General features: G+C 57.8%; 112 protein-coding genes and 1 tRNA gene (2 of these 113 running past the window's edge). 50 read left to right on the plus strand and 63 right to left on the minus strand.

Features of this window, described 5'->3' with window-relative positions; genetic code table 11:
• Positions 1-1,202: the 3' portion of a YifB family Mg chelatase-like AAA ATPase gene (locus HZ995_RS03480; RefSeq protein WP_209357294.1), read on the plus strand. Its footprint begins 310 nt before the window's first position; only the last 1,202 of its 1,512 coding nucleotides appear in the window; the start codon falls outside the window, past its left edge; its stop codon occupies positions 1,200-1,202.
• A 24-nt stretch (positions 1,203-1,226) separates the two neighbouring features.
• On the opposite strand, the gene gshB is transcribed toward HZ995_RS03480, so the two are convergent.
• The 3 genes from gshB to rsmI form a co-directional block, all read right to left on the minus strand.
• Entirely contained in the window at positions 1,227-2,159 is a 933-nt protein-coding gene (gshB, locus tag HZ995_RS03485; RefSeq protein WP_209357295.1) for a glutathione synthase, read from the minus strand.
• A 61-nt stretch (positions 2,160-2,220) separates the two neighbouring features.
• Entirely contained in the window at positions 2,221-2,682 is a 462-nt protein-coding gene (locus HZ995_RS03490; protein WP_245168738.1) for a YraN family protein, read from the minus strand.
• Positions 2,683-2,701: 19 nt separating this feature from the next.
• Positions 2,702-3,562 carry a 16S rRNA (cytidine(1402)-2'-O)-methyltransferase gene (rsmI, locus tag HZ995_RS03495; RefSeq protein ID WP_209357296.1) on the minus strand — a complete coding sequence of 287 codons (861 nt, stop codon included), beginning with the start codon at positions 3,560-3,562 and terminating at the stop codon, positions 2,702-2,704.
• 113 nt (positions 3,563-3,675) lie between these two features.
• Here rsmI and HZ995_RS03500 point away from each other — a divergent pair, with 113 nt between their 5' ends.
• The 3 genes from HZ995_RS03500 to murJ are packed head-to-tail and all read left to right on the plus strand — an operon-like array spanning position 3,676 to position 9,150.
• Positions 3,676-4,848 carry a penicillin-binding protein activator gene (locus tag HZ995_RS03500; RefSeq protein WP_209357297.1) on the plus strand — a complete coding sequence of 391 codons (1,173 nt, stop codon included), beginning with the start codon at positions 3,676-3,678 and terminating at the stop codon, positions 4,846-4,848.
• Complete coding sequence (locus tag HZ995_RS03505) at positions 4,808-7,615, plus strand: [protein-PII] uridylyltransferase (RefSeq protein ID WP_432417985.1); 2,808 nt, start codon at positions 4,808-4,810, stop codon at positions 7,613-7,615. Before HZ995_RS03500 ends, HZ995_RS03505 begins: the two co-directional genes overlap by 41 nt.
• The gene (gene murJ / locus HZ995_RS03510; protein WP_209357299.1) at positions 7,612-9,150 is read left to right on the plus strand and encodes a murein biosynthesis integral membrane protein MurJ; all 1,539 of its coding nucleotides are present in this window, start codon (positions 7,612-7,614) and stop codon (positions 9,148-9,150) included. Before HZ995_RS03505 ends, murJ begins: the two co-directional genes overlap by 4 nt.
• Positions 9,151-9,210: 60 nt before the next feature.
• Here the strand turns inward: murJ and HZ995_RS03515 are convergent, their stop codons facing one another.
• Positions 9,211-9,897 (minus strand): rhomboid family intramembrane serine protease, encoded by a 687-nt coding sequence (locus tag HZ995_RS03515; protein ID WP_209357300.1) that lies wholly within the window; start codon positions 9,895-9,897, stop codon positions 9,211-9,213.
• A gap of 87 nt (positions 9,898-9,984) precedes the next feature.
• Here HZ995_RS03515 and trpS point away from each other — a divergent pair, with 87 nt between their 5' ends.
• The 11 genes from trpS to HZ995_RS03570 all read left to right on the plus strand — a co-directional run bounded on the left by trpS (position 9,985) and on the right by HZ995_RS03570 (position 20,034).
• Complete coding sequence (gene trpS / locus HZ995_RS03520) at positions 9,985-11,019, plus strand: tryptophan--tRNA ligase (protein WP_209357301.1); 1,035 nt, start codon at positions 9,985-9,987, stop codon at positions 11,017-11,019.
• 306 nt (positions 11,020-11,325) lie between these two features.
• Positions 11,326-11,781 (plus strand): universal stress protein, encoded by a 456-nt coding sequence (locus HZ995_RS03525; RefSeq protein WP_209357302.1) that lies wholly within the window; start codon positions 11,326-11,328, stop codon positions 11,779-11,781.
• Positions 11,782-11,881: 100 nt separating this feature from the next.
• Positions 11,882-12,445 (plus strand): NifU family protein, encoded by a 564-nt coding sequence (locus HZ995_RS03530; protein WP_209357303.1) that lies wholly within the window; start codon positions 11,882-11,884, stop codon positions 12,443-12,445.
• Complete coding sequence (gene tsaB, locus HZ995_RS03535; protein ID WP_209357304.1) at positions 12,435-13,022, plus strand: tRNA (adenosine(37)-N6)-threonylcarbamoyltransferase complex dimerization subunit type 1 TsaB; 588 nt, start codon at positions 12,435-12,437, stop codon at positions 13,020-13,022. The genes HZ995_RS03530 and tsaB overlap by 11 nt, the downstream gene beginning before the upstream one ends.
• Complete coding sequence (gene rimI, locus HZ995_RS03540; protein WP_209357305.1) at positions 13,019-13,435, plus strand: ribosomal protein S18-alanine N-acetyltransferase; 417 nt, start codon at positions 13,019-13,021, stop codon at positions 13,433-13,435. Before tsaB ends, rimI begins: the two co-directional genes overlap by 4 nt.
• A gap of 184 nt (positions 13,436-13,619) precedes the next feature.
• Positions 13,620-14,618, plus strand: coding sequence for a BMP family lipoprotein (locus HZ995_RS03545; RefSeq protein ID WP_209357306.1), 999 nt, complete (start codon positions 13,620-13,622; stop codon positions 14,616-14,618).
• An 8-nt stretch (positions 14,619-14,626) separates the two neighbouring features.
• Complete coding sequence (locus HZ995_RS03550) at positions 14,627-16,204, plus strand: ABC transporter ATP-binding protein (protein WP_209357307.1); 1,578 nt, start codon at positions 14,627-14,629, stop codon at positions 16,202-16,204.
• A complete protein-coding gene (locus HZ995_RS03555) occupies positions 16,204-17,301 on the plus strand; it encodes an ABC transporter permease (RefSeq protein WP_209357308.1) in 1,098 nt (365 codons plus the stop codon). The genes HZ995_RS03550 and HZ995_RS03555 overlap by 1 nt, the downstream gene beginning before the upstream one ends.
• On the plus strand, positions 17,301-18,266 hold the full coding sequence (locus HZ995_RS03560) for an ABC transporter permease (RefSeq protein ID WP_209357309.1): 966 nt from the start codon (positions 17,301-17,303) through the stop codon (positions 18,264-18,266). The genes HZ995_RS03555 and HZ995_RS03560 overlap by 1 nt, the downstream gene beginning before the upstream one ends.
• 86 nt (positions 18,267-18,352) lie before the next feature.
• Complete coding sequence (locus HZ995_RS03565) at positions 18,353-19,270, plus strand: sulfite exporter TauE/SafE family protein (RefSeq protein WP_209357310.1); 918 nt, start codon at positions 18,353-18,355, stop codon at positions 19,268-19,270.
• Entirely contained in the window at positions 19,270-20,034 is a 765-nt protein-coding gene (locus HZ995_RS03570; protein ID WP_209357311.1) for a TIGR02186 family protein, read from the plus strand. The genes HZ995_RS03565 and HZ995_RS03570 overlap by 1 nt, the downstream gene beginning before the upstream one ends.
• A gap of 5 nt (positions 20,035-20,039) precedes the next feature.
• Here the strand turns inward: HZ995_RS03570 and HZ995_RS03575 are convergent, their stop codons facing one another.
• The 4 genes from HZ995_RS03575 to ccrA form a co-directional block, all read right to left on the minus strand.
• Positions 20,040-20,774 carry an SDR family oxidoreductase gene (locus HZ995_RS03575; protein WP_209357312.1) on the minus strand — a complete coding sequence of 245 codons (735 nt, stop codon included), beginning with the start codon at positions 20,772-20,774 and terminating at the stop codon, positions 20,040-20,042.
• Positions 20,771-22,294: an ATP-dependent DNA helicase gene (locus tag HZ995_RS03580; RefSeq protein WP_209357313.1), complete on the minus strand. Its 1,524-nt coding sequence runs from the start codon at positions 22,292-22,294 to the stop codon at positions 20,771-20,773. Before HZ995_RS03580 ends, HZ995_RS03575 begins: the two co-directional genes overlap by 4 nt.
• 100 nt (positions 22,295-22,394) lie before the next feature.
• Positions 22,395-22,595 carry a hypothetical protein gene (locus HZ995_RS03585; RefSeq protein ID WP_209357314.1) on the minus strand — a complete coding sequence of 67 codons (201 nt, stop codon included), beginning with the start codon at positions 22,593-22,595 and terminating at the stop codon, positions 22,395-22,397.
• Between the two features lie 150 nt (positions 22,596-22,745).
• Positions 22,746-24,038: a crotonyl-CoA carboxylase/reductase gene (ccrA, locus tag HZ995_RS03590; RefSeq protein ID WP_209357315.1), complete on the minus strand. Its 1,293-nt coding sequence runs from the start codon at positions 24,036-24,038 to the stop codon at positions 22,746-22,748.
• Between the two features lie 299 nt (positions 24,039-24,337).
• Between ccrA and HZ995_RS03595 the strand changes: the two genes are divergently transcribed.
• Together HZ995_RS03595 and HZ995_RS03600 are read left to right on the plus strand one after the other, a co-directional pair.
• Positions 24,338-25,507 carry an endonuclease/exonuclease/phosphatase family protein gene (locus HZ995_RS03595; protein ID WP_209357316.1) on the plus strand — a complete coding sequence of 390 codons (1,170 nt, stop codon included), beginning with the start codon at positions 24,338-24,340 and terminating at the stop codon, positions 25,505-25,507.
• Between the two features lie 93 nt (positions 25,508-25,600).
• On the plus strand, positions 25,601-27,571 hold the full coding sequence (locus HZ995_RS03600) for a protein meaA (protein WP_209357317.1): 1,971 nt from the start codon (positions 25,601-25,603) through the stop codon (positions 27,569-27,571).
• Positions 27,572-27,574: 3 nt separating this feature from the next.
• Here HZ995_RS03600 and HZ995_RS03605 read toward each other — a convergent pair whose 3' ends face one another.
• Complete coding sequence (locus tag HZ995_RS03605) at positions 27,575-28,105, minus strand: DUF4329 domain-containing protein (RefSeq protein ID WP_209357318.1); 531 nt, start codon at positions 28,103-28,105, stop codon at positions 27,575-27,577.
• Positions 28,106-28,157: 52 nt separating this feature from the next.
• On the opposite strand from HZ995_RS03605, the gene deoD reads away from it, so the two are divergent.
• Entirely contained in the window at positions 28,158-28,862 is a 705-nt protein-coding gene (deoD, locus tag HZ995_RS03610) for a purine-nucleoside phosphorylase (protein ID WP_209357319.1), read from the plus strand.
• Between the two features lie 276 nt (positions 28,863-29,138).
• On the opposite strand, the gene HZ995_RS03615 is transcribed toward deoD, so the two are convergent.
• The 12 genes from HZ995_RS03615 to HZ995_RS03670 form a co-directional block, all read right to left on the minus strand.
• Positions 29,139-29,921, minus strand: coding sequence for a succinate dehydrogenase iron-sulfur subunit (locus tag HZ995_RS03615; protein ID WP_209357320.1), 783 nt, complete (start codon positions 29,919-29,921; stop codon positions 29,139-29,141).
• 70 nt (positions 29,922-29,991) lie between these two features.
• On the minus strand, positions 29,992-30,873 hold the full coding sequence (locus HZ995_RS03620; RefSeq protein WP_209357321.1) for a hypothetical protein: 882 nt from the start codon (positions 30,871-30,873) through the stop codon (positions 29,992-29,994).
• Positions 30,874-30,891: 18 nt separating this feature from the next.
• Positions 30,892-32,703 (minus strand): succinate dehydrogenase flavoprotein subunit, encoded by a 1,812-nt coding sequence (sdhA, locus tag HZ995_RS03625; RefSeq protein WP_209357322.1) that lies wholly within the window; start codon positions 32,701-32,703, stop codon positions 30,892-30,894.
• 19 nt (positions 32,704-32,722) lie between these two features.
• A complete protein-coding gene (sdhD, locus tag HZ995_RS03630) occupies positions 32,723-33,094 on the minus strand; it encodes a succinate dehydrogenase, hydrophobic membrane anchor protein (RefSeq protein ID WP_209357323.1) in 372 nt (123 codons plus the stop codon).
• 14 nt (positions 33,095-33,108) lie between these two features.
• Entirely contained in the window at positions 33,109-33,495 is a 387-nt protein-coding gene (gene sdhC, locus HZ995_RS03635) for a succinate dehydrogenase, cytochrome b556 subunit (RefSeq protein ID WP_209357324.1), read from the minus strand.
• 285 nt (positions 33,496-33,780) lie between these two features.
• The gene (locus HZ995_RS03640) at positions 33,781-34,446 is read right to left on the minus strand and encodes a DUF1194 domain-containing protein (protein WP_209357325.1); all 666 of its coding nucleotides are present in this window, start codon (positions 34,444-34,446) and stop codon (positions 33,781-33,783) included.
• Positions 34,447-34,499: 53 nt separating this feature from the next.
• The gene (locus HZ995_RS03645) at positions 34,500-35,531 is read right to left on the minus strand and encodes a MaoC family dehydratase (protein WP_209357326.1); all 1,032 of its coding nucleotides are present in this window, start codon (positions 35,529-35,531) and stop codon (positions 34,500-34,502) included.
• Positions 35,531-35,734: a DUF1737 domain-containing protein gene (locus tag HZ995_RS03650; protein ID WP_209357327.1), complete on the minus strand. Its 204-nt coding sequence runs from the start codon at positions 35,732-35,734 to the stop codon at positions 35,531-35,533. The genes HZ995_RS03645 and HZ995_RS03650 overlap by 1 nt, the downstream gene beginning before the upstream one ends.
• 4 nt (positions 35,735-35,738) lie before the next feature.
• A complete protein-coding gene (locus tag HZ995_RS03655; RefSeq protein ID WP_209357328.1) occupies positions 35,739-36,287 on the minus strand; it encodes an NnrU family protein in 549 nt (182 codons plus the stop codon).
• A gap of 33 nt (positions 36,288-36,320) precedes the next feature.
• Positions 36,321-37,175, minus strand: coding sequence for an HpcH/HpaI aldolase/citrate lyase family protein (locus HZ995_RS03660; protein ID WP_209357329.1), 855 nt, complete (start codon positions 37,173-37,175; stop codon positions 36,321-36,323).
• Between the two features lie 88 nt (positions 37,176-37,263).
• A complete protein-coding gene (locus HZ995_RS03665; RefSeq protein ID WP_209357330.1) occupies positions 37,264-37,701 on the minus strand; it encodes a GNAT family N-acetyltransferase in 438 nt (145 codons plus the stop codon).
• Complete coding sequence (locus HZ995_RS03670; protein ID WP_245168740.1) at positions 37,698-38,435, minus strand: sulfite exporter TauE/SafE family protein; 738 nt, start codon at positions 38,433-38,435, stop codon at positions 37,698-37,700. Before HZ995_RS03670 ends, HZ995_RS03665 begins: the two co-directional genes overlap by 4 nt.
• Before the next feature lie 167 nt (positions 38,436-38,602).
• On the opposite strand from HZ995_RS03670, the gene mdh reads away from it, so the two are divergent.
• The 6 genes from mdh (at position 38,603) to lpdA (ending at position 48,118) form a co-directional block, all read left to right on the plus strand.
• Positions 38,603-39,565, plus strand: coding sequence for a malate dehydrogenase (mdh, locus tag HZ995_RS03675; RefSeq protein WP_209357332.1), 963 nt, complete (start codon positions 38,603-38,605; stop codon positions 39,563-39,565).
• 279 nt (positions 39,566-39,844) lie between these two features.
• Positions 39,845-41,038, plus strand: coding sequence for an ADP-forming succinate--CoA ligase subunit beta (sucC, locus tag HZ995_RS03680; RefSeq protein WP_209357333.1), 1,194 nt, complete (start codon positions 39,845-39,847; stop codon positions 41,036-41,038).
• 4 nt (positions 41,039-41,042) lie between these two features.
• Positions 41,043-41,930, plus strand: a complete 888-nt coding sequence (gene sucD, locus HZ995_RS03685; protein ID WP_209357334.1) for a succinate--CoA ligase subunit alpha — start codon at positions 41,043-41,045, stop codon at positions 41,928-41,930.
• Positions 41,931-42,174: 244 nt separating this feature from the next.
• Entirely contained in the window at positions 42,175-45,132 is a 2,958-nt protein-coding gene (locus tag HZ995_RS03690) for a 2-oxoglutarate dehydrogenase E1 component (RefSeq protein ID WP_209357335.1), read from the plus strand.
• A 5-nt stretch (positions 45,133-45,137) separates the two neighbouring features.
• Positions 45,138-46,631, plus strand: coding sequence for a 2-oxoglutarate dehydrogenase complex dihydrolipoyllysine-residue succinyltransferase (gene odhB, locus HZ995_RS03695; RefSeq protein WP_209357336.1), 1,494 nt, complete (start codon positions 45,138-45,140; stop codon positions 46,629-46,631).
• A gap of 89 nt (positions 46,632-46,720) precedes the next feature.
• A complete protein-coding gene (gene lpdA / locus HZ995_RS03700) occupies positions 46,721-48,118 on the plus strand; it encodes a dihydrolipoyl dehydrogenase (RefSeq protein WP_209357337.1) in 1,398 nt (465 codons plus the stop codon).
• 228 nt (positions 48,119-48,346) lie between these two features.
• On the opposite strand, the gene HZ995_RS03705 is transcribed toward lpdA, so the two are convergent.
• From HZ995_RS03705 to HZ995_RS03715, 3 genes are read right to left on the minus strand one after another with little or no spacing between them, the layout of a single operon-like run.
• Positions 48,347-49,120: a lysophospholipid acyltransferase family protein gene (locus HZ995_RS03705; RefSeq protein WP_209357338.1), complete on the minus strand. Its 774-nt coding sequence runs from the start codon at positions 49,118-49,120 to the stop codon at positions 48,347-48,349.
• Positions 49,120-50,025, minus strand: coding sequence for a cell division protein FtsX (locus HZ995_RS03710; protein WP_209357339.1), 906 nt, complete (start codon positions 50,023-50,025; stop codon positions 49,120-49,122). Before HZ995_RS03710 ends, HZ995_RS03705 begins: the two co-directional genes overlap by 1 nt.
• Positions 50,022-50,699, minus strand: a complete 678-nt coding sequence (locus HZ995_RS03715; protein WP_209357340.1) for a cell division ATP-binding protein FtsE — start codon at positions 50,697-50,699, stop codon at positions 50,022-50,024. The genes HZ995_RS03710 and HZ995_RS03715 overlap by 4 nt, the downstream gene beginning before the upstream one ends.
• A gap of 147 nt (positions 50,700-50,846) precedes the next feature.
• Here HZ995_RS03715 and HZ995_RS03720 point away from each other — a divergent pair, with 147 nt between their 5' ends.
• Positions 50,847-52,013, plus strand: coding sequence for a zinc-ribbon domain-containing protein (locus HZ995_RS03720; RefSeq protein ID WP_209357341.1), 1,167 nt, complete (start codon positions 50,847-50,849; stop codon positions 52,011-52,013).
• Here HZ995_RS03720 and HZ995_RS03725 read toward each other — a convergent pair whose 3' ends face one another.
• The 5 genes from HZ995_RS03725 to argH all read right to left on the minus strand — a co-directional run bounded on the left by HZ995_RS03725 (position 52,014) and on the right by argH (position 57,957).
• Positions 52,014-54,581, minus strand: coding sequence for a TIGR02302 family protein (locus HZ995_RS03725; protein WP_245168741.1), 2,568 nt, complete (start codon positions 54,579-54,581; stop codon positions 52,014-52,016). It lies immediately after the preceding gene.
• A 45-nt stretch (positions 54,582-54,626) separates the two neighbouring features.
• Positions 54,627-55,892 (minus strand): diaminopimelate decarboxylase, encoded by a 1,266-nt coding sequence (lysA, locus tag HZ995_RS03730; RefSeq protein ID WP_209357342.1) that lies wholly within the window; start codon positions 55,890-55,892, stop codon positions 54,627-54,629.
• A 90-nt stretch (positions 55,893-55,982) separates the two neighbouring features.
• On the minus strand, positions 55,983-56,324 hold the full coding sequence (locus tag HZ995_RS03735; protein ID WP_370393296.1) for a DUF2834 domain-containing protein: 342 nt from the start codon (positions 56,322-56,324) through the stop codon (positions 55,983-55,985).
• Between the two features lie 71 nt (positions 56,325-56,395).
• Positions 56,396-56,569: a hypothetical protein gene (locus HZ995_RS03740; RefSeq protein ID WP_209357343.1), complete on the minus strand. Its 174-nt coding sequence runs from the start codon at positions 56,567-56,569 to the stop codon at positions 56,396-56,398.
• Positions 56,566-57,957 (minus strand): argininosuccinate lyase, encoded by a 1,392-nt coding sequence (gene argH, locus HZ995_RS03745; protein WP_209357344.1) that lies wholly within the window; start codon positions 57,955-57,957, stop codon positions 56,566-56,568. The genes HZ995_RS03740 and argH overlap by 4 nt, the downstream gene beginning before the upstream one ends.
• Before the next feature lie 21 nt (positions 57,958-57,978).
• Here argH and HZ995_RS03750 point away from each other — a divergent pair, with 21 nt between their 5' ends.
• From HZ995_RS03750 to phbB, 4 genes are all read left to right on the plus strand, one after another.
• Positions 57,979-58,545: a TlpA family protein disulfide reductase gene (locus HZ995_RS03750; RefSeq protein ID WP_209357345.1), complete on the plus strand. Its 567-nt coding sequence runs from the start codon at positions 57,979-57,981 to the stop codon at positions 58,543-58,545.
• Between the two features lie 68 nt (positions 58,546-58,613).
• The gene (locus tag HZ995_RS03755; protein WP_209357346.1) at positions 58,614-59,447 is read left to right on the plus strand and encodes an EAL domain-containing protein; all 834 of its coding nucleotides are present in this window, start codon (positions 58,614-58,616) and stop codon (positions 59,445-59,447) included.
• A gap of 159 nt (positions 59,448-59,606) precedes the next feature.
• Positions 59,607-60,785 carry an acetyl-CoA C-acetyltransferase gene (locus HZ995_RS03760; RefSeq protein ID WP_209357347.1) on the plus strand — a complete coding sequence of 393 codons (1,179 nt, stop codon included), beginning with the start codon at positions 59,607-59,609 and terminating at the stop codon, positions 60,783-60,785.
• Between the two features lie 183 nt (positions 60,786-60,968).
• A complete protein-coding gene (gene phbB / locus HZ995_RS03765; protein WP_209357348.1) occupies positions 60,969-61,691 on the plus strand; it encodes an acetoacetyl-CoA reductase in 723 nt (240 codons plus the stop codon).
• A gap of 83 nt (positions 61,692-61,774) precedes the next feature.
• On the opposite strand, the gene HZ995_RS03770 is transcribed toward phbB, so the two are convergent.
• A complete protein-coding gene (locus tag HZ995_RS03770) occupies positions 61,775-61,936 on the minus strand; it encodes a hypothetical protein (RefSeq protein WP_209357349.1) in 162 nt (53 codons plus the stop codon).
• Between the two features lie 110 nt (positions 61,937-62,046).
• Here HZ995_RS03770 and HZ995_RS03775 point away from each other — a divergent pair, with 110 nt between their 5' ends.
• Positions 62,047-62,985: a transcriptional regulator GcvA gene (locus HZ995_RS03775; RefSeq protein WP_209357350.1), complete on the plus strand. Its 939-nt coding sequence runs from the start codon at positions 62,047-62,049 to the stop codon at positions 62,983-62,985.
• On the plus strand, positions 62,986-63,843 hold the full coding sequence (gene yddG / locus HZ995_RS03780) for an aromatic amino acid exporter YddG (protein ID WP_209357351.1): 858 nt from the start codon (positions 62,986-62,988) through the stop codon (positions 63,841-63,843).
• 42 nt (positions 63,844-63,885) lie between these two features.
• On the opposite strand, the gene HZ995_RS03785 is transcribed toward yddG, so the two are convergent.
• The 3 genes from HZ995_RS03785 to HZ995_RS03795 form a co-directional block, all read right to left on the minus strand.
• Complete coding sequence (locus HZ995_RS03785) at positions 63,886-64,050, minus strand: YdcH family protein (RefSeq protein WP_209357352.1); 165 nt, start codon at positions 64,048-64,050, stop codon at positions 63,886-63,888.
• A 176-nt stretch (positions 64,051-64,226) separates the two neighbouring features.
• On the minus strand, positions 64,227-64,982 hold the full coding sequence (locus HZ995_RS03790; RefSeq protein WP_209357353.1) for a tRNA1(Val) (adenine(37)-N6)-methyltransferase: 756 nt from the start codon (positions 64,980-64,982) through the stop codon (positions 64,227-64,229).
• Positions 64,979-65,197: a DUF2007 domain-containing protein gene (locus tag HZ995_RS03795; RefSeq protein WP_209357354.1), complete on the minus strand. Its 219-nt coding sequence runs from the start codon at positions 65,195-65,197 to the stop codon at positions 64,979-64,981. Before HZ995_RS03795 ends, HZ995_RS03790 begins: the two co-directional genes overlap by 4 nt.
• Before the next feature lie 55 nt (positions 65,198-65,252).
• Here HZ995_RS03795 and HZ995_RS03800 point away from each other — a divergent pair, with 55 nt between their 5' ends.
• Complete coding sequence (locus tag HZ995_RS03800) at positions 65,253-66,254, plus strand: polyprenyl synthetase family protein (protein WP_209357355.1); 1,002 nt, start codon at positions 65,253-65,255, stop codon at positions 66,252-66,254.
• A 50-nt stretch (positions 66,255-66,304) separates the two neighbouring features.
• Here HZ995_RS03800 and HZ995_RS03805 read toward each other — a convergent pair whose 3' ends face one another.
• Together HZ995_RS03805 and HZ995_RS03810 are read right to left on the minus strand one after the other, a co-directional pair.
• Positions 66,305-67,171 (minus strand): 4-(cytidine 5'-diphospho)-2-C-methyl-D-erythritol kinase, encoded by an 867-nt coding sequence (locus HZ995_RS03805; RefSeq protein WP_209357356.1) that lies wholly within the window; start codon positions 67,169-67,171, stop codon positions 66,305-66,307.
• On the minus strand, positions 67,161-68,873 hold the full coding sequence (locus tag HZ995_RS03810; protein WP_245168742.1) for a tetratricopeptide repeat protein: 1,713 nt from the start codon (positions 68,871-68,873) through the stop codon (positions 67,161-67,163). The genes HZ995_RS03805 and HZ995_RS03810 overlap by 11 nt, the downstream gene beginning before the upstream one ends.
• 157 nt (positions 68,874-69,030) lie before the next feature.
• On the opposite strand from HZ995_RS03810, the gene HZ995_RS03815 reads away from it, so the two are divergent.
• Together HZ995_RS03815 and HZ995_RS03820 are read left to right on the plus strand one after the other, a co-directional pair.
• Positions 69,031-69,633 carry a pyridoxamine 5'-phosphate oxidase family protein gene (locus HZ995_RS03815; RefSeq protein WP_209357358.1) on the plus strand — a complete coding sequence of 201 codons (603 nt, stop codon included), beginning with the start codon at positions 69,031-69,033 and terminating at the stop codon, positions 69,631-69,633.
• Between the two features lie 134 nt (positions 69,634-69,767).
• Entirely contained in the window at positions 69,768-70,241 is a 474-nt protein-coding gene (locus HZ995_RS03820; RefSeq protein ID WP_209357359.1) for a phosphoribosyl-AMP cyclohydrolase, read from the plus strand.
• Positions 70,242-70,522: 281 nt separating this feature from the next.
• Here the strand turns inward: HZ995_RS03820 and HZ995_RS03825 are convergent, their stop codons facing one another.
• Complete coding sequence (locus tag HZ995_RS03825; protein WP_209357360.1) at positions 70,523-72,172, minus strand: electron transfer flavoprotein-ubiquinone oxidoreductase; 1,650 nt, start codon at positions 72,170-72,172, stop codon at positions 70,523-70,525.
• 288 nt (positions 72,173-72,460) lie between these two features.
• On the opposite strand from HZ995_RS03825, the gene greA reads away from it, so the two are divergent.
• Both greA and HZ995_RS03835 read left to right on the plus strand, forming a co-directional pair.
• A complete protein-coding gene (gene greA / locus HZ995_RS03830; RefSeq protein ID WP_209357361.1) occupies positions 72,461-72,931 on the plus strand; it encodes a transcription elongation factor GreA in 471 nt (156 codons plus the stop codon).
• 28 nt (positions 72,932-72,959) lie between these two features.
• A complete protein-coding gene (locus HZ995_RS03835; protein ID WP_209357362.1) occupies positions 72,960-73,970 on the plus strand; it encodes a hypothetical protein in 1,011 nt (336 codons plus the stop codon).
• 49 nt (positions 73,971-74,019) lie between these two features.
• Here the strand turns inward: HZ995_RS03835 and HZ995_RS03840 are convergent, their stop codons facing one another.
• Genes HZ995_RS03840 through HZ995_RS03855 form a run of 4 tightly spaced genes read right to left on the minus strand, consistent with a single transcriptional unit; the run spans position 74,020 to position 77,268 of the window.
• On the minus strand, positions 74,020-75,276 hold the full coding sequence (locus HZ995_RS03840; RefSeq protein ID WP_209357363.1) for a molybdenum cofactor synthesis domain-containing protein: 1,257 nt from the start codon (positions 75,274-75,276) through the stop codon (positions 74,020-74,022).
• On the minus strand, positions 75,273-75,773 hold the full coding sequence (gene mobB, locus HZ995_RS03845) for a molybdopterin-guanine dinucleotide biosynthesis protein B (protein ID WP_209357364.1): 501 nt from the start codon (positions 75,771-75,773) through the stop codon (positions 75,273-75,275). The genes HZ995_RS03840 and mobB overlap by 4 nt, the downstream gene beginning before the upstream one ends.
• A complete protein-coding gene (mobA, locus tag HZ995_RS03850; protein ID WP_209357365.1) occupies positions 75,770-76,384 on the minus strand; it encodes a molybdenum cofactor guanylyltransferase MobA in 615 nt (204 codons plus the stop codon). Before mobA ends, mobB begins: the two co-directional genes overlap by 4 nt.
• On the minus strand, positions 76,381-77,268 hold the full coding sequence (locus tag HZ995_RS03855; protein WP_209357366.1) for a formate dehydrogenase accessory sulfurtransferase FdhD: 888 nt from the start codon (positions 77,266-77,268) through the stop codon (positions 76,381-76,383). The genes mobA and HZ995_RS03855 overlap by 4 nt, the downstream gene beginning before the upstream one ends.
• A gap of 52 nt (positions 77,269-77,320) precedes the next feature.
• Between HZ995_RS03855 and HZ995_RS03860 the strand changes: the two genes are divergently transcribed.
• Both HZ995_RS03860 and HZ995_RS03865 read left to right on the plus strand, forming a co-directional pair.
• Positions 77,321-78,034, plus strand: coding sequence for an AzlC family ABC transporter permease (locus HZ995_RS03860; RefSeq protein ID WP_209357367.1), 714 nt, complete (start codon positions 77,321-77,323; stop codon positions 78,032-78,034).
• Positions 78,031-78,357, plus strand: a complete 327-nt coding sequence (locus HZ995_RS03865) for an AzlD domain-containing protein (protein ID WP_209357368.1) — start codon at positions 78,031-78,033, stop codon at positions 78,355-78,357. The genes HZ995_RS03860 and HZ995_RS03865 overlap by 4 nt, the downstream gene beginning before the upstream one ends.
• Before the next feature lies 1 nt (position 78,358).
• Here the strand turns inward: HZ995_RS03865 and HZ995_RS03870 are convergent, their stop codons facing one another.
• The 5 genes from HZ995_RS03870 to HZ995_RS03890 all read right to left on the minus strand — a co-directional run bounded on the left by HZ995_RS03870 (position 78,359) and on the right by HZ995_RS03890 (position 82,566).
• Positions 78,359-78,976 carry a hypothetical protein gene (locus tag HZ995_RS03870; protein ID WP_245168743.1) on the minus strand — a complete coding sequence of 206 codons (618 nt, stop codon included), beginning with the start codon at positions 78,974-78,976 and terminating at the stop codon, positions 78,359-78,361.
• Positions 78,977-78,998: 22 nt separating this feature from the next.
• Positions 78,999-79,133, minus strand: a complete 135-nt coding sequence (locus HZ995_RS03875) for an aa3-type cytochrome c oxidase subunit IV (protein ID WP_209357369.1) — start codon at positions 79,131-79,133, stop codon at positions 78,999-79,001.
• 209 nt (positions 79,134-79,342) lie between these two features.
• Positions 79,343-79,792 carry a DUF6173 family protein gene (locus HZ995_RS03880; RefSeq protein ID WP_209357370.1) on the minus strand — a complete coding sequence of 150 codons (450 nt, stop codon included), beginning with the start codon at positions 79,790-79,792 and terminating at the stop codon, positions 79,343-79,345.
• A gap of 18 nt (positions 79,793-79,810) precedes the next feature.
• Positions 79,811-80,851, minus strand: coding sequence for an MBL fold metallo-hydrolase (locus HZ995_RS03885; protein WP_209357371.1), 1,041 nt, complete (start codon positions 80,849-80,851; stop codon positions 79,811-79,813).
• Complete coding sequence (locus HZ995_RS03890; protein ID WP_209357372.1) at positions 80,848-82,566, minus strand: acyl-CoA dehydrogenase; 1,719 nt, start codon at positions 82,564-82,566, stop codon at positions 80,848-80,850. Before HZ995_RS03890 ends, HZ995_RS03885 begins: the two co-directional genes overlap by 4 nt.
• A gap of 107 nt (positions 82,567-82,673) precedes the next feature.
• Between HZ995_RS03890 and HZ995_RS03895 the strand changes: the two genes are divergently transcribed.
• Entirely contained in the window at positions 82,674-83,636 is a 963-nt protein-coding gene (locus HZ995_RS03895; RefSeq protein ID WP_209357373.1) for an L-threonylcarbamoyladenylate synthase, read from the plus strand.
• Here HZ995_RS03895 and HZ995_RS03900 read toward each other — a convergent pair.
• Positions 83,633-84,157 (minus strand): YqgE/AlgH family protein, encoded by a 525-nt coding sequence (locus HZ995_RS03900; RefSeq protein WP_209358147.1) that lies wholly within the window; start codon positions 84,155-84,157, stop codon positions 83,633-83,635. The two genes, HZ995_RS03895 and HZ995_RS03900, sit on opposite strands and share 4 nt — an antisense overlap.
• Before the next feature lie 198 nt (positions 84,158-84,355).
• Here HZ995_RS03900 and HZ995_RS03905 point away from each other — a divergent pair, with 198 nt between their 5' ends.
• Positions 84,356-85,177, plus strand: a complete 822-nt coding sequence (locus tag HZ995_RS03905) for a protein-disulfide reductase DsbD domain-containing protein (RefSeq protein WP_209357374.1) — start codon at positions 84,356-84,358, stop codon at positions 85,175-85,177.
• On the opposite strand, the gene HZ995_RS03910 is transcribed toward HZ995_RS03905, so the two are convergent.
• The 5 genes from HZ995_RS03910 to HZ995_RS03930 form a co-directional block, all read right to left on the minus strand.
• Positions 85,165-88,563 carry an efflux RND transporter permease subunit gene (locus HZ995_RS03910; protein ID WP_209357375.1) on the minus strand — a complete coding sequence of 1,133 codons (3,399 nt, stop codon included), beginning with the start codon at positions 88,561-88,563 and terminating at the stop codon, positions 85,165-85,167. The two genes, HZ995_RS03905 and HZ995_RS03910, sit on opposite strands and share 13 nt — an antisense overlap.
• Positions 88,564-88,566: 3 nt before the next feature.
• Positions 88,567-90,027 (minus strand): efflux RND transporter periplasmic adaptor subunit, encoded by a 1,461-nt coding sequence (locus tag HZ995_RS03915; RefSeq protein ID WP_209357376.1) that lies wholly within the window; start codon positions 90,025-90,027, stop codon positions 88,567-88,569.
• Positions 90,028-90,215: 188 nt separating this feature from the next.
• Positions 90,216-90,764, minus strand: coding sequence for a molybdenum cofactor biosynthesis protein B (gene moaB, locus HZ995_RS03920; protein ID WP_209357377.1), 549 nt, complete (start codon positions 90,762-90,764; stop codon positions 90,216-90,218).
• Entirely contained in the window at positions 90,764-91,384 is a 621-nt protein-coding gene (locus tag HZ995_RS03925) for a LysE family translocator (RefSeq protein WP_432417986.1), read from the minus strand. The genes moaB and HZ995_RS03925 overlap by 1 nt, the downstream gene beginning before the upstream one ends.
• A 1-nt stretch (position 91,385) precedes the next feature.
• Positions 91,386-92,162 carry a uracil-DNA glycosylase gene (locus HZ995_RS03930; RefSeq protein ID WP_209357379.1) on the minus strand — a complete coding sequence of 259 codons (777 nt, stop codon included), beginning with the start codon at positions 92,160-92,162 and terminating at the stop codon, positions 91,386-91,388.
• Between the two features lie 149 nt (positions 92,163-92,311).
• Between HZ995_RS03930 and HZ995_RS03935 the strand changes: the two genes are divergently transcribed.
• The 6 genes from HZ995_RS03935 (at position 92,312) to HZ995_RS03960 (ending at position 97,175) form a co-directional block, all read left to right on the plus strand.
• The gene (locus tag HZ995_RS03935) at positions 92,312-93,268 is read left to right on the plus strand and encodes an aspartate carbamoyltransferase catalytic subunit (RefSeq protein ID WP_209357380.1); all 957 of its coding nucleotides are present in this window, start codon (positions 92,312-92,314) and stop codon (positions 93,266-93,268) included.
• A gap of 113 nt (positions 93,269-93,381) precedes the next feature.
• On the plus strand, positions 93,382-93,879 hold the full coding sequence (locus HZ995_RS03940; RefSeq protein ID WP_209357381.1) for a hypothetical protein: 498 nt from the start codon (positions 93,382-93,384) through the stop codon (positions 93,877-93,879).
• The gene (locus HZ995_RS03945; protein WP_209357382.1) at positions 93,872-94,429 is read left to right on the plus strand and encodes a hypothetical protein; all 558 of its coding nucleotides are present in this window, start codon (positions 93,872-93,874) and stop codon (positions 94,427-94,429) included. The genes HZ995_RS03940 and HZ995_RS03945 overlap by 8 nt, the downstream gene beginning before the upstream one ends.
• 88 nt (positions 94,430-94,517) lie before the next feature.
• Positions 94,518-95,792: a dihydroorotase gene (gene pyrC / locus HZ995_RS03950; RefSeq protein ID WP_209357383.1), complete on the plus strand. Its 1,275-nt coding sequence runs from the start codon at positions 94,518-94,520 to the stop codon at positions 95,790-95,792.
• 23 nt (positions 95,793-95,815) lie between these two features.
• The gene (gene plsY / locus HZ995_RS03955) at positions 95,816-96,421 is read left to right on the plus strand and encodes a glycerol-3-phosphate 1-O-acyltransferase PlsY (RefSeq protein WP_209357384.1); all 606 of its coding nucleotides are present in this window, start codon (positions 95,816-95,818) and stop codon (positions 96,419-96,421) included.
• A gap of 226 nt (positions 96,422-96,647) precedes the next feature.
• Positions 96,648-97,175 carry a type VI secretion system-associated protein TagO gene (locus HZ995_RS03960; RefSeq protein ID WP_209357385.1) on the plus strand — a complete coding sequence of 176 codons (528 nt, stop codon included), beginning with the start codon at positions 96,648-96,650 and terminating at the stop codon, positions 97,173-97,175.
• Here HZ995_RS03960 and HZ995_RS03965 read toward each other — a convergent pair.
• The 3 genes from HZ995_RS03965 to HZ995_RS16090 all read right to left on the minus strand — a co-directional run bounded on the left by HZ995_RS03965 (position 97,165) and on the right by HZ995_RS16090 (position 99,864).
• A complete protein-coding gene (locus tag HZ995_RS03965; RefSeq protein ID WP_209357386.1) occupies positions 97,165-98,535 on the minus strand; it encodes a glutamate--cysteine ligase in 1,371 nt (456 codons plus the stop codon). The two genes, HZ995_RS03960 and HZ995_RS03965, sit on opposite strands and share 11 nt — an antisense overlap.
• A gap of 64 nt (positions 98,536-98,599) precedes the next feature.
• Positions 98,600-99,109, minus strand: coding sequence for a hypothetical protein (locus tag HZ995_RS03970; RefSeq protein ID WP_209357387.1), 510 nt, complete (start codon positions 99,107-99,109; stop codon positions 98,600-98,602).
• Positions 99,106-99,864 carry a 16S rRNA (uracil(1498)-N(3))-methyltransferase gene (locus HZ995_RS16090; protein ID WP_245168744.1) on the minus strand — a complete coding sequence of 253 codons (759 nt, stop codon included), beginning with the start codon at positions 99,862-99,864 and terminating at the stop codon, positions 99,106-99,108. The genes HZ995_RS03970 and HZ995_RS16090 overlap by 4 nt, the downstream gene beginning before the upstream one ends.
• Positions 99,865-99,876: 12 nt before the next feature.
• Here HZ995_RS16090 and ubiA point away from each other — a divergent pair, with 12 nt between their 5' ends.
• The 3 genes from ubiA to HZ995_RS03990 all read left to right on the plus strand — a co-directional run bounded on the left by ubiA (position 99,877) and on the right by HZ995_RS03990 (position 103,109).
• A complete protein-coding gene (gene ubiA / locus HZ995_RS03980; protein WP_245168745.1) occupies positions 99,877-100,842 on the plus strand; it encodes a 4-hydroxybenzoate octaprenyltransferase in 966 nt (321 codons plus the stop codon).
• A gap of 61 nt (positions 100,843-100,903) precedes the next feature.
• The gene (locus HZ995_RS03985; RefSeq protein ID WP_209357390.1) at positions 100,904-102,832 is read left to right on the plus strand and encodes an OmpA family protein; all 1,929 of its coding nucleotides are present in this window, start codon (positions 100,904-100,906) and stop codon (positions 102,830-102,832) included.
• Complete coding sequence (locus tag HZ995_RS03990; RefSeq protein WP_209357391.1) at positions 102,819-103,109, plus strand: hypothetical protein; 291 nt, start codon at positions 102,819-102,821, stop codon at positions 103,107-103,109. Before HZ995_RS03985 ends, HZ995_RS03990 begins: the two co-directional genes overlap by 14 nt.
• A gap of 1 nt (position 103,110) precedes the next feature.
• Here HZ995_RS03990 and moaE read toward each other — a convergent pair whose 3' ends face one another.
• The 8 genes from moaE to HZ995_RS04030 form a co-directional block, all read right to left on the minus strand.
• The gene (gene moaE / locus HZ995_RS03995) at positions 103,111-103,554 is read right to left on the minus strand and encodes a molybdopterin synthase catalytic subunit MoaE (protein ID WP_209357392.1); all 444 of its coding nucleotides are present in this window, start codon (positions 103,552-103,554) and stop codon (positions 103,111-103,113) included.
• Between the two features lie 3 nt (positions 103,555-103,557).
• Positions 103,558-103,803 carry a molybdopterin converting factor subunit 1 gene (gene moaD / locus HZ995_RS04000; protein ID WP_209357393.1) on the minus strand — a complete coding sequence of 82 codons (246 nt, stop codon included), beginning with the start codon at positions 103,801-103,803 and terminating at the stop codon, positions 103,558-103,560.
• A gap of 2 nt (positions 103,804-103,805) precedes the next feature.
• Positions 103,806-104,465 carry a CDP-diacylglycerol--glycerol-3-phosphate 3-phosphatidyltransferase gene (pgsA, locus tag HZ995_RS04005; RefSeq protein WP_209357394.1) on the minus strand — a complete coding sequence of 220 codons (660 nt, stop codon included), beginning with the start codon at positions 104,463-104,465 and terminating at the stop codon, positions 103,806-103,808.
• A 377-nt stretch (positions 104,466-104,842) separates the two neighbouring features.
• A complete protein-coding gene (gene uvrC / locus HZ995_RS04010; RefSeq protein WP_209357395.1) occupies positions 104,843-106,717 on the minus strand; it encodes an excinuclease ABC subunit UvrC in 1,875 nt (624 codons plus the stop codon).
• Between the two features lie 366 nt (positions 106,718-107,083).
• Complete coding sequence (locus HZ995_RS04015) at positions 107,084-108,058, minus strand: calcium/sodium antiporter (RefSeq protein WP_209358148.1); 975 nt, start codon at positions 108,056-108,058, stop codon at positions 107,084-107,086.
• Positions 108,059-108,232: 174 nt separating this feature from the next.
• Entirely contained in the window at positions 108,233-109,030 is a 798-nt protein-coding gene (locus HZ995_RS04020; RefSeq protein WP_209358149.1) for a S49 family peptidase, read from the minus strand.
• Between the two features lie 123 nt (positions 109,031-109,153).
• The gene (locus tag HZ995_RS04025; RefSeq protein ID WP_209357396.1) at positions 109,154-109,915 is read right to left on the minus strand and encodes an ABC transporter permease; all 762 of its coding nucleotides are present in this window, start codon (positions 109,913-109,915) and stop codon (positions 109,154-109,156) included.
• Positions 109,912-110,844, minus strand: coding sequence for an ABC transporter ATP-binding protein (locus HZ995_RS04030; protein ID WP_209357397.1), 933 nt, complete (start codon positions 110,842-110,844; stop codon positions 109,912-109,914). Before HZ995_RS04030 ends, HZ995_RS04025 begins: the two co-directional genes overlap by 4 nt.
• A 199-nt stretch (positions 110,845-111,043) precedes the next feature.
• Between HZ995_RS04030 and HZ995_RS04035 the strand changes: the two genes are divergently transcribed.
• Positions 111,044-111,120, plus strand: a tRNA-Met gene (locus tag HZ995_RS04035).
• 70 nt (positions 111,121-111,190) lie between these two features.
• Here the strand turns inward: HZ995_RS04035 and hemE are convergent.
• On the minus strand, positions 111,191-111,986 hold the 3' portion of the coding sequence (gene hemE / locus HZ995_RS04040; protein WP_209357398.1) for a uroporphyrinogen decarboxylase. 239 nt of this gene lie beyond the right edge of the window; only the last 796 of its 1,035 coding nucleotides appear in the window; the start codon falls outside the window, past its right edge; the stop codon is at positions 111,191-111,193.

Genomic DNA, 111,986 nt, shown 5'->3' on the forward strand with positions numbered 1-111,986 from the left:
TGGCCCTTGGCGAGCTCTCACTGGATGGCACCCTGATCCCCGTCACCGGCGCCCTCCCCGCCGCAATGACAGCCGCGCGCGAAAATCGCAGATTGCTCTGCCCCGCCGCCTCGGGTCCAGAAGCCGCATGGGTCGGCGCAACCGAAGTCATTGCGCCGCTGGGGCTGACCGAAGCGCTTCGACATTTTACCGGCCAAACCCCGATTTCCCCTAGTCAGCCCGGCGAGGTCATTAAAGACGACTCGCTCAAAGACCTCAGGGACGTCAAAAGCCAATATCGCGCCAAACGGGCGCTCGAGATCGCGGCGGCGGGGCGGCATCACCTCTTGCTGATCGGCACGCCGGGGTCTGGCAAATCCATGCTGGCGGCGCGCATGCCCTCCATTCTGCCCCCCCTCACGCCTGAAGAAGCGCTGGAAACCAGCATGATCCACTCGATCGCCGGACTACTAGACCAAGGCGGCATCTCCCGGGCGCGTCCGTTTCGTGAACCGCATCACACAGCCTCAATGCCCGCGATTGTCGGAGGCGGGCGACGCGCGCAGCCAGGTGAAATCAGCCTCGCGCATAATGGTGTGCTCTTTATGGACGAATTTCCAGAATTCACGCGGAATGTTTTGGAAACCCTGAGGCAACCGATTGAAACAGGGCGTGTGCTGGTGTCCCGCGCCAATGCCCATGTCAGCTATCCCTGCAAATTTTCCCTTATTGCGGCGGCAAACCCCTGTCGCTGCGGGTTCATGTATGATCCCGCCCAAGCCTGCGCCCGCGTGCCGGTCTGTGGCAAAGAATACCTCGACCGCATTTCTGGCCCCTTGATGGATCGCCTCGACCTGCGCCCCGAAGTGCCACCTGTCGAATTCCAGGACCTCGACCGACCCGCAGACGGCGAGACCTCGGCCACCGTTGCCGCACGTGTCGCCCGCGCCCTCGTGTTTCAATCCAAGCGATTTGCCGGTGCGGGGGACATACGCACAAATGCAGACTTGCAAGGCAAACAACTGGAAGAGGTCGCAACACCTGATGCGGAGGGGCGTGAACTGATGCTGATGGCGGCCGAAAAATTCAACATCACGACGCGCGGCTATCACCGCATTCTGCGTATTTCGCGCACCATTGCTGACCTCGACGAAAGCCCCGAGGTGCTCGGGCCCCATGTTGCCGAGGCCCTAAGCTATCGGATTGTTCGCGAAAACGAGTAATCGGAGGCGCAAGCCAAACAAGACTTAGAGCTTTGCCTCGATCGCTTGCCAGATCTTCTCGGCAATATTCACGCCGTCAAAACGCTCGAGTTCCTGAATGCCTGTTGGCGACGTTACATTGATCTCGGTCAGATAGTCGCCAATGACGTCGATCCCGACAAAGACCTGCCCTTTTTCCCGCAGCAAAGGGCCAATCGTAGCGCAGATTTCGAGGTCACGTTCTGCAAGGCCGATTTTTTCGGGGCGACCACCAACGTGCATATTGCTGCGCGTTTCGCCCGCCGCTGGAACGCGGTTGATCGCGCCCACGGGTTCCCCATCCACCAGGATCACGCGCTTGTCGCCATTGCTTACGTCGGGCAGGAATTTCTGCACAATAAGCGGCTCACGACTGAACCCCGTGAAGAGCTCGTGCAAAGACGTCAAGTTGCGGTCGTTGGCGTCAAGGCGGAACACCCCGGCGCCGCCGTTGCCGTAAAGCGGCTTGAGAATCACATCGCCATGCTTGGCCTTGAAGCTTTTGATTGTCTCCAGATCCCGCGCAATTGTGGTCGGCGGCGTCAATTGCGGGAAATCAAGAACCAACAGTTTCTCGGGATAGTTGCGTACCCAAAACGGGTCATTGACCACCAACACGTCATCTTTCAGACGATCAAGCAGATGCGTCGAAGTGATGTAGTGCATGTCAAATGGAGGATCCTGACGCAGCCAGATCACATCGAAACTCGCCAGATCAACATGTTCCAACGGCCCAAGATCCACATGATTGCCCTGCTCGCGCCGCACAGTCATCCGGTGGCCCTTGGCGGTTATCAGGCCCTCTTCATAGGCAAGCTGATCGGGCCCATAAAAGAACAACTCATGCCCCCGCGCCTGCGCCTCTTCTGCAAGGCGAAACGAGCTGTCGGCGTTGATGTCCACGCCGGTGATCGGGTCCATTTGGAAGGCGATTTTCATGGGCAGTCCTCAAATTCACTGCCCTTTACATGGCGCAGAGGCCTAAAGCTTGCAATGGCAGCTAGGCCGCCCAGAGCGCATTTTCACGAATTTCTGTTTCGCCGCGTCCATTCACCAAAGCCACGTCAAACCGCATATCCGTCATTTGCCCCTTTGGTTCACCCGCCACAAACACACTTGCCGCTTGCATCAAACGGCGGATCTGGGCCGGGCGCAATGACTGAACCGCGCGATCAAAATCAGAACTTTGCTTCACTTCGACAAAGACGCAACCGCCGCCGTCGCGATAAATCAGGTCGATTTCGCCGCCGCCACCGCGCCAACGGCGCGCAAGGATTTCATAGCCCTTTTTCTGATAGAGACGATCCACGGTTGCCTCAGCGGCTTGCCCCGCAAGATAGGCGCGACGGCCGCGCATCTGGCGTTTTTTCAAGGCGGGATTTTCATCCGATCCTGCCTCAAAATTCATTTCAAGTTGAACAGGCTTTGCATTGGCAAAATGGCTGGATCGGTCAACAAACATTGGGTTTCCTGAAGTCGGTTTAGACGGATGACTTTAGGTTTAGGGCCAATGCGTAAATTTTCCGTTTGTTTTGGCCGGTGGCTCGGGCCACCGTTTCCGCGGCGTCGCGAACCGACATGGTTTCAAGCGCTTTGCGCACCGCCGCTTCGATGTCGTCTTGCCCGAGCTCTTGCTTTGAGGCGCGGTCGATCAGGACCACGATCTCGCCCTTCACCGAAGATTTTTCCAAATCCGAAGCCAGATCACCCAGCGGTCCCCGTTTAACTTCTTCAAATTTCTTGGTGATTTCTCTGCACACGGCTGCAGATCTGGTCGCGCCCAAAACGTCTGCGGCATCTTTCAACATGTCCGCCAATCGTTTCGGGCTTTCATAAAATACGAGCGTGCCCGGAATTTCGCGCAAACTGTCCAGCTTGTTGCGGCGTGCCGATTTGCTGTTTGGCAGGAAACCCTCAAAGAAGAACGCATCCGTCGGCAGCCCTGCCAGCGTGAGCGCGCTGATCACGGCCGAGGGGCCCGGCGCCGTGGTTACCTGATGGCCCGCGTCGGCGGCTTCTTTGGACAGGTGATATCCGGGATCTGCGATCAGAGGCGTTCCGGCCTCGCTCGCATAGGCCACAGATTTCCCGGCCTCCAAAAAAGACATAAGTTTTGCGCGTGCACCCGCGCTGGAATGGTCGTGATAGGCCAGAACCTGCCGGCCATTTAAGGGCACCCCATGGATCTCGAGCAATCTACGCAAAGATCGCGTATCCTCGGCGGCGATGACATCGGCGCTTGCCAGCACGTCCAGGGCACGCAGGGTGATGTCTCGGGCGGTGCCAATTGGAATCGCCACAAAGTAGAGACCCGGGGTCAACCGTTTGATTTCATAATTCAACGCTGGACCCTCCGGCGTGCACGTTTATTATTCGCCTCATTGGGGGCAACCAATCCGGCGGGACAGGCAGCCAAGCCACATTACCCGCTTAGGCTAGGAATGAGGATAGTTCTATGGGTTCCGCTTTTAAGCTTCGTCGCCGCTTTGTGAAAGGGGCACTTGTGCTTGCAACCGCCGTCGGCATCGCTGCCTGCGAACCAATTGCCTTTGGGGGCGGGCCTTCGATCAATACCACGGCGCCTGTGCCTGTGGCGCTGTTGGTCCCAAAGACCTCTGAAGCGGCAGGCGATGCGACGCTCGCACAAAGCCTCGAGAACGCGGCGCGTCTGGCGATTGCGGATCTGCAGGGTGTGCAGATTGATATGCGCGTCTATGACACCGCAGGCGATGTGCAGACCGCGCAGAACGCCGCGCGTCAAGCGGTCGAAGATGGGGCCAAGATCATTCTGGGGCCGGTACGCTCTGCGCCGACCAATGCCGTGGGTCTGGCCATGGCAGGCACAGGCATCAATGTGCTGTCCTTCTCAAACAACCCCTCAATTGCAGGCGGCAACGTCTTTGTTTTGGGCGCAACCTTCCAGAACACAGCAGATCGTTTGGTCGAGTTCGCGACCCGAAATGGCAAGAACAGCTATGTGACGGTGCACGCCGAGAACGTCGCGGGCGAAGCCGGGCGTGATGCGATTATCAATGCGGTCAACGCAAATGGCGCGGTCAATTCCGGGGCCGTGTCCTATCAATTCTCGCAACAGGGTGCGATTCAGGCCGTAAACGAAGTGCGCGATCTGGTCGAAGACACTGCAGCCGACGCGCTATTCCTGACCGCCGATGCCTCTGGTGCTTTGCCGTTCCTCGCGGAACTTATGCCTGAAGCAGGGATTACGGCTGAAAAAGTCCAGTACATGGGCCTGACCCGCTGGGATGCGACACCGCAGACTCTGGCGCTGAAAGGCGTGCAAGAGGGGTGGTTCGCTCTGCCTGATCCGGCTCTTACCAGCCAGTTTAACAGCCGTTACACGGACGCATTTGGCGGCAAACCCCACGCAATCAGCGGTTTGGCCTATGATGGTGTTGCGGCCATCGGAGCTCTTGTGGCAGAGGGACGCAGCAATGCTCTGACCACCGATGCGCTGACCCAAGGCGCGGGCTTTCAGGGTGTAAACGGAATTTTCCGTCTGCGTGCAGATGGAACAAACGAACGCGGGCTGGCAGTGGCCACGGTGCGTGACAAACAGGTTGTTATTCTTGACCCAGCTCCAAGAAGTTTCGCCGGAACAGGTTTCTAAATCAGCAGGGTTTCTTCCGAACCCGCCCCAAGACCTGATCTGCGATCCAGATCTCATCGTCGACCGCGCTAAGCTTGGCGCGGCTTTGGCGGACTTATGTTCCTCAACGCAAGACGCAAAAGAGATCCGCAGCGGCGTGGTTGCTCTGCTGCGCGACGTGCAGAAAACCGGACGGGCTGCCATTGAGGCGGGGTTTGAGACCCGCCCTTTTGATGCCCGCCCGCTGACACGCGCCTATACCTGGCTGACCGATTGCATGGTGACTACGACCCATCATGTGGCGATCACCTACCTGCATCCATTGGCCACGCCAACCGAAGGCGAAAAGATCGCTCTGTTTGCGGTTGGTGGTTATGGGCGTGGCGAAATGGCCCCACAGTCCGACGTCGATCTGCTATTTCTGACGCCCTACAAAATCACGCCCTGGGCTGAGAGCGTCATTGAGTCGATGCTCTATATGCTCTGGGATTTGCGGCTCAAGGTCGGGCACAGCTCGCGGACGGTCAAAGATTGTGTGCGCCTTGGCGGCGAAGATTTCACCATTCGCACCGCCCTGCTAGAGCAGCGCTTTCTCGCAGGCTTCGCGCCTTTGGGCCAAGAGCTGCCCGCGAAATTGGAAGCTGATCTGTTCAAAGGCAGCGAACGACAATTCATCGAAGCCAAGCTGGCCGAACGCGATGCGCGTCATGTCAAACAGGGCGCGCGCTATGTGGTCGAACCCAATGTGAAAGAAGGTAAAGGCGGCCTGCGCGACCTGCAGTCGCTCTTTTGGATCGCGAAATATGTCTATCACGTGAATGACGTGCGCGAACTGGTTGGATTGGGGCTGTTTACGCAAGACGAATTTCAACTCTTTACCCGCGCCGAGAATTTCCTCTGGGCCACCCGCGCGCATCTGCATCTTTTGGCGAAACGCCCGATGGAGCAGCTGAGCTTTGACATGCAGGTCATGGTCGCCGAGCGCATGGGATATGAGGACAAAGCCGGACGACGTGCCGTCGAAATCTTTATGCAGGAGTACTTCCGTCACGCGACTGCAGTAGGCGATCTGACCCGCATCTTGCTGACCAAACTGGAAGCGCGCCACGCCAAGGCACCTGCTTTGATGGAGCGGATTTTCAAACGCAAACGCAAGGTCAAGGACGGCTATAAGGTCATTCACAACCGTCTTGCGATCGCGAATGACAAAGCCTTCCTGACCGACAAGCTGAATATATTGCGCTTGTTTGAAGAAGGGTTGCGCACCGGCCTTTTGATCCACCCGGACGCAATGCGATTGGTCACAGCGAACCTGCATCTGATCGACGATGCCTTCCGAAAGGACAAACGGGCAGCCAAGATCTTTCTGGATACGCTGCTCAAGCATGGCAACCCTGAACGCGCTTTGCGAAGGATGAATGAGCTGGGCGTTTTGTCGGCCTTCATCCCCGAATTCGAGCCGATTGTCGCGATGATGCAGTTCAACATGTATCACAGCTACACGGTGGACGAGCACACGATCCAGGTGATCTCGCAGCTCACCAAAATAGAGCAGGATATGCTGGAAGAAGAGCTTCCACTGAGTTCCGGCATTCTGCGGCAAGGTATCAACCGCAAGGTCATGATCGTAGCACTATTGCTGCATGATATCGGCAAAGGGCGCGAGATAGATCACTCGATTTTGGGCGCACAGATTGCCAAGAAAGTCGCACCGCGCCTAGGTCTGAACAAAGACGACTGCGAGACCGTGGAATGGCTGGTGCGCTCGCATCTGTTGATGTCGGACGTGGCGCAGAAACGCGACCTCTCTGACCCGCGCACGATCCGTGATTTCGCCAAAGCGGTGGGCAGCGTCAAGCGATTGGATCTGCTGACCGTTCTGACCGTCTGTGACATTCGCGGCGTTGGACCGAATACATGGAACAACTGGAAAGCCACGCTGATCCGCTCGCTTTACGGTTTGACCCGCACGGTGCTGGATGACGGTATGGAAGCGATTAACCGGACGAACCGCGGCGCTGAAGCGCGCAAGGCACTGCGCAAGGCATTGGCGGGATGGGATCCCAAGGTCGTCAAACAGGAAACCTCACGCCATTACGACGCCTATTGGCAGGGGCTGCCGCTGGAGGCACAAACTGTCTTTGCCACCCTCTTGCAGGATCTGGGCGATGATGAGATCCGGATTGATCTGCACCCTGACACCGATCGCGATGCGACGCGTGTTCTTTTTGCCATTGCAGACCACCCCGGAATTTTCTCGCGCCTCGCGGGGGCTTTGGCGCTAGTCGGAGCCAATGTGGTCGACGCACGGACCTATACAACCAAAGACGGCTACGCGACGGCCGCTTTCTGGATTCAGGATGCCGAAGGCCATCCCTATGAAGCGAGCCGCCTGGACCGCCTGTCGCGCACGATCCACAAGACGCTGAAAGGCGAAGTGGTCACCTCCGAGGCGATGAAATCCCGCGATGTGCTCAAGAAACGTGAGCGGGCCTTTAAGGTGCCGACGACAATCACCTTCGACAACGACGGATCGGAACTTTACACCATCATCGAGGTCGATACCCGCGACCGTCCTGGCCTTTTGTTCGACCTGACGCGCACTCTGGCCAATAGCAATATCTATATCGCCTCAGCCGTCATCGCGACCTATGGCGAACAGGTCGTGGACACCTTCTATGTCAAAGACATGTTCGGGCTGAAGTTCCACACCGAAAGCAAACTAAAGACGCTTGAGAAACGCCTGAAGGACGCGATCGACAAGGGCTCTGAAAGGGCCAATGCATGAAGCCGATCCGGCTCATAAGCGGGTTTCTGACCGTCGGGTTCTGGACCCTCATGAGCCGTGTTTTGGGTTTTGCCCGAGAGATCCTGATCCTCGGTCTGATCGGCCCTGCTGGCGGCATGGACGCTTTTGTGGCCGCCTTCCGTCTTCCCAACATGTTCCGCCGTTTCTTTGCCGAAGGCGCGTTTAATGCGGCCTTTGTGCCGATGTTTTCCAAGAAATATGAGGCGGACGAAGGCGCAACCAAATTCGCAACCGACGCCTTTAACGGGTTGGCCTTTGCCGTCCTCAGCCTGACCGCCTTGGCGATGATCTTCATGCCTGCACTGGTCTGGGCCACAGCCGAAGGGTTTTACGGAGACCCGCGCTTTGACGTCACTGTCGGCTACGGACGGATCGTCTTTCCCTACATCGTCTTCATGTCTCTGGCCGCCCTGTTTTCTGGCGTTCTGAATGCCACAGGGCGCTTTGCCGTCGCCGCCGCCGCGCCTGTTTTGTTAAACATCTTCGCTGTAACTGCGATGGCGCTGGCCTATGCGCTGGGCCAAGAGGTCATCACCTGGTTGATCTGGACGATCCCTATCGCAGGCGTCGCTCAATTGGCTCTGGTTTGGTCAGCGGCGTCCCGCGCCGGCATCAAGATCCGCCCCGGCTTGCCGCGCTGGACGCCGGATATGTCTCAGATGGTGAAGGTCGCGGTGCCAGCAGCCCTTGCGTCAGGCGTCATGCAGATCAACCTCGTGGTCGGCCAACTCGTGGCCTCCCGCACCGAAGGCGCTGTGAGCTGGCTTTTCGCGGCAGACCGCCTTTACCAATTGCCCCTTGGTGTGATTGGCATTGCCGTTGGCATCGTGCTGCTGCCGGATTTATCGCGTCGTTTGAAATCAGGAGACGACACTGGCGCGCGGAACGCCTATTCCCGCGCCTCAGAGTTCGCGCTGGCCCTAACCCTGCCAAGCACCATTGCGCTTCTCGTCATCCCTCTGCCACTGGTCTCGGTCATGTATGAACGCGGTGCGATGACGCCAGCAGACACCCAAGCCATCGCTTGGGCAACAGCCATCTACGGCCTCGGCCTGCCCGCTTTTGTGCTGCAAAAAACCCTGCAACCACTGTTCTTTGCCCGCGAAGACACCAAGTCCCCCTTCCGCTATGCGGTCTGGGCCATGGTGATCAACGCAGCGCTTGCCTTTGGCCTCCATCCTTACATCGGCTGGATGGCCCCAGCGGTCGCGACCACCGCCGCCGCTTGGATCATGGTGCTGCAACTGGCTCTGGGCGCGCGTCGCTTCGGAGAGGTCACCCGATTTGATGCGCGGTTTAAATCCAAACTCTGGCGGATCGCGCTGGCGTCCCTGATCATGGGCGTGGCGCTTTTCGCTCTCGCTGAGGCCCTCAGCGCTGCGCTCATCGCGGATGGCATCCGCTATCTGGCGCTTGCAGGATTGGTCTTTGCGGGCATGGCGATCTACTTCGGCACCGCGCATGTCATCGGCGGTATCAACCTCAAAGAACTTCGCCGCGGCGGGCGCGCGTAGATTTCATCTTGCCTGAAATACTCTGGGGTGAGCAGGCAAAGCCTGCGAGGGGCAACGCCCCTATCCGCGACGGATCATCTCTCGAATACGCGCCCAGCCACCGGGCACAAGAAAGAACGACAACCCAAAACCTGTGGCAAAACCAGCCACATCGGCGATCCAGTCGCCAGTGCCGCCAAACAGCAGACCAAAGACCAACTGAATAAACATCAGACCGCCAATCAACGCGAAAGCCCGCATTTGATTGTCACCCGTGCTGCGCAGGCGCACCCACAAAAGAAAGCTGAAGGCCCCGATAAAGCCGTAGACACCCGGATAGGCCCCGATTAGCGTCACTGAGGACGGCCAGACGAACGCGTAGACCAGAGCCCCGACGATCCCCGGCACCACAAACACAACCAGAGTCGCAAAGCCCGAGAACACTTCGCCCACCATATTGCCCAGTGCCAAAACCATGACAGCCGCGAAGGCTGCATGAATGAAATTCCCGTGCAAAAACAGATAGCTCACAAAACGCAGCAGATGCTCTGGCGTCCAACGTCCGGTCTCTGCCATCCAGAAAAAGATCTCTGACGAAAACGCATATTGCTGAAACGTCGCCAAGCGCCAGCCGACCGCCGTTGGCCCGCCGACAAAGCCCTCGGAACCCAAGTAAAACACGCATTCGATGCCCAGAATGAACACCGCCAAAGCCACCACAACCGGCGGCACCGCGTTAAACGGGCTGACGTTCTGCTCTTCACTCATGTCTCGCGCTCCTTGACGACCCTTGGGCTCACGGTTACTCCAACCTCGGCTGTATTTCCAGCCACCTCAATGAACGGAGACATCACCATGACCGAGGCGGTCCAAACGTCCTCTTCCTTTACCCCACGCGTCTTGTCGGGCATCCAACCCTCCGGCGGGCTGACACTGGGCAATTATCTCGGCGCGATGAAGCGCTTTGTCGACATGCAGGAGCAAGAGTATCAGACGCTCTATTGCATGGTCGACCTGCACGCGATCACCGTCTGGCAAGACCCAGACAAGCTGCGTCACGCGACGCGCGAGCTTTGCGCGGGCTTTATTGCGGCGGGGCTGGATCCGGCGAAATCCATTCTATTCAACCAAAGCCAAGTGCCTGAACACGCGCAGCTCGGCTGGATCTTTAACTGCGTCGCCCGCATGGGTTGGATGCAGCGAATGACTCAGTGGAAGGACAAAGCGGGTAAGAACCAGCAGAACGCCTCGCTGGGCCTCTTTGCCTACCCTGCCCTGATGGCCGCCGACATTCTGATCTATCACGCGACCCATGTGCCCGTGGGCGAGGACCAGAAACAGCACCTCGAGCTGACCCGCGACATCGCGATCAAGTTTAACAATGACTATGGTGTGGATTTCTTCCCTGTCACCGAGCCTGTGATCGAAGGTGCGGCAACCCGTGTCATGTCGCTGCGCGATGGCAGCAAGAAGATGTCGAAATCTGATCCAAGCGACGCCAGCCGCATCAATATGACCGATGACGCGGATACGATCGCCAAGAAGATCCGCAAGGCGAAAACCGATCCCGAGGCGCTGCCCTCTGAGGCCAAGGGCCTTGAAGAGCGACCCGAGGCGCGCAACCTTGTGAATATCTACGCGGCTCTTGCAGAGCAGAGCGTGGATCAGGTGCTCGCGGATGTGGGCGGCAAGCAGTTCTCGGAGTTCAAGCCGATGCTCTCTGAACTGGCGGTCGAAAAACTCGCGCCGATCTCTGGCGAGATGGCGCGGCTCATGCAGCATCAGGACGAAATCGACGCGATCCTTGCCAAAGGCGCGGCACAAGCGCGCGAGATCGCGGCACCTGTGCTGAAACGCACCTATGAGATCGTGGGCATGGTCGGCAGCTAAAGCGTTTCGCGGTAGTCTACGAAACCTCGACACATTGTCACAAAACTTACGCCCAAGAGTCACAAAAATGAGTCTTGGGCGTTTCACGTTCTTGATCACCGCAAGAGGCTTTGCCCCGACCTGTCTCCCCGATATGTGGCGGGCAAGGCACCCTATTTGGCCTTAGGCTGAAAATACATTTCTGGCACCTCCCCGAGGGCGACAACCCTCGGGTATTTCCGGACGCCCGATCTTGAGTGGAGCAGTCGATCCCGCATTGCCTCTGCCAACGCCATGCGTCATGATCGCCCCGAAAGGGAGACCCCAATGCGCAAGTTTTTGGTCGTGCTGGATGACAGCAAAGAATGTCTGAACGCCATGCGGTTTGCGGCAATGCGTGCCAGGAACACACAGGGCGGGGTCGAAGTGCTGGCGGTGATCCCACCGGATGAATTCAACCATTGGATCGGCGTCGGAGATATCATGCGCGAAGAGGCGCGTGAGCGTATTCACACGCATTTCGAAGTCTTTGCGAAATGGATGCGAGACCGGCAGGGCGTCGACCCAGAACTGGTCATTCGTGAAGGCGAGCCGGTCACGGAAATCCTCGCGCAGATCCAAGAAGACAGCGAAGTCGGCGTTTTGGTTTTGGGAGCTGGCACGGACAAAAAGGGGCCGGGTCCCTTGGTGACCAAACTGTCCAAAAGCTCTGGATCCTTACCCGTGCCAATCACCATCGTCCCGGGCGATCTGTCTAAGGAAAAGCTCGAAGCCATCACCTAGGGCGCGCGTCGCACCCGCTGCGGCAATTTAGAATCATTCCAAAACTTGACATCGCGCCCCTGCGGGCGCATATCCATTTCACGACGAAAAGGACCGTTCCATGTTCATTCAGACTGAATCCACGCCAAACCCTGCCACGCTGAAATTCCTGCCAGGCCAAACCGTACTTGAGGTCGGCACCGCGGACTTCCCTTCAGCCGAAGCAGCCGAGGCCTCGCCTTTGGCCAAGCGCGTCTTTGCGCTGAGCGGCGTGACGGGTGTCTTTCTGGGCAATGACTTTGTGACCGTGACCAAAGGCGCCGACGTTGAATGGGACCATGTGAAGCCGTCGATCCTTGGCGCAATTATGGAGCATTTCCAGTCCGGTCAGCCTGTCATGGGCGACACCGGCGCTGCTGCCAGCGGTCACGCGGAACACACCGGCGAAGACGGTGAGATCGTCGATCAGATCAAAGAGCTGCTGGATACACGTGTGCGCCCGGCCGTGGCGCAAGATGGTGGCGACATCACCTTCCATGGTTTTGACCGAGGCGTGGTCTACCTGCACATGCAGGGGGCTTGCGCAGGCTGCCCCTCCTCGACCATCACTCTGAAGATGGGCATCGAGAACCTGCTGCGCCACTATATTCCAGAAGTGACAGAGGTACGTCCTGTTGGCGTCTGAGCCTCTGATCCTGGGATTTGACACATCGGCCGCGCATTGCGCGGCCGCTTTGGTTCGTGGGGACGCTGTGATTGCATCGCGCGCCGTGGACATGGCGCGGGGACAGGCGGAGCACCTGATGCCGCTGCTCGAAGAGGTTTTGGGCGAAGGCGCGGCCGCTTGGGCGGACCTCTCAGCGATTGGCGTCGGGATCGGGCCCGGAAATTTCACGGGCATACGTATTTCTGTCTCTGCCGCGCGAGGGCTGGCCTTGGGTCTTGGGTATCCCTCCATCGGGGTGTCTACGTTTGATGCGAGCCGCGTTGACATGTCTGACACGGCCGTCGCAGGCGTGTCGGCCCCGCGCGACCAGATCTACATCTGCGATCCGGCTCAGCCGGAGGGGCCAATTCTGACCACAGCGCCCTATGAGGCAGCGACAGAGATAGTCATGCCTCCAGCACCCGAAACACTGGCGCAGAACATCGCGCGCGTTGCGGCAGCGCGGTTTGGGAGCGACACTCCTCGTCCCGCGCCACTCTATATACGAGCCGCTGATGCAGCCCCCGCGCGGGATTTACCGCCACAAATACTATGACTCCCGAACAGCTTGAAGCGATTCACGAAGCCGCATTTACCCAAACACGCCCGTGGTCTGCCTCCGAATTCAGCAGTTTTCTCGAATCCCCACTCTGTTTTTTGGTCACAAATGACGAATCTTTTGCCTTGGGGCGCGTTATCGGCCCGGAAGCCGAGCTGTTAACGCTAGCAGTCCACCCTATGACCCAGGGTAAAGGTTTGGGGCGCATATGCCTTGAGCAGTTTGAAAGTGCTGCACAAATACGGGGTGCAGAAGAGAGCTTCCTCGAAGTAGCAGCGGACAACACTCCGGCTATTAGCCTATACAAAACAAATGGTTACACCCAAATCTCACATCGCAAGAATTACTACGAAACGACAGACGGCACGCGACGAGACGCTCTGATCTTTCGCAAATCTCTAATTTTTTGACCTCTCGGTCAGATTTTTTCTGGATTTTCTATCAAGTTTAGGTTGAAGCTCCCCTACCTGTCGTTTGAAAATACAGCTGTTGACGAAGTCTGCACCTTAAGACCTAATCGTCCGATCAGTTTTGGGTAACTTAACAACGAGTCCATGCGCGAAACGCTGGACCATTAAAAAGTGGGAGAACCTCATGACCAGTATGAAACATCTTTTCGGCGCCGCCGCGGCACTCGCTCTGACCGCGGGCCTCGCCTCCGCAGAGCCTGCCTTGATCTTTGACCTTGGCGGCAAATTCGACAAATCCTTCAACGAAGCGGGCTATAATGGCGCGCAGCGTTGGGCGGATGAAACCGGCGGCACCTACCGCGAGATCGAGCTGTCCTCTGAAGCACAGCGTGAGCAAGCGCTGCGACGTTTCGCAGAAGCGGGCGCAAACCCAATCATCACCATGGGTTTCGCGATGACTGTTCCAATCGAGACCGTTGCGCCAGAATATCCTGACACCAAATTCGTGAACATCGATGGCTGGGCCAACCTGCCAAACGTTCAGACCGTGTCTTTTGCCGAGCACGAAGGGTCGTACCTTGCAGGCGTTATGGCAGCGAAAGCTTCCAAGTCCGGCACCGTTGGCTTCATCGGCGGCATGGATATCCCTCTGATCCGCAAGTTCGCATGTGGCTACGCCCAAGGTGTGAAATCTGTGAACCCAGACGCGACCGTCATTTCCAACATGACCGGCACAACTCCAGCAGCATGGAACGACCCTGTTAAAGGTTCCGAGCTGACCAAAGCGCAAATCGCTGAAGGCGCGGACGTTGTATACGCAGCGGCAGGCGGTACTGGCGTTGGTGTTCTGCAAACCGCAGCGGACGAAGGCATCCTGTCCATCGGTGTGGACAGCAATCAGAACTACCTGCACTCCGGTCAGGTTCTGACCTCGATGCTGAAGCGCGTGGACAACACCGTTTACAACGCCCTGAAAGCAGGCGCAGACGGTCTGGAAACTGGTTTCATCATGATGGATCTGGCATCCGAAGGTGTTGGCGTTGCCTTTGACGAGCACAACGCACCACTGGTCAATGACGACATGAAAATGGCTGTTGCAGCGGCAACCGATGGCATCGTTTCCGGCTCCATCACCGTTGAGAACTATGCAGCGTCCGAGTCCTGCTCTGTTCTGGAATTCTAATTCCTCACATGTCTGTTGATACTCAAAAGGGGCGGCCTGATTTGGCCGCCCTTCCCGATCAAGCCCCTGCGCTGGAACTGCGTGGGATCTCTAAGGCCTTTGGGCCGGTTCAAGCGAACAAAGATATTTCGATTTCCGTTCAGCCGGGCACGATCCACGGCATCATCGGCGAGAACGGCGCGGGTAAATCCACTTTGATGTCAATCCTTTACGGCTTCTATAAGGCCGATAAGGGCGAGATTTTTATTGGCGGCAAACAAACCGTCATTCCAGACAGTCAGGCTGCGATTGCGGCGGGCATCGGCATGGTGTTTCAGCACTTTAAGCTGGTCGAGAACTTCTCGGTTCTGGAAAACATCATCCTTGGGGCCGAAGACGGCGCCCTGTTGAACACATCCCTTGGCAAAGCGCGCAAGGAACTGGCCCATCTGGCCAAAGAATATGAACTGAACGTGGACCCTGATGAGGTGATCGAGAACCTCTCGGTGGGCCACCAGCAGCGTGTCGAGATCCTGAAGGCGCTCTATCGTCAGGCCGAGATCCTGATTTTGGACGAACCCACCGGAGTTCTGACGCCTGCCGAAGCGGACCAATTGTTCCGCATCCTGGATCGTCTGCGCTCTGAGGGCAAAACGATCATCCTGATCACGCATAAACTGCGTGAGATCATGGAATATACCGACACGGTGAGCGTGATGCGCCGTGGTGAGATGACGGCGACTGTCAAAACGTCCGACACCAACCCCGAGCAACTCGCCGAGCTGATGGTGGGTCGAAAGGTGCTGTTGCGGGTCGATAAGAAACCCGCGACGCCTGGTGCAAATGTGCTGGAGATCGACGGCCTGAATGTGGTTGACGAACAAGGCGTTCGCCGCGTGAAAGACGTGAGCCTGACGCTTAAGGCGGGCGAAATCCTTGGGATCGCGGGCGTTGCCGGCAACGGCCAGTCCGAGCTTTTGGAAGTGCTGGGCGGCTATGCCGATGGCACGGGGTCTGTGAAACTGAACGGCACGGAATTGCCGCTGTCGGGCGCAGGCTCTGACGGTCAGGCGCGTCGCGCAGCGGGGATTGCTCATGTGCCAGAGGATCGTCAGCGCGAAGGCTTGATCATGGACTTTGCGGCCTGGGAAAACTCGGTTTTTGGCTACCACAACGAACCTGAATTCCAGTCCGGCATGTTGATGGACAACAAAGGCATTCAGGCGAAAGCGGCAGAGCAGATGGAACGCTTTGACGTGCGTCCGCGCAATGCCAACCTCTCGGCCAAGAACTTTTCCGGTGGCAACCAGCAAAAGATCGTCGTGGCGCGTGAAATCGAGCGTAACCCCGACCTTTTGCTGATCGGTCAACCCACACGTGGCGTGGATATCGGCGCGATTGAGTTCATCCACCAACAAATCGTAGAGTTGCGCGATCAGGGGAAAGCGATCCTTTTGGTCTCGGTCGAACTTGACGAGATCCTGTCGCTGTCTGACCGCGTGGCCGTGATGTTTGACGGCCAGATCATGGGCGAACGCAAAGCAAGTGACACAAATGAACGCGAGCTGGGCCTGTTGATGGCCGGCGTGACCGGGGAGGACGCGTAATGGGTAAAATGCCTCTCTGGGCGGACGCCGTTCTGGTGCCGCTGTTCAGCCTGTTGCTGGCGGCGATCGTCAGTGCGCTGGTGATTATGGGGATCGGGGAAAACCCGATTGAAGCCTTTAATCTGATGGTCGATGGGGCGCTAAAGCGTTCCGATGGTTGGGGTTTCACGCTTTACTATACGACCAACTACATCTTTACCGGCCTTGCCGTGGCGGTCGCCTTCCATGCGCGTCTGTTCAATATCGGTGGCGAAGGTCAGGCAATGCTGGGCGGTGTGGGTGTGGCATTGGCGTGTCTTTACATCCCGTGGCCGCATTGGACGGTGGCGCTCATCGGTACAAGCCTTTTTGCGGCGGCATTCGGCGCGGCTTGGGCTTATGTGCCGGCAATCCTGCAAGCCAAGCGCGGCAGCCATATCGTGATCACCACGATCATGTTCAACTATATCGCCTTTTCTGTGCTGGCCTATCTGCTGGTCGAAGTCCTACGCCCTGCCGGGTCTATGGATCCAGCTTCCGCGACCTTCCCCGAAGCCACGCATCTGCCGAGCTTCCACGATATGTTCGCGCCGGAAGGCTCGCGCCTGTTCCGCTCGGCCCCTGCGAATGTGAGCTTCTTCCTCGCGCTTGCGGCCTGTGTAGGAGTCTGGTTGCTGATCTGGCGCACGCGTCTGGGGTACGAGATCCGCAGCTTTGGCCATTCGGAAACCGCGGCGAAATACGCAGGTATCTCGCCTGTTAAAATCACAGTCATCGCGATGCTGATCTCTGGCGGCCTTGCGGGCATGATGGCGATCAATACCACGATGGGTGAAAGCGAGCGGCTGGTTCTGAACTTTACCGAACAAGCGGGCTTTGTCGGGATCGCGGTGGCCCTGATGGGGCGCAACCATCCTGTGGGCATCCTCGTGGCGGCTTTGCTCTTTGGTTTCCTGCAGCAAGGCGGTGCAGAGCTGGCACTCTGGACCAGTATCCCGCGTGAGCTGATCGTGGTGATCCAGGCCCTCGTGATCCTCTTTACAGGAGCGCTCGACAATATGGTGCGTATGCCACTGGAACGCGTCTTTCTGGCGCTTGGTAAGAAGGAGGCGAACTGATGGATTTCGTGACCATTCTTCAGGTGCTCGATAGTACCGTTCGCTTGGCGATCCCACTTCTGTTGGCTTGTCTTGCGGGTCTCTATTCCGAGCGCGCGGGGATCTTTGACATCGGCCTAGAGGGCAAGATGTTGGCAGCGGCCATGGCGGCTGGCGCTTTCGCGGCGCTCAGCGGCAACGTCTGGGTCGGTCTGCTAGCAGGCATAGGTGCGTCTTTGGTGATGTCGGCTTTGCATGGCTTGGCCTCGATCACCTTCCGCGGCAATCAGCTGATTTCCGGTGTGGCGATCAATATGCTGGCGGCAGGGATCACGGTGCTGATCGCGCAGGATCTGTTCCGCCAAGGGGGACGCACGCCGTCGCTGAGTGATGGCGGACGTTGGGATCCGATCTCTCTGCCCTTCTCAGAAAGCCTGTCGGGCATTCCGTTCTTTGGTCAGACTTATGACGAGCTCATCTCGGGTCACAGCCTTTTGGTCTACGTCGCCATTGCCTTTGTGCCGCTGACGTGGTGGGTGCTCTATCGGACACGCTTTGGCCTGCGCCTGCGCGCGGTGGGGGAAAACCCTGCGTCCGTGGATACTGCCGGTATCTCGGTCATCCGCCTGCGCTATACGGCGGTGATGATCTGTGGCGTGCTTTGTGGTGTTGCGGGAGCCTATCTGGCGACAGGCCTGCAGGCGGGCTTCATCAAGGACATGACCGCAGGCCGCGGCTTTATCGCCCTTGCCGCTCTGATCTTTGCGAAATGGCGACCTTGGTATGCGCTCTGGGCCTGTCTGCTTTTTGGCCTGCTGCAAGCCGTGGCGATCCGCTATCAGAGCATTGATCTGGGGGGAATCACCATTCCGGTTCAGTTCATGGAGGCCCTGCCCTATATCCTGACTGTCGTGATCCTGGCCGGTTTCGTCGGCCGCGCGATCCCGCCAAAGGCCGGTGGCGAGCCCTATGTGAAGGAAAGATAGGGCCAATTTCCTAAAATTACCGCACCAGCCCGAAAATTCCTTTCGGGCTGGTTGCATTTCCCAGAACACAGGCGCACACACGCGCCATGCAAATCTACCTGCCAATTGCTGAAGTCTCGGTGAACGCTTTCCTGCTGCTTGGATTGGGCGGCATGGTGGGTGTGCTTTCCGGAATGTTTGGCGTAGGCGGCGGCTTCTTGATGACGCCGCTTTTGTTTTTCATAGGCATCCCTCCGGCGGTGGCCGTGGCGACCGAAGCCAACCAGATCGTGGCCTCATCCTTCTCGGGCGTGCTGGCGCATTTCAAACGGCGCACGGTGGATTTGAAGATGGGCTGCGTGCTCTTGGTCGGAGGCCTCACCGGCGCGGCTTTGGGCGTGGTGATCTTCAACTATCTGAAATCGCTGGGGCAGGTCGAACTGCTGGTGCAGCTTTGCTATGTCATTTTCCTGGGCATCATCGGCAGCCTGATGTTTGTCGAGAGCCTGAACGCTCTGCGCCGCTCTAGTCGCAACGCGGCTCCGGTCAAACGCAAGAACCACACTTGGGTACATGGGCTGCCGTTTAAGATGCGGTTCCGTGTATCGGGGCTCTATATCTCAGTGATCCCGCCGCTACTGGTGGGCCTGCTGGTCGGCGTTTTGTCGGCGATCATGGGCGTCGGTGGCGGATTCATCATGGTGCCTGCGATGATCTATCTACTGGGTATGCCGACGAAAGTTGTGATCGGCACCTCGCTCTTTCAGATCATCTTCGTCACAGCCTTCACCACGCTGCTGCATGCCACCACGAACTACACGGTCGATATGGCTCTGGCGGTGCTTTTGCTGATCGGCGGCGTCATTGGAGCACAGATCGGCGCGGTCATCGGCACGCGCCTGAAGGCCGAGCAATTGCGCATCCTTCTGGCGATCCTCGTGCTGGTGGTTTGCGGCAAGCTGGCGTTTGACTTGCTGGTCATGCCCAGCGAGCTCTTCACCCTTGGCGTGGCAGGAGGTCACTGATGCTGCGTCTTGTGAGCCTTTTGATCTGCCTCGCCCTACCTGCCATGGCGCAAGAAGGCGTGGTGTTGGGCCTCAGCCAGAACCGCGTGGCAATCACGGCGAATTTCGACGGGTCCGAGATCCTCGTATTTGGCGCAGTGAAACGCGAAGAGGCCATCCCGGACGGCCCACCCATCGAAGTCATTGTCACAGCCTCAGGCCCGAAGGAACCTATTGTGGTGCGCCGCAAAGAAAAGCGGTTCGGGATCTGGGTGAACACGGACTCCGTCACGGTGGACGAAGCACCCAGTTTCTATGCCGTGGCCACCAGCGGGCCGTTTGATGAGATCATCAGCTCTGTCGAAGACCTACGGCACGAAATCTCGATCCGCGAGTCGATCCGCTCTGTTGGGGCGGATATGAACATCAAAGACGCTCAGGATTTTGCCGAGGCCGTTGCCCGTATCCGCGAGAACAACGGGCTGTATTCCCTGCGCGAAGGCACCGTGGATGTGGCCGAACAGACGCTGTTCCGAACCTCGATTGATATGCCGGCGAACCTGACCGAGGGCGACTACGCAACCCGCGTCTTCCTATTGCGCGACAAGCAGGTGGTGGCGGCCTATGAAACCAAAATCGACGTGCGCAAAGTGGGGCTAGAACGGTTCCTCTATAACCTCTCGCGCCAGCAACCGCTGATCTATGGTCTGTTGTCCCTGGCGATTGCGATTGCCGCTGGCTGGGGCGCGTCTGCCTTCTTCCGCTTTGTGCGGCAAGGCTCCTAAGTCGCTTAGCCTCGGCCCATAAAGGGCATCTTGCTGGCCATCACCGTCATGAACTGCACATTCGCCTCGGCGGGCAATTCTGCCATATGCAGCACCAAACGCGCGGCGTCCTGCGGGTCCATAGAGGGCATGACCTCGGAATCCGGATTTTCCGCCTGAGCACGGGCATTGAGGTCAGCGACCATCTCGGTGCGGGCGTTGCCGATGTCGATCTGGCTGGTGGTGATGTCATGCGCGCGACCATCCAGAGCGAGGCTCCGCGTTAGGCCTGTGATAGCATGTTTGCTGGTCGTGTAGCACACCGACCCCGGGCGCGGGCTGTGGGCGCTGAGAGAGCCGTTGTTGATGATCCGCCCCCCCTTGGGATTTTGCGATTTCATCTGCGCATAGGCGAGTTGGGCCGCAATGAACATGCCGCGGACATTGACGTTCAACACATGATCGAACTCATCCAAATCGACGCTATCGATTTCTCCGCTTGGACCAAAGGTGCCTGCGTTGTTGAAAAGAACGTCAATGCGTCCCGTGAAGCTGACGAACCGCTCAACGGCCGCTTTCATGCCTGCAGCATCAGTAACATCCACAGGCAATGCCACCGCGTGTTTGTTGCGCTTGGCGACATCCATCAAAACCTCGCCGCGCCGAGCGATCATGCCGACGGTCCAGCCCTGTTCCAGAAAGGCTTCAGCCGTGGTCTTACCAATGCCCGAGCTTGCGCCCGTGATCAGGATGCTTTTCATGTCTGTTCCTCCAAAGTCAGTGGCGCTGGCGCCACGGCCAGATCGTCAATGCGTAGGGCCTCTGTAGGTTTTGCCAAACGGTTCCTCACGACCCAGTAGAGCCGTTCCTGCGCCCGCGTGATCGCAACATAAGCAAGACGTTTCCACAAAGGTTGGCCAGCCTCAACCCGCCCCATACGGGCGGCCACAAATAGGTCTGGCGCAAAGACTTGCACGTTTTCCCATTGCGAGCCCTGCGCCTTGTGAATGGTCACAGCAGCCCCATGCAGAAAGGTCGCGCCCATGCGGGCCGCATAGGGAATGAAGGGCTCTTCTTCGTCAGGCTTTTCGATTTTCACGATAGAAGCGGCTGAGACCTGCGGATCCTCGGCCCCCATCACATGCAGGCGCGAAAACCCGGGTTTGCGGCCCGGGCCGAGGTAGACAACCTGCGCGCCCTTGATCAGGCCGCGTGCCTCAAGATCCAGCCGCTTTTTGCGGTGTTTCATCGGCAGCTCAATGCCGTCACAAATCAACGGCTCGCCTTCCAGCAACATATCCTCAGGCGCGCCTTGCACCATGCGGAAAGCGTTGATCAACCGCACGCGCGTGGCGTTGCGCCAGACCAGAACCGGAGAACGCGCCATCAGGTCGACCTCGACCCTTTGGGCATAGACCACGCGGTCGTCTTGGCGGGATTTTTCCTCAACCAGTCGCTCGAAATCTTCAAAGCCTAGAGCGGGATCGGCCAAAGCATGGGCCAGATCGAGGATCGGGTTATCCGCGTCCTGACGGTGAATCCGTTCCAACGAAAATTTCGCCTTCTCGGGCAGCTTATCAAAAACCATTGAGCCCGATTGATTGACCGGGGCGAGCTGGGCGGGATCTCCGAACATAATGAGGGTCGGAAAGATCTCTTTGAGGTCTTCGAACTGTTTGTCGTCCAGCATCGAGGCCTCGTCGACCAGCCCCACATCCAGCGGATCATCGCGGCGCTTCCAGCCGGTAATGAAGTCAGATCCACGCAATCCGGCAGCGGCCAAAGCCCCCGGAATGGATTTGTTCTGTTGATAGAAGGCATGGGCGCGATCCAGCGCCTCATCTGTCAGGCCTTCGATCTGGGGGCGTTCGCCATTTTCGGCCAGCCACTCGGCGATCTTTTCGTATTCGGGATCATAGACCGGGCTGTAGAGAATGCGGTGAATGGTGGTCGCGGGCACGCCGCGGTTGCGCAACACGCTGGCGGCTTTGTTGGTCGGCGCGAGGACCGCAAGGGTGCGGGCGTCTTTGCTTTTGCGGCCCTCGAAATCGCCAGAGACGACCTTGAGGCCTGCCTCGGTCAGCGCGTTCACCAGCTCGGCCAGCAACAGGGTTTTGCCAGATCCGGCTTTTCCCATAACGGCCGCAACTGAAAGTTTGCCGCCCTGCGGAGGCAGCAGCAGACTCTCATCAAGGTCGACGCCCGCGCCCTTGAGAATGGTCGATATCTGATCATAGGCCTCGGCCTGATCGGAAGAAAGCGTGAGCGCCGTCGTGGTCATGGCGCGAACTTACGCGCTGCTGTGTGAAACCGCCAGAGCGAAGCCGTTAACAGCAGGTGAAGATTTGCGTTCAACAACGTCCCGCAGACCGCCAAATGCCCTAGTGTCGCGTGGTCACCCGCCGCCCCATGTCACTGGCCTGTCGCGTCGAGATTTCCGCAGCGGCCAAGAGCGTCACATCTTCGAGTTCAGACGCCAATTTGTGCAGCCCATTGGCATGTGAAAACGTCCTTAGGTCGGAAAGAACGTCGATGATCCAGTCATATGTCCTGTCATCCACAGGAGGGGCAATACGTGGCATTTGGTGACCCTTGCTTAAGGGGGGCGTCAAAATTGATCGCCACAAAGCTCTGGCGTCACAACTCTAGCAGGTCACTGGTTTCCTAAAAGTAAACTCGCCCGAGCGATCTTGCGATCACCCGGGCGAGCTCCGAGGAAAAGTCGTTAGACCTTAGGAATTCGGACCGGCGTCCAGAACTTCTTGCAATGTTGTCAGACCTTTTTGAGGGGACTGAACCAGAGCCGCCATATTGCCCGGAGGGTGCTGGTTGTTCATCATCATGGTATGCGCATCAGGGATGGTATCCCATGTGAAGGTTTCAGACAGGAACGGCTGAATGCGTTTTTCGATCATCATCTGGTTCGCTGCTGCGGCCTGCTTAAGGTGCGCAAAGTGGCTGCCCTGCAGACGCTTCTGGTGCATCCAAGTGTAACGCACGTCAAAGGTCAGGTTATAGCCGGTGGTGCCCGCACAGATCACGACCATGCCGCCTTTTTTACAAACGAGGTTGGAAACCGGGAAAGTGGTCTCTCCGGGGTGTTCAAAGACGATGTCAACGTTGTTGCCCTTGCCGGTGATGTCCCAGATCGCCTTGCCGAAACGGCGCGCTTCTTTGAACCACACGTCATATTCTGGCGTGTTCACAGTGGGCAGCTGACCCCAGCAAGAGAAATCCTTGCGGTTGATAACGCCTTTCGCGCCCAGACCCATGACAAAGTCACGCTTGCTTTCGTCAGAAATCACACCAATCGCATTCGCGCCGGCAGCCGTGATCAACTGCACCGCATAGGTACCCAGACCGCCGGATGCGCCCCAAACCAGAACGTTCTGACCTGGCTTCAGATCATGTGGCGCGTGGCCAAACAGCATACGGTAGGCGGTCGCCAGCGTCAGCGTATAGCACGCCGCCTCTTCCCAGGTCAGGTGCTTTGGACGGCGCAGCAGCTGTTGTGCTTGTACACGGGTGAACTGTGCAAAAGAGCCGTCAGGGGTCTCGTAACCCCAGATCCGCTGGCTGTTGGAGTACATTGGGTCGCCGCCGTTGCATTCCTCGTCGTCGCCGTCGTCCTGGTTACAGTGGATGATGACCTCATCGCCCACTTTCCAGTTCTTAACCTTTTCGCCAACGGCCCAAACGATGCCAGAGGCATCAGAGCCCGCGATATGATACGGCTCGCCATGGCCATCAAACGGGGAAATCGGCTTGCCCAGGCCTGCCCAAACACCGTTGTAGTTGATGCCTGCTGCCATCACGAGCACCAGAACGTCGTTGGAATCAAGCTTAGGGGTTTCCACGACCTCTACCTGGAAGGATTTCTCAGGCTCGCCGTGACGCTCGCGGCGGATCGCCCAAGCGTACATCTCTTTGGGCACATAGCCCATCGGAGGGATTTCCCCCAGCTCATACAGGTCTTTCTCAGGCGCCGTGTAGATCGGCTGGCCGGCTTGTGTGTCCAGAGCCATGTTCGTCTCCTTGCTTCATAAATGCCGCGATGCAGAATCGCGTTTAACCAGAGAGATACAATCGTGCGCGCAAGATATCAAACAAATATTTGCATTATGGGTAATTTTATTACTTCGCGAATGCAGAAATGTCGCTGCGTGCGCAAAATCTACGAAAGTATTTTGTTTTTCAAAGTCTTAACGAAATCTTTGGTACGTTAAGAAAATCTTTACCGGAATTTCATCGGGTCGTTGCAAAGCACGAGTCACATGTGACGCGACGTGGTGCGCAAGATTATTTCAAGACCGAGAGGCCCTTTATGAAACCCATTTTCCTAACCCTCGCGCTGGCACTCGCAGGATCAGCTCAGGCCGACACCCTCCGGATCGCGACATTCAACGCCTCTCTCAATCGCCAAAATGCGGGCGATCTGCTTGCGGATATCAAAACGGGTGACGCTCAGGTCGCTGCAGTTGCCGAGATCATTCAACGGGCTCGTCCTGACGTTCTATTGCTGAATGAGTTTGACGATGATCCTACGGCTTTGGCCCTGTTCCAGACACTTCTGCAGACCGGGCAGAACACGACGGCGCATGGGGCAGCGCAGCCCATCACCTATTCCGAAACCTTTCGCGCGCCTGTGAATACCGGCGTGCCCTCTGGCTATGATCTGGATGGCAACGAAGAGATCGGCGGCCCCGGCGATGCCTATGGGTTTGGGTTCTTTCCGGGGCAATATGGGATGACGGTGCTGTCTAACCTGCCGATCACAAATGCGCGGACGTTTCAGACCTTCCTCTGGAAGGATATGCCAAACAATCTAATGCCTGAGGGTTTCTATAGCCCTGCTGCAGAAGGCATTTTTCGCCTGTCTTCTAAGAGCCATTGGGATTTGACACTCGATGCTGATGGCACGGAAGTGCATCTATTAGCGGCCCACCCGACCCCTCCGGTCTTTGATGGGCCAGAAGATCGCAACGGGCGTCGCAACCACGATGAGATCCGGTTCTGGGCCGACTATGTAGAGGGTGCGTCCTATATTTATGACGATGCGGGAACGAAAGGTGGCCTTGGCGATGGCGCGCATTTCGTGATCGCAGGCGACCTCAACGCAGATCCATTCGACGGCGACTCAACCAATCAAGCCATATTGCAGCTGCTCGACCACCCTTTGATCCAGGCTTCCGCGACCCAAGCCCCAGCAAGCGATGGCAGCGCAGAGGCCGCCGACCGGCAGGGAGGGGCCAATAAGCGCCACCGTGGCCCCGCGGCCTTTGACACGGCAGACTTCGGCTTTGATCGCGACAACCCCGGCACCGACCGTGCTCCCGGCAACTTGCGTGTGGACTATGTTCTCCCCTCCAAAACGCTCAAAGTCGTAGACTCTGGGATCTACTGGCTGCCCAGCACGGATCCGCTCTTCAAGCTCGCGGAATACCCGACCTCGGACCACCGCCTTGTCTGGATCGACGTAGACATACCCGAATGACACGACGCCGCATTCTGCTGCGATGCAGCGATTGACAACGGTACGAAATTTCTCATAAGTGGTCCGCAACGCAATTTTATTGCCGAGGCCTAAATGACTGAGACACCCACCCGCGACCGCCCATGGTTGATCCGTACCTACGCTGGACACTCCACTGCGAAGGCATCCAACGCGCTTTATCGCTCGAACCTTGAGAAAGGCCAAACCGGCCTTTCCGTCGCTTTCGACCTACCCACTCAAACCGGGTATGACAGCGACCACGTGCTGTCGCGCGGCGAAGTCGGGAAAGTGGGCGTGCCCGTCTGCCATCTGGGTGATATGCGGACGCTGTTTGACCAGATCCCTCTGGAACAAATGAACACCTCGATGACGATCAACGCCACGGCCCCCTGGCTCTTGGCGCTCTACATCGCGACCGCAGAGGAACAGGGCGCGGATGTCAGCAAGTTGCAGGGCACGGTTCAGAATGATCTGATCAAAGAATACCTGAGCCGCGGCACCTATATTTGCCCGCCAAAACCGTCACTTAAGATGATCGCGGACGTCGCGGAATATTGCTATTCCAACGTGCCCAAATGGAACCCGATGAACGTCTGTTCCTATCACCTGCAAGAGGCAGGCGCGACGCCGGAACAGGAATTGGCCTTTGCTTTGGCGACCGCGCAGGCGGTTCTGGACACATTGAAACCGCGCGTCCCTGCCGAGGATTTCGGCCCCATGGTGGCCCGCATTTCCTTCTTTGTGAACGCCGGCATTCGGTTTGTCACCGAGATGTGCAAAATGCGCGCTTTCGTCGAACTCTGGGACGAGATCTGTCAGGAGCGCTACGGCGTCGAAAACCCCAAACACCGCCGCTTCCGCTATGGCGTTCAGGTGAACTCACTGGGCCTGACCGAGCAGCAGCCTGAAAACAACGTCTACCGTATTCTGATCGAAATGCTGGCCGTGACCCTGTCCAAAAAGGCGCGCGCCCGCGCTGTGCAGCTGCCTGCTTGGAACGAGGCTCTAGGCCTGCCGCGCCCCTGGGATCAGCAATGGTCTATGCGCATGCAGCAAATCATGGCGTATGAGACTGACCTCTTGGAATATGACGACCTCTTCGACAACAACCCTGCGGTGGATCGCAAGGTGGCCGAGCTGAAAGACGGCGCACGTCACGAGCTCGCGAACCTAGAATCCATGGGCGGTGCCATCGAGGCCATCGACTATATGAAGGGCCGTCTGGTGGAATCCAACTCCGCCCGCCTGAACCGCATCGAAGCAGGCGAAACCGTCGTTGTCGGTGTGAACAAATGGCAGCAGGGCGAGGCCAGCCCTCTGATGACCGGAGACGGTGGCATCATGGTCGTGGATCCCGCGGTCGAGGCAGAACAGATCGACCGCCTCAACGAATGGCGTGCGGGTCGCGACGCGGAGCGCGTTGAAAAAGCGCTGGCTGCGCTACGCGAAGATGCGAAGGCGGGCAAAAACATCATGCCAGCCTCCATTGAGGCCGCGAAGGCTGGCGTCACAACCGGTGAATGGGCAGCTCAGATGCGGTCGATCCATGGCGAATACCGTGGCCCGACTGGCGTCTCGTTGAACCCGTCGAACATGACCGAAGGTCTTGATGATTTGCGCCACGCGGTCGATAGCGTCAGCGACCGCCTCGGCCGCCGCCTCAAGTTCGTGATCGGCAAACCGGGCCTTGATGGGCACTCAAACGGTGCCGAACAAATCGCCTGCCGCGCGCGCGATGTGGGTATGGATATCTCTTACGATGGTATCCGCCTGACGCCTGAAGAGATCGTTTCTAAGGCACGCGAAGACGAGGCGCATGTGGTGGGTCTCTCGATCCTCTCAGGATCCCACATCCCTCTGGTCGAAGACCTCATGGCACGGATGCGCAACGAAGGCCTCGGAAATATCCCAGTGATCGTGGGTGGCATTATCCCAGACGAGGATGCAGACCGCCTGCGCGCCATGGGCGTCGCGCGCGTCTATACGCCGAAGGACTTCGAGTTGAACACGATCATGGGCGACATCGTCACCCTCGCCGACCCGCAATCGGTGGCAGCGGAATAAAAGCTATTCGTTAAACCAAGAGACCAGCTCGTCATAGGTGTAGCTGGTCTCAATCCCCACATCGCCATAGGGCACAAAGTCGGGATCCTGATCTAGACAACCGACGCCACAGATCTGGCTGATCTCCATGACTTCGGTATCGACATACCACATACGTCCACCCGGCGTGGCGACATAGCCGTCGATGCCCTCAGCCTCATCACCCTCCATATCCTCGACACTCGGCACCTCAGAGCCTTCGTCGTTATTATAGGCCCCGTGGGTGTGATAGGACGCGATGATCACCTCAAGCTCGACCGGATCCCGCGGACGGCAGCTCGACTTCCGCCCCCTCCGCGCCTCAGAGGCCACGAGGTTGCCGTCAAAATCATAACCGATATAGCCGCAATACTCGCGGTTGCGTTTGAACGACAAAGGCTGGATTTCAGCAAAGACCTTTTTCATCAGGGCAATCTCGGCCTTTGAATCCGCATAAACAGGCGAAGCACTTATTGCCAAAGCAAGGCCAATCACGGCGCGAATGGGGGTTTTCATGGGGCAAACTTCCTGCACTAATACGCGTCAATAAGACCAGAGGAGCGCATCCATGACAATCCACATCGGCGCCAAGCCCGGCGAGATCGCAGAAACCGTCCTATTGCCCGGCGACCCCTATCGCGCGAAATGGGCGGCAGAGACCTTCCTGACCGACGTCACCTGCGTGAACGAAGTGCGTGGGATGCTGGGCTTTACCGGCATGTGGAAGGGCAACCGCGTGACGATCCATGGCTCTGGCATGGGGATGCCGAGCCTGTCGATCTATGTGAACGAGCTGATCAAAGACTACGGCGCGAAAACGCTGATCCGTATTGGCTCCTGCGGCGCGATGCAGGAAAAGGTCGCCATTCGGGACGTGATCCTAGCGATGACCGCAACCACGCTCTCAACCCCCTCACGCGGCATTTTCAAGGAAATCAACTTCGCGCCTTGCGCGGACTACGGCCTCTTGCGCGCGGCCGCGGATGCGGCCGCCTCCAAAGGATCCGCCACCCATGTGGGCGGCATCTATTCCAGCGATGTATTCTATGACGAGCGGCCTGATCTGAACGAACAGATGATCCGCCATGGCATCCTTGGCGTGGAAATGGAGGCCGCCGAACTATACAACCTCGCAGCCCGCCACGGCTGCCGCGCTCTGGCTGTGTTGACGGTCTCAGATCACCTGATCACCCATGACGCCCTGCCCAGCGATCAGCGCGAGAAGTCCTTCGGCGACATGGTCGAGATCGCCCTAGAGGCTGCCTTCGCGTAAGCAGATTTTCGGCGGGCGCCCACCCACCGTCCGCGTCTCTGCCCCGCAATGCATACAGCGATAATAGCTGCCCTGCTTTGAATCCTGACTCCGATCCGCGCGCCACCGACAGGCGCGCGTTTTGCGATTGCTGAGCAGCGCGACCAGCACAAAGGCGACAATCAAACCAATCGCGATATGCATCCCTCACCTCACAAAAAAGGGCGCTAAGCCGCGCCCATTTTCTCTTGCCAGAAATATCCCGGGGGCGCGCGGGGGCTGGCCCCCGCATCTGCCTTAAACAGCCCGATCCACCATCATCTTCTTGATATGCGCAATCGCACCTGCAGGGTTCAGGCCCTTCGGACAGGTTTTCGCGCAGTTCATAATGGTGTGACAGCGGTAAAGCTTGAACGGATCTTCCAGCTCATCCAGACGCTCACCCGTCGCCTCGTCGCGGCTGTCGATGATCCAGCGATAGGCATGCAGCAGAGCCGCTGGGCCGAGGTAGCGGTCGCCATTCCACCAGTAGCTTGGGCAGGATGTCGAGCAGCTCGCGCACATTACACACTCATAGAGACCATCGAGTTTCTTACGGTCTTCAATCGACTGCTTCCATTCTTTCGCAGGGCGGTTGGTCTTGGTTTCCAGCCACGGCATGATGGACGCGTGCTGCGCATAGAAATGCGTCAGATCAGGGATCAGGTCTTTGACCACCGGCATGTGTGGCAGAGGATAGATCTTGACCGTGCCGCCTTTGACTTCGTCGATGCCATAGATACAGGCCAGCGTGTTGATCCCGCCGATGTTCATCGCGCAAGAGCCGCAGATGCCTTCGCGGCAGGAACGACGGAAGGTCAGGGTCGGATCGATCTCGTTTTTGATCTTGATCAGCGCGTCCAGGATCATCGGACCGCAATTGTCCATGTCGATGAAATAGGTATCGACCGATGGGTTTTTGCCATCATCCGGGTTCCAGCGGTAAATCTGGAACTTGCGCACATTCTTAGCGCCTTCTGGCTTGGGCCAGGTTTTCCCTGTTGTGATCCGGGAGTTCTTTGGGAGCGCAAATTCGACCATCAGTCGTCTCCTTAGCTTGCCTGCGGCGCGGGACGCGCGTTGGTGGAAAGGGGGAATGCCAAGGTGGGGATCATGTCTCGTCACCTTCGGCCAATTGTACGTGATAGGGGAAGCGGGCCTGCGCCAGATACCCCTTAAGAAGCGCCGCATCCTGCGGCATAAGATCATCCATCAGCTCGACCAACTCGTCGTGCTGAGACGCGGTCAGAAGCAGCAGCTGATATTCAGCGTCATTGACCATCAGATGCCAGCGCTCATGCGGGGCGAGGTCTTTGGCCGCCTTCACGTCCTTCTGGAAAGACGAGCCGCCGCCATAGGGCTGCACCGCCCCAAGGCTGTTGTCTTTTTGCTCAAAGCCAAGCGCCCGCAGGATGCTGGCGCGATATTTCGCGCGGCTGACCCAGCGATCATAGCTGACCGGACGGATCCGCGCCGGAGTTTCCTGAACCAGCTCAAGACCTTCGGTGTAACGATCCATCGCATTGATCATCGTCCGCAGGCGAGAGAACATATCGTGGACGTCGTTGTTCTGCAGCTTGCGCAGCAAGGACGCGGACCAGTTCATAAAGCCTCGGAACAAGACCAAATCCAGACACTCGACGTCGTCTGGCAGCCCTTTGGTCACCGCCGCCAGAGGCTCATGCGGGTCGGGCATGAAGTCCTCATACGATATGATCAGCACGCCGCCGTCATCGACTTCGGCGCAGTATTCGGCCACCGAAGCCTCGCTCAAAGGCAGCCCCAGCTCTCCGATTTCAAGCGCTTTGGCGGTGTCCGCCGGACATTTGCCCGGCGCACAATTGTTCATGAAGACAGACACCTCTGGCGCATTACGCATCAGCCAATTGATCAGCGCATGGTTGCCAGAGCGGCGCATGCCAAACACGCGGATCACCCGGCTTGGCGTATAGCCAAGCTTTTCAAAGAGGGTGATATCCGCGTGGTCGCGCATGGGGTCCGTCGGCCTCGCTTAGAAGGTCCGCGCTTTCGGCGCGATTTTCTTAAGCTCAATGCCGCCTTCGTCCTCGGTCGTCAGAGGATCGGTGATCACCGGGCGATAGGACAGGTCGACCTTGGTGCCGCTCTCATCGACGCGGCTGACAGTGTGCACACGCCAGTTTTCATCGTCACGATCAGGGAAGTCCTCGTGCGCGTGCGCACCGCGGCTTTCCTTGCGCGCCTCAGCCGAGACAATCGTTGAGATCGCGGATGGCATGAGGTTGGTCAGCTCCAGCGTCTCCATGAGGTCAGAGTTCCACACAAGCGAAGTATCGGTGACCTTGAGGTCTCCCATCTTGCCGGCGATCTCGGTCATCGCTTCCACGCCTTCCGCCATTGTCTTAGCGGTCCGGAAGACGGCCGCGTCGCGCTGCATGGTCTTTTGCATCTCAAGACGCAGATCTGCGGTTGGGATCGCGCCCTTCGCATAACGCAGCGCGTCGAAACGTTCGAACGCCTTGTCGATCTGGTGTTGCGGCGGCGTCGGCACCGGCGCGTCACGGTCGACCACTTGGCCTGCGCGGATCGCGGCCGCACGACCGAAGACGACCAGGTCGATGAGGGAGTTTGAGCCCAGACGGTTCGCACCGTGAACGGACGCACAGCCCGCTTCGCCCGCGGCCATAAGGCCCGGAACGATCTTGGTTGGGTTGTCCTCGGTTGGGTCAAGAACTTCGCCCCAATAGTTGGTCGGAATGCCGCCCATATTGTAGTGCACCGTTGGCAGAACCGGGATCGGTTCTTTGGTGACGTCGACACCCGCGAAAATCTTGGCCGATTCAGAGATGCCCGGCAGACGTTCCGCCAGCGCATCGGCAGGCAGGTGGTTGAGGTTGAGGAAGATGTGATCGCCCTCGGCACCCACACCGCGACCTTCGCGGATCTCCATGGTCATAGAGCGTGAGACGTAGTCCCGTGGCGCGAGGTCTTTGTAGTTTGGTGCATAGCGCTCCATGAAACGCTCGCCTTCAGAGTTGGTCAAATAACCGCCTTCGCCGCGTGCGCCCTCAGTGATCAGACAGCCAGAGCCATAGATGCCGGTCGGGTGGAACTGAACGAATTCGAGGTCCTGCATCGGCAGGCCTGCGCGTATCACCATGCCGCCACCGTCGCCGGTGCAGGTGTGGGCAGAGGTCGCCGAGAAATAGGCGCGGCCATAGCCGCCGGTCGCTAGAACAACCATCTTGGCGCGGAAGACATGCATGGTGCCGTCGTCCAGCTTCCAGCAGACAACACCCTGACATTCGCCATCGTCAGACATCAGCAGATCAATCGCGAAATATTCGATATAGAATTCCGCGTTGTTCTTCAGTGACTGACCATAAAGCGTGTGCAAGATCGCGTGGCCGGTCCGGTCGGCTGCCGCACAGGTCCGCTGAACCGCTGGGCCTTCGCCGAACTCGGTGGTGTGACCACCGAACGGGCGCTGATAGATCTTGCCTTCCTCAGTCCGGGAAAACGGCACACCGTAGTGATCCAGCTCGTAAACCGCCTTGGGGGCTTCGCGCGCGAGGTATTCCATCGCGTCGGTGTCGCCCAGCCAGTCAGAGCCTTTGACCGTGTCGTACATGTGCCACTGCCAGCTGTCTGGGCCCATATTGCCCAAAGACGCCGCAATACCACCCTGCGCCGCAACGGTGTGCGAACGGGTTGGGAAAACCTTGGTCACACAGGCCGTGCGCAGGCCCTGTTCTGCCATGCCCAACGTCGCGCGCAGACCCGCGCCACCGGCACCGACAACCACGACGTCATATTCGTGGGTTTCATATTCATATGCTGCCATCGTTTGAAACTCCGGTGACTTAGAGTGCGATCTTAGCGAGGGCGAAAAGGCCCACCGCGATCAGCGTGTAAGAGAATGCCTTAACGGCGATGAGGGTTAGTTTTTCAGCCACGCCGTGCACATAGTCTTCTACGGCCACATTGGCTTCGTTCATCAGGTGCAACACGATGACGACCAGCGAGATGCCGGTGATCAGGGCTGGCAGAGGTTGGCTATAGAAGGCGATGACCTCTTGGTAGTCGCTGTCGAGCCCCATGGCGAAGGTGATTACGAAAGCTGGAACCAAAAAGACCAAAAGGATCGAGCTGACCATCGCTTGCCAATGGTGATGCGTGCCTTCACGACCAGCACCAAGACCCTGCGCGCGTTTTCTGTCTGTCAAATACCGCATGGTGTCTCCCTCGTTTAGCAGATGACCAAAGCGACAAGCGCGGTCAGGATGGTGGCCAGAGCGAACATGCCGATTGCCAGTTTCTCGGACACAGAGACCTCAAGGCAGTAGCCGAAGTCCCAGAGCACGTGCCGCAGGCGGCCCAGCATGTGGTAAAACAGTGACCAAGTGGCCCCCAGAAGAACCAGAGCGCCGATCCAGCTGTCCAGAAGGTCTTCCATCACGTCAAACGCGCTTTCAGAGGTTGCCGCTGCCAAGAGCCACGCCACAACAATCAGAGCCGCGCCCAGAGCGATAATGCCGGTAATACGCACCATGATCGAAGAGACGGACGTCAGCTGGGGTCTATAGATCGTAAGGTGGGGCGAAAGCGGGCGATTGCCGCGATTCACATCTGCCATGGTGACTCCTTTCAGGTCCTTTGGGACTGTTCTAGCGAAATTTGCGCCGGAGTCACGTTTCGAGGCGTCGTTTTTTAACGGTTAGCGCTAGAGTTTGGTTAAAAAATCAAAATTAGGCGCGAAATCCGTCATTTTGTGATCACGCATATTTTAAATGCGATCACAAATCGCCCGCGCTCTCAATTCCCGACACAAATACTACAGGAGACCAACGCCAACTCATATATTTTAAACAGTATTTATACGCATCCAATTTAGCGAATTATGTGATCACAAAACAAGGAGCTACCGTGCGGCGAATTGTTTTGTAAGCTCGCGGATCAGTTTCTCGCGGATTCGGTCGGGGTATTCGTCAAAACTATTGGCGGACACAACGAAAGACTCCTGTCCCGTGATGACATTGGACCTATAGTACTCAAGGATACCTTCGTTGCGCGTGTCGATCACCAAGCCATTCACCGTGATCCCTGCACGCGCCATCAAAGGTTTCACGTCCTGCGGCACCACGCCCTCGTTTGACTCTCCATCGCCGGACACATCGATGACCAGCCGCTCGCAGTCAGGCGCGGTTTGCATCGTCTCCAAACCAAGCAAAAGCGCTTCGCCAATGGCCGTGGAGTAGTTCCGCCAAAGGCGTGGGGTCTCGTCGACCATGCGTGCAAAACTCTCGACATCCTCAAAATCACGGATCGCGAACCATGGCAGAGAGATTTCCTGCCGTGAGCTGCCGCTCCATTGCATGAGGGCAACGTTGGCCTGCCCGACCACAAGAGCCTCGGACACCAAACCATCGCGCAAGGCCGCACTGAGGCCGCCCATCTGTATCCGGTATTCACTTGGGTCGACGCTGCCTGAAACGTCCACCGCCAAAAGCAACGCCACATCACAGGCCTTCGCCTGAGACGTGAAACCAATAAGGCAGGTGATGAAAGTCGCCAAAGCTCGCCGCATAATCAGAGCCTAGCGGGCATCCGAACTTTGCGGCGAAAACTTTTCGTGATCCATTAGATCGGCATCAAGGCCCAATAGTCGAGATCTAGAAGCACGTCGGGAAGATACTTGCCGTCTTCGCCCTTCAACTCAAACGGTGCACCGCCTTTGGTCGCCACAAGACGCAGACGGATCGCCCCAACGCCAGGGGCCGAGGTTTCGGCCTTATCCAGAACTTCAGACCAAGCGCGGACAGTCATGCCAGACAGGCAAGGGTTCGCGTGTACCCCGCCGTTAAGACCCACGATCATCTGCGCGTTGGCCAGACCGTTGAAGGACAGCGCCCGCGCCATGGAAATCACGTGACCGCCATAGATCAGACGCGTGCCATCAGGCCGTGCAGTGCTGTCAAAATGCACTTTGGCGGTGTTCTGCCACAGGCGCGTGGCCATCATGTGTTCGGCTTCTTCAATGGTGACGCCGTCCACGTGGTCGATGGTCTCGCCGACCTCATAATCGCCCCAGCGATGCGCCTCGCCCGCCAGCGTGAAATCGTAGCCTGTGAAATCAAGCCCTTCTGGTATGACCAAATCCTTGGGGTCGATGACTTTGGACAGCTCGGGGATTACGGTTTCAGGCGCAGGCGCATCCAGATCCTTTTTGCGCACCATGACCCAGCGGACGTATTCCATGACCACTTCGTCGCGCTGATTGAGACCGCGCGTGCGGACATAGACCACACCGGACTTGCCATTGGAGTTCTGTTTGACCCCGATCACCTCAGAGGTCGACCGCAGGGTGTCGCCTTCATAGACCGGTTTCAACCAGCGGCCCTCGGCGTAACCAAGGTTTGCGACCGCGTTCAGCGACACATCCGGCACAGTCTTGCCAAAAACCACATGGAACGCAGCCAGATCATCAATCGGTGACGCCGGAAGACCAGACGCCCGCGCAAATTCGTCCGAAGAATAAAGCGCATGCCGCGCAGGATACAAGGCGTGATACATGGCACGCTCGCCTCCAGACACAGTGCGCGGCACGGCGTGATGGATGACATCCCCGACTTTGTAGTCTTCGAAAAAGCGTCCGGCGTTGGTCTTGGCCATTAGTGGTCTCCGAGTTTGGTCTCTGGCGTGTAGGTGCCCTCTACCTCTTTGACGACTGCCTGCCCGCAGCGCATGACACCGCGCGCGGCGTCAAAGGCGTAGGTGGGCTCGCCCTGCAGCTCCCAGCCCTTGTTCAGGGCCGCGGTCACTTTGTGGCAAAAGGCGGATGTGTCGTCTTCAGACAGGAAGCGATAGAGTTTCATGGGGTTATGCTCCGAATGGGGTCAGGCCAAAGAGGGAATGCACCGCTCCAATCGCGCCGGTCAGGACGATTGCGATGGCAAAGAACATGACATCTTTGGACAGCGCGCCTTTTTCGTTTGGTGTCCAGTCCGGTTCAGACCGGTTGATGATACGCATGGTTGCCAAGGCCCAAAGACCGAGGCCTCCGAAGAGAATGAGCGACGCGCTGTCGCCGTTCACCAAGAGATGCGCGACGGTCCAGATCAGGAAGCCGGTCAGCATCGGGTGACGCATGCGATAAAACAGAGCGCCGCGTTTTGGGCCGGGCGTGACGAAGTAGATCGCGATGACCATCAGCAGGTTATTGACCGGCCCGCCCCAGCTTGGGCGATCCCAAAGGAACGTTGTGTCTGCGCCGCGATAGCCGACGACCATCAGAACGATCGACAAAAGCAAGGTCAGCGCAACCAACCCCGCACCTCGATTGCCCATAGACGCGCGCGCGTCAGGCGCGATCCGTTTGAAGAAATGCGCAAAGCTCCAGAGCAGAACGCCAAGTATCAGCAATGTCATCGTTAACCCTCCCCTTTTGGTACGGGTTAAGAGTTAGGCGCTTAGAGCCGCGATTGCATCCGCTTTCGACAAAATCTCACGCGCGGTGACGACGTGGAGGTTCTCGACGATCTTGCCATCGACGACCGCGACGCCAGTTCCAGCGGCTTCGGCTTCCTCAAAGGCGGCGATCTGGCGGGTGGCGAGATCGATCTCGGCGTCGGTCGGGGCGAAAGCTGTATTGGCGACCTCGACCTGTGCAGGGTGGATCAGGGTTTTGCCGTCAAAGCCCATATCACGGCCCTGTTCGCATTCTGCTGCGAGGCCCTCTGTGTCTTTGAACGCATTATAGACGCCATCGACAATCGTGACGCCATGCGCTTTGGCCGCGAGCAGGCAAAGACCCAGACCCGCCTGCATCGGCAGACGATCCGGACGGAACCGGCTTTGCAATTCCTTGGCGAGGTCGTTGGTGCCCATCACCATGCCCTCAAGTTTCGGATGCGCTCCGATTTCTGCGGCATTGAGCATTCCCAGAGGCGTTTCCATCATGGCCCAGATCGGCAGATCTCCGGTGATGTCGGCCAGCGCTTGGACTTGGGCCGCGCTTTCAACTTTGGGCAAGAGCACCGCATCGCAGTCCAGCTTCGCGACCGCTTCGGCATCTGCATTACCCCATTCGGTCGAGAGATCATTGATCCGCACAATGCGTTGACGGTTGCCATAGCCACCCTCAGCCAATGCCGCGGCCAGCGTGTCACGCGCAGGAACCTTTTGATCCGGTGCGACGGCGTCTTCGAGGTCAAATATGATGGCGTCGATGGCCAAACTCTTTACCTTCTCCATGGCCCGGGCATTGGACGCTGGAACGTAAAGAACAGAGCGATATGGGTGCGCGCGCTGGGTCATGATTTCCTCTCGCAATAATGTTGCGCATAGCTTTGACTATTTTTAAGGAAAGAACGCAAGCGGTTTTTCTGCATCGCAGAAAATGACGCTAGGGACGTCGCAGGATCATCCCGATTTTCTCGTCACTCGAGAACCCCATCTTTTCGTAGAACCCAACGGCTTCGTTTTGCTGCCCCGTCAGCAACATGACTTTATAGGCGTTTGCCAGCCACGCCTCCTCAATCGCGGCCTTCATTACGGCTCGGGCGAGTCCCAGTCCTCTTGCGGCTTTGTCAGACACCACGTTTTCGATCAGGCCATAGGGACGACCCCCATAGGTGACATTCGGCATCAGATGCAGCGTGGCCATTGCCTGCACCTCTCCGTTTAGAAGCGCGCCGTAGACAAAAGTCCCATCATGCCTCAAGACTTTTGCGAAATTAGCCTGCGCCTCGGCATCCGCGACAAATGAAGCCTTCGTATTCAGCTGCGCATAAAGCCGCGCCGCTGCAGGCCAGTCCTGTTCCGTCAAAACCCGCACGGTCATGTCAACGCGTCCCAAATCAATTTGCACCCCGCCCCAGCAAGCAAAAGATAAGTCAATCCAAAGAAGACGCGATCTGACACCATGTGGTGCGCCTTGACGCCGAGATAAACGCCGATCAAAGCAAAGGGGATCATGTAGAGGTCGAGCGTCAGGGTTTCCAAGGTAAAGAAGCCCAAGAACCCATAGGGAATGGCCTTGAGCGCATTGATGGCCCAGAAAACCACGATCGCTGTGGCATGGTACGTTGTTTTGTCAAACCGTTGCCCCAAGAGATACATCGCCGCTGGTGGCCCCCCAGCATGAGAGACAAAACTTGTGAACCCAGAGGCGAAGCCAGCGCCATAGCCGACTTTGGCCGAAAATCGCCGCGTCGCGACGGCGGCTTTAGGCAACATGCTCCAGAGGACAAACCCCAATGAAATTGCACCGATCAGAAATCTAAGAACGTCGTCATTCGTGTAGGTGATAAAGGCGGCCCCGGCAAAGACGCCCGGAATGCCACCCAAGATCAACACCCTCGCGGCCTCGGGATCCCAGCGTTTCCAAAAAGGGCCAACGCTGGCCACATCCATCACCATCAACAGCGGCAACATGATCCCGATGGCCATCGTGGGCGGCAATATGATCGCAAGAATCGCAGAGCTGACAAAAGCTACGCCCCCGCCAAAGCCGCCTTTGGAGATCCCCGCAAAGAGCACCGCGAGGCTCAAAGTCACAAAAAACTGAATGTCCAACTCACACCTCAAAAGGGCGGCAAAATCCCTTGCATACCAAGGTATACACCCCATTCAACCCCCGCCCGACATCTATAGCACTGCCGCGCTGCAGCGCAAAACCCTTGCACAGAGGCCGCTTTCGCCGTAGGCACACCCCCAATTTCAACCGCACTGGAGAATTTCCAATGGCTCGACCCAAGATTGCCCTCATCGGCGCAGGTCAGATCGGCGGCACACTTGCCCACCTCGCAGCACTCAAAGAACTTGGCGACGTTGTTCTGTTCGACATCGCTGAAGGCACCCCAGAGGGCAAAGCTCTCGACATCGCGGAATCTGGCCCATCTGAGGGGTTTGACGCGAAGCTGAAAGGCACCCAAGACTACGCGGACATCGCTGGCGCAGATGTCTGCATCGTGACCGCGGGTGTACCACGTAAGCCAGGCATGTCCCGTGACGACCTTCTGGGCATCAACCTGAAAGTCATGAAGTCCGTGGGCGAAGGCATCCGCGACAACGCACCTGAGGCGTTCGTGATCTGCATCACCAACCCGCTGGACGCGATGGTTTGGGCACTGCGTGAGTTCTCTGGCTTGCCACACGAGAAAGTCTGCGGCATGGCAGGCGTTCTGGACTCCGCACGCTTCCGCCACTTCCTGGCCGAAGAGTTCGACGTATCCATGAAAGACGTCACCGCCTTCGTTCTTGGCGGCCACGGCGACACCATGGTGCCATCTTCCCGTTACTCCACCGTTGCAGGCATCCCTCTGCCGGATCTGGTGGAAATGGGCTGGACCACTCAGGAAAAACTGGACGCGATCATTCAGCGTACCCGTGACGGCGGCGCGGAAATCGTTGGCCTGCTGAAAACCGGCTCAGCGTTCTACGCACCAGCGACCTCTGCGATCGAAATGGCTGAAGCCTACCTCAAAGACCAAAAGCGCGTTCTGCCTTGTGCAGCTTACGTTGACGGTGCTCTGGGTCTGGACGGTATGTATGTGGGCGTTCCAACCGTAATCGGTGCCGGCGGCATCGAGCGAATCGTCAACATCAAGCTGAACGCCGAAGAACAAGAGATGTTCGACACCTCTGTGAACGCGGTGAAGGGCCTGGTTGAGGCTTGCAAAGGCATCGACAGCTCGCTGGCATAAGCCACCTCAAGAGTTTCAGAAGGGCCCGCTTTTGGCGGGCCTTTTTTATTGCTTCATGAATGTTTGCGCAAACTTCTTTCAGGCGCGACGAGTCGGATTTCACATGCGACTCGATTTCAGAAAAGAACATTTCTTTAATTTGTGATCACAGTATTTTTTCGTGTGATCACAAATGTCGGAATTTTCCGTAGAAATACGGCAAACGGACAAAAAGCGCTTAGTTTTATGGAATCTGTGCGTCTATAACATTCGCAATCGTATCTAACACGGGACAGCTTCATGAACATCCATGAGTATCAGGCGAAGGCTTTGCTTCGCTCTTACGGCGCCCCAGTTTCCGAAGGTCGTGCAGTTCTGAAGGCAGAAGATGCCAAGACTGCAGCCGGTGAACTGGACGGGCCTCTTTGGGTCGTTAAGGCTCAGATCCACGCAGGTGGACGCGGCAAAGGCTCTTTCAAAGAAGCCGATGCTGGCGAGAAAGGCGGCGTTCGTCTGACCAAATCTGTGGAAGAAGCCGCAGAAGAAGCCAAGAAGATGCTCGGCCGCACGCTGGTCACGCACCAGACCGGCCCAGCGGGCAAGCAAGTGAACCGCATCTATATCGAAGCGGGCTCCGGCATCGAGCGTGAACTTTACCTCGCGCTGCTCGTGGATCGTCAAACATCCCGCGTGTCTTTCGTCTGCTCCACCGAGGGCGGCATGGACATCGAAGAGGTTGCAGCTGCGACCCCTGAAAAGATCCTGTCTTTCTCTGTCGATCCAGCGACCGGCTACCAAGCCTACCACGGCCGCCGCATCGCATTCTCCCTTGGCCTGACCGGCGCGCAGGTGAAGCAATGCGTCAAGCTGATGGGTCAGCTCTATAAAGCCTTCATCGAGAAGGATATGGAGATGCTGGAAATCAACCCGCTGATCGTAGCAGACGACGGCAACCTCAAAGTTCTGGACGCGAAAGTCGGCTTTGACGGCAACGCGGTTTACCGCCACGCGGATGTCGCAGAACTGCGCGACACCACCGAAGAAGACCCCAAAGAGCTTGAGGCCTCCAAATACGACCTCAACTACATCGCTCTGGACGGCGAAATCGGCTGTATGGTGAACGGCGCGGGTCTGGCGATGGCCACCATGGACATCATCAAACTCTACGGCGCAGAGCCAGCCAACTTCCTCGACGTGGGCGGCGGCGCGACCAAAGAGAAAGTGACCGAGGCGTTCAAGATCATCACCTCCGATCCAAACGTCAAAGGCATCCTCGTGAACATCTTCGGCGGCATCATGCGCTGTGACGTGATCGCAGAGGGCGTTGTGGCGGCTGTCAAAGAAGTCGGCCTCGAGGTTCCTCTGGTCGTGCGTCTGGAAGGCACCAACGTCGAAAAAGGCAAAGAGATCATCAACACCTCTGGCCTGAACGTGATCGCTGCGGACAACCTGTCTGACGGCGCCGAGAAAATCGTTAAAGCGGTTAAAGGATAAGACAATGGCCATCCTCGTAGACGAAAACACCAAGGTCATCTGTCAGGGTCTGACCGGCTCTCAGGGCACCTTCCACTCCGAGCAAGCGATTGCATACGGAACCAAAATGGTTGGCGGCGTGACCCCCGGCAAAGGCGGTTCCGAGCACCTCGGCTTGCCGGTCTTCAACTCTGTGCACGAAGCGAAAGCCAAGACCGAAGCCAATGCTTCCGTGATCTATGTGCCTCCTCCCTTCGCGGCGGATTCCATTCTGGAAGCCATCGACGCCGAGATGGAACTGATCGTCTGTATCACTGAAGGCATCCCTGTGCTGGACATGATGGCTGTGAAGCGCGCGCTGGAGAATTCTTCCTCCCGTCTGATCGGTCCAAACTGCCCGGGTATTATCACGCCTGACGCGTGTAAGATCGGCATTATGCCAGGTCACATTCACAAGCGTGGCTCTGTAGGCGTTGTGTCCCGTTCCGGCACGCTGACCTATGAAGCGGTGAAACAGACGGCGGACGCAGGTCTGGGCCAGTCCACAGCCGTGGGCATCGGCGGCGACCCGATCAAAGGCACCGAGCACATCGACGTCTTGGACATGTTCCTGGATGACGACGAAACCCAGTCCATCATCATGATCGGCGAAATCGGTGGTTCCGCAGAAGAAGAGGCAGCCGAGTTCCTTGCGGAGCAAAAGAAAAAAGGCCGCTGGAAGCCAACCGCTGGTTTCATCGCGGGCCGTACAGCCCCTCCAGGCCGCCGCATGGGCCACGCTGGCGCGATCGTTGCCGGCGGCAAAGGCGGTGCGGACGACAAGATCGAAGCGATGAAGTCTGCGGGCATCATCGTGGCGGACAGCCCAGCAGGTCTGGGTGAAGCCGTGCTGAAAGCGATCGAGATCGGCTAAACGAATTTGAGGCGGGCTGGACACGGCCCGCCTTAAAGCCTCGCGACAAGCTGCATGCGTGCAGTTTTTCCCGACGCTTTAACAACAAGAAGACCAAAGTGATCGTGAGCGAGAAAAAACTCGGGATGAAATGTCCCGCCGCTTTCAAGTGCCGCAGGGTCAATCTCTGCGACGATGGAGCGGCTTTGTTTACTTATCACACAGGTCTCAATTCATCCGGTCCCAACCCAAATGAGGTGCACCAATGACCGATCAGTCCCCTAACGACATCTTCCATGCATCCAGCTTTATGCAGGGACATAACGCAGAGTATCTGGAACAGCTCTACGCGCGTTATGCCAATGACCCCAACGCGGTCGATGAGGTCTGGCAGGACTTCTTCCGCCAGTTGGGCGATGCGGAGCTGGACGTCAAAGCCGAGGCCGCAGGCCCAAGCTGGGCGCGCAATGACTGGCCTCCCGTGCCGGGCGGAGATCTGACGGCGGCGCTGACAGGAGAATGGCCTGCGCCTGCAGAAGCCAAGGGTGCTGGTGACAAGATCAAAGCGAAAGCGGCGGAAAAAGGTGTTGAGGTCTCGGATGAGGCGGTCAAACAGGCGGTGCTGGACTCGATCCGTGCGCTGATGCTGATCCGCGCCTATCGTATCCGCGGCCACCTTGCAGCGGACCTAGATCCGCTTGGTATGCGCAGCCAAGAGGCGCATCCGGAACTGGATCCGGCCTCTTATGGCTTCACCTCAGCCGACATGGATCGCCCGATCTTTATCGACAACGTTCTGGGCTTGCAGATCGCAACCATGCGCCAGATCGTGGACATCGTGAAGCGCACCTATTGCGGCACCTTCGCGCTGCAATACATGCACATTTCCAACCCCGAAGAAGCGAGCTGGCTGAAAGAGCGCATCGAGGGCTTCGGCAAGGAAATTCAATTCACTCGCGAAGGCCGTAAGGCGATCCTCAATAAGATGGTCGAGGCCGAGGGCTTTGAGAAATTCCTGCATGTAAAATACATGGGAACAAAGCGCTTCGGCCTTGATGGCGGCGAAGCCTTGATCCCTGCGATGGAACAAATCATCAAACGCGGCGGCGCGTTGGGTGTGCAGGACATCGTGATCGGCATGCCGCACCGTGGGCGACTGAACATCCTCGCCAATGTGATGCAAAAACCGTATCGCGCGATCTTCAATGAATTCCAGGGTGGTTCGTTCAAACCAGAAGATGTGGATGGCTCGGGCGACGTGAAATATCACCTCGGCGCGTCCAGCGACCGTGAGTTTGACGGCAACAACGTGCACCTGTCGCTGACAGCTAACCCGTCCCACCTTGAGGCCGTCAACCCGGTCGTTCTAGGCAAGGTCCGCGCCAAGCAGGACCAAATCAAGGACGAAGACCGCTCCAAGGTCATGCCAATCCTCTTGCACGGCGATGCAGCCTTTGCGGGCCAAGGCGTGGTTGCGGAATGTTTCGCCCTGTCCGGTCTGCGCGGCCATAAAGCGGGCGGCACGGTGCATATCGTTGTGAATAACCAGATCGGCTTCACAACTGCGCCACACTTCAGCCGCTCAAGCCCCTATCCGACAGACAACGCTCTGGTGGTTGAAGCGCCGATCTTCCACGTGAATGGTGACGATCCCGAGGCTGTGGTGCACGCAGCGAAAGTTGCGACCGAGTTCCGCCAGAAGTTCCACAAAGACGTGGTCATCGACATCTTCTGCTATCGCCGTTTTGGTCACAACGAGGGCGACGAGCCCATGTTCACCAACCCGATGATGTACAAAAAGATCAAGGGCCACAAAACGACTCTGACCCTCTACACAGATCGCCTCGTCAAAGACGGTTTGATCCCAGAGGGCGAGATCGAGGACATGAAAGCTGCCTTCCAGGCCAAGATGAATGAAGAGTTCGAGGCTGGGAAAGAGTTCAAGCCGAACAAGGCGGACTGGCTGGATGGCAAGTGGTCTCATCTGGACAAACAGGACGAAGACTATCAGCGCGGCGCGACGGCGATTAAGCCTGAGACCTTCGACGAGGTCGGTCGTGGTTTGACCACCTTGCCCGAAGGCTATCCGGTGCATAAAACCATCGGTCGCTTCCTTGAGACCCGTAAGAAGATGTTTGAAACCGGCGAAGGCATCGACTGGGCCACCGGCGAAGCGCTGGCCTTTGGCTCGCTTTTGACCGAAGGTTATCCGGTGCGTCTGGCGGGTCAGGACTCCACACGTGGGACCTTCTCTCAGCGTCATTCGGGTATCGTCAATCAGCACTCTGAGGGCCGCTATTACCCGCTGAACAACATCCGCGCGGGTCAGGCACAATACGAAGTCATCGACTCGGCTCTGTCTGAATATGCGGTACTGGGCTTTGAATATGGCTACTCGCTGGCGGAACCGAACGCGCTGACCCTTTGGGAAGCTCAGTTTGGCGACTTTGCCAACGGTGCGCAGATCATGTTTGACCAGTTCATCAGCTCTGGCGAAAGCAAATGGCTGCGGATGTCAGGTCTGACCGTTCTGCTGCCGCATGGCTTTGAAGGTCAGGGTCCAGAGCACTCTTCCGCGCGACTGGAACGCTTTTTGCAGATGTGTGGCGGTGACAACTGGATCGTGGCGAATTGTACAACGCCTGCGAACTACTTCCACATCCTGCGCCGTCAGCTGCACCGGACCTTCCGTAAGCCGCTTATTCTGATGACGCCAAAGTCCCTGCTGCGCCACAAGCTGGCGATCAGCAAGACCGAAGAGTTCACGACTGGCTCCAGCTTCCACCGCGTTCTGTGGGATGACGCCCAGCACGGCAATTCCGACACGCAACTGGTGGCGGATGACAAGATCAAACGGGTCGTGATGTGTTCTGGCAAGGTCTACTACGACCTGCTGGAAGAACGCGACGCGCGCGGCATCGATGATGTCTACCTGATGCGGATCGAACAATTCTATCCGTTCCCGGCGATCTCTCTGGTCAAGGAACTGGAGCGTTTCAAAGGCGCCGAGATGGTCTGGTGTCAGGAAGAGCCCAAGAACCAGGGTGCTTGGTCCTTTATTGAGCCAAACATCGAATGGTGCCTCAGCCGCATCAAAGCAAAACACACTCGTCCGATCTATGCGGGCCGCGCGGCATCTGCCAGCCCGGCGACCGGACTAGCAAGCCAACACAAAGCACAACAAGCGGCGCTCGTGGATGCAGCGCTGACCATTGAAGGGTGAATGAAATGACGACCGAAGTACGTGTCCCTACACTTGGTGAAAGCGTGACCGAAGCCACCGTCGCGACCTGGTTCAAAAAACCGGGCGATGCGGTCGCCGTGGATGAAATGCTCTGCGAACTGGAAACCGATAAGGTGACGGTCGAAGTCCCAGCCCCCGCAGCGGGCGTCATGGGCGAGATCGTCGCGGCAGAAGGCGACACCGTGGGTGTTGACGCTTTGCTGGCAACGATTGTGGCGGGCGAAGGCGCCGCCCCGGCTCCTGCTCCGGCCGCAAGCGCGGCTCCTGCGGCGGCTGCGGATGCTGGTGCGGGTAGCACCGATGTGATGGTGCCAACTTTGGGTGAATCCGTGACCGAGGCGACTGTCTCGACATGGTTCAAAGCGGTTGGTGATACCGTCGCGCAAGACGAGATGCTCTGTGAGCTGGAAACGGACAAAGTGTCTGTCGAGGTTCCTGCGCCTGCCGCAGGTGTTCTGGCCGAGATCGTTGCGCCAGAAGGCACAACTGTGGACGCAACCGCGAAGCTCGCCGTGATCTCTGGATCCGGCGGCGCAGCAGCCCCTGCGCCCGCGGCAGCAGCGGCGGCCCCTGCCCCAGCGGCGTCTAAAGACGTTGAGAACGCACCATCCGCCAACAAACTGATGGCCGAAAAGGGTATCGATCCAGCCAATGTTGCAGGCTCTGGCCGCGACGGTCGCATCATGAAGGAAGACGTGCTGAAAGCGGCTATCGCTCCGGCAGCGGCCCCTGCAGCTCCGGCCGCAGCGCCTCGCGCCCCAGTGGCCGCGGAGGATGCCTCCCGCGAAGAGCGCGTGAAGATGACCCGCCTGCGTCAGACCATCGCGAAACGTCTGAAGGATTCTCAGAACACCGCAGCCATGCTGACCACCTACAACGAGGTCGACATGACCGAGGTGATGGCGCTGCGCAACGAGTACAAAGATCTGTTCCTCAAGAAACACGGCGTGAAACTGGGCTTTATGTCCTTCTTCACCAAAGCCTGTGTTCATGCGCTGAAAGAAGTGCCCGAGGTCAACGCCGAGATCGACGGCACCGACATCGTTTACAAAAACTACGTCCACATGGGCATTGCGGCGGGCACGCCGACCGGTCTCGTGGTGCCCGTGATCCGCGACGCGGATGCGATGAGCTTTGCTGCGATCGAAAAAGCGATTGCCGAAAAAGGCGCGCGCGCGCGGGACGGCAAACTGTCTATGGCGGAAATGCAGGGCGGCTCTTTCACCATCTCGAATGGTGGTGTCTATGGCTCTCTGATGTCCTCGCCGATCCTGAACCCGCCACAGTCCGGCATCCTTGGCATGCACAAGATCCAGGACCGTCCGATGGCGATCAACGGCAAGGTCGAGATCCGTCCGATGATGTATCTGGCGCTGTCCTATGACCACCGGATCGTAGACGGCAAAGGCGCGGTGACCTTCCTCGTGCGAGTCAAAGAAGCGCTCGAGGATCCGCGTCGCCTGTTGATGGATCTGTAATGCGGTGTCGGGCTGAAGCCCGACCTACGACGACCCCGTAGGGCGGGCTTCAGCCCGCCTCACCAAAAAAATTCTCAGGAGACACCCCAATGTCCCAATATGACGTCATCATCATCGGAGCCGGCCCCGGCGGCTATGTCAGCGCAGTGCGCTGCGCCCAGCTGGGTCTGAAAACCGCCATCGTCGAGGGCCGCGAGACCCTCGGGGGCACCTGCCTCAACGTGGGCTGTATCCCGTCCAAGGCGCTCTTGCATGCGACCCATATGCTGCACGAAGCAGAGCACAGCTTTGCCCACATGGGCCTGAAGGGCAAAAGCCCCTCGGTCGATTGGAAACAGATGCTGACCTACAAGGAAGAGGTCATCGGCCAGAACACCGGCGGCGTCGAGTTCCTGATGAAAAAGAACAAGGTCGACTGGCTCAAGGGTTGGGCGACGATCCCTGCGGCGGGCAAGGTGACCGTGGGCGACACCACCTATGAGACCAAGAACATCGTGATCGCGTCGGGGTCTGTGCCGTCCTCGCTGCCAGATGTTGAGGTCGACAACGACAAAGGTCTCGTGGTTGACAGCACCGGCGCGCTGGAGCTGGGCAAGATCCCGAAAAAGATGGTTGTGATTGGCGCGGGCGTGATTGGTCTGGAACTGGGCTCTGTTTACGCGCGTCTGGGCTCTGAAGTTACCGTCGTCGAATATATGGACGCGGTCTGCCCGGGCATGGACAAAGACGTACAGCGTACCTTCAAGCGGATCCTTGAAAAGCAGGGTCTGAACTTTGTGATGGGCGCGGCGGTCTCTGGTGTTGAGACCACCAAGACCAAAGCCAAGGTCAGCTACGCGCTTAAGAAAGCACCTGATGCGACCGAAACCATTGACGCCGATGTGGTCCTCGTGGCGACAGGCCGCAAACCCTATGCCGAAGGTCTGGGCCTCGACGCCCTAGGCGTGAAACTGACCGAGCGCGGCCAGATCGCAACCGACGCCCATTGGGCCACTAACGTGCCGGGCATCTATGCCATCGGCGACGTGATCGAAGGCCCGATGCTGGCGCATAAAGCCGAAGACGAAGGCATGGCGGTCGCCGATGTGATCGCGGGCAACCATGGTCATGTGAACTATGGCGTCATTCCGGGTGTTGTTTACACGACGCCGGAAGTGGCGACCGTGGGCCAGACCGAAGATGCTCTGAAAGCCGCAGGTCACAAGATCAAGGTCGGCAAGTTCTCTTTCATGGGCAACGGCCGCGCGAAGGCCGTAGGTCAGGCGGATGGCTTTGTGAAACTGATCGCAGACAAGGAAACCGACCGCGTTCTTGGTGCGGCGATCATTGGTCCAGCCGCCGGTGACATGATCCACGAGATCTGTGTGGCAATGGAATTTGGCGCCTCGGCCCAAGACATCGCGTTAACCTGCCACGCGCACCCGACCTATTCGGAAGCGGTCCGCGAGGCAGCTTTGGCCTGCGGCGACGGTCCGATCCACGCGTAAGGCTTCACCGACACGGAAAATTAAAAGCGGCCCTTGGCGGGGCCGCTTTTTTCGTGACAGCGCAGAGGCCTTGAGGGGGATCGGGGGTACTGGCCGCTGCGCCGTCACGGGGGTGACGTTGGGTACGTCACATGGGGTGAGTGTGGCAAGTCTCTTGCTTACAAACTCCACCTATGTGCGCACCTCGCGCTCTGCCAGAGGCGTTCACGGCGATGTGTAGATGATGTGTTAACGGCGTGTCTTGCCGGCGGCTTTGGCCGCTTCGATGCCTGGAGCCGGATCATAGCCCGCGTCACGCATAAGGGCGATGGACTCTGCCTCCACGCGCGCTTCGAGGTCCTGCATAAAGGCCTCCGATGAGCGGCCCGGTTCAATCGGGTCGAGGAACTCCATCACGGCCAAGCCGGGCTTGCGATAGACCCCTCGACGTGGCCAGAAGACGCCCACATTGGCCGACACGGGCACAACCGCCTGGCCGGTCTCGCGATAGAGCACGTTGATGCCAATTTTATAGGGCAGATACCCATCCCAAGCGACGCGCGTGCCTTGCGGATAGATGATCAACTGGCCCGCGGGCGCATCGCCATCCTTGACAGCTTTCATCATGCTCTTGATCGCCTCAGAGCGTTTGCCACGGTTCACAGGCACGCACCCGATCCGCATGCCGTACCAGCCCAGAATAGGCGCATAGCGCAGGATCGCTTTCATGATGAACTTGGGCTTTGGCAGCACGCTCACCAGCATGATGATGTCAAAAAAGCTCTGGTGCTTGGCTGCGACCAGTACCTCGTCCTGAGGAACTTCGCCACGGATCTCCGATTTCAGCCCAATCATCCAGGCCGCAGACCAGCGCACATAGCGGCAATAAGTACGCACGCCCGCATAGGCCCATTTGCGATCCAACACCGCCAGGGGCGTGAAATAGAGCGACATGAGGAACATCATCACATACATCTGGATGCTGAATAGCAGCGAGCGGATCCATTGCAGGGCATATCCCATCAGCTCAACTCCGATAGCGATTTACGGGCGGCGACGCCAGTCGCCAAAAAGGCAACGGCAGCCGCTGCAAATGGCACCACAGCCAGCCACAGCGCGCCATAGCCCTGAAAACCTAACCCGGTCAAAAAGCCACCTGCGCCCTGAGCCGACGGCAAGAGCAACACTGCGCCATAACCCGCCACTGTGCCGGCGGCCGCGCCCATCAGGGCGCGTAGGGTGAAACGGCGAACAAAAGCACGGGCGATATATTCGTCCTGCGCTCCGACAAGGCGCATGACCGCAATCACCTGAGAATTGGCCGCGAGCGCTGCGTTTGCAGCCAGTGTGATCATTGTGCCGGTAACGGCCGCGATGACGCCAATCGCGAGCCAGCCCAGCATCCGCAACCGCATCGCCGCCTGCTGCAATGGTTTGCGCCAGCGGCTGTGATCGTCGAGAATGGCACCGGGCACTTCGGCCTGCAAACGCAGACGCAGGCCAGCGGCGTCATAGCCCTCTTCGGTCTCGGAAATCTCGATCAGTTGCGGGATCGGCAGATCCTCGATCGGCAGATCCGGCCCAAACCAAGGCGACAAGAGCGCGCGTTGCTCATCCGCGGTCAGAGCCCGCGCCCCAGCGATACCCGGTGTGGTTTCCAGCACATTCAGGGCCGCAGCGGTCTGTTGCTCGAGCTGCGCCAAGGGTGCCGATATCCGCAGGGTCGAGCCATTCGCGAGCTCTTCGCCCCACCGCTGCGCCAAGCGGCCCGTGGCCATCGACAAAGCCAATGCGAACACCACCAGAAAGGCCATCGCTGCTGCTGAAAACAAGGTCAACCGCGCGGTGAATCCCGTTGGCGGCACCATGCGATCGGCTTGCGCGTCTCGGGAAAACAGAGACAGGAAATTGCCAAAGAGCCGGTTCATAGATCCGCCCCCGCAGCCTGAACCCGCCGGTTCGCGATCCGCAGAACGCGCGTTTGCACTTTGGTTTTCGCCGCTCGGATCAGGTTCATATCATGGGTCGCGATCATCACGGTCTTGCCCATTTTATTGAGCTCGATCAGCAATTGCAGAACGCGCTGGGACATCTCCCAGTCTACGTTCCCCGTTGGTTCATCGGCCAAAACGATGTCAGGCGACATGATCACTGCGCGCGCAACGGCTGCGCGTTGACGTTCGCCGCCCGACAATTCCGGCGGCAAAGCCTTGGCGCGATCCCTTAGGCCGACCCAGTTCAAGAGCTCTTTGAGGTTAGACACCTGCTCCAGACTGTCCCGCCCCGAAACCGTCAGGGGCAGCGCCACATTATCGGCAACAGGCAGGTGATCCAGAAACTGGCAATCCTGATGCACCACGCCAATCCGTCGGCGCATCACAGCCGCCTCATCGCGGTTCATCCCGTGCACGTCTTGGCCAAACAGACGCGCGTGACCCGCCGTCGGCGTCAATGCGCCATAGCACAGCTTAAGGAAAGTCGTCTTGCCCGACCCCGACGGCCCGGTCAGGAAATGAAAGCTGCCAGGTTGCAGCGCAAGGCTGACCTCGGACAGCAATTCGCCACCGCCATAACTATAGGCAACATTGTCGAGCTCGATCACGGGTTGGGCCTCATCCGGTCATTTGCACTCTTGTGCCGCAGGCACGTCCTAGTTGCAATCTTTCAGACGCGAGCTTTGCCCTTTCATGAACGCCCTAAACACCATATGTTGGCCCCAGAGCATGCTTTCTTGAGGTTTGAGGGGCGAATGAGGCTGAACTGCCCGAATTGCGGAGCGCAATACGAAGTACCCATCGATGTGATTCCGGCCGAGGGCCGCGATGTCCAGTGTTCCTCTTGCGGGATCACCTGGTTTCAGGCACATCCGGATCATGACGCGGAACCGGATCTGGACCTGAATATTCCAGAGGCCGAAGACCAATGGGTTGCGCCTGCCGAAACTGCGGAGCCCGCTGCGGCTGAGTCCTCGGAATCGCTGCAAGAGACCCTGAAGGAAGCTGTGCGGGCGCAGATGCCCGAAGAGGTCGAAGAGGTTATTGCCGAAGAGGTGGAATCCCGGCTCGACGAAAGCCCCCTCGGAGATTTTGAAGCAGAGCTTGATGCGCAATTGGCAACTGCGGAAGACGTGAGCTGGGACGCAGAGCCCGAAGCCGAGGTTTCAGAGCCTGAATCCGCGCCCGAACCGGAGCCCATGGCCGCACCAGAACCAGAACCCTTCTATGCGCCGGAACCGGACCCAGAGCCACAATTTGAAGCAGAAGCAGCCCAGGATGAGTCAGATCCGCTATTTGCCCCCGCTGCCGCTGATCCGGCCCGCGGTCGTGCGCGGCGTCGCCGCGAGGTGGACCCTGCGGTTGCCGATATCCTGCGCGAAGAGGCCAACCACGAAGCCGAAGCCCGCCGCGCCGAAGAAACCTCAATCGAGACCCAGCAAGAATTTGGCTTAGAGACCCCCGAAGAAGACGAATCCGTACGTCGCGCTGGTCAGGCCCGCGCGCGTATGGCGCGGATGCGGGGGCTGTCTGCGGATCCTCAGGTTTCTGCAGAGCCAGACCCCGATGTCGGGGGATCTCGCCGTAATCTTTTGCCGGATATCGAGGAAATCAATTCCACCCTGCGTGCCACAGAAGATCGCGCACCCGAAGAACTGCCCGACGGCCGCCCGACGCAAACCCAACGCCGCCGAGGCGCAAGCAGACTTGGATTTGGCATGGCTCTGATCCTGATCGCAGGTTTGATGTTTGTCTATGCCCGCCCCGGAGCGGTCACGGCGCAATTTCCACAGTTCGCACCGGCGGTTTCGGGCTATGTTAACTCTGTGGATGACGGTCGGATCTGGCTGGATGTTCAGATGACAAAACTGATGCTTTGGCTGGATAGCATGGCGTCAGATGACGGAACCGCCGATACGTAATCAGAACCGATCCAGCAAACGGCGCAGATAGTTGCGTTCCTGTTCCGGGCGATCCGCTTCGCCCGAACGCTTGCGGATCTCGTCCAGCAAATCTCGTGCCCGACGATAGACGTCTTCGCCTTGCAAGAGTTGCTCATCGCTGCCAACGCGCCCCGTACTACCCGGATTGCGCCCAAGAGGGTCTTGGCTTGGTGTAATGCCGCTCTGTTGGTTGCCCTCGCCGCCTTGCTGTTCGTTCTGCGCCAGCGCCTCGCCAAGATTGCGCATGCCCTCGCGCAAGGCGTTCATCGCATCGGCCTGACGGTCGATCGCCTCGGCTAATTCGTTCTGACGCAGAGCATCTTCCGCCTGATCCATGGCCTCGCCAGCGCGCCCAAGCGCCTCGCGCGCGGCATCGCCCTCAGGTGTGCCCTGTCCTGGCAGGTTCTGTGCTTGGCGGCCCAACTCTTGGCGCAGGGCCTGTTGGCGGTCGGCCAATGCGCCCTCAAGCCCTTCACCGGCCTCACCTCCGCCCTCGCCCTCGGCGTTTCCCTGGCCGCCGGTGCCATCATGCGACTGACCACGTCCTGCGCCGCCAGAGCGGCCCTCGTTGCCCTGAGACTCACCCGCTTGCGCATTCGGGTTGAACTGTTCCTGCAAGTCGCGGAAGGCTTGATCCGAGAGGCCCTGCTGTTCCCGCAAGGTCTCGCCAAGTTCATTCATGGCTTGCTGACCAGGGGATTCTCCGCCCTCACCCCCTTGGGCCACCTGCATGTTTTCCATCATTTCCTGGAACTCTTGCAACGCCTGCTGGGCTTCGGCCATCCGGCCTTGTTCCATAAGTTCCTGAATGCGGTCCATCATGCGTTGCAGATCGTTCTGAGACAGCTCCATCGTATTTTGCTGATCGCGCGAGAACTCTTGGTTTTCATCGCCATTCTGACGCTGTTGCTGAGCAAGCTGGCGCATGTAATCCTGTGTGGCTTCACGCAGCTCTTGCATCAGCTGGGCGATTTCCTGATCGCTTGCGCCGTTCTTCATGGCCTCTGACAGACGTTCCTGCGCGCGCTGCATGCGGGCAAGCGCGTCATCCAAATCGCCATCCTCAATCGCGAGGGCTAGCTCCCAAAGCTCTTGCGCGATCTCGTCGCGCTGCTCAAGCGAAAGCCCCTGGCGTGTCTGGAATTCCAACCGTCTCAGGATCGTGCGCAGGCGCAGGTAATCGGCGTTTTTGCGAAACAGAGAGTCGTCCGGGCGATGGCTGATCGCACGCAAAATCTGCGCGACGCGTTTTGCATTGTCGCGGGTCCACAAAAGGTCGCGCCGTTGTTCGACCAAGGCATGTGCCAGCGGGTCAAAGAACCGTCGCGCAGGCAGGTCCATGGTCACCTCAACCGGCGCGCTTTTCTGTCCCGCCGCGTCCTCGACCTGCAAAGTGAGCGTCACCGGAAGATGCGCCCAAAGATCTGCGCTGAAATCTTCGATCAAGGTTTCCTCAAAGGCATCGCGCGGGCCGCTGACAGGCAGAGGCAATGTCAGCTCTATTGCTTCACGCGGCTCGGGCGCGGCAGCCAGACCATAGCGGCGATCAAGGCGATCCATGTTCAATGTGATCTGCGCGGTGCCCCCCAAGAGGTCATAGTCATCTCGTGCTTCAAACGGCAGGCTCATCTCGCCACGCCCCGACACTGTCGCAGCACCAGTTGCTGCAACCTCTGGCACTGCGTCTAGGATCAAATCGACCTGCCACAGACGTCCGTTCGGTCCGGCAATTTCCAGGGTTCCATTTTGGCGCAACTGAAATTCCTGCGCCGCCTCTGTGGTGCTTGGCAGCTCGCCGACACGCGCGGAAACGGTTTCCTGCACCGTCAGCGCGCCAATCTCGCCATAAAGGCGCAGGATCACACGGCTGTTGATCGGCACGCGCAGAGCGCCTGCCTCTTGGTCGTTCAGATACAGCGTTGGCAGGCCGGTATAGCTTGGCGGCTCAACCCATCCCTCCCAGCTCGCTCCCACGATGCTGGGCGCGATAGGGCCCGGGGCCATGTCAGACAGGCTGCTGAGGCGTCCGAAACTGCCAAACAACAGCGCGATGGACAGAAAGACCGCCGCCACAAAGCGCAACCCATAGGGATCGAGTGTCGCAACCCGCAGGTCTGGCTTCGGAGGCCGCGCCTCGGCAGCTTTTTCCGCCATCCGCGCCTGATGCGCCTCCCAGAGCGCCTGCGTCGCGGGATCCTGATCCCCCATCGCCGGCGCATCCATCAGCGCCTGCACAGGGCGTCCGGGCAAAGTTTCATCCAATCGCGCCAGCGCTTCGGCCTGACTCGGCCAGCGCATGCGCCAAATTCCGCGCACCAAGAGCCACAACGCAAAGAGAACCGACCCCACGGCCAGCGCCCAAAGCGACTCAAGTTGCAATATGTCCTGAAGCCCCATCAAGAGGCTGGCGAGCACGACAAATCCCAAAGTCCAAAGCGGCCAGAACGCACGCACAAGCCGTTCAGACGCAAGGCCCAAACGCGTTAGCGCGAGGACCCAACGCAGTCTGGCAGGCTGGTTCGCCATTGGCCCGGTTGGTGCGGTCATGCTCTCAATCCGGTGGCTCTTGCGAAGATCGCGGGCGGGATTGCCCTAGAGCCACTCTGGAATGGTATCTCGATTTATCATTTCGTCAAAGGTCGGACGTCGGCGGATAACCGCAAATTGATCGCCATTGACGAGAACCTCAGGAATGAGGGGGCGTGTATTGTATTCGCTGGACATCACCGCCCCATAGGCACCCGCCGAGCGGAAAGCGATCAAGTCGCCTGCCTCAACCTTGGCCATGGTGCGGGATTTCGCGAATGTATCGCCGGTTTCACAGACCGGGCCGACGATGTCATAGGCCGCAGGCTCTTCGCCTGGAGTTGGTTCGACGACCGGAATAATATCGTGATGTGCCTCATACATGGCGGGGCGGATTAGGTCGTTCATCGCACCATCCACAATCATGAACTCGCGGTCTTCGCCTTCTTTGACGTAGATCACCTTGCTGACCATGATCCCCGCGTTGCCTGCAATCAGGCGGCCCGGTTCGATTTCGATCTCGCAACCCAGGTGGCCAAGCTCTTCTTTGACCATGGCGCCGTATTCGACCGGCAGTGGCGGAGCCTCGTTAGAGCGCTCATAGGGAATACCCAGACCACCGCCCAGATCCAGACGCTGGATGTCATGGCCATCCGCACGCAGAGTCTCGGTCAGTTCAGCGACCTTGCGATAGGCCAAACGGAAGGGTTCGAGCTGCGTCAACTGGCTGCCGATATGCACGTCGATGCCGATGACTTTCAGACCCGGCAGGGAGGCGGCATGGGCATAGACCTCTCGCGCGCGGCTGATCGGAATGCCGAACTTATTCTCGGACTTGCCCGTCGCAATCTTGGCATGGGTTTTCGCGTCCACATCTGGATTGACGCGCACTGTGATCGGAGCCACCACGCCCAGTTCCAGCGCGACCTCATTGATCACCGCCATCTCTGGCTCTGATTCCACGTTGAACTGACGCAATCCGCCGGTCAGCGCCGCATGGATCTCGTCCCGCGTCTTACCAACACCGGAAAACACAATCCGCTCGCCCGGAACACCCGCAGCTTTCGCCCGCGCGTACTCACCACCCGAAACCACATCCATGCCAGCACCCAGCGCGGCAAGGGTTTTCAAAATCGCCTGATTGCTCGAGGCCTTCATGGCATAGCAAACGAGGTGATCGGTCCCCTCCAAAGCTTCATCAAACAGCCGGAAGTGACGCTCGAATGTCGCTGTGGAATAGCAATAAAACGGCGTGCCCACCGCAGCCGCGATTTCCGAAACCGGCACGTCTTCGGCAAAAAGTTTGCCGTCGCGATAGAGAAAATGATCCATGCCAGTGCCCTCGCATCAAAACAGTTTCGCCTCTCATAGGCAGAAGCGAGAGCGCTTGCAATCAAAGGGCTTTCATCTTGCCCAAAATACTCAGAATCTAAGGCCTGCCTGCCGCGGGCCGCGCAGAAACAGGAATAGTGGCAAGCCACAGCTTACCCCGATCATGAATGTCGCGGGAATCGCCAAGAGGCCAAGCCAGCGGCGCTCGTAGATGCATTCGGCCAAAACCCAAACCGTCAGCGCAATCGCCGCAATCGTCAGATCCCAGACCAGCCCCGACGTCGCATCATTCACATACCACGCATCAATCATGAGGCTCAGGTCGTAGCCATGTTCCTCAAACCAGCTCAGGAAATAGGCCATCGGATGGATCGCACCCCAAATGGCGAGACCCAAAAAGATGACACCCATAAATGTGAAACGATCCCGCATTGAGGTCCTCCCTTTTGCTCAAGACATGAGACAAAAGGCAAAGCCGTCAAGCAAGGGGAAGTTTTCGCGACTTAAAGCCCTACCGAGACAGTCACCGGCCCTTTGCCGACGCTCGCCTTGCCGCCAAGGCTGACACCATTGGATCCGATCCCGATCCCAACATTCGCGCTTGGGCGCAAAGGCGCGCCGTCCACGCCGCAGGCGGCGAGGAATGCCAATGTAGTCAGGGCCGCGATCACTCTCATGCCAATATGTCCTTCCAGCGGGCGATCTGGCTGCGGACCTGGCTGGGCGCGGTGCCCCCGTAAGAGGTGCGCGAGGCCACGGAATTCTCGACAGTCAGAACGCTAAAGACGTCGTCAGTTATGTCACCATGTACAGATTGCATATCCTCAAGCGTCAGATCCGGCAAATCACAGCCGCGAGATTCCGCCATCGCCACCAAAGATCCGGTCACATGGTGCGCATCGCGGAATGGCATATTCAATGCGCGCACACACCAATCGGCCAGATCGGTTGCGGTCGAGAATCCGCTGCCCGCCGCCGCCGCAAGGCTCTCGCGGTTGCCGGTCATGTCTTTGACCATGCCTTCCATGGCGGCCAGGGCCAGCATCAGATTGTCGGCCGCATCAAAGACCTGCTCTTTGTCTTCCTGCATATCTTTGGAATAGGTCAGGGGCAGGCCCTTCATAACCATCATCAGCCCCGTATTCGCGCCAAAGATCCGGCCCACTTTGGCCCGGATCAATTCCGCGGCATCCGGGTTCTTTTTCTGTGGCATGATCGAAGAGCCAGTGGAGAACCGATCTGACAGGGTCACAAAACGGAACTGCGCAGAAGACCAGATCACCAGCTCCTCGGAAAGACGGCTGAGGTGCATCGCGCAGATCGAGGCCGCGCCAAGGAATTCCAGCGCAAAATCACGATCCGCCACGGCATCCAGCGAGTTCGCCGCCGGACGATCAAAGCCCAGCGCCTCGGCGGTCATATCCCGATCAATCGGGAAAGACGTGCCCGCCAACGCCGCTGCGCCCAAAGGCGATTCGTTCATCCGCTTGCGCGCATCTCGGATGCGGCTTAGGTCGCGACCAAACATTTCGACATAGGCCATCATGTGATGCCCCCAGGTCACCGGCTGAGCCGTCTGTAGATGCGTAAAGCCCGGCATCTCCCAATCCGCGCCCTGCTCAGCCTGAGCAAGAAGCGCTTTTATAAGAGCGACGAGCGCCCCGTCTGTGGCGTCCAATTGATCCCGCACCCAAAGTTTAAAGTCCGTTGCGACTTGGTCATTCCGCGAGCGACCGGTGTGCAAACGCCCTGCAGGCTCTCCGATGATTTCTTTCAGCCGCGCCTCGACATTCATGTGAATGTCTTCCAAAGCCGTGGAAAAATTGAAACTTCCGCTGTCAATCTCTGACAAGACCGTGAGCAGCCCTTCCCGAATGGCTTCAGCATCACTATCCGTAATGATGCCCGCCTTGGCCAACATCGCCGCGTGGGCCCTTGAACCGGCAATATCCTGCGCCGCCATCCGCTGATCGAACCCGATCGAGGCATTGATCGCCTCCATAATCGCGTCAGGTCCAGCGGCGAAACGGCCGCCCCACATCTGGTTCGAGGTCTTGTCAGTCATGTCGTCGCCCTTGGAGGATCTATGGGTATTTTACGTTCTAGCGTGCTTTATATGGCCTTGGCCCTAAGCGCAAATACAGCTTTCGCAGATATCGAGACCGCGAATGGCCTGCGTGAAGGCGACATGAAGAAGCTTGTCTTTCACAGCGAGGCACGCGACGTCAGTGACGCGGCCTTTGTGACAGCCGAGGGCGACATGACGCTGGAAGCCTTTGAAGGCAAACATGTGCTTTTGAACTTCTGGGCCACATGGTGCGCACCCTGCCGCAAAGAAATGCCGATGTTGGCTGAGCTGCAAACGGAACTGGGCGGTGATGATTTTGAGGTCGTGACCATCGCGACCGGGCGCAACATGCCTGTGGCGATCGATAAGTTCTTTAAAGACATCGAGGTCGACAACCTCACCAAACACCGCGACCCGAAAATGGATGTTGCGCGTGACATGAGTGTCTTTGGTCTGCCGGTCACTGTGATCATCGATCCAGAGGGCCGCGAGATTGCGCGCCTGCAAGGCGATGCGGATTGGTCAAGCGACAGTGCCAAGGCCGTTTTGTCCGCATTGATCGGTACCGACGCCGAAGGCAGCTGACTCGCCCTGACTTAACGGGATTTTCAGAGATTCGCTGAATGCTTTCTTGTGCGACAAAGGAGGCATTGATGGATATCCGCACAAAAGCATTCAGGGCCGAAAGGCTCAGCAACCCTCTGGATGAAGCAGTGAAGCTTCGCGACAAGTCCATTCTTGAAATGGTGCGAGCGGCCGTCTTCCATCAAGAAGTCACGCTGGCTTTTCAGCCGATCTTTGGTCAAAAAAACCCGAAGCAGCCCAGGTTTTACGAAAGCCTCATCAGGGTTCTGGATGAAACCGGCCGCTTCATCCCGGCCGCGCAATTTCTACCCTTCGTTCAGCATGACGAAATCGCGCGAGAGCTTGACCGCCTTGCATTGAAACTCAGCCTGGAGCGTCTGGTCAAACACCCGAACCTCTGTTTGTCGGTCAACATGTCGGCGCGCTCAATCGGATATCGCCCTTGGATGGATACCCTGAACAACGCGCTGCGCGTCTATCCAGATATCAACAAGCGACTTATCCTTGAAATTTCAGAGGGTTCGGTCGTCGAAATGCCAGAACTCGTCGCGGATTTCATGCCGGACCTGCAAAATCGCGGCGTGTCATTCTGTTTGGATGACTATGGCGCTGAGCATACGTCATTTAAGATATTGCACGACAGGTACTTTGAGTTTGTGAAGCTGGATGGCAGCTACACGCAGCGGGTCTACGAAAGTCAGGAAAAGCAAATCCTCGCAAATACAGTCGCGACCATGTTGCGACGTTTGGGTATCCATAGTGTCGCGACGAAAGTTGAATCTCAACTAGAAGCGCGCATGATGAAGAACCTCGGATTCAGCTATCTTCAAGGTTTCTATTTATCTGCGCCAACCGTTTCTCCACCTTGGGATCCGGTGCAGACCTCCCCCACGATGGCTTAATTGGAAACGCGCCAACTCCCATAAGTAATACTACCCGCGACATTGCATCGCTTGCCGCAATGCGGCAAATCTTATAAGCAATTGCTGCAGCGCTGCATAAGCTTTGGGCACTACTTTTGCCATGCAGCCTCATCGACGAATGCATTTGAGGGAGATCACATGACAAATGTAGTTATCGCATCCGCCGCCCGTACCGCTGTCGGGTCTTTCGGTGGGTCTTTTGCCAACACCGCAGCCCACGACCTGGGTGCAACTGTCCTCGAAGCCGTCGTAGAGCGCGCGGGCGTCGCCAAAGAAGAGGTTTCTGAAACCATTCTTGGCCAAGTTCTGACCGCGGGTCAGGGCCAAAACCCAGCTCGCCAAGCGCATATCAATGCAGGCCTGCCAAAAGAAAGCTCTGCCTGGGGCATCAACCAAGTGTGTGGTTCTGGCTTGCGCGCGGTTGCTCTTGCAGCGCAGCACATCCAACTGGGTGATGCCTCCATCGTCGCGGCCGGCGGTCAAGAAAACATGACCCTCTCTCCTCATGTGGCACACCTGCGTGCAGGTCACAAAATGGGCGACATGAAATACATCGACTCTATGATCCGCGATGGTCTGTGGGATGCCTTCAACGGCTATCACATGGGTCAGACCGCCGAGAATGTTGCCGAACAGTGGCAGATTTCGCGTGACATGCAGGACGAATTTGCTCTGGCATCCCAGAACAAAGCCGAAGCCGCGCAGAAGGCCGGCAAGTTCGACGACGAGATCACCCCCTTCACTGTGAAAACCCGCAAGGGCGACATCGTGGTCGACAAAGACGAATACATCCGCCACGGCGCGACCATCGAAAGCATGCAGAAACTGCGCCCAGCATTCGTGCGCGACGGCGGTACAGTGACAGCGGCAAACGCCTCTGGCCTCAACGACGGCGCAGCTGCAGCGTTGCTGATGTCTGCAGACGAAGCCGAAAAGCGCGGCATCGAGCCTCTGGCCCGCATTGCATCTTACGCGACCGCAGGTCTGGACCCATCCGTCATGGGTGTTGGCCCAATCTATGCGTCCCGCAAAGCGCTGGACAAAGCAGGCTGGTCTGTCTCCGATCTGGATCTGGTCGAAGCAAACGAAGCCTTTGCTGCGCAAGCCTGCGCCGTGAACAAAGACATGGGCTGGGACCCTGCAATCGTGAACGTCAACGGCGGCGCGATTGCAATTGGTCACCCAATCGGAGCCTCCGGCTGCCGCGTTCTGAATACTCTGCTGTTTGAAATGAAGCGCCGCGACGCGAAAAAAGGCCTCGCCACGCTCTGCATCGGCGGCGGCATGGGCGTTGCCCTCTGCGTTGAGCGCCCTTAAGTATAATGTGCAGAACGCACACATATCAGGCGCTCCCGAACGGGGGCGCCTTTTTTAATACCAACAGGACCTGCGGGTGTTGCGAGACACCGCGTCACACATGGATTTGTCGCGAAATAATATTGCAAATCCTGAACCCAAATTGTAACAGCATTACCAAGTAAAGACTACTGGAGGACTATCATGGGAAGAGTTGCACTTGTCACCGGCGGCTCCCGCGGCATCGGCGAAGCGATCTCTAAAGCATTGCAAGCACAGGGCTGCACCGTCGCAGCAACCTACGCTGGCAACGACGAAAAAGCAGCGGCCTTCACCGCTGAAACCGGCATCAAGACATACAAATGGAACGTTGCTGACTACGAGGCCTCTGCAGCAGGCATCGCTCAGGTCGAAGCAGACCTCGGCCCGATCGACATCGTGATCGCAAACGCTGGCATCACCCGCGACGCACCATTCCACAAGATGACACCAGACATGTGGAACGACGTCATCAACACCAACCTGACCGGCGTGTTCAACACCATCCACCCTGTCTGGCCAGGCATGCGCGAGCGCAAGTTCGGCCGCATCGTCGTGATCTCTTCGATCAACGGTCAGAAGGGCCAGTTCGCACAGGTCAACTATGCGGCGACCAAAGCGGGCGATCTGGGCATCGTGAAGTCCTTGGCGCAAGAAGGCGCGCGTGCAGGCATCACCGCAAACGCAGTCTGCCCAGGCTATATCGCTACAGAAATGGTTATGGCGGTTCCTGAGAAAGTACGCGAATCCATCATCGCTCAGATCCCAGCGGGTCGTTTGGGCGAGCCTGAAGAGATCGCGCGCTGCGTGGCCTTCCTGGCGTCTGACGATGCAGGCTTTGTCAACGGCTCCACAATCTCTGCAAACGGCGCACAATTCTTCGTCTAAGCCGTTTTTCAGACCGAAAAACGAAAGGGCTGGCCCTGCGGCCAGCCCTTTTTTGCGTCTCGTAAGGCCCTTGGTGGAAAGGGTCAGCGGGACGGTACCGTAAGTGTTCTGAACGCATCAAAACTCAGCGGCACGTGGAGATGGGAAAACACCCAACGCAGCCCATCACGCAACACTGCGCCACGTGCTTCATGGGCGGCGTCAAAGGCCTGACGCTGGCGGGGAGTGGTTGCTGTCTCAATCATTTCGGCCTCCTTTGGGCTAAGCATTTCTGAACTGATGCCAATATGCGCCTTTCCAGGTATGGTGACAAACGAGACTTCTCATAGCTTCAATTTAGTTTTACTTAACTGACATGAGTGATCGCCTACCCCCCTTAACTGCCCTACGTGCCTTTGAGGCCGCCGCCCGCCATATGTCTTTTGCCAAGGCCGCGGATGAATTGAATGTGACGCCCGCCGCGCTGTCGTTTCAGATCAAGTCACTGGAAGAGCATCTGGGCCAGCCCCTGTTCATCCGCCTAAACCGCGCCGTAGAGCTGACCCCCGCCGGCAAAACTCTCGCACCCGGGGCCACCGAAGGGTTTCAGGCCCTCAATGCGGCATGGACGTCGACTCGCCGCCTGGGTGACGACACCACGCTGACGGTTTCCGCAGGACCCTCGCTCACAGCTAAATGGCTTGCGCCCCGCCTGTTGGATTTTGCGCGCAGCCATCCGGACATCGATCTGCGCATTTCAGCCACCCTTAAGCGGATCGATCTAAGACGAGATCAAGTCGATGTGGCCCTACGTTTTGGCTATGACAGTGGCGATGATTTCTATTCCGTGCCGGCCCGCAAGGAATGGATGTCCCCCGCAATGACGCCCGCCATGGCCGAAGATTACCCAACGCCCGAAAGCCTGAAAGACGCGCCTCTGATCGTGGACAGTTCGATTGATTTCCTGTCGCCGCCTTGCGATTGGAACAATTGGTTTAAATCGATCGGTATCGACTACACACCCAGCCGCACCATCACGTTTTCCAATGCAGATCACGCCATCGAAGCCGCCTGCACTGGCGTTGGAGTGGTGTTGGGCCGCCGCCCCTTGATGATCAAAGATGTGCTCGACGGCCGACTCGTCGTCCCTTTTAAACAGGCTATCGAGACCGACGCCCGCTTTCACTTTGTCTGTCTGAAAGGGGCGGAAAAACGACCTCATATTCGCGATTTCAGGGATTGGTACCTCGCCGAAATCGAAAAGACCGCACATATTTGGGGCGACATGCAAATCACCCCCGTGACGGAGCTTTGAATGACCCGCCAACGCGCCACCGCAATAGGATTTATCGCCGTGCTGCTCTGGAGTTTTCTGGCGCTCTTCACGGTTGGCTCAGCGCCTGTACCGCCCTTGCAACTGAACGCAATCTGCTTTGGCATTGGCGGCAGCCTCGGCCTCATCTGGACCCATTTTAACGGAGGCCTCGGCCAGCTGCGCAAAATTCGCTGGACCGTTTACGCCTTTGGCACGCTGGGCATCTTTGGCTATCACGCTCTCTACTTTTCGGCACTCCGCCTCGCCCCCGCTGCCGAAGCAGGCCTCATTGCCTATCTCTGGCCACTTTTGATCGTGCTCTTATCGGGCCTTTTGCCCGGAGAGCACCTGCGCCGCGGCCATATGCTCGGAGGTGTGCTGGGGTTTGCTGGAGCTGCTCTGATCATTCTAGGCGGCGGTGCGAATTTCTCACCAGAGAACCTGCCCGGCTTTGCTCTCGCCATCGCCTGCGCTTTGACTTGGTCCAGCTATTCAGTGCTGTCACGACGCCTGGGATCGGTGCCGACGGCCTCCGTCGCCATCTTTTGCCTTGCGAGCGCGGTCCTTTCGCTCGGCCTGCATGTGAGCCTGGAGACGACACAATGGCCCACCACGCAACTGGGCTGGCTTTCCGTTTTCGCGCTTGGCCTCGGCCCGGTGGGCGCGGCCTTCTATGTCTGGGACATTGGGGTCAAACAGGGGGATATACAGCTTTTGGGCACAAGCTCATATGCCGCGCCGCTGCTGTCGACCGTCGTACTGATTCTCGTAGGGGTTGCAGAACCTAGCTGGTCGCTGGGTGCCGCAGCGCTTTTGATCACAGGAGGCGCTGTCATCGCCGCCCGCGCGAACGCTTAGGCGTCCGGGCCCAGAGGGCCCGTCGCCCTATGGGATCTCGGCTTACGCTTGAAGCCGTGTAATTTCTTCTTTTAGCTTAAGTTTTTGTTTCTTCATTTCCGCGATGGAAAAATCGCTGGAGCCGGGGGAGCGTTGCTCTTGTTCGACCTGTTGGGAGAGGGTTTCGTGTTTCCGTTTCAGTTCTTCCAAATGCGAGCTCACACTCATGGCAGCCCTCCTCTCTTGATGTATATGTAGGCCTCAGATTGCAACACAGTTCAGACGACCTGTCACGCTGCAGGTGCGAAAAACCCACAAGAAAGTCAGTTTCCGCCGATCCTGCACGCGGCACCCATTGATCTTGCCCAAAATACTCTCGCCGAAGGCAAGCCCGCAAAGCGGGCTTAATCCGGCATCCCAAGCGGAGCGCCATCTCGAAGAACCGCTTTGATTTCAGCGGTATAACTCTCGGCATCGCTCGTATGCGCGCGCCCCTCATGCATCAGAATCGGCGCATGCAGGCGTAGCGGTGCGCGGCCTGAATGGCGGGCACGCAGGATCACAAGATGTGCATCGCGGGAAATTCGGGGCTGGAGAGGTTGAACCTGAACAGACCCCAGTGTTCTGGGCAAATACCTTAGCAGGTCCTGTATGCGCTCCGCCCGATGGATGAAGCTAACATAGCCTTTTGGCGCAACCCGCCGCGCGGCGACTTCGAGCCATGTTTTCAAAGGGGTGGCTTCGCCCATGGCCGTTTCGCGCCCTAAGTCGGTCGCTGCATGGCCTGCGGTGCGGTCAAAATAGGGCGGATTGGCGATAACGTGGTCAAATCGCACGGATTTCACCTGATCCGGCAGCGCCTCAAGATCCGCCTCGATCACTTTAAGATCCGCTTCATTGGCCACACCGTTTTCGCGCGCCAAATCCGCATAGTCCGGCTGGATTTCCACCCCTGTCAGGCTCAGACCCTGCACACGCGCATTGAGACAAAGTGCCGCCGTCCCAACGCCGATCCCAAGCTCCAAAACCGTCTGCCCGGATCGCGCAGGCACCGAGGCCGCCAAGAGCACAGGATCAACGCCAGCGCGATACCCTTTCACCGGCTGGCAGATCCGCACACGGCCGCCAAGATATTCATTTTCCGAGATTTTTTCGCTCACGGGCGCCCCAAAGGGATCTCATTGTCGCGCATCACCCGTTCAGCGCGATCAATCATGTCATCCCGAACCATCAAACGACGCGGGAATATGCCAATACCGCCCTCAAGAACGCTCATATTTACGTCCATTTCAAAGCAGTCTATACCCTCCCCCTGAAGAAGGGCCGAGGCAAAAGCGATGATCGTTGGATCCGTGGTCCGTAAAAGCTCTTTCATACGAGCGATGTAAGGCCAAGGGCCGGGGTTTGTCGACCCTAGTGACGGGAACGTTATGAGTCTGGATCAGGCAGCACATAAACCACATGAAGCGCTGGCGGCGCTCTTGGCGGACGACATGGGTCGTGTGAACGACCTGATTGCAGCGCGCATGGCAAGCGAACATGCGCCGCGTATCCCCGAAGTCACCGCCCATCTGGTCGGCGCGGGCGGCAAGCGTCTGCGGCCTTTGTTGACTTTAGCGACAGCGCAGCTTTGCGGCTATGAGGGCCCCTATCACGTCCATCTGGCCGCCACTGTCGAGTTCATTCACACCGCGACCCTGTTGCATGATGATGTGGTCGACGAGAGCGCGCAGCGTCGGGGACGTCCAACGGCCAATCTGTTGTGGGACAACAAAAGCTCGGTTTTGGTAGGCGACTACCTGTTTTCGCGCGCCTTTCAGTTGATGGTCGAAACTGGATCGCTCCGTGTTCTGGACATTCTGGCAAATGCCTCGGCGACGATTGCAGAAGGCGAAGTCCTGCAGCTGACTGCGGCGCAGGATCTGGCGACGGATGAGAGTATTTATCTGCAGGTTGTGCGTGGCAAAACCGCCGCTCTGTTTTCTGCGGCCACCGAAGTCGGCGGCGTGATTGCGGGGGCGGATGAAGCCCACGTCAAAGCCCTGTTTGACTATGGGGATGCGTTGGGGATTGCCTTCCAGATCGTCGATGACCTGCTGGATTATCAAGGCGATACAGCCGCGACCGGCAAGAACGTCGGTGATGATTTCCGCGAGCGCAAACTGACCCTACCCCTGATCAAAGCCATAGCCAAAGCGGATGCCGAAGAGCGTGCCTTTTGGGTGCGCACGATTGAAAAAGGCAAGCAAGAGGACGGTGATCTTGAGACCGCGCTTGAGCTGCTCAATCGACATGGCGCGCTAGAGGACACCCGTCAGGACGCTTTGAAATGGGCGCAGGACGCGAAAAATGCGTTGGCCGATTTGCCACAACACGAGATCAAAACGCTGTTGATTGATCTGGCCGACTACGTCGTCGCGCGGATTAGCTAAGGCCTAGGGGCGCTGCCCCTCTGTACGGGATTGCGTGCAATCCCTCCCATTCACCCCGGGATATTTTCGGCAAGAGAAAAGAACCTGCCTGATTTGACCCACCAATTGGGGTGGGCTTGTTGGATGGCATCAAGAGCGGTATCTGTTTTGGCGCTGTTTGCGGGAAAGAGCGCGAAACAGGTCGCGCCGGATCCGGACATGCGCGCGATCAGCGGGTTGGTTGCCTCAAGGGCGCTCAAGGCATCGGATATCTCGTGGGCGAGACCGCAGGCCGGTGGTTCTAGGTCATTGCGTTGTGTGTGAAGCCAAGCCGCCAGATCCTCGGCAGACCGCCAGTTGGGCAGGACGTCCGGCATTGGCGCATTGTCGCGAGATGTTAGAGTCTTGAAAATGCTAGGGGTTGCCACCTCGATACCCGGATTGACCAGCAAAATCTCGCAAGCTGGCAACGATGGGAGGCGTTCTAGCTTTTCGCCAATTCCGGACATGCGTTGGGGCGACGGGCAGAGACAGACCGGAAGATCTGCGCCCAAAGGGAGAACATCTTCGGTTCGCGGCAGCGGCAGATCCCAGAGTTCCGCCAAGGCACGTAGGGTGGCGGCCGCGTCGGACGATCCCCCTCCGATACCGGAGGCCGCTGGCAGGTGTTTTGTCAAAGACAGGGCTGCCGTGCCCGAGGGATCAAATAGCTTTGCCGCCTTGAGCATGAGATTTCGACTGTCTGAAGGAACGCCCTCGGACATCGGGCCTGACACAAACAGCGACATATTGGGTGCGGCGCACGCTTCGATCTCGTCGCCAATATCCGCAAACGCCACCAGAGAATCGAGCAGGTGATAGCCGTCGGTGCGTTGTCCGGTCACATGCAATGTCAGATTGATTTTCGCCGGGGCGAAGGCCGTGACCTTAGCCGTCATTGGCCACCTGAACCGGGTCGTTGCCCTCAGCTTCCAGAACTGCGTCCAATCCCACATCCAGCTTCTGGCGAATGCGGTCAGGATCGGCTTCGGGCGCGCTGTCTTCATCGATAAAGGACAGAGCGCGATGCCATTGGAAACGGGCTTCGGTTTTGCGGCCCACCTTCCAATAGACGTCGCCTAGGTGGTCATTCACAATCGGATCGACTGGCATCAGAGCGGCGGCGCGTTCCATTGGATCTACGGCCTCGTCAAAACGGCCAAGGCGATAGAGCACCCAGCCAAGGCTGTCGACGATGTAGCCTGAGTCAGGGCGCGCTTCGACGGCGCGTTCGATCATGCCAAGCGCTTCATCCAGCTTGATGCGTTTTTCGACCAGGGAATACCCAAGGTAGTTCAGCACCTGCGGTTGGTCCGGATTGAGCTCCAACGCCGCACGGAAATCCGCTTCGGCGGCGGGCCAGTCGCCCAGTCGTTCATTGGTGATTCCGCGCGCATAGAGTGTGAACCACTTGCCATCGCTTGGATCCGTCATCATCGACAGCGCCTTGTCATAGGCCTGAGCCGCCCGTGCGTAGTCCTGTTGCTGACGGAAGACATCCCCCAATGTGTTGTGAACGATTGGCAGGTCTCCGTGGGTGCGGGCGAGCTGTTCCAGAACCTCGATGGCGGCGTCGATGCGGCCGCTGTGACGCAAAGCCTCTGCGCGGCCAAGTTCTGCGGCATGGAAAGAGATATGATCGGCCGGGACAGACCGGTAGGCCTGCGTCGCGAGTTCATATTGCTCTAGGTCTTCCAAAAGTTCCGCAGACAGCAACAGCGCATCCACGTGATCGGGGCGCAGGAACTCTGCAGTGCGGGTGTAAAGCAAGGCATAGTCGGGATCCGCTTCGCCTCGCAGCGCATCGGCGAGGGAATAGAAGACTTCGGCAATACCCTCGCTCGCGCTGCGCACATGGGTGAAAGGCAGGCGTTTTCCATCGGCCAGATCCGCGCGCACTTGGCGCAGCTGGGGATCCAGATCTTTACCAAAAAGCGCGTCCAGAATTTCGAGGCCGTCGTCATTGCGATCAAGCTGGCTGAGGATCTCGATCTGCGCCATGGCCCCGCGACGGGTCAGTTGCATGCCCAGCGCACCTTCGGAGGAATAAATATCCTCGGCCCCAGCGAAATCGCCCACAGAGGCCATCGCCAGCGCTTTGTGATAGAGCGCAAACCCCGCGAGGCCCGGTTCCTGAGCCACAGCATCAAAGCCCGCCACGGTGGCGTTCATATCGCCATCCCCCAATGCGGCCCAAGCCAGGATCAGCCCGTCGACCAAGGGGCCAATGCCCTCTTCGGCCTGAATACGTGTCATGACCTCATCAAAACGGCCACGCGCACTGAGGTCCGCAATCAACGCCATATTGGCCAGTTGGCTGGACACATCATCGATCGCATCTAAACGACGCGCGATCGGAATGGCTTTATCCATATTGCCCAAAGACAGATTTGCCAGAACCAGACTTTCCAGCAGGAAAGGGTCGCTTGGATTGGCGACCAAAAGCCGCGTGTAATAGAGCGACGCAGCCTCGTAATCATAGCTGCTGGCCGCCGCGCGCCCTGCGAGATAGTTGCCGGCAAGCCCTTGGGCTGAGGCCGGAACCGAAGTGACCAATAGGCTGGTCGCGATGACAAATGACTTTAGCAGGGTGAAACGCACGAGATGTCCTTGATCCATTCAGCAGAGGTAGCCTATCGGGCAGAACGCTAGGGGGCAATGGGCGGCGGCTCGCATTCGCGTGAGCCGTGGCTTTGTCGCTGCGATCTTGCTAGAGGTGGCGCATATTTGCTCATTCTCTGCGATATGGAGCCCCCTGATGCAGGCTATTTCCTCGATTTCCGATCTCGAAGCCCTTTATGACGCGGTGAACCCGCTTTCCATCGAGAAAGTCGCACGCCAGTTGACGCCCTTGTACCAGCAATGGATCAATGCCTCGCGTTTCGTGGTGCTGTCCACGGTCGGACCAGAAGGCACGGATGCCAGCCCACGCGGGGACGTGGATCCCGTGGTGCATATCGCAGACCCCGGCACAATCATGATGCCTGACTGGCGCGGGAACAATCGGCTGGATTCGCTGAAGAACATCGTGCGGGACGAGCGCGTCAGCCTCATGTTCATGGTGCCCGGCTGCTCCAATGTTGTACGCGTCAATGGCACAGCCATCGTGACAGCCGATGAAACGCTTTGCGCGCGGTTTGAAAAGAAGAACATCTTGCCCCGCTCGGTCATCGTGATGAAGGTCGGCGAGGCCTATTTCCAATGCGCCAAAGCGTTGATGCGTTCCCGGCTTTGGGCAGGTGAAGACGAGAGCGACAAGACCCCAAGCGCCGGGGATTTCCTGCGCGAAGTCAAAGAGGATTTTGACGCCGAAGGCTATGACAAAAGCTATCCAGAGTACGCGCAATCGCGGCTTTGGTAGTGTTTCGTCGCGTTTCCAAGCGCTGAACGTCCGGTTTCAAGTTGACTTTCGGTTAACTTGACGAGAGGACGTGGACGTTAAAAGGCTATGACACCGTCTGGCGTAGCCCCTGTGCTGTAAGAAGGGAAAACTGGATGTCTATTACTGAAGCAGACCTTTTTCAGGCGCGCACCGCTTGGGGTGACGCGCTTATTTCGATCTCTAAAACCTATGAAGATGACGGTATCGACGCAGCGCGCGCACTTGCCAGTGATATTCTGGATTCGGCCTATGGCTATAACCTCGGCCCAGTTTTGTTCAAACCCACTTTGGCAAGCGGTGAAAAGACGTTCCGCCCGACAAAAGACGGCGCTTTGGCATACTTTGTTGGCCATGACGAGAACTACCCGCTGGATGGCGGTTTTGGCATCAAGGGTTGGCGTTCGGTCGACTACGACAGCTCTGCATTTTTCATCGATGGCGATGTCGGCATGTGGATGGGCTGGGCGAAATTCACGGACAAAGACGGCAACGTCGTCACCGTGAACAAAACCTTTGGCTATAAGAAAGACGAAGAGGGCGCTGTGCGCATTGTCCTGCACCACTCTTCGCTGCCTTTCGAGCCATAAAATCTTACAGAGGCACCCACCGTAGTTTGTATGAAATGGCGGTGGGTACTCCCTTTGGCGCAACAAGCGTCAAAAAAGACCGCAAGCTCCCCAAAGCGTTTCAGACGTAGCCGCCGCTGAAACCAGCAGGCAGGAAAGCCCCACGAGAAAACCGACTGGAAGTATTTTCTGAACCATCTGACACGTCCCACATATCTTGTTTGTGGTACTACGAGTGGCTCAGAAGTTTCCGTCGCAGACTGCCCACAAAAAAGCCCGCCAGATCGGCGGGCTTTTCTGTTCTACATGTTCGGATAATTCGGCCCGTCTCCGCCTTGCGGCGTGACCCACGTGATGTTCTGGCTTGGGTCTTTAATATCGCAGGTTTTGCAGTGCACGCAGTTCTGGAAGTTGACCACGAACTCTGGCTTGCCATCTTTTTCCACGACCTCATAAACGCCGGCCGGGCAATAGCGCTGCGCAGGTTCATCGAACTTGGGAAGGTTGGTTGCAATCGGCAGATTTGGATCGGCCAGACGCAGGTGGCAGGGCTGGCTTTCTTCGTGGTTGGTGGCTGCAAAGCTGACGTTGGTCAGGCGGTCAAAGGACAGGGTGCCATCGGGCTTTGGATAATCGATAGGCTTGTGTTTATCCGCGGACTCGGTCGCCTCGGCGTCATTCTTGCCATGCTTGAGCGTCCCAAACAGAGAGAAGCCGGTGAGCGTCTGGCACCACATATCGAAGCCGCCCAGCGCCAGCGAGGCGGTGAGACCCCATTTGGACCACATAGGCTTGACGTTGCGGACCTTCTTGAGGTCTTTGCCGATCGCGCCATTGCGAACTTCGGTTTCGTAATCGTTCAGCTCATCAGAGGCGCGGCCATCCTGAATCGCCGCATAAGCAGCCTCAGCCGCCGCCATGCCAGAGAGCATCGCGTTATGGTTACCCTTGATGCGCGGCACGTTGACCATACCAACAGAACAGCCCAGCAGTGCCACACCCGGCGCGACCATCTTCGGCATGGACTGATAGCCACCCTCAGAGATCGCACGGGCACCGTAAGCCACGCGTTTGCCGCCCTTCAGAAGCTCGGCGATCTTTGGATGATGCTTAAAGCGCTGGAATTCCATGTAAGGGAAGAGATGCGGGTTTTTGTAGTTCAGGTGAACCACGAAACCGACGTACACTTGGTTGTTGTCCAGGTGATAGACAAAAGACCCGCCGCCCGCGTTGCTACCCAGAGGCCAGCCCATCGTGTGAGTCACTTCGCCTTCGTTGTGCTTGGCCGGGTCGATCTCCCAGATCTCTTTCATGCCAACGCCGAACTTTTGAGGCTCTTTGCCCTTTTGCAGGTCGTATTTCGCGATGACTTCCTTCGCAAGCGAGCCACGCACGCCTTCGGAGAGGAAGACATATTTGCCGTGCAGCTCCATGCCAGGCTCGGTGTTCTCGCCGTAGGAGCCGTCAGCCTCTAGGCCAAAGACACCGGCCACAACGCCTTTGACTTCGCCATTCTCGCCGTAAACAAGCTCGGAACAGGCCATGCCGGGGAAGATCTCGACGCCCAGCTCTTCGGCTTGCTCGGCCATCCAGCGGCAGACGTTGCCCATGGAAACGATGTAGTTGCCGTGGTTGTTCATCAGCGGTGGCATCGGCGCGTTCGGGATACGGATCTCGCCCGCTTCGCCGAGCATATAGAAGTTGTCTTCTTTGACCGGCACGTTCAGCGGTGCGCCTTTTTCTTTCCAATCCGGGATCAGCTTGTTCAGACCCACAGGATCCAGAACAGCCCCTGACAGAATATGCGCGCCGACCTCAGAGCCTTTTTCCAGCACGACCACGTCAAGGTCTGCATTCAACTGCTTCAGACGGATCGCTGCTGACAGACCGGCTGGGCCTGCGCCGACGATGACAACGTCATATTCCATTGCTTCGCGTTCGATTTCCGCCATCTGGCACACTCCTTGCGTGGCTAGAGTAATAATGTTTCGCCGTTGCTAGCCCGAGTTTGCAGAAAACGTCAATCAGAACCCGACGGGAATTAGCTCAGAAACGTAGTGTTACGAATGGATTTTCTGATTTTTAGGCCTTGGTCGAAACGGATTGCCCTAAACTTCAGGAAAACATGCCCCGCTGCGCGGTTTGGCTTGCATTCCCCCGCCCATTTGGGTCACTTATTTCAACCCCAAATCACTGGGCACGCCGCAGGCCTGCCCCCTGAGACTTTCTGAGGACGACCGATGGACAAGATCCCCACCACGCGCAAGGGATTTAACGCGCTGGAAACAGAGCTGAAGCAGCTGAAATCCGTGGAACGCCCCGCGATTATCGAAGCCATCGCCGAGGCTCGCGAGTTGGGCGACCTCAAAGAGAACGCGGAATACCACTCTGCGCGCGAAAAGCAGGGCTTTATCGAAGGCCGCATCAAAGAACTTGAGGGCATCATTTCGCTGGCCGAAGTCATCGACCCTGCGTCCCTGTCTGGCTCTGTCAAATTCGGCGCGACTGTGACCGTGGCCGATGAGGACACTGACGAAGAAAAGACCTGGCAGATCGTTGGCGAGTATGAGGCCAATGTGGAACAGGGGCTTTTGAATATCAAATCCCCCATCGCCCGCGCCTTGATCGGCAAAGAAGAAGGCGACAGTGTAGAGGTGCGCACGCCGGGTGGTGTGAAAAGTTACGAGATCGTCGAGATTGCCTACGTGTAGGCTCGGCACAGCGTGAACCGGGGGCCTCATGGCCGAAGATCAAGACAGCCAGCCAACACCGATTGGCCTTTATAGCCGTCCAAATGCGCCGAGCGTGACGGGTGTGGAACTCGTGGCCGTCGCGTTGACGGCGGTGTGGGTTGCCGCCTGCGTGGTGTTTTTTGTGGTGCTGGAACCTGACACCGCTGGTCTTGATTCCCTCCGCTTCGTGATGACGATGCTTGCGGTCTTTATGCCGGTCGCGATGATCTGGGTTGCGGCTTTCGTTGCTCGGTCCAGCCGCGTGATGCGCGAAGAAGGACGCCGCCTGCAGGTGTCGATTGACGCGCTGCGTCAGAATTATACGGGGCAGGTTCAGGCCTCTGGACGCGGACTCGAGCCTTCGATTGCCAAGAAGCTCGACGAGATCGCAGCGGCGCAACGTAAGACTGAGTCTGCGATTGCGATGTTCTCGACGTCTCGGGATGCGGTTCAGGCCACGCGTCCGATCGCAGAACCTGCGCCTGAGGTCGACCTCGAAGATCAGGGATTTCTGGCCTTGGGAACGACCGCCGAGGATCTTACACCGCCGCTTGAGAAAGACGACTTTATCCGCGCACTGCATTTCCCTGAGAATGCCGAGGACCAGTCAGGCTTCAATGCTCTGCGGCGTGCGCTGAAGGATCGTCAGGTCTCGCAGCTTGTTCAAGCGGCGCAGGATGTTCTCACTCTGCTCAGTCAGGACGGCATCTACATGGATGACCTACGCCCTGATCTGGCACGCCCCGAGATTTGGCGCATGTTTGCTGAAGGTAAACGCGGTCGCGAGATCGCGTCTTTGGGCGGCGTGCGCGATCGTTCCTCGTTGGCGCTGGCGGCTGGACGGATGAAGCAGGATCCGATTTTCAGGGATGCGGTGCATCATTTCCTGCGCCGGTTTGATCAGTCTTTTGTGGATTTTGAGAAAACCGCTAGTGACGCGGATATCGCCGCTTTGGGCGACACACGGACAGCTCGGGCGTTTATGCTGTTAGGCCGTGTGGCGGGCATCTTTGATTGATTGGGGCTGCGCCCCAAGTTTGAGTATTTCTGGCAAGATGAAAAGGGCGTCAGAGCCCGAAATCCGCGTAGGAGATATAGCGCACTGGGGTTCCAGGCGTGATGTCCTGCGCTTCGTCGGACAGCTCAACAAGCCCTTCCGCCCAACTTAGACCCGAAATGCGGCCGGACCCTTCAGAGGGGAAGACTTCGACCTGTCCTTGCCTCACGCGCGCGCGCAGGTATTCGCGACGCCCTGCCTTTTTGGATTTGGTGAAAGCGGCGGGCAGCATGAATCCCTGGGGAATGTTCCAGCTTTGACCCGCCATCAGGCGCATCACAGGGCGCGCAAGGATCAAAGTACAGACCATCGCAGCGACCGGATTGCCCGGAAGACCAAATACAGGAGTTCCTTCCCACACACCCAGCGCCAAAGGCCGGCCCGGTTTGATCGCGATCCGCCAAAGCGCCATGGTGCCGGTTTCATTCAGAAGCGCGGACATGTGGTCCTCGTCTCCGGCAGAGGCCCCGCCTGAGGTGAGGATGACATCCGCCTCTTGGGCCGCACGGGTGAGGCCATCCTTTAGAATGTCGCGCTGGTCCGGCATGCGTCCCATGTCGATGGGCTCGTGACCAAGCTTCTTGATTGCCGCCAAAAGCATGGGGCGATTGGCGTCATAGATCTGTTCATCGCTGGCGGCAGCCCCCGCCTCGGCCAATTCATCCCCGGTTGAGATCACGGCCACACGCAGAGGCTTGTGGAGCGTCACGCGCCCAACGCCCGTGGCTGACAGAAGCCCGAGGTCGGCGGGGGTTAAGCGATGACCGGCCGGGAAGAGCGTCTCGCCCGCCCGCACATCTTCGCCCGCTTTGCGTGCATTCGCCCCAATCTTGAGGGGGCCGTGGAAGGCGATATGGCCGTCTTCGAGGTGTACGTCTTCTTGCAGGATGACCGTATCCGTACCCGCAGGCAAATTTGCACCCGTCAAAACGCGCAGCGCGTGGGTGTCTGGCACTACACCGTCAAATGGTTGCCCTGCCGCAGAACGCCCCTCGCACAAAGGCACGCGATGCACGTCCTCTTCGTACCGCGCACCTGTCAGAGCATAGCCATCCACCGCACAATTTGCGTGGGGCGGATGAGAGCGCTCGGCCATCACAGGCTCTGCCAAGATCCGGTCAAGTGCGTCCGCAACGGGCAAATCCTCAGCCTCAGTGACGCCTGACATACGAGATTGCAAAAGCGCTAAGGCCTCATCCACCGGGGTCCAATGCACCCCGGGCGGCAGGGCGAAACAGTCGTTCTTTAAGGGCGGCGGCTTGGTCATATTGCAAGGTCCAAATGGTGCGCGATGAATAGCGCGATCGCTGGAATATCATCGAGATCAAACTGAGGAATATCGCGATCTAGCGAGACGGGGGTATCAGTCGCCAAAGCCACAACAGAGGGCGTGTTGGCTGCGATAAGCCCTTGGCTGGTTTCGGCCCGATGTGCCTCGATTTTCGGGTGGTCTTCGGCCTTGAAGCCCTCGATCAGCACCAGATCCACTGGCGCGAGACGGGCGATCAGATCGTCCAGTGTCGGCGGCGCGCCACGGTGCTCTTTCAGGATCGCATAGCGCGCATCAGAGGCAAGCACGACCTCTGAGGCGCCGGCCATGCGATGTTTATGGGTGTCGGTACCTTTGGGATCCAAATCCACCGAATGATGGGTGCGTTTGATGGTAGAGACCGTGATCCCTTTGGCAGTGAACTCCGCGACCAGACGTTGTGTCAGCGTGGTTTTACCCGCGTTCTTCCAGCCGGTGATGCCAAAGCGCTTCATGCCATCGCCTCATAGATCGCACGGGCGGCTTCAAGGTCTTCGGGTGTATTCACGTTGAAAAAGGGATCGAAATCTGTGCTTGGGAACTCGGCTGTGACCGCATCATGTGCGTCTGTCCACAGCACCACTTTGCGCAGCCCATCCGTCAAGGCTTGGCGCAGCTCTTCACGCAAGGCGACCGGCCAAAGGCCGAATGTAGGCTGTCGCCAGAGTTTGCCGTCATCGTCGCGACTTGCGGCAAGTGCGAGCGGCATGCTCCCTGAGGCGGCCCGCAGCTTGCCAACCAAGTCCTCTGGGAAAAACGGCGTGTCGGCGGCCACGCTGACGATGCTGTCCGCCCCCTGCCTAGCGGCCCAGTCCAGACCGGCCAGAACACCCGCCAACGGGCCAGGATGGCCCGCGAGGCTATCGGGAAGCACGGGCAAACCAGTATCCGCGAAACGGTTTGCATCGCCATTCGCATTTAGAGCGATACCGCTGACTTGCGGTGTGAGCCGCGCGATCACGAGATCCAGTAGGCTTTGATCCCCGAGCATCAGCCGCCCTTTGTCGCCGCCGCCCATACGTGTGGCGCGGCCTCCGGCGAGGATCACTCCGAGTGGGGCGTTCATGACGCTGCCCCTTTGCGGCGGCTTTTCTTGGGGTCGTCGGCGACCGAGGAGGGATCTGCGTCATAGGTCAGACGGTCTTGGCCCGACAGGCAGACAAACCGCGCGCCGCGCAGACGACCGATCAGGGTCAGGCCAACCTGCTGGGCGATTTCCACGCCCCAAGCCGTAAACCCAGAGCGGCTGGCCAAAGCCGGAATGCCCATGAGAGCACATTTGATGACCATCTCCGAGGTCAGACGACCGGTTGTATAAAGCAGCTTATTGTCAGGAGATGTGCCCGTCTCGAGCATCCATCCAGCGATTTTGTCGACGGCGTTGTGGCGGCCCACGTCCTCCATATAGACCAGCGGGCGGTTGCCTTCGCAGAGCACAGTTCCATGAATCGCGCCCGCCTCAAGATAGAGCGACGGCGTGCGATTAATGATCGACGACAGTTGATAAAGGTCGCTGGTGCGGATCGACAGCGACGGCAGCTCAAGATCCTCCAGCCCTTCCATCATATCGCCAAAAACCGTGCCCACGGCGCAGCCGCTGGTGCGGGTCTTTTTCTTGAGCTTATCTTCGTGGTTGGTTTCCTGCTCCGTGCGCACGACGACGGTTTCGAGTTCCTCGTCAAATTGCACGGCGGTGACCTGATCCGCGTCAGACAACATCCGTTGATTGCGCAGAAAGCCAAGCGCAAGATACTCGGGATAATCCCCGATGGTCATCGCGGTCACGATCTCTTGGCTGTTGAGGTAGATCGTCAGGGGGCGTTCTTCGACCACCGACGTGTCCACCGGCTGACCGTTGTGATCTACACCGGCGACAGACCGCGACAAACCGGCCCCCGAAGGGTTCGGCGCAATTAGATACGTGTGGTCATTTAACTTTGCCAATTGCAAGACTCACTGAGCGGGATTAGGCGTTATGCGTTGGTAAAACTAGGCATTTTGGATGAGTACGACCACCTCGAAATCGTCATTTTGGCAAGGATTGCGCGACGGGCTGCCGTTTATTCTGGTGATCGTCCCGTTTTCGGCGCTTTTCGGAGTGGTCGCGACCGAGGCCGGATTGAACGTTTATGAAACACTTGCCTTCTCTGTTGTGGTGATCGCAGGTGCTGCGCAGTTCACCGCGGTGCAGCTGATGATGGACAATACGCCGACCATCATTGTGATCCTCTCGGCCTTGGCCGTGAACCTCAGGATGGCGATCTATTCCGCCTCGCTTGCGCCCTATCTACGTGATGCCAAGATCTGGCAACGTGCGCTCGTGGCCTATGGCACGGTCGATCAAAGCTATGCACTGTCGGCCGCGAAATACGAGAACGAGCCCGACATGACCACGGCCCAACGTCTGGCCTATTTTTCGGGCTGTTTGGTGCCAGTGCTACCGCTTTGGTATGGGTTCACTGTCGTCGGTGCTTTGGGTGGCAAGGCCGTACCTGACTCATGGGCGCTCGATTTCGCGGTGCCACTGTGTTTCCTTGCCATGATCGGGCCGATGTTGCGCACCCTGCCCCATTTGACGGCAGCGCTGGTGTCCATTGCAGCGGCACTCGGCTTTACCTGGGTTCCGTTCAACCTTGGCCTCTTGATCGCCGCATTCCTCGCTATGGTCGCGGCTGTGCAATGCGAATCCTTTCTGGAACGGAGATCCAAAACATGAGCGAACATCCGGATCTCTGGCTGATCATTGTGGCCCTTGGGCTAGGCAGCTTTGGCCTGCGCTTCATGTTCACGGGGCTCTTGGGATCCTGGTCCATGCCCGCAATCATCCTGCGGCATCTGCGCTATGCGGCGGTGGCTGTCCTGCCGGGACTGGTCGCGCCACTGGTTCTGTGGCCCAGTACAACGGACGGGCAGATCGATCCGGCCCGCTTGACGGCTGCGGTGGTCACTTTGGGCGTCGCGATGATCTTTAAACGCGTGCTCTTGGCCATCGTGACCGGAGCTGGCACGTTGTTCTTGATGCTCTATCTGATCGCTTAAATCAGCGTTCGTATTCAGGAACGAATTCTGCCAGCACTTTGGATTTATCGTCGCCGTCGTATTCATAAAGACGCTCAAAGGTGGCGCCTTTCTCAGCAAAATAATCCATCAGCTTGCGCGGATAAAACGACTGCGGCGCATCCTCAAATCCAGGCAATTGACCGACCAGAGCTGAGGTCGACTTTGCACAATAAGATTGCTGCACAGCAGGATGATTGACCGCCAACTGTAGCGCCATTTCAGCCACTTCAGGCGAGACGACCAGTTCCTGAATCACGACGTGATAAGTCTCACGCGCGTGGAAACGAGTGTATTGGTCGACCAGATAGGGGGTCATTCCATAGACCGTGTCATTACGCGACACGATCTGAGGGTGGCGGAAAGAACCCGCCGGATCAAAGGCAACCCGCTGGCTGCCGTTGATCAAAATAGAAGTATGTGCCCCCGATCCGCTGCGGTTTGACAACATTGTAAACAGCGTCAGCTTGGGTGGCCCATTGTGAGTATAGGCGGCGCGCTGGACCTCTTCGAGCGTTGCTCCGCCTTGATTGGGCACCGTACAGGCGCTTAGCATCAAAGGAAGCACAAGAAGAATTACGGCCTTAAACAAACGCGCCATACCACTTACTCCTGAAACGGGTTTAGCCGTTTACAATCGCGATAAAGATCAGAAGCGCGACGGAAACTGCTGCGACCCAGGTCGAGCCTTTGATAAAGCCTGCGAAAGCTTTTTCCTGTACTTCAATGTTCATCGAACCGTGTTCATGTTCAGCCATGAGAGATGTCCTTGTATCTGGTGTTAAGGGCTGGATACTGGATTCCTTGCATAGTGTCACCACACCAATACGTCAGCGCGGCGAAGAATCGCGGTCTAAAGCGTTTTGCGTTAAACTTGACACACAAGTTTGACACAAAACGCTCGGAACCTCTTAGCGTTGTGGGCGTTTCCCGATCAACCTGTGACCCAGGTCAATCGCGAAACGCCTTAGGTGTTTTTCTGCAAGTCTTGGGCCAGTCGAAAGCCGATGCGGTTGGGCTCTGGCAGCTCTTTGGGCTTGGGCAACGCACGCAGCATCACATTCAGCTGGCTGACGTGTTGCACCAATTGCGTTTTCGCACCGATGTCGTCGGTCCCATAGAACGTCACGATGTCAGGATCGAAATAACCCATGCCTTCGATCCGCAGAACACCAACGTCTCCGCCGGCAAAGCCCATCGCGACTTCGTGTTCATTGTCGAGCTGTTTCTCGAAATTCTGGATATAAAGGATCAGACGTTCATAGGCCCATTCGGCCGCACTTTTTTGTTCCAGCGGTTTTTGTGCAACGGTGGTTGGCAGATCCGTCTCGGCCTCTCCATTCGCGTGCGCTTCATAGCGCTTGGGCAGGGCCGCGGCTTCCAAAGCCTCTGCAGAGGTTTTGATATCGTTGTTCATGTCGCGTCACCCTTTTCACTAAGCCTTAGCTAGCCAGACCCAAGCGCCATCCTCGCGCATAGTGCGGCTGGCTTTGCCAGTTTGATACAGGTGATTGAGATGGGCAAATGCTTCGACCAAAGCAAGCCCATATTCGCCGGCACCGATTTTTCGTTTGAAGAGCGGCGGGAAGCAGTCGCCGGCGACACGTGGCTCGGCGATGAATTCCTCAAGGCGTTTGAGCGCGCCGTGATGGTTGTCGATCAACTGGCGCATGCGCAGCGGCAGACCTGTGAAAGGCGTTTTATGTCCACCCAAAACCAGATGATCTTCGCGCGCATATTGGCTGAGCCGTTCACAGGCCTCCATCCAATCGCCCACCGGATCAGCCTCGGGTTCGGTGGCATAAACACCAATGTTAGAGCTGATCGAGGGCAGGATCTGATCGCCTGACAGCACCAGATTGTCATCGCGGCTCCAGAAGGTCGCGTGTTCGGGCGCGTGGCCGTTGCCGATGTGGACGTCCCAGTCGCGGCCGCCAATGCGGATCACATCGCCTTCTTTGATGCGTTTGAACCCAAGCGGCATGGGGTGGACGACATCGGCAAAGTTAAACGGGCGCTCGTTGCGGCGGGCTTCAAGGATCTTGGGATCCATGCCAGCGGATCGATAGAAGGCCACCGTTTCTTGCGCGGGCACCGCCTGTTCGTCCAACTGCAACATGCGCGAAAACAGCCAAGCCGTGCGCGTTGTCCAAAGCGTTGCACCATGCTCGGACTGAAACCAACCCGCCAAGCCTACGTGGTCGGGGTGGTGATGGGTGACAATCACGCGCCCGACAGGTTTGCCTGCCAAAGGTCTAGCCAAAACCTTTTCCCAGATCGCGCGGGATCGTTTGGAGGCGAACCCGGTGTCCACAATGGTCCAGCTGTCACCATCATCCAGCGCATAGACATTCACATGATCCAGCGCCATCGGCAAAGGCAACCGGATCCAAAGCACCCCTTCTGCGACTTCGATGGCCTCTCCTTCGGCAGGAGGCTCGGGCCAGGGGTACATTAGTCCGGTTGGTGCATTCATGAAGCCAGGTCTTCCTCACTCAGCGCGTAGAGATCCGCTGCGCCCGCCATGGCGTGGGCAAAGAGCCCCACATGTTCCGGCAGCAAGCGTTTGATATAAAAGCGCGCCATTTTCGTACGAGGACCATCGGTAGCTTCGGCCACCGCAGCCTTCAAGTGATAATGCGCGCCAAGAACGCGGGCAAAGCCGCGCAGGAACGGAACCGCGCCTGCGAAACGTTCGTTCAGCTCACCTTGGCCCACCATCCATTCAGTCGCCTCGCGCAGCGTTTCGGACGCCTGCCACACTGGTTCCGCCAGCTCTGGGTGGGAACCTTTGATGCTTTCAGCAAAGCTTTCGATATCATCGACCAACCGATAGGCCGCTTCGCCGCCATCCATCAGCTTGCGCGCCACGAGATCCATGGATTGGATGCCGTTGGTCCCTTCGTAGATCGCGGTCACGCGCACATCTCGCGAGTACTGCGCCGCACCCGTTTCTTCGATAAAGCCCATGCCGCCGTGGATCTGCACGCCAGAATTGGCAACATCGATTCCAACATCCGTCCCGAACGCTTTGGCAATCGGCGTCAGGAAGGCCGCGCGGGCTTTCCATTCTGCTTCGCCGGTTGCGTGGCCCATGTCGATGGACAGCGCGCAATCCGCCGCAATGGAACGCGCGGCAAAGATGTCGGCCTTCATAGAGGTCAGCATGCGGCGCACGTCCGCATGATCCAGAATAGTGCCCGTGCCGCCCTCAATCGGGCTGCGACCCTGTTTGCGCTCCAGCGCATAGGCCAGCGCGTGCTGATAGGCCCCTTCGGCGACCCCGATTCCTTGGGCTCCGACACCCAAACGCGCGTTGTTCATCATGGTGAACATGCATTTCATACCGTCATGTTCTTGGCCAACGAGCCAGCCCTTCGCGCCGTCAAACTGCATTACAGCGGTCGGAGACCCATGCAGGCCCATTTTGTGCTCAAGACTCACGACCTTAAGGCTGTTGGCGATGCCGGGGTCGCCGTTTTCATCAGGGATGTTGCGCGGCACGACAAAGAGGCTGATGCCTTTTGTGCCAGGCCCTCCATCGGGCAATCGCGCCAAAACAAGGTGAACCACGTTTTCGGTGAAATCATTGTCCGCCCAGCTGATATAGATCTTTTGACCTGTGACAGAGTAAGTTCCGTCGCCATTTGGTTCCGCTTTAGAGGACAAAGCACCCACGTCTGATCCCGCATGCGGCTCTGTCAGGTTCATGGTGCCGCACCATTCGCCAGAGACCAGTTTCGGCAGGTATGTCGCCTTCAGTTCATCGCTTGCGTGCGCCTCAAGAGCTTCGACCTGGCCTTGGGTCATCAGAGGGTTCAACTGCAGGGACAAACATGCGCCCGCCATCATCTCGTTCACGGCGTGGGTGACCGACAGAGGCAAGCCCATACCGCCGAACTCTGGGCTGGCGGAACTGGACACCCAGCCGCCTTCCGCAATTGCCTTATACGCGTCGCCAAAGCCGGGCGAGGTGCGCACCTTACCGTTTTCCAGATAGGCTGGCGTCAGATCGCCATTGCGTTGGACCGGTGCCATGATCTCATCACACATGCGCCCAGCCTCGGTGAGAACAGCAGAAACGGTATCAGCATCCGCTTCGGAGAACCTCTCGGTGCTCGTGACCTGAGTCAAAGGCACGACGTTCTCAAAGATGTATTCATAGTCGGAAACAGGGGAGCGATACGGCATTTCGGTCTCTATTCGGTTGGCTTTAGCTAGCGGGGCTTGTATTGGGCTTTGATCCCAAAGGTAAATCGGCAACGGGAAACCAGCCATTAAAACGCGGCGTCAGGACGATGAGTGACCTTACGAAAATCATGCTTTCGGCGGATGAAACCGGGTTTGCGCGGGCTGCGGACCTTTGGAAATCGGGCGGTTTGGTCGCGTTTCCCACCGAAACGGTCTATGGGCTTGGCGCGGATGCGCGCAAAGATTTGGCGGTTGCAAAGATCTTTGAAGCCAAAGAGCGCCCCAGTTTCAATCCTCTGATCGTGCATGTCGCGTCGATCGCTGCCGCGCAGGACCTTGTTCACTGGAACGACGCTGCGGATCGGCTGGCGCAGGCCTTTTGGCCCGGACCTCTGACTTTGGTTTTGCCGTTGAAAGATTCGGCGGGCATTTCGCCACTGGTGACGGCGGGCAAAGACACGCTTGCTGTGCGTATGCCAGCCCATCCGGTCGCGCAGGCTTTGCTGGCGGCCTTCCAGGGCCCAATCGCCGCGCCCTCGGCAAACCCATCAGGACGGATCAGCCCAACCGAGGCCACGCATGTGGCCGAAGGGCTGGGCACGCGCGTTAATGGTATCATGGACGGCGGCGCCTGTGATGTGGGTGTCGAAAGCACAATCGTTGGCCTGTTTGACGCCCCGACTTTATTGCGCCCCGGTGGATTGCCTCTTGAGGCCATAGAGGCCGCGATTGGCACTCCCCTCAAAACGCTTTCAGGCCAAATCGCGAATGATGACCTGACAGCGCCCGGGCAACTGGCCTCTCACTATGCGCCCGGTGCGCAGGTGCGCTTGAACGCAACTCAGGCCCATGACGGAGAAGTCATGTTGGGCTTTGGCGACATCGCCGGAGATCTGACACTCTCGGCCTCGGGCGACTTACGAGAGGCGGCGGCAAATCTTTTTCACCACTTGCATCGTTTGGACAAAATGGGCGCACAAGGGATCGCAGTGGCGCCAGTGCCCAATCATGGGCTTGGCCTTGCCATCAATGATCGCCTGAGCCGAGCGGCAGCCCCACGGGAGCTTTAGGCCCTTCCGGCTGTTCCCGACAAAAGCTGCGGGTCAACGCCGATCTGCTTTAGCGCACCGTCCCATTTGTGTTCGTCCTCTTCGACGAAGATCAGATGTTGATCCGGTTCCGCAATCAGCCAGCTGTTTTCTTTGATTTCATCTTCAAGCTGGCCCGGCCCCCATCCGGCGTAGCCAAGGCTAAGGATGGCAAATTCTGGTCCAGACCCGCGATTGATTTCTTCTAGAACATCCAAGGTGGCTGTCATCGAAAACGAGTCCGTCACCTTAAGGGACGCCCCTTCAGAATTGTAATCGGAGGAGTGCAACACAAACCCCCGACCCCGCTCGACCGGACCACCAAAATGCACGGGCAAACGATGGGAATCATCGGGCTGATTATCGTCCTGATTAGCCAAAATCTCGGACAGCTTCATAAATCCAAGGAATTTGTTCACAATCAAACCCATCGCCCCCTCCTCGCTGTGTGCACACATAAAGACGACGGAACGGGAAAAACGAGGGTCTGCCATGCTCGGCATAGCCACTAACAACTTGCCGGTAAGGTCAGAATTTTCATCAAAAGGCACGAAAAGGTCCGGAAACTTAAAATCTCTGATTTCTAAAGTGGAGTCTGACGCTCAAAGGTTCAAGCGCAATTTCCTTTAGTTTATAAATGTAACACCCAATCGCTTGAAAGTGAGTTGGCATTTACCACGCACTCGCGCATGTCTCTATGTATGAAAACCAGACGTTTTGCGCGTAGCGCCTCATTTTTGACAGCCCTTTTGTCTGCTCCGATTGCGGCGCAAGGCTCGGATTTGCACCTGCCTGACATCACGGCGGAAATCGTGCAGGGCTGGACCCGTGCCGACGGCAGTATGGTCGGCGCATTGCGTATTTCGATGGCAGGCGGTTGGAAGACCTATTGGCGCACGCCGGGCGATGGCGGTATTCCACCTCGCATGGACTGGTCTCAGTCGCGAAACTTGAAGGGCATGTCGGCGGTTTGGCCGGCGCCAGAGGTTTTCGTTGATAACGGTATGACGTCCTTTGGGTTTGTCGACGAACTGATGCTTCCCCTGATTGTCACACCGCGCAAAAATGGTCGTGAAGTCGAGTTGAACGGGTTTTTGCAGATTGGAGTCTGCAAAGAGGTCTGTATACCATATTCGCTGGATGTCAGCGGATCTCTGGACCCATCCCAGACCAAGATCGTCGCACCCATTGCCGCGGCGATGGCTGAACAGCCCTATTCCGCAAAAGAAGCGCAGGTCAGAAAGGTCAGCTGCCGTATTGCTCCGTCAGATGATGGGTTAGCGGTGAGTGCTGTCATCGACATGCCATCCACAGGTGGCCGCGAGTTTGCGATCATTGAAACCACGAATCCCGAGCTTTGGGTGCAAGAGGCTTTTGTCACCCGCGAGGGGTCTCAGCTGACGGTGACCAGCGATGTGATCCATGTCGAGCAAGCGCCGTTCTTTTTGCAGCGCAGTGACATGACGATCACCGTGATCGGCACGGACTATGCGGTCGAGATTGAAGGGTGTCAGGCCGGCTGACGCCCCCGCCTGCGCAGCGCCAAAACAAGACCGGCAATCGCGTAGCTGACAATCACCAGCACCAGAACACCCACCAAGAACAGCCCCATCGCCGCAAAATCCCCATCTTTTGGAACCCACCCGGGCAAAGCATTCGCAACAAGCGGATGCAGGGTTTGGTAGACCAGTGACCACCCAAGCGTCAAAACCAGCCACCCCGCGATCGCCACACTCAACGGTACCATCACTAACTGAGTCGCGCGTGCCCTCATCGCGTGCCGCAGCGCGGTGAACTGACGTGCCACATCCTGTTGCATCGCCAAAAGCGCTGGCACCACGATCAACACAAGAAGAACGCCAAACCCAAGACCGTAGACCAGCGTGATCACCGTCGGCTTCAGGAACTGCGCCTGAACAGAGCGCTCAAACAACAGAGGCGTCAGACCCAAAACCGTCGTCAGAGTCGTCAACATCACGGGCCGCAACCGATCTGCTGTGCCTTCAATAATCGAGGGCACCAACCCGCGTTCTTTGGCGTGTTCATCAATCGTCGTCACCAAAACAATCGAGTCATTGATGATGATCCCCGTCATGCCCAAAAGGCCCACCACGGTGAACATCGACAGAGGAACGTCCCAGTAATTGTGCCCCCAAATCGTGCCGACCAAGCCAAACGGAATGATCGCCATCACAACCAGAGGCCGCGTCCAACTGCTAAAGACCCAGGCCAAAACCAGATAAATCGCGGACAGGCACAGGATCAGACCGGTTCGCGCATCGTTGAGGAACTCGTTTTCCTGCTCTGCCAGACCTGACAGTCGCCATTCCACCTGCTGTACACTAGCGATTTCGGGCAAGATCTCTTCTTGCAAGGCGCGTTGGATCTCGGTCGCTTGATCTGCGTTATCCTCGGAAATGTCGCCGGTCACCGAGATCACGCGGATGCCGTTCTCGCGCCGCACGGTCGAAAAGCCGGTGCGGCGGTCCACGCTGACGATATCGGCCAGGGGGACATAGTTACCATCCGGGGTGCGCATCATGGAGCGTTCCAGGAAATCGGACGTCAGTTCTCCGTCCGGCAGTTCGATCTGGATTGAGGCCGTCCGCACCCCGTCAGGATAGGTCGCCGCCTCTAGCCCGTTCAGACGATGACGTAGGACGCGCCCAAGCCCGTCAATCGTAAAGCCCAGCGCCTGCCCCTGCGGGGTAAGTTCGAGGATCAACTCTTCTTTGTCATAAGGCAGCGTGTCTTCGACGGCAGACACCTCGGGGTACCGCAAAAGCGCAGTTTGCAGCTGCTCAGAGGCCGCTTTGAGCGTTTCGGCGTCGGCACCATAGAACATCACATCCAAGGCGTCCCCACCGGGACCAGATCGCCAGCCGCGGAAGCTGATCGTTTCAGCCAAAGGATGCCGGTTCACGCGATCCTGCAGGTCGGCCACAAAGGCGAAACTGGAATAGGGCCGCAGATCCGCGTCAATCAATTCAATCGAAATCGCGCCCAGCTGATCCGCCGTCCGCTGATCCGCGCCGGCCAAACCACGGCCAGAGTTGCCTCCGACCTCGGCGATCACAAAGGCGAGCGGGTTACGACCGTGACGTTCTTCGTATTCCTTGCCCAAGGCCTCAGTCGCCCGCTGCATTTCGCGCATCATGGCGAGCGAGTCCTCGCGGGTCGCATCAGAGGACATCAGAAAGTTGCCCGTGACCGATCCCCGTTCCGGGGCGTTAAAGAAACGCCATTGCACTTCGCCTGTCATGAAAACGCTGATCTGAGTGGCCAAAAGCGTGATCGTCCCCGCCAGCACCGGATAGCGCGCCCAAATGACGAAAGACATAATGCGACGGAATATCGTATCGCGGAACCAGCGGAAGCCGTGGTTCACGACACGGCTTGGCCAATCGTACCAATGCTCTTTTGCGCTATGCACAAGCGCGTGGCGCATGTGGTTGGGCAGGATCAGGAAACACTCAACAAGCGAGGCGATCAGCACAACGATCACGGTGAAGGGGATATCGATGATCAGATCGCCGAAACGCCCACCGACGGCCGTCAGGCCAAAGAAGGCAATCACCGTGGTCAGCGTTGCGGCAAAAACCGGCATGAACATGCGACGCGCGGCATTTTCGGCGGCAACAGCGGGGGCTTCGCCCAACCGCCTTGCACGCGCGTCAGCGTGTTCTCCGACCACGATGGCGTCATCCACCACAATGCCGAGCGTGATGATCAGCCCGAACAATGAGATCATATTGATCGTGATACCCGCCAAATACATTAAGGCCACAGCGGCACACATGGCGACGGGGATCCCGGCGGCGACCCAAAAGGCGATGCGCGCATTCAGGAACAGGAACAACAGCATCAAAACAAGGCCCAGCCCCATTAATCCATTGTCCAACAAGAGGTTCAAACGTCCGCTGATCGCTTCGGCACGGGTGCGGATCAACTCGATACTTGCACCTTGCGGCAGCGTGGCTTGCAATGAGTCGGCCACATTCTGCACCTGCTCTTGAATGGCAATCGCGTCGCCTTTTTCAGACCGGTCCACCCGGACAGAAATCGCCGCGAGATCTCCGACAAAATAGCTGCGGGTCCGGTCGGCGCCTTCGACAATCACCGTGCCAATGTCACCGACAGTCAGCGAAGACCCATCCGCATTGCTGCGCAAAACGATATCTGAGATCTGCGCGGCGCTGCGTTTTGCCACGCCGGTACGCACACGCGCGTTCGCACCCGCCACGTCTCCGGCGGGGTCCGCATCGACCTCTTGCGCAATCGCTTCGGCGATTTGGGCCATCGAGATGTCATGGGTGATCAAATTGGCTGAGGGAACTTCGATCACGGTACGAGGCGCGGCAACGCCTCGGATCGTAGTGCGGGTGACGCCTTCGGCGAACAGCCGCGTCACGAATTCATCCGCAAAACGCCCCAGTTGTTCCGCATCAAGCGGGCCGCTGATGACCACATCGGTCACACGATCTCGCCACGCGCCGCGCCGGACGTTCGGATCGTCCGCATCCTCTGGCAGCGTGGAAATCGCATCCACCGAGGTCTGCACATCATCCGCTGCACGCGCCATGTCCCAACCGGGCTCAAAGTCCATAGTGATCGAGGCGCGCCCTTCTGTTGACCGCGCCTCGGTGCTTTCCACGCCTTCGACACTTAGCAGAACTGGTTCCAGCACCTGCACAATGGCGCTATCGACGTCCTCGGCCCCTGCCCCGTCCCAGTTCACCGAAACCGTGACGTTGTCGATGATCACATCGGGAAAGAATTGCGCCCGCATTTGCGGCGCGGCCGAAAAGCCAGCCATGATCAGGATGACCAGAAGAAGGTTTGCTGCTGTGCCGTGGCGTACGAAATACGACAGGATGCCTTTGGCTGAATCAGATACGCGGGACGCCATGGCTTAGCCCCCCATCCGCTGTTCGAGGCGATTGACCAGCCGCGCGGGCACCTCATTGCCCTGAAGCTGACCCAGCACCCGTTGTTTGGCCTCGGCGGGCATCCGATTGTTGGCCTCGACAAAAGCCACCAGTTTTGCGCGGCGCTCGTCCGTCAGGGCGACCATTTCCGGCGCCTGAGGCGCTTCGATCTTGGCCCCTTCGCGGATCGGCTTGACCTTAATCCCAACGCCCAAAACCGGAGACAGGCGGGCGACGACTTCGCGCCCTGCAAGCTCGCGACCGCGCACGATGATCTGATCTTCCTGGCGTCGTAGCATGCGAACGGGCAAGGCTTCGAGGCGATCCCCCTCGCCCAGCACCAAGACATCGCCTTGCGGCGTCAGGGCTGATGATGGGATGGCAATCACGTTGTTCAGGACAGGCTCCTGAACAGAGACTTGCACGAAGTCATCAGGCTTAAGCCCCCTTGGCGCATCCAAGGTGGCAAAGACCAGACGTCCGGTTTGGCCCTCGCCAACGGCTGCACTGTCGCGGCTGATTTTGCCCGTCGCGGTCAGATCGATGCCACTGACATTCAGCGCAACGGTCACATCAGAGGCTTTGAGGCGACCATTCTCATCCAGCAGCCGTGCATATTGAGCTGTGGACACGCGAAAGGCCACTTCAAGCGCGTTTGGATCGATCAGCTGCGCGATGCGTTCATTGGCGGTCACCAACCCCCCTGTCACGACAGACACCTCGGCGAGCGTGCCCGTGAAATCGGCGCGGATCATGCGGTCGTCGAGATTGCGTTCGGCTTCGGCCACCGCGATCCCTGCGCGCTCAAGCGAGGTGGCGGCTTGATCGACGCGCGCTTCGGCATTTGCAAGCGCCTGCCGACGGGACAAGGTGGATTGGCGGGCCGAGGCGAGGTTCAACTCAGCAGCTTCAATCGCGGCCGCTGTACCTACGCCCCGCGCCTCAAGATCCTGTTGCCGCGCCAGCGCTTTGGCGCGCAGCTCTGCCTGTTCCATCGCGGCAGACACATCGTCCTGTGCCAAGAGCAAACCACGATCCGCGTCCCGCACCTCGGCCTCCGCTTCGCGCCATTCTGTCTGGGCGCGGGCCAAAGCGTCGCGTGCATCGGCATCATCGATCCGCAGCAAAAGATCGCCAGCCGTAACCTGACCGCCTTCTTCGAAGTCCTCAAAAAGCTCTACAATCGCGCCCCCAGCCGCGGTGCGGAGTTCAAGCGTGCGACGGCTTTGGATTTCGCCAAACACTGTCAGAACAGGCGCGATATCAGCGGGCGTGGCGGGTACAACATTGACGGTAAAGACGCGTTCCCGCTGCGGTGGTGTGCGCGGTTCCTGCGACATGCGTTCTTCGACCGCACCACGGATCAGATTGCCTGCCATCATCAAAAGCGCAACTGTCGCGCTTAAGAGGAACAGCCCAGCCAGACTTTGTCTCAGAAATCGCATCCTAACCCTTTCTTGTGCGGCTATCCCATTCAAACAGCGATGAATTATCGCTCAGATGGGGCACATTTACCAATCACCCATAGGTTATACGGTCGTGGTCGGCATTTCCGTCTAAATTAGTTTGAGAAATTGTGCGTCGCGGCGAAATTTCAAGAAAAAATCGATTTTTTCGTGAAATGTTGCGGGATTTACCCTTTGGTTCGCGCCAAATGTTCGCCGAGTCTCGGCAGGATTTCCACGAAATTACACGGCATATGGCGGTAATCTAGCTGGTACTTCAGGATCTCATCCCAGGCATCCTTGCAGGCCCCTGGACTGCCCGGCAGCGCGAACAGATAGGTCCCTTGCGCCACGCCGCCTGTTGCGCGGCTTTGCACCGCCGATGTGCCGATTTTCTGCATCGAGACCATCGTAAAGACGGTGCCAAAGGCATCGATCTCTTTTTCATAGACGTCACGATGTGCCTCAACAGTCACGTCCCGACCGGTAAGGCCCGTCCCGCCGGTCGAGATCACCACGTCGATGTCTTCACGCGCGCACCATGCCCGCAGTTGATCGGCAATCTCGGCGCGTTCGTCCCGCAGGATCATGCGATCCGCGATTTTGTGGCCCGCCTCTTCAATACGCTTCGCCAAAGTGTCTCCGCTTTTGTCATCGGCGGCTTTGCGGGTGTCGCTGACGGTGAGGACGGCGATATTAACCGGAATAAACGGGCGAGTGTCGTCAATGCGGCCCATTAGCTTTTCTCCAGGATGGCCAGTCGCAACGCGAGGGCGGTGAAGATCGTGGCGGTCACATAGCCAATGCCGCGTTGGAATTTTTCGGATCCCGCCATGGCTTGGCCGAGTCCTCCTGCGAAGGCTCCGACGAGGCCATTCACGAAGAAGCCGTTAATGGCAATGATCGCACCATACATAAGAAATTGTACGAGAACGCTGCCCTGCGTTGGGTCTACGAATTGCGGGATAAAGGCGAGCACGAAGAGGATCACCTTGGGATTGCTGAGGTTCACAAAATACCCTTGTCGAAAGGCCTGTGCCGAGGTCAGCCGGACCGCCTCGCCGGACTGCGTGCTCGACCGCAAGGCGGTGACGGCCAAATACAAAAGATAGCCCACGCCGATCCAGCGGATCACATCAAAAATCCACGGAAACGCAGAAATCGCAGCGCCAAGGCCCAAGCCGGCGATTGTCACATGGGTCATTGACCCCATTGAGACGCCCGCGCTGGCGGCAAAGGCTTGCTTGGTGCCAGAACGCAGCCCCTGCCCCAGACAGAACAACATATCCGCCCCGGGGGTGAGGTTCAGCGCAATCGCGGCCGGAATGAAGGCGAGAAACAGATAGATATCCATCAGGTCACTCTTTTCCGACTAGGCGAGATTTCAACTCCAAAAGGTCCGCCCAGGCCTCGCGTTTGGCATGTGGGCTGCGCAAGAGATAGGCAGGGTGGAACATGGGAAGCACCGGTTTACCAAAGGCCTCAGCCCATTCACCGCGCAGGCGGGTAATGCCGCGTTTTCCAAGCACGCCCTGACAAGCGATATTGCCCATGAGAACCAGTACGTCGGGGTTTGCCAGTTCCACATGGCGCTGCACGAATGGCATCAACATGGCGATTTCATCGGGCTTTGGATCGCGGTTCTGCGGCGGACGCCACGGCAGGATATTGGTGATATAGACGCCGTCCTGTGGCGCCTCGGCCCCGCGCGACAGATCGATGGCCGCGAGCATCCGGTCCAAAAGATGACCCGCACGGCCGACGAAAGGACGGCCTTCGCGGTCTTCGTCACGGCCCGGCGCTTCTCCGACAATCATAAGTTTTGCCGCTGGATTGCCGTCCGAGAAGACCAAAGAGCGCGCACCGCGCTTGAGGTCACAATGCTCAAAGCCCGCAAGCGCGGATTTCAACGCGGCAAGATCGCCCGCTGCCTGCGCCAAAGAGCGCGCGACTTGCACCGGATCGACCTCGGGCTTTTTGACGGGCACGACAGGCGCCTCGGCCTGAGGTTTTGGCTTTTGTGCAGGGGCCTCATAGCGGTTCACCGGCGCATCCAGAATGGCCTCGGTCGCGCCAAGCTCGACCTGCCATTCCAAAAACGCGCGCGCCGTATGATAATCCATCGCTGATTCCATGACTGCGAGCCTATCCTGTGCCGCACCCTTCGGAAACCACATAAGCGTGCGCCTCCGGCGGGGATATTTTCTGCAAGAGAAACAGGGTGGCTTGTCGTGCTGCACCAAGGTTTCTATAAGCGGCGAAGATCACCACAAGGGAGCCGTCCATGAGTTTTCGCCAAAAGCATCTTTTGGGGATCGAGGCGTTGCGGCCTGACGAGATCACAAGCCTGTTGGATCTGGCCGATCAATATGTCGATCTGAACCGGCGCGATGTGAAACATTCCGACGCGCTGACCGGGCTGACCCAGATCAATATGTTCTTTGAGAACTCGACCCGCACGCAGGCGAGCTTTGAGCTCGCAGGCAAGCGTTTGGGTGCGGATGTTATGAACATGGCGATGCAGGCGAGTTCGATCAAAAAGGGCGAGACGCTGATTGATACGGCGATGACGCTCAATGCGATGCATCCGGATTTGCTGGTGGTGCGGCATCCGCATTCCGGCGCGGTCGACCTGTTGGCGCAGAAGGTGAATTGTGCCGTGTTGAATGCGGGCGATGGCAAGCATGAACACCCGACACAGGCTCTGCTGGATGCTCTGACGATCCGGCGTGCGAAGGGCCGTTTGCATCGGTTGAACATCGCGATTTGTGGCGACATTGCCCATAGCCGTGTGGCGCGCAGCAACCTGATTTTGCTTGGCAAAATGGAGAACCGCGTGCGCTTGGTCGGGCCTCCGACCCTGATGCCCAGCCAAATTGGCGAGTTTGGCGTCGAGGTCTATGAGGATATGGACGAGGGGCTGAAGGACGTCGACGTTGTCATGATGCTTAGGTTGCAGCGCGAGCGGATGGACGGTGGCTTTATCCCATCGGAGCGCGAATATTATCATCGCTATGGTCTGGACGCGGAAAAGCTTGGCCACGCCAAAGATGATGCGATTGTGATGCACCCCGGCCCCATGAACCGCGGCGTCGAGATTGACGGCGAAATTGCCGACGACATCAACCGCTCGGTCATTCAGGAACAGGTGGAGATGGGCGTCGCCGTGCGTATGGCCGCGATGGACCTTTTGGCGCGCAACTTGCGTGAGGCCCGCGCCAATGCTCCGGTGGAGGTGTAATATGGAAGACCCGAAAGATCCGAAAATGAGCGGCCGCGTGGCCACCGTCGCCCTTTTGGTGATGTTTGCCATCGTGGGCCTCATGGTCTGGGTTGGCGGGTAAAGGAACGGCTGTGGCGCAGGATCGGGACATTGGGATCAAGGCGCTGAAGGATCAGGGGTTTGATCTTCATGGCGGCGAAGAGATTATGGATGCCTTTCGCCCGAATTTCCTGTCCTTTCTGCAACGTAGTCTGGTGATCGGGATTTTGACCACTTTGGGGTTCGCCCTTGTTCCTGGCCTCTCGATCAGTTTCGCAGCGCAAGTGGGGTTGGCTCTGATCATTGTGGTGCTCTGGTTCTTTGTCTTTGACGAATGGCAGGAGTGGCGTGATCGTGGCGCCGATCTGTGGATCCTGACCAACCATCGATTGTTTTTGGTCAATCCACGAGAGGACGATAGCGTCAGCTGGTGGAACCTGTCTGATATTCAGTCGGTACGGCCTGTCTTTTGGTGGAGCCTTCGGATCAGGGCGCGTGACGGGCGGGCGACCGTCATGAGCTATGTGCGGCCAGATCGTAAACTAAGGGATCGCATAATGCAGGCAAAGGACGGCACTTCAGATGGCTGATCTGTTGCACATTGCACCGGGCGAGCGGGGGACCATTCGGATATTCTCGGTCGAAATGGACGCCAGCGCGCGACACAAGATCCTTCATCCCAAGCCTGATACAGCGCCTACGGGTGCGGCGCTTGGTGCTTTGCTGGGAATTGACTGGATCGATCCGGATCACGCGGAGCTTTTTGATGTCTCGGACTTGGATGATTTGGGCCTTGTGGGCTTTCTCGGCCACGGGGCTGGAGTTTCTGAAAAAGACCTCGTGCCGCATCGCGCTTTGCTAGATGGCCTAAAAGGTACTCTTTTGATCGTCTTTGCGCGTGGGTTCGAAAATAGCACCGAGGACTTGAGGCCCGCGGCAAATGTAACGCCGATCCTGTATCTGTCGGAAGCGACGACGCCGGTCCATTTTGAGCCCCTTAAAAGCCAAGCCTTCGAGGGCACTTTGAGCGCCTCGGCGCCTGCCTCGCAAAGCCCGCATCTGACAGTTCTGGTGGCGATATTGGCTTTGCCGATCTTGGCGCTGATCCTCGGCGCAGTGCTATGGGGCCTGATGCGATGACCAGCCACGCCCAAGCAAATTTGTTGACGCCCGAAGCCAGAGAGGGCATGTCGCGTCAAACGCGCCAAGACCTGCAGAAAGAGATGACATGAAGACAGTTTTCATCAATGCACGGCTGATTGATCCCACATCAGAGCAAGACCTTTTCGGCAGTCTTCTGGTCGAAGACGGCATGATCTCGGCGATTGGGGCGGATATTTCGGTACCTGACGCGCCGGAGGTTGTGGATTGTGAGGGGCTTTGTCTTGCCCCCGGCATCGTCGACATCGGCGTGAAAGTTTGCGAACCGGGTGAGCGTCATAAAGAAAGCTATCGATCTGCAGGGCTTGCGGCGGCGGCAGGTGGGGTCACAACGATCGTCACGCGCCCGGACACGAGCCCGGCGATTGACACGCCTGAAACGCTGGAATTTGCCACCCGCCGCGCCAATGAAGCCGCGCCGGTGAATGTCGTCCCGATGGCTGCTCTGACCAAAGACCGCGCGGGTCGCGAGATGACAGAGATCGGCTTTCTGATGGACGCGGGCGCCGTGGCTTTCACCGATTGCGACCATGTGGTGGTCGACACCAAAGTCTTTTCCCGTGCGCTGACATATGCGCGCAGCCTCGGCGCGCTGGTCATTGCGCATCCTCAGGATCCGGACCTGTCCAAAGGGGCGGCTGCGACGTCGGGCAAATTCGCGTCTTTGCGCGGCTTGCCAGCCGTGTCCCCGATTGCCGAGCGCATGGGGCTTGATCGCGACATCGCCTTGGTGGAAGTCACCGGCGCGAAATACCATGCGGATCAGATCACCGCCGCGCGTGCGCTTCCGGCTTTGGAGCGCGCCAAGGCCAATGGCTTGGACATCACGGCCGGCACCTCGATCCATCACCTGACGCTGAACGAGCTGGACGTGGCGGACTATCGGACCTTCTTTAAGGTCAAACCACCTCTGCGGAGCGAGGATGACAGGCAGGCCATTATTGCCGCTGTGAAATCAGGCTTGATCGACGTGATCAGCTCGATGCACACCCCACAAGACGAAGAGAGCAAACGCCTTCCATTTGAAGAAGCCGCTTCCGGGGCCGTCGCTTTAGAGACACTCCTGCCCGCGGCGCTGCGGTTGTACCATTCGGACCTGCTGACGCTGCAAGAATTGTTCCGAGCGATGTCCTTCAATCCCGCCCAGAGGCTTGGGCTGGCAAGTGGCCGCCTTGAGGCCGGCGCCCCGGCCGATCTAGTGCTGTTTGACCCGGATGCCCCCTTCGTGCTGGATCGCTTCAAACTGAAATCCAAATCCAAAAACACGCCGTTTGACGGGCAACGATTGCAGGGCAAGACACGCGCGACCTATGTTGGCGGACAGGCGGTCTATCAGAACTGACGCCCCTAAGACGGAGCAAGACAATGCCAGACTTCACCACAGCCCCTTCGCTTTTGGCCCTTGCCGCCGTGCTTGGCTATCTGCTTGGGTCGATCCCCTTTGGCATGGTGCTCGCGCGGGTGATGGGGTTGGGCAACCTGCGCGACATCGGGTCAGGGAATATCGGAGCGACCAATGTTCTGCGTACCGGATCCAAAACCGCGGCGGCTCTGACGTTGGTCTTGGACGGTGGCAAAGGCGCTGTCGCTGTTTTCGCCGCACGCGCATGGATCGGAGAAGATGCGGCTCAGATTGCCGGAGTGATGGCCTTCTTCGGCCATTGTTTTCCGGTGTGGCTGCGGTTTCAGGGTGGCAAAGGCGTGGCCACTTTTCTTGGCTTGATGCTGGCGCTTTACTGGCCGGTGGGTATTGCGTGCTGTTTTACTTGGCTCGCGACGGCGGTGGTCACGCGCATCTCGTCACTGTCTGCTTTGGTGTCCTCAGCGAGCGCTGCTGTTTGGGTGATTCTCATGGGGCAACAACCGTTTCTGGCAGCGAGCCTATTTCTAGCTGGAGTAATTTTTTGGCGGCACAAGGGCAATATAACTAGGATTTTGCAAGGAACAGAGCCTCGCATTGGTAAAAAGTGATCCAAAGCCAATTTAATTTTTGGCGTAACCATGTATAAAGAGTACGCGTTTTATCATTTTTTCTAAGGATTTTCGTGACGTCAATTTTGGCGTGTAAAGGTACTTGAGTGGGAAGTGGGGAAACTTGAAGGTGCTCAAGATCAGTTGGATAGTGCTTCTGTTAGGGAGTACGACGCAGGTTGTTGCTTGCGAGCAATCTGGTTGCGACAAAATTGCCGATAGGATTGTGACTGCGACGTTGTTGAAAACCGATGACGCAAAGGCCGAAAACAATTCCGTTCATATCTTGCCTCATTGGACCGTTTCAGCTACAACGGACGCCTTTTCAGATTCGTTGACAGTTTCGGTCTCGACCCCAGCGTCCAAACCAGTGAAATGCCGCTGGGGAACCAAGATCCCCACATTGGTTATGGAATGTCGCGACAACCAAACAATCGCACGGTTTGAAACCCATTGTCGGATTTCTACAAGCGACTTTGATGACTATGGCGACGTGACGTATCGCGTCGACAAATCCGACGTAAAAACGCTGCGGTTTTCCGAAAGTGTCGACAACAGATCAATGGGACTTTGGGAGTCAGAGGAATCTGTTCCCTTCATCCAATCTTTGATGGATAGCGAGATTTTGGCTGCCAAAATCAAACCTTACTCTGACGAGCCATTCGTTGCGTTTTTCGACACGACTGGTCTTTCGGACGCAATCGCTCCGATCCAAAACGCTTGTGGCTGGGACAGCTTAGACCTTAGTAACTAAACTCACCGTAGATTTTGGTTAGATCCCCTGCCCAATCACCGTGGAATTTCGCCAAGAGTTCGTCTGCCGGAACCATACCGCTGTCGATGCTTTCCTGCAGTGCATTTAGGAAGTGTGTCTCATCCGGCACCAGACCACCCGCACCCGCTTGCGCGCGCGCCTTTAAGCCCGCCTCGCTGATCGCAAGAACCTCACGCGCAAGGTCGTGCATGTTTATGTCACCGACTTTGGCTTGCAGGCCGTGGACGCTCGCTTCAACCCGCAGTGCTTCGCGTGTTTCCGCATCCCAACCTTTGACGAGATCCCATGCGGCATCCAGCGAGTTCTGATCATACATCAGCCCGACCCAGAACGCAGGTAGAGCACAGAGCCGCCGCCACGGACCGCCATCCGCGCCGCGCATCTCCATGTATTTCTTAATGCGCGCCTCGGGGAAGGCTGTCGTCAGATGGTCTGCCCAATCAGACAGGGTCGGCACTTCGCCCGGCAACGCAGGCAGCTGACCTTTCAGGAAGTCACGGAAGGATTGGCCCAAAGCGTTGATATATTTGCCATCGCGATAAACAAAATACATCGGCACATCGAGCGCATAATCGACATAGCGCTCAAACCCCATGCCCTCTTCAAAGACAAACGGCAGCATGCCTGTGCGGGCATCATCCAGATGACGCCAGATATAGCTGCGCCAGGATTTGTGATTATTGACCTTGCCCTCAAAGAACGGCGAGTTCGCAAACAGCGCAACCGCAACCGGCTGCAAAGCCAAAGCGACACGCAGTTTTTGCACCATGTCGGCCTCAGATCCGAAATCCAGGTTCACCTGCACCGTACAGGTCCGACGCATCATGGCGCGGCCCATCGTGCCGACTTTCTCCATATAGTCGTTCATCAACCGATAGCGGCCTTTCGGCATCAACGGCATCTCGTCATGCGACCAGATCGGAGCCGCCCCAAGACCTATGAACTTCGCCCCGATCTCATCGGCGATATCCTGAACCTCGCGCAGGTGGACGTTCACCTCGTCACAGGTCTGATGAATTGTCTCCAAAGCGGCGCCCGAAAGCTCAAGTGCCCCGCCGGGTTCCAGACTAACATTCGCGCCTTCTTTTTCCAGGCCGATCAGCTTGTCCGCCTCCATCACCGGAGACCAGCCGTGCCTATCACGCAGCCCTTCTAAAATCGCCTGGATCGAGCGCTCTCCGTCATAGGGCAGAGGCTTCAGCGTGTCTTTGCAATAGCCGAATTTCTCGTGTTCCGTGCCGATGCGCCAATCTTCCTTGGGCTTACAGCCCGAGGCCAGATATTCCGCGAGTTGATCGTGGCTTTCGATGGGTCCGCCACCGGATTGAGGTATCGACATAGGGCGCTCCGGCTGAAATCGCTAACGCTTGGGTCACAAGCTGTGACGCGAGTCGGCGGCAGTGTCAATGCAGCGCAGTGGGCCGTTTTGCCCAGATCACGACCACGTCATCAGCACCGTTGTTCAGCGCCGCCAAAAGGTGATCCGTGCGGATCCCTGGCAAGGCCGCGAAGGCGTCAAACAATAGGTCAGACCCTTCGGCGTTGACGGGGATATAGAGGTCCGCCTGCCCCGGCTGGCTGAGGACCCAAACCGGTGGTTTGGACCGGGGATCAAGGCTTAACATCGAGAGCTCCCGAACAGACATTGACCCTCCGTTGAATGGACCGAAATAGCTGATTTCGCTTTCATCAACGCTCACGACACCAGCACCGCCCGCGCCGGTGCGAAAGCGTGCGCGTTGCAGGCCGGTGAAGGCTAGGAGTGCACCTGCTAGAGCAACAGCCACGCCGACCCATTGCAGAAGGCCCGGAATGGTCGTCCAATAGAGCCCAAGCATCGTCACAAGCACACCTAGGATCGCCTCACGCCATCGGGCTAGGACAAGCTGAGCCTCGGGACGGATAAAGCTCATACCCAATGCCCAAGCGTTTTCTGCCACAAGGCCATCGCCGCGACTGCCGCCGTATCCGCCCGTAAAATACGCGGCCCGAGCGACACGGTTACAGAGCCCTCCATGGCCTTCAACCGTTCACGTTCCCGATCAGAGAACCCACCTTCAGGACCAATAAAAATCGCCCAAGGCGTGCCTCGTCCGGTCCCGTCCGGTCCGTCCTCGGCCACGTCAGCGATGAGCGAAAGCGAAGAGCGCCCCGCCTCTGCTTCATCACAGAACATAATCCGTCGATCAGAAGGCCAGTCCGCCAGCAGACGATCAAACTTCTGCAACTCCGCCACCTCGGGCACAAAAGTCCCACCACATTGCTCTGCGGCTTCTACCGCATGCGCCTGCAAGCGATCCTGTCGCACGCGTTCGGAATTTGTGAACTCGGTCTGAACTGGCACGATCCGCGCAGCACCCATTTCGGCGGCTTTCTCAACGATGAAATCCGTGCGTGCCTTTTTGATCGGCGCAAATACAAGCCAAAGATCTGGCGGCAGCTGCAGCGGCTTCGTCAGCTCAAGGCAGATCAGCTCCCCTGCGCGCTTGCCTGCGTTCGCAACTTCGGCCCGAAACTCGCCATCCACGCCATTAAACAACAAAACCTGCGCCCCGACCGTCAGCCGCATTACGCCGAAAAGATAGTGTGCCTGGTCGCGATCCAGAGGAACCGATTGCCCTGCCCCCAAAGGGTGATCTACATACAGTCTGACTTTTGCATCCTTCATGAGGACTTACATATGGCGCAGACGCCTCCAGCACCAGAGCCAGAAGGTCAGGTTTCTGACGCCGTCAAAGGCAATTGGGTGGATCACACTGCGCCTGCTTGGTCCCGTCCTTACCTCAGACTGTCCCGCGCGGATCGCCCGATTGGCACGTGGCTTTTGTTTTTGCCTTGCCTCATGGGGCTCTCGCTGGCGATCCTCAGCGACAATATTCTGACGTTGCATGACCTCTGGACAGCTGTCGCCTGCTTTGCCGGAGCCTTCCTGATGCGCGGCGCGGGATGTACGTGGAATGACATCACCGACCGAGGTTTCGACGGGCAGGTCGAACGCACCAAGTCGCGTCCAATCCCGTCAGGACAAGTCAGCGTGCGCGGCGCGGTGATCTGGATGCTGATCCAAGCGCTTTTGGCCTTTGCGATCCTGCTCACGTTCTACACCAACGCGATCATCCTAGGCGCTGTGGCCTTGGTGCCCGTGCTCATTTACCCCTTCGCAAAACGCTTCACATGGTGGCCGCAGGTCTTTTTGGGCATCGCCTTTAACTGGGGCGCTTTGCTGGGATGGACGGCGCACACGGGCTCGCTCGCCTGGCCTGCCCTGGTGCTTTACGTATCTGGCATCACATGGACGCTGTTTTACGACACGATCTACGCCCATCAAGACAAAGAAGACGATGCGCTGATTGGCGTGAAATCCACGGCGCGGCTTTTTATGGAGGCCACGCCGAAATGGATGCTGAGCTTCCTGATTGCAACCGTCTCTCTGATGGGAGCCGCCGTGATTCTGGTCACGCTGGATCGCAGCCCGCTGTCCCTGGTGATCGCTTTGGCGGGCCCCTGGGCGATGGGGTGGCATTTGACGTGGCAGCTGCGGGTTATGGAGATGGACAATCCCGACAACCTGCTCAAACTGTTTCGCGCCAACAGGGATGCGGGGCTCATCCCTTTGCTGTTTTTTGCCATCGCCTATTTCGTCTGATTGAAAGAACACCATGAATTGGCGTAACACCTTGGCAAACTCAGGATCCAAGATCTCTTCTATGCGTTTGCCTCTGAACCTTCCGTTCAACCTGCCGATGGTTGGAACTTTCCTATGTGCCGCGTTGCTCAGCGTGGTTGCCGCCTATTTCACGGCGCTTGCTGTGGAAGACGTCTCTGAAGACGGCGTTTTGGATGCGCTGGAAGCGAAGAACATGGATTGGGTTGAGGTCCACGCCGAGGGCCTCAATGTATTTTTGACAGGCATCGCGCCTCAGGAATCAGATCGCTTCATTGCGCTCAGCGTTGCCGGCACCGTCGTGGATGCGGCCCGCGTGATCGACAATATGGACGTCCAGGCCTCAGTGGCTTTGGCACCGCCGAAATTCTCGATTGAGATCCTGCGCAATGATGCGGGCATTTCGCTAATCGGCCTGGTGCCAGAGGAAAACAACCGCCAGGTCATCCTGCGCAGCATGACAAAGATTGCCGGGGGGGGCGAGAACCTCAGCGACTTTATGGAAGTTGCCGAGCACCCTGTGCCAAGCGGCTGGTCGCAGGCGTTGGGGTTTGCGATTGAAAGCCTTGAGGACCTGCCGCGCGCAAAAGTCTCGGTCGAAAGTGGTCAGGTGACCATCACCGCAATGGCCGATAGCCCCGAAGAGAAAGTCACGCTGCAATCACGGATCATGAGAAATGCGCCGTCGAGTGTGGATGTCGACCTTACGATTTCCTCGCCGCTGCCGGTGATCACACCCTTCACGCTGCGCGCGACTTTCGAAAACGAAACATTTGAGTTTGACGCCTGCTCCGCAGACACGGTTCAGGCGCGTGATCAGATTTTAGAGGCAGGACGCGCCGCAGGCATGACCGGCGACGCGGATTGCACCATTGGTCTGGGCGTGCCTACACCCCGCTGGGCCGAGGCCGCAGAGGTGGCGATCAAAGCGGTCAGGGATCTGGGCGGTGGCTCGGTCACCATTACGGACGCAGATATTTCGCTTATTTCCTTGCCGAACATGGATGCTGCACGGTTTGACCGCGTGGTTGCGGAAACAAAAAAGGCTCTGCCAGAGGTCTTCACCCTGCATGCCACTTTGCCGATAATCGAAGACGGCGAAGTACAGATCCCCGAGTTCAGCGCAACACTTAGCCCGGAAGGCTTGGTGCAACTGCGTGGCAAACTGGGGTCCGAGCTCAGCCGGACAACGATCCGCAGCTATGCGCAGGCGCGCTTTGGCAGCGACAGTATCTACGACGCGACCCGCCTGACAGACACACTGCCTGTGGGTTGGGCCAATCGCGTGATGGCGGGACTTGATGCGCTTTCTGAGTTGCACAATGGGTCGATGACGGTGACCCCTGATGTGGTGGATGTGCGCGGCCAATCCGGTCGGCAGGATGCGGGCACGCGCATCAGTCAGGTGCTGAACACCAAACTGGGCGAATCCCAGCTCTTTGCCCTGAATATTGCCTACAACGACGCGCTTAATCCGCTGGCCAATCTTCCGACGCCAGAGGAATGCCTGGCGGATATTCAGGCGACGCAATCTGATAGCAAAATCCTGTTTGAGTCAGGCTCTGGCACTTTGGACAAAACCGCGGGTCCGATCCTTGATCAAATCGCAGAGATCCTGAAAGCCTGTGGCGGTATCCGCCTGCAAATCCAGGGTCATACCGACAGTCAGGGCCGCGAAAGCATGAACCAAGCGCTCAGCCAAAACCGCGCGCAATCGGTTCTGGCGGCCCTGCGTGAACGTCGCGTGCTAACCGGAAACTTCGAAGCGGTGGGCTTTGGCGAGAGCCAACCAATCGAAGACAATGAAACCGCAGAAGGCCGTGAGGCCAATCGCCGGATCGAATTCGTGATCCTTGAGGAAGAACAGGCCGAAGAAGAGACCGAGGAGGGATCGACCGAGGCCACTGAGGACACCGATGAGGCCGCCGAAGGCGAGACCACCGAAGAGGAGACTGAGAATGTCCAGAACTGAGTTTATCATCGCCACCGCGATCGTTCTCTTTATCGCCTTCAGCCTTGGATGGTTTGCCAATTGGCTGGTGCATCGCTTTACGCGCGTGGCACAGTCTGACGTGGATGAACTGGAACGCATGAGCCAGGAATTGCACGAGGCCGAAGAGACCCGCGATCAGGCGATTGTCTATCTGCAGCAGCGCGAAGCCGAGCTGACCAATCAGCTCAGCCAGACCGAAGCGGAACTTGCGGCAGCGATGGAAGGTTTGCGGGACGCACGGGCGCAGCTGGGCTGATTTACCAGCGTTTTAGCGCCTCTTCGTCGTCATCCTTGGCGGCCACCCATTCCGCGCCATCCGAGGTGATCTCGCGCTTCCAGAATGGCGCGCGGGATTTCAGGTAATCCATCAGAAAATCAGCCGCCTCAAAAGCCGCTTTGCGATGCCGCGCCGCGGTCGCGACCATCATGATCATCTCGCCCGGCACAAGGTCGCCATGGCGATGGATGACAAGCACGTCCTGTAGATCCCAACGCGTCTGCGCCTCAGTGGCAATCGCTCTCAGAGCCTTTTCCGTCATGCCGGGATAGTGCTCGATCTGCATCGCGGTCATCGTGCCCGCATCATTGTTGCGCACGATGCCTGTAAAGGTCACCAAAGCACCGACGTTTTGATGCCCTTCCCCAAATCGCGCGGTTTCGGCCCCGACATCAAATGGCTCTGATTGCACCAGAATGCGCATGGCTTAACCGCCTGTCATCGGTGGGAAAAACGCCACTTCGCGCGCGCCTTCAAGCGGTGCATCAAAGTCGCTAAGTTCTTGATCCAACGCCACACGCAGCGCGCTGAGATCCGAGAAGGCCAAGGCATAGCGCTCTTCGCGCTGGCGCAGCTCCTCCACCAGATCCATGACTGTCACAGCGGTGGTCTCGACGGTCTCTTTGGGAATCCCAATGCGTTCACGCACCCATGCGAAATAGAGAACCTGCATGATCAATCCCTCAAATGCGGCGCGGCTTTGCGGAAATAGTCAAAACCGGTGATCACCGTTAGAACCGCTGCAATCCACATCAGGCCGATCGCGCCATAGGTGGACCAGATCATCCCGTTGTAGAGGTGACGCACGCCTAGAGGGTCCTCGCCAGTGCCCGCCAGAATATCCTGCACGATCTGGTAATCCATGCCCCAGGTCCACATGCCGAAGTAATGCTCAAAGAGGCCCTGAATGATCAGAACGGAAATCGCGACCATCTGCGTCGCGGTCTTCCATTTCGCCAATTGCGTGACCTTCAAAGTGCCGGCCACATCGCCCAAAAACTCGCGCAGGCCGGACACAAAGACTTCGCGGAACAGGATCAGAGTCGCAGGGAACAGTATCCACAGGGAGAGTGAGGAAAACACCACCATCACTGCCAGAGCGATCACCACCATCGCCTTATCCGCAATCGGGTCCATCATGGCGCCCAGCTTGGAAACCTGCTTCCAGCGCCGCGCCAAGTAGCCATCAAGATAATCAGTCAGCGACGCGCAGATAAACACCGCCAAAGCAGCCCAATCTGCGAAAGGCCGCGGCATCAACAAAAAGAAAACAGCGATCGCTGGCGCCGCGAGAAGGCGCAGGACGGTCAGTAGATTGGGGACGTTCCAGTTCATGCCACATCCCTAGCCTGTCCCGCCCGTCAGGAAAAGCGCGGTTTTGGTAAAACACATCAAAATGACGAAAGGCCGAGCACTGGGATATGCTCGACCTTCCTACAATGCCTAAAGACTTGTTAGATCTCAAAAAGGCCTGGGTTTTGGCGGCATTTCTTCCAGCAATCTGGGACGCGTGCTTTCGAAATGCAAACCCAAGACGATAGGTGTTTCTCCGTCGATTCATTTCTAGATTGAATCTACTCAAGGAAATAAGGGAATGAGGGATAAACCCAGATCACTTTCGGCTTATTGGCTACCCGAACGGATAGGTGTGCACTTATTCGTTAACCTTGGCTTTGAAAGACGGCAGGGCTCGGGACATTGACCCCTTGTCTTCAGCCCCCTTCGTGAAAGAACCCATAGATCGTTTCAGCCAATGCGTCGGACACGCCATCCACGGCCTTGAGGTCCGCGAGGTTGGCACGGCTGACGGCCTTAGCGCTGCCGAAATGAGCCAAGAGCGCGCGTTTTCGCGTCGCGCCGACACCGGGTACATCGTCCAGCGGCGTTGCTCCGACCGACTTTGCGCGTTTGGCGCGATGCGTCCCAATTGCAAACCGGTGGGCTTCGTCTCGCATGCGTTGGATGAAGTATAGGACCGGGTCGTTGCGGCGTAACGCAAAGGGGCGGCTGCCGACGCGGTGAAATTCCTCTTTGCCCTGATCGCGGTCGACACCTTTCGCGACGCCAACCATGGGCACGTCCTCGACGCCAAATTCCCGCATGATCTCGGCCACGGCGCTAACCTGTCCGGCACCCCCATCGATCAGTAATAAATCAGGCCATTGACCGTTCTCGCGGTCGGGATCTTCTTTCAAGAGGCGCTTAAAGCGACGGGTGAGAACCTCTTTCATCATGCCAAAGTCATCGCCCGGCGTCAGGCTCTCACCTTTGATGTTGAACTTGCGATAGCTGTTTTTCGCAAACCCATCGGGCCCTGCCACAATCATCGCGCCAACCGCATTGGTGCCCTGAATATGCGAGTTGTCATAGACCTCGATCCGTTCAGGCGGTGCGTCCAGATCAAAGGCCTCAGCGACTCCGGCCAGAAGTTTCGCCTGCGTGGCGCTTTCGCTCATCTTGCGACCCAGGGATTCCCGCGCGTTTCGGGTCGCGCCGGCGATCAGCTCCGCCTTTTCTCCGCGCTGAGGCACCACGATCTCGACCTTACGCCCGGCCTTTTCCGACAGCGCCTGCACCATCAGATCCGTGTCCTCGATCCCATGCGACAGGATCAACTGTCGTGGGGGTTCCTTGGTGTCATAGAACTGGCCCACAAAGGCCTGCAACACCTCAGACGGCGCGATATCGGCACCAGCCCTTGGATAGAAATCACGGTTGCCCCAGTTCTGATTGGCGCGGATGAAAAACACCTGCACGCAGGCCTGACCATTCTCCATATAAAGTGCGATGACATCGGCTTCAGCAACGCCGCGCGGGTTGATGCCCTGCGCGCTCTGAACCTGCGTCAGAGCGCGGATCCGATCGCGCAGTACGGCCGCGCGCTCAAAATTCATCTCTGCGCTGGCGGCCTGCATTTCACTTGCGAGTTTTTCCTGAATGTCCGTCGACCGACCGGACAGATAGCGTTCGGCATCCGCGACTGAGGCCGCATAATCCTCTGCGCTGATCTTGCCGACACAGGGCGCGGTGCAGCGTTTGATTTGATACTGCAGACACGGCCGCGTGCGGGTCTCAAAGCTCGCATCCGAACAATCGCGCAGCATGAAGGCTTTTTGCAGTTGATTGAGCGTACGATTGACGGCCCCAGCGCTGGCGAAAGGGCCGTAATAGGCTCCCTTTTCTTTCTTGGCGCCTCGGTGCTTCTGAAGGCGCGGAAATTCATGCGCCTTGCTGACCAGAATATTCGGAAAGCTTTTGTCGTCGCGCAGCAGCACGTTGTACTTTGGCTTGAGCTGTTTGATCAGGTTCTGCTCAAGCAGCAGCGCTTCGGTTTCTGTCTTGGTGGTCAGAAACATCATCGACGCGGTTTCGCTGATCATCCGGGCGATCCGCCCCGTGTGCCCCGAAGGCCGCGCATAATTGGACACCCGCGCGCGCAAGTTACGCGCCTTGCCCACATAAAGCACCCGCGCCTGCGCATCGAGCATCCGGTAAACCCCAGGTGAGCCATCCAGCGTCTTCAGATAATCCTGAATGCGTGCGTGGCCGATCAGGGAGTCCGGCGAAACTTGGGGGCTTTCGGTCATGGATTAATGAAATATGATTCTTTGTGTCTCGCTGCAATGACCACACAGGTTTGACAAGGGAAAACATGTCCACGATTTCTGTGGATAAGTCTGGATATAACTTTCTCTGACCAAGCGATTTCCCTTGTTTTCATGCAAGCTCGACGAATTGCCTAAAAAATAGGCACTATTTTAACCTATTGATTTTAAATAAAACTTTTTTTCTTTCTTGAAGATTACTCTTTTCAGAGCCTCAAATGTAACAGTGGTGTGACTAAGCGTGACAAAGTGCACAACTTTAGCGAAGCCCTAAACAAATCGCGTATTAACAAAGGTTTAGAGGGCGGGTTGCGTACCTCTCAAACACACACGCATAAGGAGAGCCACCTAGCCTTGGGTCAAGACAGCCAACAGATAAACAACGTAGGCCGCCGTCAGCAGAACACCCCACCTGCGGGTGATGTCTTTCCTAAAGACAACGAACGGCAGCAGAAGCAAGCTCGCGCCCAGCATCACCCAGAGATCGAAATGCAGAAGACCCGGAGCGACGGGAATCGGCCCGACGAAACTCGCAATTCCGATAATGGCCAAAAGGTTGAACATGTTAGAGCCGATCACATTGCCCAGCGCGACATCCGCCTGTTTGCGCAATGCGGCCATCACAGTGGTCGCGAGCTCGGGTAGGCTGGTGCCAATGGCAATCAGTGTGAGGCCAATCACCGTCTCGGGGACGCGGAACATGCGCGCAATATCGATGCCGCTGTCGACCAATAGATCTGCGCCCAAGGGCAGGCCAATCAAGCCCAGAACAAGGAACAGGCAAATCTTCCACCACGGGGCTTCCGGATCCAGGCCCTCTAGGTCTTCTTCGTCCTCTGGGGAGCTGACTGCACAGGTGCCGTCCTCCGACTTGCGATGCGCGATCGCCGAGCGCGCAGCGTCCCATAGGATGAAGGCAAGCACCGCCAATAGGATGATGCCGCTTACCCACGTGAAAATACCAACAAAGGCCAGCCCCATGAACAACACGGTGGACGCCATCATAATGAAATAGCTTTTGCGCGTGTCACATTCGCTGGTCTGCAATCGACTGAGGATCGCTGGGATGCCAAGCACCAGAAGGATGTTGGCTGTGTTTGAGCCGATCACATTGCCAAGAGCCAAGCCGGGGGCGTCATCGTCAATCGCGCTGATCGCAATCAAAAGCTCGGGGGCTGAGGTGCCAAAAGCCACGATGGTCAGGCTGACGATCAAAGCGGGGATACCAAGCCGCAGACTGATGTTCACAGCTCCACGCACCAGCGCATCGCCTGCCAGCAACAAAATCACCAGCCCTAAAGCCGCGGTCAGCCATACGAGCATGCGTTCTAGCCCTTCTTGCTCTGGCAAGCGCAGGGGCCCTTGCCGATCCTAAAGCGCCCACATTTGGCGCATCTCGCATTCTGCAATCGTTTCTGTCCCGGAATGGAGAATTTCCCGAACATCGCGAGGACCGCGATGAAAACGAGGAATATCGAGACAGCTTTAAAAATCATGTCAGAGGCCAAACCGTGCGTAGGTCGCACGTTCCTCTAGCCCCGCCAGAGCGTCCTGTGTGATACGCGCCCCAAAACGTTGCCACATCGAGCGGCGCTGCTCGTAACGACGGAAACGAACCTTCTCGCCGAACTTCTCTTTCATCGTTGGCACCAAATGCCCAACAGCGTCGGCCAGACCCGCCTCAATGGCTTTTTCACCCACCCAGATTTCGCCGGTGAACAGGTCTTCGCCGTCCGCCAGTTTTGCGCCACGCCGTGTTTTGACGTGATCGATAAAGACCTCGTGGATTTGCTCGAGCATGCCGGACAGCCGCGCGACGTCTTCTTCCTTCTCGGGCTTGAAAGGATCCATCATAGACTTGGATTTACCAGCCGTATGCACGCGACGTTCAATACCGTGGCGCGCAATAAAGTCCTGTGCGCCAAACCCCGCGGAAATCACGCCAATCGAGCCCACGATAGATGAGCGATCCACATAGATTTCATCCGCCGCCGCTGCGAGCCAATAGCCCCCAGAGGCGGCCACATCCTCAACGAAAGCGTAAACAGGAACGTTCTTTTCCTCGGCCAAACGCCGGATGCGCGCGCCGATGAGGGCGCTTTGCACAGGAGAGCCACCCGGAGAGTTGAGGATCAACGCCACGGCCGAAGGTTTGCCCCGCCGAAAGGCTTTCTCAATCAAAGGCGCGAGCCCTTGGTCACTGAGCCCACCACGAGAGCCAGCCGCGATAACCCCCGAAAGCCGCACAACGGCGACAGTGTTCGGACGCTTGGAAAATGGGTTCAATCGGGCCATGAGAGCCATGTAGAGTTCGCCTCCTTTGATAACAAGGTTTTTGACGCTTGAAATCGCGATGTTTACGTGAATTTTTCTGCCAAAATGGGACGCAAAGTCCCATTTTTTGATATTTTCAAGAATTTAATTCCGAATTTTCCATCCAGTCTTAAAGATCCACCAAATCGCGACCAAACACAGCGTGGTGAAACCGGCGATGGCAAAGAGGCTGATCATGATTGGAACGTCCGCGAGACCAAAGAATGCCCAGCGGAAGCCAGAGATCAGATAGACCACGGGATTAAACAAAGTCACGATCTGCCAAAAGTCTGGCAACATAGAAATCGAATAGAACGAGCCGCCCAGAAACACCAAAGGCGTGACGATCAGCAAAGGCACTAGCTGCAGTTGTTCAAAGTTGCTGGCCCAGATCCCGATGATAAAGCCAAACAGTGAGAAGCTGAGGCACGTCAGCACCATAAAGGCGATCATCGCAGGCCAGTTCAGGATCTGAATATCCACAAACAAGGCCGCTGTCGCGAGGATCACAATGCCGATGAACATCGACTTGGTCGCGGCTGCGCCGACATAGCCTACAACGATCTCAAGGAAATTCACGGGTGCCGAGAGCAGCTCGTAAATCGTGCCGATGAATTTCGGGAAATAGATCCCGAAAGAGGCGTTCGAGATACTCTGCGTAATGATCGAAAGCATGATGAGACCCGGCACGATGAAGGCGCCATAGGACACGCCTTCGACCTCTTGGATCCGGCTGCCGATGGCTGCGCCAAAGACCACGAAATAGAGCGACGTTGAAATGACCGGAGAGATAAAGCTCTGGGCCAATGTGCGGAAAAAGCGGGCCATCTCGAACATGTAGATGGCGCGGATAGCTGTCCAGTTCATGCGGCGTCTTCCTTGTGAACGAGGCCAACGAAAATGTCTTCGAGGCTGCTTTGCTCGGTTTGCAAATCGCGCAGGGTCAGCCCTGCGGCGGCGATGTCGCCTAGCAGCGAGGTGATACCAGTGCGATCCGCCTTGGTGTCATAGGAATAGGTGAGCGTTCTGCCGTCCTCGCCCAAAACGAGGTCATAAGACGCAAGCCCCGCGGGGATCTCTGAGATCGGCTCTTGCAACTCGACGTTAAGTTGCTTTTGGCCCAGACGTTTCATGAGGGCGGTCTTTTCTTCGATTAATAGAAGCTCACCTTGGTTGATAACGCCAACACGATCGGCAATGGCTTCGGCTTCTTCAATGTAGTGGGTGGTCAGGATGATCGTCACGCCACTGGCCTTCAGATCCGCCACGATATCCCACATGTCTTTGCGCAATTCGACGTCGACACCTGCGGTCGGCTCATCCAGAAACAACACCTTGGGTTCGTGGCTAAGCGCCTTGGCGATCAGAACCCGCCGCTTCATACCGCCAGACAGCGTGCGGATCGCGTTGTCCTTTTTGTCCCACAGAGACAATTGCCGCAGAATTTTCTCGATATAAGCCGGATCGCGACGTTTCCCAAACAGGCCGCGCGAGAAGGTTACGGTGTTGAGGACGGTCTCAAACGGCTCAAGGTTCACCTCTTGCGGCACCAAACCGATGATCGTGCGCGCGGCGCGGAAATTTTCGTTGATGTCATTGCCGTCCACGGACACAGACCCAGAGGTCGCCGTGGTGATTCCGCAGACAGTTGAGATCAGGGTCGTTTTGCCGGCCCCGTTTGGCCCCAACAATGCGAGGATCTCGCCGGCTTCGATATTCAGAGATACGCCCTTTAGGGCCTCAAAGCCCCCGTCGTATCGTTTCACAAGGTCTTTGATTTCAAGAATTGACGTCATGGCTGTCCCTCTTTCTTGCCTGCGACATAGGCGTATCCCTGTCGCAAACCAAGCCCCGCATAGCGGATATACAGAACTGCATGGATGCGCGCACAAAGGCAAGAGAGACCTCGGAAACAAAAACCACGCGCAATCGCACGTTCAGGCCGATTTCCCTCTTGACCCTCCCCTTGGGCTGGCTTAATCCCCCGCTACCCGTGGCGCGGTAGCTCAGTTGGTTAGAGCGAACGACTCATAATCGTTAGGTCGGGAGTTCAAGTCTCCCCCACGCCACCACTTTTCCCCTCGGAAACGAAAAAGACACCGCAAGAATGCGATGCCTGTCATTGTGCGTTGTAGCGCAGGTTTAGCCTGCGCGCACGGTGTCTATCATCAGCTGAACGTTCTCCGGATCGGCATCTGGCGTAATACCGTGGCCCAAATTGAAGATATGCGGCCCCTTGGACAGCGCCTGACAGATGCGGCGCGTTTCAGAAACCAAAGCATCGCCGCCGGTCACCATATGGGACGACTTAAGATTGCCTTGCACACAGCCGTCGATCTGAACATTTTGCGCAACCCATTCTGCTGTCACCGCGTCATCAAAGGCCACACAATCCGCGCCAGTGGCTTTGGCAAAGCCCGCATAGCGTTCACCTGCCCCACGAGGGAACGCGATGATTGGCGTCTCTGGATGCATCGCTTTTAAGGCCGCAATGATCTTTTTGATGGGGTCCAGCGCATATTTGTCAAAATCCGCGCCTTTGAGCGATCCTGCCCAGCTGTCAAAGAGCTTCACTACTTCGGCGCCTGCTTTGATCTGTTCGGACAGATAGAGGATCGTGCCTTCTGTCAGGCGGTCGATCACCTGATCAAACAGTGCGGGGTTCGCGTCTTTCAAAGCATGGGCCGGGCCTTGATCCGGTGTGCCCCGACCAGCGATCATATAGGTCGCGACGGTCCAAGGGGCTCCGGCGAAGCCAATGAGGGTGGTTTCCGTGGGCAATTCCCGGCGCAGGATACGCACGGTTTCATAGATCGGGTTCAACGTATCGTGGATTGCATCCACTGGCAGCAATTTGTCGAAATCCGCCTGACTTTCGATCGTGGACAAGCGTGGACCTTCGCCGGTCACGAACCACAGGTCCGCGCCCAGGGCCTGC

The organism is Cognatishimia activa, assembly GCF_017798205.1.
Classification (GTDB): Bacteria; Pseudomonadota; Alphaproteobacteria; order Rhodobacterales; family Rhodobacteraceae; genus Cognatishimia; species Cognatishimia activa_A.

Excerpts from the sequence above, each read along its gene's own strand:
- gshB (WP_209357295.1), bottom strand. The coding sequence starts at position 2,159 with ATGAAAATCGCCTTCCAAATGGACCCGATCACCGGCGTGGACATCAAC.
- HZ995_RS03490 (WP_245168738.1), bottom strand. The coding sequence starts at position 2,682 with ATGTTTGTTGACCGATCCAGCCATTTTGCCAATGCAAAGCCTGTTCAA.
- HZ995_RS03500 (WP_209357297.1), top strand. The coding sequence starts at position 3,676 with ATGGGTTCCGCTTTTAAGCTTCGTCGCCGCTTTGTGAAAGGGGCACTT.
- murJ (WP_209357299.1), top strand. The coding sequence starts at position 7,612 with ATGAAGCCGATCCGGCTCATAAGCGGGTTTCTGACCGTCGGGTTCTGG.
- HZ995_RS03515 (WP_209357300.1), bottom strand. The coding sequence starts at position 9,897 with ATGAGTGAAGAGCAGAACGTCAGCCCGTTTAACGCGGTGCCGCCGGTT.
- trpS (WP_209357301.1), top strand. The coding sequence starts at position 9,985 with ATGACCGAGGCGGTCCAAACGTCCTCTTCCTTTACCCCACGCGTCTTG.
- HZ995_RS03525 (WP_209357302.1), top strand. The coding sequence starts at position 11,326 with ATGCGCAAGTTTTTGGTCGTGCTGGATGACAGCAAAGAATGTCTGAAC.
- HZ995_RS03530 (WP_209357303.1), top strand. The coding sequence starts at position 11,882 with ATGTTCATTCAGACTGAATCCACGCCAAACCCTGCCACGCTGAAATTC.
- rimI (WP_209357305.1), top strand. The coding sequence starts at position 13,019 with ATGACTCCCGAACAGCTTGAAGCGATTCACGAAGCCGCATTTACCCAA.
- HZ995_RS03545 (WP_209357306.1), top strand. The coding sequence starts at position 13,620 with ATGACCAGTATGAAACATCTTTTCGGCGCCGCCGCGGCACTCGCTCTG.
- HZ995_RS03550 (WP_209357307.1), top strand. The coding sequence starts at position 14,627 with ATGTCTGTTGATACTCAAAAGGGGCGGCCTGATTTGGCCGCCCTTCCC.
- HZ995_RS03555 (WP_209357308.1), top strand. The coding sequence starts at position 16,204 with ATGGGTAAAATGCCTCTCTGGGCGGACGCCGTTCTGGTGCCGCTGTTC.
- HZ995_RS03560 (WP_209357309.1), top strand. The coding sequence starts at position 17,301 with ATGGATTTCGTGACCATTCTTCAGGTGCTCGATAGTACCGTTCGCTTG.
- HZ995_RS03565 (WP_209357310.1), top strand. The coding sequence starts at position 18,353 with ATGCAAATCTACCTGCCAATTGCTGAAGTCTCGGTGAACGCTTTCCTG.
- HZ995_RS03570 (WP_209357311.1), top strand. The coding sequence starts at position 19,270 with ATGCTGCGTCTTGTGAGCCTTTTGATCTGCCTCGCCCTACCTGCCATG.
- HZ995_RS03575 (WP_209357312.1), bottom strand. The coding sequence starts at position 20,774 with ATGAAAAGCATCCTGATCACGGGCGCAAGCTCGGGCATTGGTAAGACC.
- HZ995_RS03580 (WP_209357313.1), bottom strand. The coding sequence starts at position 22,294 with ATGACCACGACGGCGCTCACGCTTTCTTCCGATCAGGCCGAGGCCTAT.
- HZ995_RS03585 (WP_209357314.1), bottom strand. The coding sequence starts at position 22,595 with ATGCCACGTATTGCCCCTCCTGTGGATGACAGGACATATGACTGGATC.
- ccrA (WP_209357315.1), bottom strand. The coding sequence starts at position 24,038 with ATGGCTCTGGACACACAAGCCGGCCAGCCGATCTACACGGCGCCTGAG.
- HZ995_RS03595 (WP_209357316.1), top strand. The coding sequence starts at position 24,338 with ATGAAACCCATTTTCCTAACCCTCGCGCTGGCACTCGCAGGATCAGCT.
- HZ995_RS03600 (WP_209357317.1), top strand. The coding sequence starts at position 25,601 with ATGACTGAGACACCCACCCGCGACCGCCCATGGTTGATCCGTACCTAC.
- HZ995_RS03605 (WP_209357318.1), bottom strand. The coding sequence starts at position 28,105 with ATGAAAACCCCCATTCGCGCCGTGATTGGCCTTGCTTTGGCAATAAGT.
- deoD (WP_209357319.1), top strand. The coding sequence starts at position 28,158 with ATGACAATCCACATCGGCGCCAAGCCCGGCGAGATCGCAGAAACCGTC.
- HZ995_RS03615 (WP_209357320.1), bottom strand. The coding sequence starts at position 29,921 with ATGGTCGAATTTGCGCTCCCAAAGAACTCCCGGATCACAACAGGGAAA.
- HZ995_RS03620 (WP_209357321.1), bottom strand. The coding sequence starts at position 30,873 with ATGCGCGACCACGCGGATATCACCCTCTTTGAAAAGCTTGGCTATACG.
- sdhA (WP_209357322.1), bottom strand. The coding sequence starts at position 32,703 with ATGGCAGCATATGAATATGAAACCCACGAATATGACGTCGTGGTTGTC.
- sdhD (WP_209357323.1), bottom strand. The coding sequence starts at position 33,094 with ATGCGGTATTTGACAGACAGAAAACGCGCGCAGGGTCTTGGTGCTGGT.
- sdhC (WP_209357324.1), bottom strand. The coding sequence starts at position 33,495 with ATGGCAGATGTGAATCGCGGCAATCGCCCGCTTTCGCCCCACCTTACG.
- HZ995_RS03640 (WP_209357325.1), bottom strand. The coding sequence starts at position 34,446 with ATGCGGCGAGCTTTGGCGACTTTCATCACCTGCCTTATTGGTTTCACG.
- HZ995_RS03645 (WP_209357326.1), bottom strand. The coding sequence starts at position 35,531 with ATGGCCAAGACCAACGCCGGACGCTTTTTCGAAGACTACAAAGTCGGG.
- HZ995_RS03650 (WP_209357327.1), bottom strand. The coding sequence starts at position 35,734 with ATGAAACTCTATCGCTTCCTGTCTGAAGACGACACATCCGCCTTTTGC.
- HZ995_RS03655 (WP_209357328.1), bottom strand. The coding sequence starts at position 36,287 with ATGACATTGCTGATACTTGGCGTTCTGCTCTGGAGCTTTGCGCATTTC.
- HZ995_RS03660 (WP_209357329.1), bottom strand. The coding sequence starts at position 37,175 with ATGACCCAGCGCGCGCACCCATATCGCTCTGTTCTTTACGTTCCAGCG.
- HZ995_RS03665 (WP_209357330.1), bottom strand. The coding sequence starts at position 37,701 with ATGACCGTGCGGGTTTTGACGGAACAGGACTGGCCTGCAGCGGCGCGG.
- mdh (WP_209357332.1), top strand. The coding sequence starts at position 38,603 with ATGGCTCGACCCAAGATTGCCCTCATCGGCGCAGGTCAGATCGGCGGC.
- sucC (WP_209357333.1), top strand. The coding sequence starts at position 39,845 with ATGAACATCCATGAGTATCAGGCGAAGGCTTTGCTTCGCTCTTACGGC.
- sucD (WP_209357334.1), top strand. The coding sequence starts at position 41,043 with ATGGCCATCCTCGTAGACGAAAACACCAAGGTCATCTGTCAGGGTCTG.
- HZ995_RS03690 (WP_209357335.1), top strand. The coding sequence starts at position 42,175 with ATGACCGATCAGTCCCCTAACGACATCTTCCATGCATCCAGCTTTATG.
- odhB (WP_209357336.1), top strand. The coding sequence starts at position 45,138 with ATGACGACCGAAGTACGTGTCCCTACACTTGGTGAAAGCGTGACCGAA.
- lpdA (WP_209357337.1), top strand. The coding sequence starts at position 46,721 with ATGTCCCAATATGACGTCATCATCATCGGAGCCGGCCCCGGCGGCTAT.
- HZ995_RS03705 (WP_209357338.1), bottom strand. The coding sequence starts at position 49,120 with ATGGGATATGCCCTGCAATGGATCCGCTCGCTGCTATTCAGCATCCAG.
- HZ995_RS03710 (WP_209357339.1), bottom strand. The coding sequence starts at position 50,025 with ATGAACCGGCTCTTTGGCAATTTCCTGTCTCTGTTTTCCCGAGACGCG.
- HZ995_RS03720 (WP_209357341.1), top strand. The coding sequence starts at position 50,847 with ATGAGGCTGAACTGCCCGAATTGCGGAGCGCAATACGAAGTACCCATC.
- HZ995_RS03725 (WP_245168741.1), bottom strand. The coding sequence starts at position 54,581 with ATGACCGCACCAACCGGGCCAATGGCGAACCAGCCTGCCAGACTGCGT.
- lysA (WP_209357342.1), bottom strand. The coding sequence starts at position 55,892 with ATGGATCATTTTCTCTATCGCGACGGCAAACTTTTTGCCGAAGACGTG.
- HZ995_RS03735 (WP_370393296.1), bottom strand. The coding sequence starts at position 56,324 with ATGCGGGATCGTTTCACATTTATGGGTGTCATCTTTTTGGGTCTCGCC.
- HZ995_RS03740 (WP_209357343.1), bottom strand. The coding sequence starts at position 56,569 with ATGAGAGTGATCGCGGCCCTGACTACATTGGCATTCCTCGCCGCCTGC.
- argH (WP_209357344.1), bottom strand. The coding sequence starts at position 57,957 with ATGACTGACAAGACCTCGAACCAGATGTGGGGCGGCCGTTTCGCCGCT.
- HZ995_RS03750 (WP_209357345.1), top strand. The coding sequence starts at position 57,979 with ATGGGTATTTTACGTTCTAGCGTGCTTTATATGGCCTTGGCCCTAAGC.
- HZ995_RS03755 (WP_209357346.1), top strand. The coding sequence starts at position 58,614 with ATGGATATCCGCACAAAAGCATTCAGGGCCGAAAGGCTCAGCAACCCT.
- HZ995_RS03760 (WP_209357347.1), top strand. The coding sequence starts at position 59,607 with ATGACAAATGTAGTTATCGCATCCGCCGCCCGTACCGCTGTCGGGTCT.
- phbB (WP_209357348.1), top strand. The coding sequence starts at position 60,969 with ATGGGAAGAGTTGCACTTGTCACCGGCGGCTCCCGCGGCATCGGCGAA.
- HZ995_RS03770 (WP_209357349.1), bottom strand. The coding sequence starts at position 61,936 with ATGATTGAGACAGCAACCACTCCCCGCCAGCGTCAGGCCTTTGACGCC.
- HZ995_RS03775 (WP_209357350.1), top strand. The coding sequence starts at position 62,047 with ATGAGTGATCGCCTACCCCCCTTAACTGCCCTACGTGCCTTTGAGGCC.
- yddG (WP_209357351.1), top strand. The coding sequence starts at position 62,986 with ATGACCCGCCAACGCGCCACCGCAATAGGATTTATCGCCGTGCTGCTC.
- HZ995_RS03785 (WP_209357352.1), bottom strand. The coding sequence starts at position 64,050 with ATGAGTGTGAGCTCGCATTTGGAAGAACTGAAACGGAAACACGAAACC.
- HZ995_RS03795 (WP_209357354.1), bottom strand. The coding sequence starts at position 65,197 with ATGAAAGAGCTTTTACGGACCACGGATCCAACGATCATCGCTTTTGCC.
- HZ995_RS03800 (WP_209357355.1), top strand. The coding sequence starts at position 65,253 with ATGAGTCTGGATCAGGCAGCACATAAACCACATGAAGCGCTGGCGGCG.
- HZ995_RS03805 (WP_209357356.1), bottom strand. The coding sequence starts at position 67,171 with ATGACGGCTAAGGTCACGGCCTTCGCCCCGGCGAAAATCAATCTGACA.
- HZ995_RS03815 (WP_209357358.1), top strand. The coding sequence starts at position 69,031 with ATGCAGGCTATTTCCTCGATTTCCGATCTCGAAGCCCTTTATGACGCG.
- HZ995_RS03820 (WP_209357359.1), top strand. The coding sequence starts at position 69,768 with ATGTCTATTACTGAAGCAGACCTTTTTCAGGCGCGCACCGCTTGGGGT.
- HZ995_RS03825 (WP_209357360.1), bottom strand. The coding sequence starts at position 72,172 with ATGGCGGAAATCGAACGCGAAGCAATGGAATATGACGTTGTCATCGTC.
- greA (WP_209357361.1), top strand. The coding sequence starts at position 72,461 with ATGGACAAGATCCCCACCACGCGCAAGGGATTTAACGCGCTGGAAACA.
- HZ995_RS03835 (WP_209357362.1), top strand. The coding sequence starts at position 72,960 with ATGGCCGAAGATCAAGACAGCCAGCCAACACCGATTGGCCTTTATAGC.
- HZ995_RS03840 (WP_209357363.1), bottom strand. The coding sequence starts at position 75,276 with ATGACCAAGCCGCCGCCCTTAAAGAACGACTGTTTCGCCCTGCCGCCC.
- mobB (WP_209357364.1), bottom strand. The coding sequence starts at position 75,773 with ATGAAGCGCTTTGGCATCACCGGCTGGAAGAACGCGGGTAAAACCACG.
- mobA (WP_209357365.1), bottom strand. The coding sequence starts at position 76,384 with ATGAACGCCCCACTCGGAGTGATCCTCGCCGGAGGCCGCGCCACACGT.
- HZ995_RS03860 (WP_209357367.1), top strand. The coding sequence starts at position 77,321 with ATGAGTACGACCACCTCGAAATCGTCATTTTGGCAAGGATTGCGCGAC.
- HZ995_RS03865 (WP_209357368.1), top strand. The coding sequence starts at position 78,031 with ATGAGCGAACATCCGGATCTCTGGCTGATCATTGTGGCCCTTGGGCTA.
- HZ995_RS03870 (WP_245168743.1), bottom strand. The coding sequence starts at position 78,976 with ATGGCGCGTTTGTTTAAGGCCGTAATTCTTCTTGTGCTTCCTTTGATG.
- HZ995_RS03875 (WP_209357369.1), bottom strand. The coding sequence starts at position 79,133 with ATGGCTGAACATGAACACGGTTCGATGAACATTGAAGTACAGGAAAAA.
- HZ995_RS03880 (WP_209357370.1), bottom strand. The coding sequence starts at position 79,792 with ATGAACAACGATATCAAAACCTCTGCAGAGGCTTTGGAAGCCGCGGCC.
- HZ995_RS03885 (WP_209357371.1), bottom strand. The coding sequence starts at position 80,851 with ATGAATGCACCAACCGGACTAATGTACCCCTGGCCCGAGCCTCCTGCC.
- HZ995_RS03890 (WP_209357372.1), bottom strand. The coding sequence starts at position 82,566 with ATGCCGTATCGCTCCCCTGTTTCCGACTATGAATACATCTTTGAGAAC.
- HZ995_RS03895 (WP_209357373.1), top strand. The coding sequence starts at position 82,674 with ATGAGTGACCTTACGAAAATCATGCTTTCGGCGGATGAAACCGGGTTT.
- HZ995_RS03900 (WP_209358147.1), bottom strand. The coding sequence starts at position 84,157 with ATGCCGAGCATGGCAGACCCTCGTTTTTCCCGTTCCGTCGTCTTTATG.
- HZ995_RS03905 (WP_209357374.1), top strand. The coding sequence starts at position 84,356 with ATGAAAACCAGACGTTTTGCGCGTAGCGCCTCATTTTTGACAGCCCTT.
- HZ995_RS03910 (WP_209357375.1), bottom strand. The coding sequence starts at position 88,563 with ATGGCGTCCCGCGTATCTGATTCAGCCAAAGGCATCCTGTCGTATTTC.
- HZ995_RS03915 (WP_209357376.1), bottom strand. The coding sequence starts at position 90,027 with ATGCGATTTCTGAGACAAAGTCTGGCTGGGCTGTTCCTCTTAAGCGCG.
- moaB (WP_209357377.1), bottom strand. The coding sequence starts at position 90,764 with ATGGGCCGCATTGACGACACTCGCCCGTTTATTCCGGTTAATATCGCC.
- HZ995_RS03930 (WP_209357379.1), bottom strand. The coding sequence starts at position 92,162 with ATGGAATCAGCGATGGATTATCATACGGCGCGCGCGTTTTTGGAATGG.
- HZ995_RS03935 (WP_209357380.1), top strand. The coding sequence starts at position 92,312 with ATGAGTTTTCGCCAAAAGCATCTTTTGGGGATCGAGGCGTTGCGGCCT.
- HZ995_RS03945 (WP_209357382.1), top strand. The coding sequence starts at position 93,872 with ATGGCTGATCTGTTGCACATTGCACCGGGCGAGCGGGGGACCATTCGG.
- pyrC (WP_209357383.1), top strand. The coding sequence starts at position 94,518 with ATGAAGACAGTTTTCATCAATGCACGGCTGATTGATCCCACATCAGAG.
- plsY (WP_209357384.1), top strand. The coding sequence starts at position 95,816 with ATGCCAGACTTCACCACAGCCCCTTCGCTTTTGGCCCTTGCCGCCGTG.
- HZ995_RS03965 (WP_209357386.1), bottom strand. The coding sequence starts at position 98,535 with ATGTCGATACCTCAATCCGGTGGCGGACCCATCGAAAGCCACGATCAA.
- HZ995_RS03970 (WP_209357387.1), bottom strand. The coding sequence starts at position 99,109 with ATGAGCTTTATCCGTCCCGAGGCTCAGCTTGTCCTAGCCCGATGGCGT.
- HZ995_RS16090 (WP_245168744.1), bottom strand. The coding sequence starts at position 99,864 with ATGAAGGATGCAAAAGTCAGACTGTATGTAGATCACCCTTTGGGGGCA.
- ubiA (WP_245168745.1), top strand. The coding sequence starts at position 99,877 with ATGGCGCAGACGCCTCCAGCACCAGAGCCAGAAGGTCAGGTTTCTGAC.
- HZ995_RS03985 (WP_209357390.1), top strand. The coding sequence starts at position 100,904 with ATGCGTTTGCCTCTGAACCTTCCGTTCAACCTGCCGATGGTTGGAACT.
- HZ995_RS03990 (WP_209357391.1), top strand. The coding sequence starts at position 102,819 with ATGTCCAGAACTGAGTTTATCATCGCCACCGCGATCGTTCTCTTTATC.
- moaE (WP_209357392.1), bottom strand. The coding sequence starts at position 103,554 with ATGCGCATTCTGGTGCAATCAGAGCCATTTGATGTCGGGGCCGAAACC.
- moaD (WP_209357393.1), bottom strand. The coding sequence starts at position 103,803 with ATGCAGGTTCTCTATTTCGCATGGGTGCGTGAACGCATTGGGATTCCC.
- pgsA (WP_209357394.1), bottom strand. The coding sequence starts at position 104,465 with ATGAACTGGAACGTCCCCAATCTACTGACCGTCCTGCGCCTTCTCGCG.
- uvrC (WP_209357395.1), bottom strand. The coding sequence starts at position 106,717 with ATGACCGAAAGCCCCCAAGTTTCGCCGGACTCCCTGATCGGCCACGCA.
- HZ995_RS04015 (WP_209358148.1), bottom strand. The coding sequence starts at position 108,058 with ATGCTCGTATGGCTGACCGCGGCTTTAGGGCTGGTGATTTTGTTGCTG.
- HZ995_RS04020 (WP_209358149.1), bottom strand. The coding sequence starts at position 109,030 with ATGGCCCGATTGAACCCATTTTCCAAGCGTCCGAACACTGTCGCCGTT.
- HZ995_RS04025 (WP_209357396.1), bottom strand. The coding sequence starts at position 109,915 with ATGAACTGGACAGCTATCCGCGCCATCTACATGTTCGAGATGGCCCGC.
- HZ995_RS04030 (WP_209357397.1), bottom strand. The coding sequence starts at position 110,844 with ATGACGTCAATTCTTGAAATCAAAGACCTTGTGAAACGATACGACGGG.